Origin of the sequence: Cellulosilyticum sp. ST5 (assembly GCF_046529625.1) — a bacterium.
Lineage (GTDB): Bacteria > Bacillota > Clostridia > Lachnospirales > Cellulosilyticaceae > Cellulosilyticum > Cellulosilyticum lentocellum.
The window spans coordinates 3,458,592-3,573,934 of record NZ_CP132338.1; the positions used below are offsets into that span (position 1 = coordinate 3,458,592).

The window sequence follows — 115,343 nt, forward strand, 5'->3', positions numbered from 1 at the left end:
TTTTTGCATTAACAATAACCTCCACCATGTCTCCTTCTCTAAATAATGGTGGCTTTCTACCTACTTGAATATCCTTCTCACTTAATGATATTGCTATATCATATAGCCTATTATAATCTGCTAGCACTTCTAACAACCATTCTTTCTGTATGCCACTCGATATTCCTTCTAGCAAGTACCAGCCCACTGTAAATTGAACTTCTTCATCTGTAATGCAACTTTTAACACACCTTAAAAGTTCTTCTTTGTACCACTTCACTCTTTCAAGCGTTCCGCATACAAACAACTACTCGCCCCTAACTATCTACATTGCCTTTTATGATATATTAAATTTAACATGCATTTTTCTTTCTGACTATACAAAAAAGGCCATTTCTAACATTAGTTCTTGCCAATGTTAAAAATAGCCTTATGCATCTAACTATATAAGTATAATTGCTTTAGTTTGTTAAACCACATATTTAGCACTTACCTTAGTAGGTACTAAACTACCTTCACCTAAAGCATTTGAAACAATAATATCTGTTATCACTCTAGGATCTCATCACTTGTAAGACCTTCTTTTGGTTTAGTGATGAATAATTACCGCTACTACCTCATGTGTTTTCATCTTAATTGCTCTTTTTATACCTTACTAATCTTTATCATATATCATCTTTGAATCTTGACGTTATTATTTATTTAGAATAAGCTCATTTGCGTGCTACTACCTAATACACTTAATGCTACTGGATCATTATCTATAAAATATGCCTTTTTAATTTCTTGTTCCTTTGAAAATATAGATGTCTTATAATCTGCTGTAGATCTTAACTTACAGCTGTATACAATAGGGAAATATTTTCGTATAAAGTCACCTTCTGAATGAGCAGTAAGAGCGATGATTTGAAAACCTATTTGCTTGGCAATGAAAAAGACTGGTTCTAAAACATGACTACTAGAAGCTTTTCCAAACGGATTATCTAAAATTACCACGCGATTGACCTTGTTTGGTTCGTGTGAAATATTTTGCTTCTTTTCTGCCAGGTAATTTAGAATGCCTAAATACAGTGCCATATTCTTACTCCACTTTTCCCCTCCTGACCATTTAGTAGAGGATTCCCATGAAAACATTTGGGTACTAATATTATTGAGATTACTTACTTTTCTACATCTTACTTTAATACTATCATTCCCCATAACTACCTTAAGAAGTTGCTTCAGCTTAAATTGCTCTTTGACGTATTTCTCAATTTTTTGAGTATCTTCTCTACCCTCTGCTGTTAAATAAAATTCTCCATCAATATCATCTAAAAGATGATTAATATGTTTACGTATTTTCTCTTTGCTTTCACTTTCTTGCCAACTAGGTACATTAAACTCGTAGATTGCCTTCCATCCTTCTTCCGTTTTAACTCTTGTTTTTTGTGGAATTTCCTTAAGCTCTGTTGCTACGCTAGTCAGATAGGTATATAGATGAATAATAAATTGGGAAATAATCTTATCATGGTCTTGTAAATCTTTTTGCAAAATAATAACTGTTGCGCTAATGCGCTGAACCATCATTTCTTGCCATTTAATGAGTTCCTCATATCTTTCCTTTTGACTAATCCCCTGGATGGCCATATGCCTAAGCTTGCTATCACTAATTTCTTTTTGACAAAAACTTATAAACTTTTCTCGTCTTATATCTAACTTATCCTTACACTCTTTTTCTAACTGATATAACTTCTCAAGCTCGTTTAGCATCTGCATAACGGTGGTTTCTAACATATACGTTATCTTTTCATTAATGTCTTCCTCTAATACCCCTATCTTAACCTCTTGAGCCCCATAATTATATATCTGATCCTTTTTATCCATAAGCTGTATTTGTGTTTTTACCTGCTCTAAAGTTTGTTCACCCTTTTGACTTTGCTCATATAAGTACTTTTCTTTTTCCTTAAGTTGTTTTTTTGCTATAGCTACTTCTTTTTTAGCTTGTTCACAGTTTTCAACAAACTGCTTAATGACCTCTCCACAGCTCTCATATTCACTCTTTTTACTTTGATACATTTGTTCTTTCTTATCATAATCCGTTTTTGCAGTTTTCACTCGTTCATCTAAATCCTCTAATGTAATTTCTAGTTTCTTAATATCTTGAGTCAGCTTTTCTATAGCACTAGGATACTCTATACTATAGGCTGGAATTTCTTCATGAACTTCCATTTCTAAAATTCCCTGATTAAAATTCTGTTCATTACGACTTAGATTTTCTTGGTTTTGCTTAATAGTTGATTCTATCTCACTGCGCCCTTTTTGTTTCTTTTCTAAACTATTCTTAAGCTCCTGTTGTTTTTCTCTTAAGTATTGAATAGATGCATTGGTATAAATGGCCTCATGAGTTTGTACTTCTTTATAAAGTACATCATCCTTAACTTTGCCTATCTGTGTTAAGCATTCACCTATTTTTCCCTTAAGTTCATCCAATGCCTCAAGTATATCTTGCAAATCCCGACTTAGTTTTACTATGACTTTTTCTTTCTCCATACTTTGACTATTTAGTAATATTCTTTGTTTATCGTATCCCTCATTTTCTCGCTTCAATCTCATATACTGATTTGCTTCTTTTACTTGTCCTTCTAAAATATGTTGTTCTTGCATCTCAATATTTAGGGTGCTCTTGATAGCTTTACTCTCTTCTTCAATCTTCTCACTTTCTTGCTTATGTACTTCTATGCTTCTTAATAGTTCATTTTCTTCATTACTTAAGTGCTCATATTGTTGCACCAATGCAACATATTTATCATGAGGATACTTCTCAAAGAAATTCCTCACATAACTTAAACACTGCTCCACTTGTTTTAAATGAGCATCTTTCTCCTTACGTTTCTGAATAAATGTCTCTAACTTTTCACGAGCCTGTATTTTTAACATTTTAAACTTTTCAAGTTGCAAAGATTCCTCCCAAATAGTTGGATAAATCATTTCTGAGTGCTTCATACCTTCTTGCAGTATCTGATTGGCTTGAGATAAAGTAAGGATTCCAATAGGATAAGTCATCTTATGCTTTTGAGTTTCTATTTTCTGGAGGAGTTTTTCCTCTTGTCCATCAGCTACAATGACTAGTTCTGCCCATTTAGGTTCCTTTTCCATAGCCTTTCTCTGTATATCATTTTCTAAGTTTTGAATAAAAGCAGTTCCTGATTGTAAAAAGGAAAATTCCATATACCACTTTTCTATCCAGTTTTCTAAAAGTGGCTCTGCTGTAAAATACTCATGACTCTCATAACTTTCACAAAAACGTGACTGCTGTCTTTCCTCAAAAAGAGCAGCTTCTTTTTCTTCATTTAACTTCTCTACTCGCTCCTCTAGGGTATCCATAACCTGCTGAGGCTTACTATAAATAGAAGTTAGGCTATAAAATATAGATAAATTTTTCTTTACCTCAAGAAGTACTGCCTCTGCTTCCTCTTCTATATTTTTAATTTGCATCTGAACCCTATTTTTTTCACCATTACAACTGGCACGCTGATTATTTTTCTCCTCAATTATTCCCTTAACTTCAGCTTGTCTTGCTTCCTTTTGATTAAGCTGTTGTCCTAAATCTATTTTATGCGCCTCTATTTCTGCGATTCGCTTTTGCCATGCTTTACTTTGTACTTCTATTCCTTCATGAGTGCTTTGAGCTAATATAGACTCCTTAATGCGCTGCATTTCCTTTTGATTTTGTTCTATACTCCCGATTAATTTATTAATATCAGCTTTTAGACTTTGATTTTCACTTTCTATGTATGCTTTCTCGGTCTCAATACTCTTCTGCCTTTCTTCTTCTCTTTCTTTCTCATTTATGGCACGTTGTTTTTCTTTAGCAAAACAAGCCAACTGTTCTTCAAAATACCCTTTAAGAAAACTACTATTTTCTTCTAACTGCTCTTTTAACTCATCAATTTCCTCATCATTATCTAAAGCTGCAAGTTGCTCTTTAGCTACCTGGATTTTTGCTATAGCCTCCTCCATGTGATGCTTAAAACCTGACAACTTTAAGAGATGGCGTTTCTGCTCCTTAGATACCTTTAACCTTTTTTCTTTTTGATAAAGCTCATCTTCATTTTCATAATTTTCTCTAGCATTTTCCCAATTTACCTTTGCCACTGTTATCTCAATGAGCTTTTCTTTTCTCTCTAGAACTTTCTTTTCATCTTCTGCTTTTTCCTGTTCAGCTCTTAAATTTCTTAAACTTTCTTTAAGCTTATCTTCTTGAACTACAATAAGTCGCCATAGAGCTTTGGCCTTTTCTTTTTTATTTTCATAGGCTGTAAGCTGCGTATCATATAAGGCAGATGCATTTACATAATCATCTATTTCCTTCTTAATTCCTTCACTTTCCTTAATGCTACGTTCTAATTGTTTATGCTTTTTGAAATGCTCTCTTTGACTTTCGAATGTATCAGCAAACTCTTCACTCCCTTTGCCTATTAGCCCCTGTTCTACTGTAGGTAATAGAAGTTTTTCTACTAAATCATTGGTACTCTTGCACCCATCAAAGAAAGCATCTACACCCCCTTCTTCACCATTAATAAGTGCAATGCTACGCCATTCCTCTGCAATAATTTTAAAATGTTCTTCTATGTAAGCATGGAAATCCTTATTAGTAGTAAAGACCTGTGCATTCATGTATTCTTTACTCATCCTCTGGTAATAATTCCACATTTCACCCTTATCAGCTGCTCTTTTTTCTCCTCCTTCTTCATATTGAGTAAATGGTAAATTTTCTAGGCTATGTTTATCACCTACTCCATATTCATAGACATATTTATAAGACTTTAATTCATTATTTTTTAAATAAAGTGTAACTGCAGTTAATGCGTAGCGTCTTGGCTTATCACTAATAATCCACTCAATAGCAATGTGAGCTGCTTCACCTTCTAAAGAAAAAGTTTCTTTGACCTTACGTTCGCCTAATTCACTATGAGGTAAAACTGCCTGCAAAGCAGCTTGGATAAAAACTGTTTTTCCTCCTCCATTTTCAAGCAGTACTGCCATATTATGTCCTGCGCACTGGAAAATCTCATCATTATAACGTTTGTTACCATTTTCATAAATCAAGTTGCCATAACGTAACCTAGAAATTGATGCCATCCTATACCTCCCCCTTTTCGTACTGATACATAAAATCTAATAAGCCACGATTATACTCATAATCCATATAATAGCGCTGAATAATGACTTTTGTTTTCTCTGTTAGTTCTATCTCATTATTCCCAATATCCTTTACCATATCTTGCTTTTCTAAGAAGCTTTTCACCATATTTAAGAAACTAATACGACTATTGGTATTACCTGTTTGCCTTTTAGCTTTTTCTTTAACATCATCAATGGCCATCCATTTTTCCAGTATTTTTGTCCAGTTATACTCTTGCTCTTCTTCTATTTTCTTAAGGTTTTCTTCATCGATTTGCTTTAGACTCTCAAATCTTGTATTCACCGCCGCAAGCCACTCCTCCATATTAATAAATCCTCGTGTTGGCTCCTGACTTTGATAGCTATTATAAAATTCTCCTAGTAAAATAATAATGCTCACATACATTAAATAAATATCTAGATTTGTAGCGCCATTTGGTAAATAGAGTTTTTTAATTAGTTCATTATTCATATGAAAGGGTGAAGTTGTTGCTATTGGTACTAAATAAAGCATATCCCCTGCCATAATAATAGCGGCATCATCTTCTCTAGCAAATTGGTTAACTAACTCCTCAATCTGTTCCTCTCTTGTATAGCTTTTCACTTCTGCTCTTGGCAAACTTCCTTCTCCAACTAATCTCATATAGATTTTATGGGCTTCTATAATCTGCTCATGTTTATACTCCACTGACATCCTCTCCCTCCACTTCTATGGTTAAATCAATGAACATATTCTTAATTTTAAAGCGTGATACCTTTTGTACCTCCTCTTCCCTTTCAATCACTTTAATGGTATTAGTACTCTGACTTAGAGCTTCCTTAACACCATATAATAAGCTATCTTCCTCTATTTCTTTTAAATCAATAGGTGACTTTTGGTGTAAAATAATCCAAAAATCATAAAAAAGTCGCCTGGATAAAAATACCTCTTGCTTCTCCTCTAATTTCGTACATACTTCTTCTAATGTAATTTTACTTCTTCCATCTAAAATCACTAAAACCTCTTCTATAATCTGCTTAAAATAAGCTTGTATTACTTTTTTATCTTGGTTTAAAACTTCTTCCATAGCAGCTTCTTGATAAGCCTTTCCTTTTTCTCCTTCTTCACTTTTTTCTATACGTTGCTTTTGAAAAATATTCAAAGGATACCACTGCTTCGTTTGTTTGATTTTGAAAAAGGGATCAATCAAAGGCTTACTACTTGCTAGTGGGAGTGGCTTACCTAATAGATAATTTGCAATATCTTGCTCGAAATTAAAGCTATCAATACCAATAAAATAAAGTGCTTGTTGTGCCGCTTCTAATGCATGTGACCTAAGGACAATGCTCTCTTGTAATAACTTCCTATGTTCATGATGTACTTTCTCTAAGTTGTTATCTATCTTCAATATAAGTTCATAAGCTTTTTTATCTTTCTCATTTTCTATTTGATACTTTAAGCTATCCTTAGTCTGCCTAACAAAATCACGTAATTCATCAAATTCTTCATTTTCTCTTTCAAGCCTTGTATTAATATCTTCTATTAGACCTTTATAACGGTTATAAGTTTCCTCAGACACAATACTTCTACTTACTTCATTTTTAATCTTTAATAATCTATCTCTTAAGGCTTCTACGGCTAAATTCATCTCATCCACCTGCCTCAAGGCACCTACAAATTCTCCCTTTTCTAACTGTTTACGAAGCAAAAGTTGGCTAATAGAGATTTGAAATTCACTAAAGTACTCGCGGCTTGAAAAGATTAACTCCAAGCCCGCTTCATCTAATATATAATATTGTGTATTAGATTTTAAATCCGAGCGTCCTGCTTTTAAAATAGAATAGTAAATCGTTTCTTCTTTCCGAGTCTCCCAATTATAAAAGGTTTTGCTGTTTCTCTTACCTGTAGCTGGTCTAAAGACATCTATCACTTCTCTAGCTAACTCTTCAAACTCCTCCAAATTAAGCTGAATTCTATGCCTAGTCTCCTCATATAGAAAATAGGCTAACTCTTTCGTTCCACATGTTTTCTGACGCATGATCATATTCTCAAAGAAAAAAAGTAAAGTAAGCATGCCTAACTCATAATAAGGGATTTCTATTTCATTATGATCTTTCTTATTTTTTCTTTCTAATCTATAAAGTGGATCATATAAAGCTATTCTTTTTATACGTTCACCAAAGTGCTCCATCACACTACTTGCATTAATACTCATGATAATGCCCTCCAGATATTCAAAACTTCTTCTTTACATAGTGCTTCTTGCGGGTAGTAATAACCGCCCTCTAAAACTTCCTTTATCTTTAAACCCTGTTCATATGAAAATCTTGTAACAAAGTTCTTTAGAACTTCTTCCCGTCGTTCTTGATTTTCTTTCCCTAAACTCTTTTCTCCTTGAAGTAATGCTTCATAAAAACTTACGGCTAGTTTGGCTTTATCGGAAATACTCTCATAAATAGCTATCCCTTCATAATCTATATCCCCGAAATAATAAAATGTATTTTTTTCACTCTCTATATCTAATTGCTTATATACCCCTTCAATACCTGCGACAATCTTCCAACCAGCACCATAAATAAGGGAAGTAAACTGTGTTTGATTTAAGAACCCCAATAATAAATAAAAAGTAGATTTATTTTCTACTATTAAATGTTGATGGTTTAATCCCTGTAAAGCTTTTTTATTAACTGCTAGCATTAAAGGGTCTGCCTGTTTACTAATCTTTATATACTCCCATACTTTAATACGTTCTAATAACTTCTTACCTCCTCCTTCATCTATCCATTTCTCATTATGAACTATTTCATAAGCACGCTCTGGTGAGGTGGCTTCCTCTTTAGGTAGCCCTTTTTCTTTAAAATAAGTATCTATTTTTTTAATAAAATATAAATCCTCCTTCCACTCTTTCTCCGATAAACTTAAATAACTAGATAAGTTAATGTGAGCATCTACTTTTCTTTGCCATCTATGTATTTCTTCTATAAACTCCATTTTTAGCTTTTCTTTATTGATACGATAAGTATTATATAGGACATACTTACTACCATTACTGCCATGCTTTTTTATTGGGACTAAAATTTCTTCTTTCTCTAGTTCCTCCATTAGCTTAGCGAACTCCTCATATTGTGTATCCCCTGGCAACTGCTGTTGTATTTCAAGCAGTGCAATGGTTTTGGTTTTCTTTAAATGCTTCTTTAAAATCTCTAATAACTTATCCTTCATGTTAACTCTCACCTCAATTTTTAGCTGCTTAATAATAAATTTATGTACTCACATTATTAACACAAGATTATTTATTAAGAATATTAAAACCTATATTTATTTTACTTCAAATTATTTAGTTATTACATGAATTAATTAATTTTATATGAATAATATATTTTTCCAACTGGTCTATCTGTATTTCCTATTTTAATAAACACTTTTTAACCATCTCAAAAGAGGCATCTTCTAACACTAGCCTAAGCTAATATTAGAAGATGCCTCTATAAGCCTCATTATGAAAGAGCGATTGCTTCAGTTTGTTGAACAATGTATTTAGCATCTACTTTTTTAGTTACTAAACCCTCTTCCCCTAAAGCATTTGCTGCGATGATCTCTGTCATTGCTGTATTGATTTCACTTCCTGTACGGCCTTAAACTTCGATAACTTATTGCCATCATTCATTACTCATTACATTAATTAATATGTTCCAAAGACAAACTAAATAATGGTATTATTATACTCTATCATATTATAAATTTTAATTACAATTTGAGAATTACAATTTGATTTTATATATAGAGATTTTGCATTTCATCATTTGAACACCAAAATTTTTATACCCAAATAATAGTTTAGCAAAAAAGGGTTACTACTCATTTTATTTAAAGCAATTATGCCCTTTTATAAATAGTTTTAGCATCTGCAAGTAGACTCCTATTTAACTGTAGTTTCCACCCCTGCATTGTTGGATGCCACCTTTTATGAACCTGAAATTGCTCCCATGTCAACTCATAAATCCCCTTAAGTCCATAATCATTATCAAATAGACAAATAACAACATACTCAAAGAGTTTTTCATCTGGTTTATCTGAATCTGGTGGCTCAAGACCATAAAACACACTGGTAGCATTACTACTAACTGATTTAATTGTATATCGCTTTCCTTTCCTACTTACTGCATCTATTCCTTTTGTTCCAATTTCTGTGGCTAATAAATTATCTAGAGATGGTGTATTATTGTAATAATCGATAACAATATGTTCACCCACTTCACCTATAAAATTTTTTGTGCGCATTACTCCTCTTGCTTTAAGTGTTTTTATAATTTTAGAATAAAGCTCCACCATATCCATAGTAGAAAAATCCTCAAAATTAATGTTTTTTAACTCCATATTTTCCCCATACTTTCTCTTCAGTTCAGCTAAAACTGAAATCTCATGATGTAGGTGTCTAATTTCTCATTCAACTTCCAACACCTTTTTAATCTAACTGTGTTTCATCTATTTTCTTTCAATATAAATAAAATATAGTTCTTACTATAAGACATCATATCCATTTAACTCATTAATGAGTGCGATTAATGCTCTTTTCTCTTCTTGTCTATCATTAATCAGTAAACTTCCATAGCATTTTCTTGTTTTATATTTATTGTAGCAGCTTATATATAAAAATGCTACTGCACATACTCGTCTAAAACTAGTATGTGCAGTAACATTTTATGTGATTTCATTATGCAAGAGCAATTGCTTCTGTTTGTTGAACAACGTATTTAGCATCTACTTTTTTAGTTACTAAACCATCTTCCCCTAAAGCATTAGCTGCGATGATATCTGTCATTGCTGTATTGATTTCACTTCCTGTAAGACCTTCTTTTGGTTTAGTGAGAGTAAGTTTTACTTCCTTACCAGCACTTGTAACAAAAGTAAGTACAAGGTTTTTCTTTGTAATTTCTGCCATGAGTGTTTCCTCCTTTCCTTAAAAATAGGTAGATGCTTACTCCTCAATAAGAGTCGTTTCTTCTACCTTTGTAACTGCTTCAAGCTCTTCATTAAGTAGTCCTGCTACAGCTATAGCTACTCCATAGAGTCCTTCAACTGAAGCTGATTTGCTGCAATCAGATATAGTCTGACTACCCTTTGCAAGCTTAAGTGATACTTTGACGTTTTTAATATCTGCTGTAATTGCCATCTTTTTCACCTCCTTTTATAATGCTTTCACTTCCATATATGTGATGAAAAAGACGACTCCCTAGTATTATTTAAATTTTTTTCTCTAGACAATAGAAAGTGCTAACCTTGTATATGCTTATACATGGTTAGCACTTTCTTGTGCTTCTTCAGTCCAACTATAGATTTCTCTAGGGTGATGCTCTAGGATTTCTCTCTCAAAAACTTTCATTTTCTCTGATCATATGGCTAAGATTTGGAATGTTTCATTTACTACTAGTATCACATTGCTTACAGTAAGTCCAAGTTCTACTTTTCCTCTCAGTTACAATATCAATTTAAATTCTACTTAATCCTTAATGTAGAACTCAGGTAAGATTTTTACATAGACTAGTAAGATAGTATTGATATATTTTAGTTTTAGTTCTGGTAATTATTATTTAATCTACTTTTACTATAATCTAGCTTTATTAGTTATTCATTTCATCATTAACAATCAAGCTATTTTCTATTTATATAGCAATATACTCTGTACTTACACTCCTATCTTCATGCTATTCACCTCTTAGTAAAGAACTTCTATGGTTTAATTATTAATAGTATTATTTAACGTGCGTATTATGTTGTATAATATTATTAATAATATTACTTAGTAAAGGAATATATATATGGAAAATATAATCTTAAATGAAGAAAAATCTTTACTTCTACAAGTACAAGCTTCCCTTAACAATGCTATAAACGCTCTAAGATTATCTCTTCGTACAGATAACTCATCCTTTCGCACTAACCTACCTCAAAATGAATTTACACTAAGAACTATTTCCTCATATGAAGATATGTTATCTTCTCCTTATTATGCACGTTATGATTTTATTTATAGTGGTGATGATACTGTGACAAAAATATATGTTACTCAAAATAATGTTACCTTTGACTTGCCTGAAATTAATGCAACAATTATTCCATGGCATATGCCACTTGCCCAAACATTGCAATATGCAACCGTAGGATATATTAATCTAGCATCTGAGCATATTGAAGGCAAGTTACTTCTAAAACGTATTATTAACATAAGGGACGGGAAAATCCTTAATTATTCAACAACTGGAGAAACTTCTCTTTCTATTAATGAACCTCTAGCACAAGAAATCCATGATGATATAAAATATGTGGATTCTTACATAACAGAATTACTCAAAGAACATTCTTCAAGTAAATTGAAAACTATATTATCCTCTGTTCAAGTGGAACAAAATAAACTCATTACTGCGCCTAAAGAATCTTCTGTAATTATTAATGGTTGTGCTGGAAGCGGTAAAAGCTCAATTCTTTTACTAAGACTGGCTTATTTAGCTCATCGATATAATGTACCACAAGATGATATTCTTGTATTATCTCCATCAAAACTATTTAAGAATTATATGTCTAAATCATTTTCTGATATTGACCTTTATCAAATTAATACTATGACATGGAATGAACTACTTGTTTCAATCATCCCGTCACAAAACCTACCCTCTAATTTCAATAATCAATTAGAGGAATTTACAAATTTTAAAGACTCTTTAGATTTTATGAAACTACTTGATGTGTATACAGACTATCTTAGGGTTAATATACTAAAGGTCCAAGATATTAAATTATTAGGTACTACTCTAATAGAGGGGACAGTCATTGAAGATATCTTCAATAATCAACTTAGCACTCTTCCATTAAACCAACGAATTGATAAATTCAAAAAACTTTTCAAAGAATATTGTGATAATAGTTTCAAAAAGTTATTAACTGATCTCTATAAAAAATACTTAAGTGAACAAAAAGTACACCAAACAATTATTACTGACTCTTCGGCAATTACAACTATTATTGATAAACTAAATAAGGAATATGATATTATCAAGGATCGACTTAATGATAGCTACACGCTACTAACATCAGCTTATCTTGATCAGCTCGATGCTTTTAATATTAAACACGAATATTTTAACTTAATAACCAATATTCCTCTATTAAAAGAACTTGCTGCTCAAACAAATATCACCTTATCTGAATATACTTTAAACACTATAACTAATGTTTCTTCTTTAGACTTAATACCTTACATTTATCTATACATAAAAATCGTAAAACTTCCTGTTCAAAAGATAAAATATCTCTTAATAGATGAGGTTCAAGATATAAGTCCATTACTGATAAAAGTACTTACATTACTTTTTCCATACTCAATTATTACCTACCTAGGAGATGAAAACCAATCAAGTCTACCTGACTTCAAAATGGATACATTATTAAAAAATAATTCAAATAAGATAAATATGATTAACCTAAATGTATCTTATAGAAATAGCTATGAAATCACACTCTTAGCTAGGGAAGTTTTAAAGAAAAAGAAAGACATTAGAATATTACCAACACCTATTAACCGTTCCTCTGTAACCCCTGATGTCTTAGAGGCTAGTACAATAGAAGGCCTTTATGAACAGATAAATAGCTTATGTATTAGGTATCAAACTACATACACAAGTATAGCAATAATATGTAAAAGCCAAAAAATGGCTAATTCTCTTTATTCTGCTCTTAGTTCACACTTAAATGCACAATTATTAACTAATATGAGTGATCAATATCATGATAGAACAATAATAACGACCATTCACGCTGTAAAAGGGTTAGAATTTGATGCCGTTATACTTCCTGATGTAGATGCCATTAACTATCCTTCTAATTCCTATAACGATTTATATGGAGCTATCACAAGAGCATTACATTGTATTAGCCTACTATATACCGGAAAATTATCACCTTTACTTGATGACATCTCTACGGAAATTCTAGAAAAAAATATTGTGGACTGCATATCTAGAAATGCTACTAATTCTACTGATTTATCACTCTTACAGCAATATGTGTACTCTCAAATCAGTACTATTTATGGTAAAGAAACAGCTCGTTCATATAAGGATTTACTTAACACCCTTTCTGAAGAAGACTTACAAGCTATTGTGTATGAATTATCTAGCGACAGAGAGATCTCCTTAGTTTTAAATAATTATCTTAAATAAAGAAATAGGCATACCACCATTTCAATTTTGGTATGCCTATTTCTTTATTTATGTAATATCTCATTAAAATATCCCAACTCTGGTGATTCAATTATCCCTACTACACTAGCTCTATCAAGATATACATTCCCTTTTTCACAAGCTGTCTCTGGTGTTAGCGTACATGCATGACAAGCTGCCATATTTAACCCATCTACTCCTTGCTCTTTCGAATCAATACAAAGAGGATCATTAGAACACCAAGATGCATTCTCCAGCATATTTCTTAATGTTTTATCTAAACGCTCTTCTTCTCCTTGTCTAACCAAGCCACCTAAACTTCCATCTGAATCAGGGGTAGCTGTGTAAATAAGAATCCCACACATACTTTTATCTGATTCCTCAAATGTAGAGTATATCCTTTCTTTAATAGCTGCACCCGAATACCCACAATCCAAAATAAACTGTCTCATTAATAAATGTGATAATGTATGTAACAATACATATCTTGGAGAAAACTTATTAGTGCGGTACATAGAATCATCCATTCTATTTTTCATTCCCAAATATCTATTTCCTATCTTGCTCTCCCACTCTCTCAATTTTTCTTCTTTTAATTGAATGAATAGTCCTTCTCCAAATAACTCTATACCTGGTAACCAGTTTAGAGGTTGTTTTGACAATGGTGCTATATTCTCATTAGACGCCTTTATTCTCGAAAAACCTGTTAAGACTAGTACTTCCCTTAACTTTCTAGCAAGTACTACTTTTTGAATATATGGCTTAAATACTTCTGGTACAATACCTTCATTAATCCTAAAATGATCTTCACTGACATTTCCTTGCAAAAAGGCATCATATTCATTTTCTACTAACTTCTCAGGCGTCAATTCATTATTATTTTTTTCATGATTAGCTTTTTTGATTATAAATTTAATAACTTCTTCTATACTACAATTACAACGCTTATGAATATCAAATACATCAACTAGAACTTCTAATTTAGGTATATTATCTACATACTGGTCAAGCTTTTCCCAATACTTTTGTACTTCTTCGTTCATTCTTGATGAACTACATGGTGGAATAGAAATAGCACTAATATTTTGTGGAAAATATACATTAGAGGCACCTCGCTGCAATGTTCTAGGTTGTTCACAATCACATACTACAGGATCAATATCATTTAACCAAGGTCGCTTTCCCTTACAACGATATCCTTTTAAAGCATTTTTATCAAATGCTCCTCCCATATTTCTTATCCGTCCACATCCCGGCTCTTTACATTCAATAATAATGCCTTCTAGTCCGCTCTTATGTTCATCATATCGAATACAAATTTTATGGTGCTGTTCATATATAGGATCACCCCTATGTACCCAGTAGGAATATGGAAATTCATCTAAATGTCCTTTTTCACAACCGATGATAAAACGTGATGGAATAAGCCTAGCTTTCTTGCTATTTTGGCCTCTACTACATTTAAAACAGACAGGGTCTGCATTATTCTTAATTCTGAATTCTGTATAATGCTTAACTTCATGGCAATTAGAGCATACCAGCATTTCTGGGAATCTAAATACTTGCATATCAAAATTAGATTTAGTTGTACTATTTTCTGATGAAGTAGTTACCTTAGGTTTAACAAAATAATCTACTCCACAGATTTTTTGTAAGTTCTCCTCACATACTCTATAATGCTTTTCGGACGCATGTGACCAACTCTCTAATCCTGCAATAATAACAGAGTTGTTAGGATAATCCGCTATAGCACCACATCCAAAAGTCGTTAATAATTGACTCTTTCGCTGCTCTCCTATGACTATCTTTTTAACTGAACGTTTTCTATCAAACATCCTATCCCCTCACCTCCATATACATTCCACACACATTATCTACTGTTCTTACTGAGTTCAGTGTAGGCATAGCAACATCAATTCCATAACTAGGTGCTGAATCCTCTGCCTTTGTCAGCAATCCTTGAACATCCGCTTTTGAACCATCATAAACAAGTGCTTTTTCTCCTGCATTTTTCTCCCACTTATCAATAAAATCATCTAGTTCTGTCTTTGCTTCAACATATTCTTCAGCATCCACTCTTTGTATATAATCAAGTATATATTTATATATTTCCTGTACCTTATTATGTTGTGAAGAGAAATTTCTAGCTGCATCATTTCCTCTCATACTAGCAATTGATAATCTTACTATTGATACAAAGGCAGCATGTAGTGCTTTTTCTCTAGCAGGCAACGAAAATGGCGTTACGCTAGTTGCCTCTACGTATTTATATATAGTTTTATGGTAATATAAGAAGTTCTCATAGTGTGACCTATCTCTTGACTTCCATGGTGAATACATTGTGCACACTAACCCAGGTGTATTTCTCCCTACTCTAGATGTTGCCTGAATATACTCAGAATTTGTTTTAGGTTGTCCATTCACGATCATATGACTTAGCCTACCTACATCAACTCCAACAGAAATCATATTGGATGCCAAAATATAATCAAATGGATTTTCATTTGGGTACTTATTCTCCAGTTCTTGCAACGTTGCAGATATTTCCTTAGATGATTTTCTACTCGTAAGTTCTTCAAAGTAGTCATATTTACATTTACTTATAATAGGGTTTTGACATTGCTTAAACTTTTCTCCTACTAAAAACTTATATCTATCTTGAATGTCATCTACTATCGTAACATTTGTACTCCCTAATTCTCTTAATGAGTTAAAGTATCCTGTCAATGTCCAAAACGTATCTATTACTTTACCTTGATATCCTAACTCTACTAAATGCCTAGATGCAAATAACAGAGCCGCATAAGTTCTTATCAGCATCGTTGTTCCACTAAGGCCCGGACATAGTACACCCACATATTTTCTTGCTGGTTTATCATCCGGCGTAGATTCTTTTGCAAAGTAGGAATCACGTATATCAAGTCCTTGTGGTGGAAACTGTCTGTGTTTTGTCCCATAAAGTCCTAGAATTTGTTCTGATGCATTTCTAACGGTAGCTGTAGCAGCAATTATTTTAGGAGGATATTTAGTTCGAGTACATAAATATCTAATAGCTAATTCATATATACCCGAAATAGTTCCTAAAGGTCCTGAAAATAAATGTAGCTCATCTTGTACGATTAGTTCTGGTGGTAGATACTTACCATCTTCACCAAATAAGTTATATATCTTAGGCTCCCACGCCATTCGTGCAAACTTATCTGCCGTAGCAATTATTAACGTTGGCTTTTGTTTATAAATATCCTCATCTACTATATAGAGTGGTAGTTTATCACTAAAAATACATTCTTTGTTTGAGCATTTAATTGACAAACCACCATTTCTTATCTGATAATCATCCTCTGGTCTTATCTCTGCCCCACAATGAGGACACCTGCGAATATGTGTGACGATATCTTGTGCATATATGGTTTGCTCTTTTACTTCTTCTAAGTTCTTTTGCGCCTCTTCAACTGAATTAGGGGTGAAAGCAGAACCTACCCAAAGCCCAATGCTTATCTCGTGGTTTCCTAAATTATTTTGTCGTCTTAGTTCTTCACATGCACATATTAGTGCCGCTGCTCTTTCAAATTGTTGGAGTGTAAGTAATCTTAATGTATATCTCATAATTACAGTTGTGCCAGCACCTATATCACCTTTTGTTATTCTTCTATAAAAAATAGTAAAAGCAACTACTCCTAAATATGCCTCTGTCTTTCCTCCACCTGTAGGGAACCAAAGTAAATCAACAACTTCTCTATACGCATCTTGTTCATCTACAATAGAACCTAAGTTTTGCAAAATAAATGCTAACTGAAATGGATACCATGATATATTAATCTTATCCTCTGATATACCTTTTTGCTTAAGTTGATAATATCTCTGATTGTACATTGCTTTATTTGCTAATTGAAATGCTCTAAAAATATCATCATCCTTATTTAATGTAATAAGATCGATTCCCTGCTTTATTCTATTTAAAGTTTCAACACAGCATTTCATATTTTCTTGTGCAACGTCTTGATATCTTTTCTCTAATTTATTAACTTCAACAGAACGATCCATAATCCACTTCTGATATGAGTCAACTAATACTAATAAGTATTTCCTCAGTTCTCCTTTTGATATCTTGGATAATGCGTCCATGTCTAATAATTCTTCTTTTATCTCACTAGCTGGTTTCATTTGCAAATATTCTGCCTCAGGAATAAATGAAAGGCTTACACTACTAATCCCGTATTTATCCTCTTTCCAGTCAACAGAACATCCATGCCCTATAGCTATATTCTCAATATGTCTATATAGCATCTCTAGTTTTCGCATCTCATTATCTGTAGATATATCAACAGTATTTTTGCGTTGTGTAAAGATACTGTCTATATCATTTTCGGCACATACCTTTAGCCCTACTTGAAAATAAGAAAGCTCTTCGTTATCTATTGCACTATCTTGTGCCTCATTTGAATTTACTAAAGATACTGTTATTGTACGACTACCATCATCATAGGTCTTACGTAAAGTGACATTTACTACAAGATTCGTATTCTCTATAGTATATTTCCCATTTATAGTAGGCTTTACGAGCGGTGTAATTACACAACTGCTTCGGTGCCACCTATCTTCTGTCCAAGATTGGGTAACTATTTCTTTTTCACTTACTCTTGTGTATGTAGCTGCTTCAACATAAATTTTGATCTTTTCTATCTCTGGCTTTAATGTAAATGTCATACCATAAGCGGATGGTACAGATGTATTACAAATAGTAATTATATTATCATCACTCTCTTTACTATCTGAAAGTTCATCCTTTTTTTCTTCTTCTCCACCAACCTTCATTCCTCTTGGAAATAATATTCCTGCAGAATAATACTTACTTGGTCTTTCTCTAATAATTTCTGTTTCTTCAATCGGTCCGATTAAATCTTTCTTTAGAATTTCAATCAGATGTTCTCTGGCCTCATAGTACTTTGTATAGTCCACAGTCCTACCCCCCTAATAATTATCAATCCTAGCAATTCCAACCATAGATATACCTACCCATATTTTATATTCTCCAACTCCCTCTAGTTTTATGTAGCTAGCCTTCTGTCTTACAAAAACATCTTTAAATGCTTTAGGGTAATATTTCTTTATATCCTCTTCTCGATATGTATCATGCAATATTGCTTGTAAATCACTCATAAATTCATCTGACACTTGTCCTATTACGTGGGAATTATGGTAAATAAGATATGTAATATCACCATTCTCAAGATATTTTCTTAATGTTAATTCATCATCCTTATTTATGCTATTTTTAATATACTCTTGAAGCTGCTGTACACTTTCCCCTGAAATTGCTGCTATATGCTCACCTACAAATGATTCAATATTAACATCATTACTACACTTCATCTCAAGCTCACGAAGCTCAAATCTATTACGATTTTTTCTAACAATGCGCTCTCGATTTCCCTTCTTCCACCTAGGCATCTTAATATCAGTGGTATGAAAATACAATTTTTTCTTAGGTCTTGTCATTCCAACATAAAAAATACGTAGCTCTTCTGAACACTCTTCATCTTCATTTTCCCTCATACCATTTTTTATACCTTGCCTATTCATAATTACAACATCAAATTCTCTTCCTTTGGCTTTGTGAATCGTAGATACTGTAACATTTGATTCTTCTTGTTCTTCTTGATATAAAAAATTAAATTTATATGCTTCAAGGCTAAGCCTTAACAATAACTCATCTATTCTTATGACTTCTCTATCTAAATCCATAAATCTTAGTAAAATATCATAATAATAATCTGCCTTATCTTGTTCATTTGTATTATTAAGTAATTCTACAAACTGTCTCCTATTAATAGAACTTGTCCTATATCCTGCCAATACCCTTGCAAGCCATTCTGGTAGTAAACTTTTATCCTGCGGTATTAAAAGATTATGCTTAATATTACTAACTCTTAAATATTTAGATACCTTTAATGCCTCAATATTTCGTCTACATAGAAAGCAATATGTATTATTAATATCGCCTACAAAATCTTCCATATCACCTATGCAATTATTATCATCTTCTGATAATGTATCCATTAAGCTTCTACACTTATTTGCATCATTGGCTTTAAGATGTCCTCTAAAACTATTGCTACTCATTGCTAAACTTTCACATTGTCTATAGTTCTTTAAAAATTCACCAGTTACTAACTTATCTTTGTATCTATTAATTACTTCTGTTCTAAAGTTTATACTAGTTAAACTATGGTCCTTTTGAACACCATTCTTCAGTTGATATCCATTTATACTCTGATATATATCACCGAAAAAGGTAAAACCACAATTTAAATTTTTAAGTAGTTCTAGTAAAAATTCTCCTCTTATACCAATAGCATCTTGAATTTCATCTACAATGAAGTAACTTATATGCTCACTTATATCCGAACATTTATTCATCAGTGCCGTACTAAGTATAATCCGTTCATCATATGTTCCTTTTACCTCATCAATTCCTAATTCTTGTTTATATGTCTCTAGAAGTAATGTTGCAAATGAATCTATTGTACGAATACCATCTTGTACGTAAATTAATTCATCATCGCTATCAGTAAATACACGTCCTCTTATTTCCTTAACTGCAGCCCTTGAGAAGCTCAAAACCAATATCTCTTGTGGATCAATTTTTTCTTCGTTAATCAGATATTTTACTTTTTCTATAAGAGAGTATGTCTTGCCTGTTCCTGGTGGTGCATCTATAAGAAATGACTTATCTGCAGGGGCTTTAATTATCTCTTCTTGTTCTATAGACTTAAAAGCTCCTATATTATTCTTAACACAGGTATCAGCAGTTACTGCGAGCGTATCTCTACTACTACTTAATTCTCTACCAACTATATTTTCAATTGAATTCTCATTATGTACAATTACATCATTTGTGCGAGACACAATTACTACTTCTTTTCTTATTTCCTTTATTGTACTAATTGATTCTGATATTTCAGGTTCGTCATATGTATTTAATAATGACGGTTTATTATTCTCTATTTTCTCCTGCTTCTCACTTCTTTTTAATGTTATAACTCTAGGTACTTTATAATCTCCTATACTTTTATCTTTAGCATATTCCGTGCATGGGCAAGGACATTTTGTGAAGTCACAACGATCTTCCCAAACGAATTCATTTCCCTTCTTTACAATTCCGTTTGTAATCTCATCCCTATGTCTTGAAAGTATAGCACAAGGTATACTCTTTTTTATTTGCTGTTTTTGTAATTCATTCCCACTATAATCTGAGGTAGCTGGTATTGCCAATGCCTTTATTGCCTTTGCCCCTCTTACCTTACCAAAAAATACAAAATCAGAATATTTATCTTTGTTAATTGTATAAATATTTGATTTTATCCTTACATTTGACTTATTCATACTTGTCCTCCTCTTCTAAGGGAAGGTGATAAATATACTTCAGATCTGCATACTCTATTTTTTGCCTAAATATTTCATCTCGTTGACTACTCTTAATACTACATTTAAAAATCCCATCTCCATTAACTTGCGCCTTAACAACAAATTCTTCTTGGAAAAAACCAAATGCTCTTACAACTACATTTCCTATATTTTTATATTCTACAAAGTTGTTTTGTTTTTCTACAAATACAAAATTAGCACTTTTTGAGTCTTCTACGAGTGCTAATTGATATTCCTTTACTTGTGTAGGAATCTCATCCCCAACCTTCAAAATATCCATAATACTGTCATCTGAAAGTAATAAACCTAAGTTCTGATTTAAAACTGTCTTGCCTGGATATTTACTTAGCTTCGCAGCCCCAAATGCGATGTCCCATTCTGGATCATAGGGATAAATAACATTAATATCTTTCCAAACTTCAGCTAGTTTTTCCTGCAAAGGCCTTAGTTTACTAGTTCCCCCTACCATTAAAATGCAGCCCAATTCACTTATGTCTACCTCTGCCAATTGAAGTGCCTTATTAAAAGTATCGATAGCAGCCTTTATTGGGAAGTTGACTAATTCACTAAACCATTCATAAGACATTTTTTCTCTAATTACTCCAAATATACTATATGAATTTAATTGAATAGATACAATATCATCGTCTGAAAGACGCCTTTTTGCTTCTTCACATCTTACCCTTAACTTATCCTTATCTTTTTCACTTACTTTCTCATATGAAATATATTTTTCTCGGGCATCACAAATTCTTTCATGAATCTTTTGAGTAAGAATTTCATCTATATTTTCTCCCCCTAATTCTAATGAGCGAATTCCTAACTCCTTAATAGCCCCTCCGCTATTTTCTACTACTGATACATCTAAGGTGCCACCACCCCAATCAAATATGGCTACTTTCTTATAATGTCCTATTTCTTTGTAGTTTTTAAATATAGCTGCTGTTGATTCACTTATAAAAGATGTAATTTGGATACCTGCCCGCTTCGCTGCCTCACGAAGTCTTTCTCTCTTTTTAGCAGCAAACCCTGCTGGGACTGCAACCACTGCCTCCTTCATTCTTACGGATAATGTCTTTTCAACCCTGTCATTTAATGCATCAAATAACTTACTTGCAATGTCAGTAGGAGTAAACTTTTCTCCATTAATTACCCACACTTTATCTTTGTCAATATCAGCCTTAATTCTTGAAATAATCTCATAATCATCATACATTTGCTGACGCTGTTCCCATAATTCTCTGCCATACACTACTTCACTCGTGTTTTTCTTATTAATCCCAATAATAGATGGGATAGGCCCATCATGGATATCTGCTATTTTTATTTTTCTTATTCCTTCTTCCATCTCCAAAAAACATACTACTGTACTATTAGTTGTTCCAAAATCTATCCCAAACCTATATTCGATACTATTCTCCATTAGATCCCTCCCCCTATTTACAACTTAATATCACTTTTCATTAGTTTGTTAAACACTTCATTTAATTGATCTCTTAAATTCTCCCCTAAATCCATAGACATATCTTCATTTTGTATTTCTTTAAAGTCTTTATATTCCATTCTTAATATACTAGCCAATTTATTTTTATAGGCTTCAAATTCGTGATTTAGCGAATTCGAGTCAAGTTTTATAATAGTTTCTACTTTCTCTTTTAGCTCTTTGCATTGTTCTTCTTTTTTTAGAAGTTTTAAACTAATTAATCGGTTTTCGTCCTCTTTTTCATTTATTTTGTTCTCTAAATATCTTATCTTTTCTTTTAAACCACTAATTAACTCGTCCTTTTGTTGGAGATTCTTATCTAATTTATCTATTCCTTGTTTATTACTTAAGTTTTCTGCTTTTAGCGCTTGAATAGTTATTGCACTTTTCTTTAGAATGTGCATAGCTGTATTAATTTCAACTAAAACATTTTCATCACCGACAGCCTTCTGATAATTCTCTACTAAACCTTTAGATTGTATGGTTTTTATTTGGCTTATACTTTTTTCTTCTTGCGATGAGTTCCTTATTGTTCCTAATTTATTCCCTAGTTTAGTCATATCAGTAGGAATTTCTTCTTTGATATTTTGTTTTACTACAGTGACTTCATTATGTAAAGATTGTCCAACTCCCCTTTGCTTCTTTTGTTTTAATTTGTACCCCTCAATAAAATATTTTCCATAAGCATCACTTACTTCATTAGGAATTTCTCTCACAATTACTTCATCCCAGTTACTTATACTTTCAATTATCATGTTGTCTTCTTTTTCATTAAAACTTACTTCTTTCTTAAAAAACAAAAGCCATTGCAATGTATTGGCTTGGATATTCTTAGAAACAATCTCTGTTGTGTCCCTACAAAAAATCACATATGTCATCATCTTTGATATATTATATATTTCTTCTGTTTCTAAATTTTCACTATTTAGATTAAATAATAACTTACTACAATCCCTTACTATTTCATTATATATACTTATACTTTGCTTTGGTGAAACTACTTCTTTTTTATAAACTAATTTACTAAGTTGATATAGTAGTTTTTTTATATCTTTTTGTTCACTTTTAGTTATTAATAGTTTCTTAATAATTACTACCAACCGTTTATATGCATGAGATTTACCATCATACTCTTTATAATTACATATATTATTTACGATTATCTCTTTATTACTACACTTTTTATATGCATCCATAAATGCCTTCACACCCATCTGTTCTGGCAATGTACACACATATTTCATGGTATTCTCATCATTATCCAGAAACTTCTGCGAAATAAGCGCTATACATTCCTCTGTATCTACATTGCTTAACTTGGAATTATTTTTATACTTATTTGTAAGCTCTTCTAACCTCATATAAACCTCCACTTATTTTTAGTTTTATATCTAATTATTCTTTTATAATAACATCATAATTACTTTTACAAGAAATATGTTTCCTTCGTAAATAACGGTATATATTTACTTCTCTAAGATACTTTTTACAGCTTTAGCTATACATATAGCCAACTATAGTGGTGCTGCATTTCTTACTTGTGTAAATTGAGCTGTCCTGGAGCCTTCCACAATATAATCATCTAGAGAAGTTTGTATTCTAGTTGCTTCCCTTACTATTTTCCAACGATATTGGTTAATATGTAGATATATACCTCGCTTAAAATCCTCCTGTAAGTCCTCCAATATCTAAAAATAAATCTATTACACTTATCATATTATACCTCCCTCTTAAGACTAATTTTGAATCCATTTCACACTCTTACTACTTATACACATTTATACTCCTATAACTCTACGTTATAGCATGTTTATTAATTATAATGTTAATCCATTTTTCATCCCCACGACCTTCTCTGACATCTCTTGTTATCCACATTTTTTTATTTTTAATCCACCTGCCGTGAATAACTCTTCTGCCTTTTCTTCTGTCAAATCACAAAAATAGCGCCCTTTTCTCTCTCCTTGAAATACCCCATATTTAAAAGAAGCATATAAAACCCCATCTGTTTTTAATGCCTTTACTAATCTCTCAATTACCTCTGGTAATTTCCGCCTAGGTATATGAAGCAAAGTGGCACACGCCCATATGCCATCAAATTCATTTTCAAAATCTAACTCTTGAAACTGCATATGCTTCACTTCTTGTCCAATATACTCACTTGCTAATTTACAAAGTTCCTCACTACCATCAATCGCTGTTACCTCATACCCTAATTTCTTAAAAGCTAAGCTATCTCTTCCAGAACCACATCCTGCATCTAGTATCTTAGCCCCTTTAGGCAAGCATTCTAAAAACAGTGTGTAATTCTGCGTCATATCTGCTGCAACAGTTCCTTCAAAGAATTCAGTTGCATTTTGGTTATAAAAATCTTGAGTCTTTTTCACCCTTATCTCCTTTCGTTATAACTTCTGGTGTTATTTTATCTATGACTTACTTTTCTTTTTAGTAATCTCTACTTATCGTTCTTGCTATAATTTGTTACTGTTTTTCACTCTTATAAATACTTTCTACTTCTTCTGCAATAGTCACTATATCTCTGTCCTCAAACGTACACGCTAGCTCTTCATATATTACTTTCTCTTTACAAATCCAAATCTCATAGCCTTGATTGTAGGCAATCTGATAAAGTGGCTCTACAGTTCCTCTTAGGCAGTCTTTAAATTTATCTTCACCTATTTGGTGCCAAGCACGTTCTTGCTCCTCTATCTCTTTAGATTTGTTACCAAAGTCATTGCCTGCTGGCATGATGTGCAAGTAATCCTCCATTAACTTTTTCATTTCTTTAATGCTTTTTCCTTGATGAGGGTATGCTCTAATAAAGTTAAAAAGGTCATATTGTAAATTACAATAGTCCTTGAGATAAACCTCTAAGCTAGGTAAATCATTGCTTTTTGAACTATTAATATTTTTGAAGCTCGGAAGAAGATTCCACACCTCATCATGCAGTACAAAGCTCCAGGGCAAAAAGTGATCTAGGCTTAAGTTGCCATACTGGGCCATGGTTTCATCAGTAAAAGTTTTATTAATATAAATATCCCTAAGAGGTTTATGGGTTCCATAATACTTCCAAAGTTTAGTAGCATCATTTAAATCTCTTTTATCTGGCGCTTTAATCTTAAGTGGGATAGCTGGTACATTAGGATTCTTCTTTTGCAAGTAGTAAATCATGCTATACTCTATCCATGCTTCAATGATGACTTGGTTGCTATTCATATATTCAAACCAAGCATCTCCTATAAAAATAGTCTTGCCTCCTTCTACAAACTGATAAAAAGCAGTGGGATCTTCGGCAGTCATTTCTTTAATAGTTTTATTAAAGCTATTTCCTTTCACACTATAAAAAGGCGATAATAACCGATAAGGTACCATATCAAATAACACTTTTATCTCTTTCAGAAGCTCTTTCTCGTCCATTGCCATTAAAGTATTAAAAATGTGATTCACCTTTTCATCTGGTTTTAGTGCAAGCTTCTCACCTAAACTTGTCACAATACTTGGCAAACTATCTTGATAGCCAAAGCTGAGTTTACAGTGTAAAATAGGATACCAAACTTTACTTACCATATGACAGCCAATGGTTTTAAAATCTATCTTTTGATTCCCTTTTTTCACTTCTTCCAATATTCCCATAAGCCATAGAGGTTTATAGCTGGCACTTTGTGTGCTGTAATCTAGCATATTAGAGAAACGTCTTACATCTATTTCTGATGCTGCTGGTAATGTAATCATTTTAGCCCCCTATCTGTATTTATTAATTCATTATCTTTATTATATCTTAAATGAGTTAATCATAGTTGTTTCATAGAATACTTTATATTATTTTGTAAAATCAATCTAAAAATATAGCAACAATTTTCTACATTCTTAACAAGCCATTTAAAAATTTTTTAAAATAATTAGGGAGTTGCCTTTCTCATCATATATATATAAGTGTAAAAGCAAAATAAATAATCTCCTGAAGCAGAATCACCACGTCGAGATTCTGAGGAACTGACCGGGTCAGCCAAGTCTCAATCTGTCGTTACAGGTACCTCTGGACTTAAGGAAAATGTTCACTGATTGCTCGTGTAAAGGGAGGCGCTCAATTTATAGGTTATTGAAATAAGTTTTTACACTAAATAAAGTTTCAATCCAGAGTCTTAAGGTCATGGCTTCCTAGCAAGGACTGTCCGGGCCAAGACTTTAAGGAGCTCCTCACTCATGGGTTAAACTTTCATAGCTGTCTTCGTAGGCACCATTCTATCTGTATGCAGGTGCTGAGGAGCTATTGTCATGCCTTAGAGTAAAATTTACTTAGGCAGCTACGGAGTTTAACTAGAGTCTGGGACAACAAAAAAATGCGTTCATCATGTATTCGTATGCTTGGTGAACGCATTTCTTTTTGTTATGTTATTCTTGCCAAATAAGTACTATGAAATACCTATATCTCTTTTATTAAGTCTTAATAGGCTACCTTTTTCATCTAAAGCCCTTCACCATTTCATTAGGAGGTGATGGCTCTTATATAATATTATGATTCGTTCTTTTTCTCATTGTGATATTTTCTTAATAGCTTTCTAGGTTTACTAATTTTATTCTCGAAATAAGTTTTTTCATTCCATATAAAAACTCTAGAAATGTTTTCTATAATTTTTCTAGTTTAGAATATACTTCTACTTTAATTCACCATTACAACTCTATGTTAGCTGTGAGTTCCTGTGTTATAATTAACCTAACTAAGGGGGGTGTTAAAATTGAATGAACTTCTAACCACTTTATTAAAGGACTTTAGTGAATCACAATTACAATTCTGTAAGTTTATCTCTGCCAACGATGCTGGTTTAACTGGTGGTCATCAATGTGGCCCCTATATTCCAAAGAATTCTTATTCTCTTCTTTTTGATGAACCTCAATTACGTGGTACAAATAGTGAGAGAACAGTATCAATCACTTGGCAAAATGGAATTACTACAGAGAGTAAATGTAAATATTATGGATGTGGTACTCGTAATGAATATCGTATCACTGCCTTCGGGAGAGGTTTTCCTTATTTTAAAAATGAATTTGTAGGAGCATTACTAATACTACTAAAATTTGATTCCTATACCTATAAAGGCTATGTTTTAAATACTGACGATGAGATAGAATATTTCTTTTCTTCAATCGGTATAACACCTACTGAAACTAATAAACTAATTTCATCTTCTTTAACTGTAAATGGGGTAATAGATATCTATATTCAAGATCTTGCTGAAGATTTTCCTTCAACCCTTGAATTAGCAACTAAATCAAGAGATCTTTATTACTCAACTAACCCTAACTTACTAAATTCTCATCCTGATACAGAACTGTTAGCTTGGCTTGATATGGAATATGAACTATTTAAAGCTCTTGAAAATAATAGGTACAATGACTATATTACAAAACCCTTTGCTAATCTAGATGAATTAATTTCTTGTTCTAATACTATCTTAAATAGACGCAAAAGTCGTGCTGGAAAATCATTAGAGCATCATCTTGCCTACATATTTAGCCAAAATAATATTGAATTTGGTGCTCAAATCAAAACAGAAGGTAATAAAAAACCTGATTTTATTTTTCCTAGTGAACGTGCTTATCATTCTATAAATTACAATCTTGAAAAACTAACTTATCTAGCTTCTAAAACAACTTGCAAAGACCGTTGGAGACAAATATTAAATGAAGCAGATAAAATATCCACTAAATATCTGTTTACATTACAGCAAGGTATTTCTTCAAATCAATTAAATGAAATGTATAGCAGTAATGTCATCTTAGTTGTTCCAAGACCTTACATTAAGACCTTTCCACCTGAATATCAAAATAGAATCCTATCACTTCAAGACTTCATTAATATAGTAAAAAGCAAGGCTGATTTATAATCGCCTTGCTTTTTCTTCATCTAAAGTTATCATCATCTTTCTAGCAATATCTTCTATTAATGGTACTACTACAGAATTTCCAAACTGTTTATATGCTTGTGTATTCGATACTACTATTTTAAAGTCTTCCGGAAATCCCATAAGCCTTGCACATTCTCTTGGCGTTAATCTTCTTGGATTCTTTCCTTCTTGTGGTATTAATATTTCAGAACCATCTTTATGGTACCTAGCACTTAGCGTTCTGCTTGTCCCTTCTAATTCTGCCAATCCAAATCCAAATCCATTTCCTTTTTCTTTATGCTTTTGTGCATATGCTTGAAGATAACTCCATAATTTATCTGACAAAGTATACTTTTCATCAACTTCTTTATCTAATATATCTTTAACTTTAGGTTGTATTAAATTTACTTTTCTGGGAAACTCAAAATTAATATCACCTGTAAAGTATTCTTTATCAAATCCTACTATAAAAATTCTTTCTCTATGTTGAGGAACATAATCAGCACCATTCATAATTTTATAAAAAACCTTATAGTTTAATTGTTCTAATGTATTTATTACTGTTGTAAATGTTCTTTTCTTATCATGACTAACTAGATTTTTAACATTTTCTAATAAAAAGGCTTTTGGCCTAGTTCCTGAAATAATTCTAGCTACTTCAAAAAACAATGTACCTTGTGTTTCATCTAAAAAACCTGTAGGTCTTCCTAAGCTATTTTTTTTTGATACTCCTGCTAGCGAAAAAGGTTGACATGGAAAGCCACCTACCAAAATGTCATATTCAGGAATATTTTCAACTTGTAATTCTCTTACATCTCCTACTGGTTTATCTCCATAATTTGCTTCATATGTCTGTTGACAATACTTGTCCCATTCAGATGTTAATACGCACTTTCCACCTACTCGCTCAAATCCAATGCGTGTCCCACCTATTCCTGCAAATAAATCTATAAATTTAAATTTATAATCTTTTTGTGCTTCTTGTATATCCTTAAGTTTATTTACCTTATCTTTTTTTAGACACTCAACAATATACGATTGCATCGTACACTCTCTTGCCATTGAATTACCTTTAATTTCTTCATATAAATCATCACTTATTTTTATGTGTAACTGTTTCATGTCTCACCTCTCTAGGCATAATTATATACCCAATCATACTATTTTATTCCCAGTAAGTCAATTTTCTAGGTTTTAAGTACAACTTATAACAAAAATAACCTTACTAACTTATTTTCTTAAATTAATAAGATTATTTTTATATATCCTATTTACGCATTTTACTTGTAGTATGGACTATTGAATAATAAATAAAACTACTTTTACTTATCTCATATTAGAAGTATTAATACATCAGTGCTCTAGCTTTGTTACTGAAAAACGTTGGTGGAAATGAGAGGTATTGCCTGTCCGTAAGGGTGACTTTGTAGTATTTTTTAGAGGCACTTGGCGAACTTTTTTAATGGGTTTTAGCACCTCTCATTTCCCTCCCAAATGCCTTTTTGGAAGTAAGCAAAAATTTTCCCACTTTTTATTAGGGATTCCACTTCTTACCCACGTATATAAAGGTGTAACGATAAAACAAATAACTTCCCACAGCAGAATCATCACAGCTTCAATCTGAGGAACTGACCGGGCCTGGTAAGTCTCAATCTATTGTTATAGGGAGGTTTAACTAGATCCTGGGCCAAAAGAAAAGGAGAGCACCGTGTATCCATCTACTTGGCGTTCTCCTTTTTTGTTGTACTTTAATAATATTAATTCTTAATCCTCTTACATATTATCTTTAATACGATATTGCTAGTGATTCCATTCTAAAAGACTTTGCATCACTAATATCGCTTTAATATATCCATATAGTTCTAATTTTTTAAGTGTGTATCTTTCTTATCAAATAACATATCATAATACTGACAATGTTATGCCCTTTTGTAATTCCACCTGTAGACACAAAGAACATTTGAAGTTATACTTTTTCTAACGATAGGAAACTATCTCAAATATTTGTGGCTATCACACACAGAATCCCCATTATCATTAAGTCTCTGTCCTTATTTCCCTTTTATACAAAATTTTCTTGATGCTATATTATTTGAACATATCTTGGTCATTCTCAGTTAAAATATGCTGCGTTACTTCTCCATTTCCCTCTCTAAAATAAAATCTAAATTTATATTTCTGTCCTGCTATAGATAATTCCCTCCTAAGATCATATCCTGTTATCGTTTCAACATTATATATAGAATAATCCTTTACATTTTTAAATAAGTATCTTTTAGCCGTTTCAATAACCTCTTCTTTCTTTTCATTTCCTGTGTATGTTAAGAAAATTATCTCGGGCTGCATAGCTAGCTTTTTAGCTGTTAATCCTTCAAAACAATGTTCATTCATTAAGCCTAGTCCTTTAAAATGATTTATTATATCTATTATTTCAGTTTGAAGCTTATTATACCTTTTAGGTTCTTGCAGATATCTTATATAGTTAGCGACATGTCCTAAAAAACCACTTCCAAGGCTATATTCATACTCCTCTAATCTACTCCAATGTCCTCCCGTATAATCTTCTCTAAACTTCTTAGAAACTCCCCCCATTGCACCTGTTCCCAATTTAAGTTCTATTAAGCTCACCTCATGTTCACCTTTCTCATTAGGTTTCTTGGCTACTGCAATAATATCAAATCTTCCATAATTATTTTCTTGGCTGTTTTCTCGTTGCATAACATATTCCATATCTACGCAGAAATAATTTGACTTAGAATCTGCGTTGTTATTATTAATGATTCGTTGTTGACATACCCTTTCACTTTTTGTATATTCCTCAATCTTTTTATGTAATTGTCCTGTTTTATAATATTTTAGGTATTCTGATAGCATTAATTTTCGAGTACTATTATTAGTGTCTTGATTTGATTTATCCAAGTATTTTTTAGAAACTTCTACTTTCCATTGCTTATTTGCAAGATAAAATTTTCCAAGACTTAACCCTTTATAATAAATATTGAAATAATCATTTCTAATGCCCATAAAATGGTCTTTCTCTTTAATCAACTTAATAAGCTCATCATTTTCCTGTAATTTCTTAAATAAATCTGTATTTAAACCTCTTTGCAATTTTTTATTATTACTCATTTTTATTCATCCCCTTTAATATTTATAATTCAAATACTTCCTCATCATTAAGTAGCTTTACAGTGATATTCATACCTAATTCCTTTGCTACCTCAGGCTGTTCAGTATGAATAGGAATAATATGTTGAGGTTTAACTACTTCACAGACTTTTCCTATAGCTTCCTTAGTTGCATGTCCACTTGTATGAAGTACTCTCATGCGCCCACTTTGTTTATAATCCCCGATAAATTCTTTTAGCTTTGTGTCCTTTACCCCCTCTCCAACATATCCTATCCACATTGAATATATTAATGTAGCTTCATCCTTGTACTCTGCTATCATCTTCTTAAACCACTCATTACATCGTACTGCCATGACAAATCCCTTTTCTCTAATAGGCAAATTGCTCCCATAAGTTAATGCTTTATTAAATTGATAATAACTAGACTCTCTAGCTTTAGCTACAATATTAAATACTTCCTTTTGATAAGCATCACATATAAAATACCTTCCTGGAGGTGTATTGTTGTGTAGCATGGCTAATCGATCAATATTAGTGGAGGAGCATAATACAAAAACATATTTATTTTCTTCTATAATTTGCTTTAATTCATCTTGAATAGCATACTCTGATAAAATAGACATATCATTTCTAGAAAATAAGGTTCCTTCTGTAATTAATACATCTACTTTTCCCACATATTTTTCTAGATGTGCTAATATCCTTTCTCTAGTAAAACCGTGTAATCTAAAATCTCCTGTATGTAAAACTTTTTTTCCATCACCTTCTATCAGTAACATGTATGCGTCACAGGCTGAATGGTCAGTTGGTATAGGAGTGATAGATAAATCACCAATTTTAATAGGTACTATCGGCCTATAGGTATTGAGCTTCTCAATCATAGAAATCTCTGATTTATAAAGTGTCTTATTTAAGCAAAGATAAATCTCTTTAGCAAGTGCTCCTATATACATAGGAATTTCAGGATTTACTTCTGACATAAGCCCTATGTGATCTCCATGATAATGCGTGAAAAATATAGCATCACATCTATTCAATCCTTTATTAACTCCCTCTATCTTTAAATTATCTTTAGCATTTTCACCATATAAATTAGGTAGTTGCATCCCAAAATCAATTAAAACCCTCGTCTTTTCTGTACTAATCTCTGTGGCACACCCTCCAATTTGTTTCGCTCCTCTGTGAACAATTATTTTCATGCTCGCCATCTCCTTTTTACTTATACAACCAATTTTTCACTTATATTTCTATCAGAAACTACTATCGTTGATCTCATATTGTCCTTCATCAAAATAATATGTTATGGCTATATTTATCTGCTTAAGTTCTTTAATATCCCGAGCCATTGTTCTAGTGGAAAGGTTAAAAGTATTTTGGTACCATTCCTTTGTGAATTTATTTGTTTCTTGAATATAATTAATGATTCTGTACAAGCGATTAATTTTTAAAATAAAAGGATTTTGCATTGTGACTTCCATGATCTTCTTATCCCCTAAACGATAGTTCTTATATTCTTTATCGTATACAATTACTACCCCTGCCTTTCGCATACATTGAAGATCCTTTTCAAATGTTTTCTTACTAAATTTCAATCCGCCTTCATTTTCCTCAGTTAAACTACTGTATTCAATCCCACCATAGTTTTTTGATAATATGTACATATACAGTAGGCGAATTATCTTTGGTGTTGTCTTGTTCTCTTTTGCCTTATAGTCCACTATATCCCCTCTTTAACCCACTCTCTATTCTTAAACAGAGAGTGGGTATAGTACTTTATACCGATTTGATTTTTCTCTCTGAAGTAATATTCCCAAGCTTATCAAAGTATATCTTTCTATTGTGCCAGATTATATACCTCTTATTAGGTTCTTGCCAGGTTATTTCTAATGCTGCATCAACAATTCCCCACCTCCCCATATCATTAATCATCCATCCATTAGAAAAGTAATCTTTAATTGTGGTAATAGGAATGTGGACCTTGTACTGCCCCTTATGGTCAATAAATCCCCATTTATGCCCGTACCTCACAGCGGCATGTGCTTCTGTAAACACTGTAAATAACCTTGCACCACTTTCTGTATAACGTTCTTGGAAATTATACTTAAAAGGTGTAATTTCATCTAATATAATGGGAAAAATTTCGTTCCCATCTTTGTCAATGTATCCCCACTTTTCTCCCTTTCTTACTGGGCATAGACCATTACTAAAATATCCTATCTCATCGTACAGAGGCAAGATAACCATCTCCACATGTACATTGATGAATCCCCATTTTCCGTCTTTCTTTATACTAATGCGTGCATCATCAATGTTCCCTTCTAACATCCCAAACCTGCATTGCTCTTCTAGACAACCTATATCCTCCCATTCTAACGGGATAACTACGTTACCTTCCCAGTCAACCCCTCCCCATTTCCCATCAAAACACACGCGAATATACTCACCACTAAAATGAAGTTCATCATAAATAGCCGAGATGATTATCTTCCTTGTCTCTAATTCAAAGTACCCCCACTTACCTCCAACTCGAAAGCGAATGCAATGTTCACCTTCTGTATATGTGAGGATTACCTCTTCTGGATGAATGAGTTCACCTTTTGCTCCACAAGCATAAATGTAGTCTCCTTGGATGATCCCTCTTACCTCTTCAAACATATACATATCTTCAATCCAACATCTTTTCATTCACTCATCTCCTATCTTAGAATGCTATCTTAATGCCATCCTAACACAGGGTATTTATTCACTCCCTCTACTTATTGTCTATGGATCATCTATGTACACATTATCTCATTTTAAACTTAAAATGCTTTTTATTACCTAAGTAAATAGTTCTCAAAATCCCTCCTACTATATTGCTTGGTAACACCATATAGATAAATACTATAAAGGGCACCCAGCCATAGGCTTGAGTTGTGTAATCACTAACTACGTAAAGAGATTTTATACATGTGTAAACAAATAGCATAGTGCTCAAAAAAGCTATGCCATCCACTACAAGCCATATTCCCCTAAAAATTTTATATGCCTTTTGATCTGCATATTCTCCTAACTTGATTTGCTTGATGAATTTAGTAAGTGCCCAAACCTGTGTAACAATCATGATAATAATGATGCCGAGTATGATTACCAAAATGCTCATCTCTTTTATTAAGCTTTAATAAGCTATCTTTTTAGCATCTAAAGCTCATCCTCCATCCTTTAATGTTGCTAAATCTCATTCTATATTTTCTAAATATTTTATTCAATAGTCATTCAATAAAAAATCATACAAAAAGACTAGCCTCAGCTAGCCTTCCCATACTATTGTTCTTTTCTCAAAAATAATCTTTTCATCTACTTCTTTACAATATACCCGAAATGTACTTGAGACTTTTGAATCACCTGCTCTAGTCCTTTTCCTGAGCTTACTACAATAAAATCTTCTACTCTTGCATCAACTTCTTTCCAGTCTACAAACATCCCAAGCTTGATCCAGCTCTTGGCTTGGTGGGTTTGCCATTCCTTTGGTGTATAAAATGGCTCAGGTGAAGCCATTACTTCCTCTCCTGTTTCAATAGCCAGCACCCTAGCTCTGCCATAAATTCGGTTACTATCATCATAGGTTCTCCCAATAGCAAAGTAAACTTCAACAATCTGCCCTTCTTCTATGGCCTTATCCAGTTCCTTCTTTCTCTGCTTAGCAATCCCCAGAATCAGTACATTAGTAGGAAACCATGCTTCCCCTTGCTCCTTTATAAAGCTTTTGTACAATTCTAATACTTGCCTGCCATTATATGCCGTTACCTTGTCCTTTCCTAATTTAGCATACAGCTTTAATGGATAAATCACTTCTTTCCCATTTTCACTCATCATCTATACCTCCTAATTTAACTTATAGTGCGTCCTAACTAAGCTCCACCTCTCAGCCTTCGCCTGGTAGCGAGCTTTCACTCCTCTATATGTCTAAACAGAAGGATTTCCCTATACTAAGTGTTTTTTATTTAATACCTTACCTTGCTTTAAAACGCCATACCCTTCTTACATTTTCTAGCCTAAGTTCCCAAAATGTTGCTTGAATATATTCACCCGTTATTCTCCATATATCATCGAACTTCTTATCTACTTCAAATATTTTGGCCCACGATTCTTCTTTTACCTTTGTTTTCTCGCTATCTGATAGTTGCTCATAAAAGCTATTTTCTTTTTCCCATTCTTCCTCATTACATGCCTCCCCAATAAAAAAGTCATTTAATACCATGTGCCACAAATCAAACTCATTTAATAGTACTTCTTGGTCTGGTACATCAATTTCTAAACATAGATATTCTTCTCCCCGTACTCCTAATCCCATCCTTCTAAAATCAGGTTTTCCATGTCGTCCACAAAAAGTGTGCCACGCCCAAATAGGATATTCTATACCCAGAGGTGGCAAGCCTATTTTTTGATTCATTTGATCTACCAACCAATCATATGCTTCTTTCAACTGGTCATCCTTTACTCCCCAAACCCTTGATCTATCGCACCTAAATACGTCTTGCTCTACAAGTAATTCATATACTTCTAACGGCTGAATAGTCCATAATAGCATTATCTTCACCTACATTTCCAATTTTGAAAACCTTCTTTATCAAACCTTCTACTATTTATTGAAATTCCTGCTTCTTGTAATGTTACTTATATGTAACCTCTTTCTTCCTGTTTTTCATTTATTTTATCATATACCTGATTTTATTTTAATATAATTCACTTTACTCAGACGTTTCTCTTCTCCTTTTATCTACTCTTTGTTTTGTTTTTGCTTATTTCCGTCAAAACGTTTGTGGAAATGAGAGGTGCTGCCTGTCCGGAAGGGTGACTTCGTAGTATTTTTTAGAGGCACTTGGCGAACTTTTTTAATGGGTTTTAGCCTGAGTGTCTGAGCAAGGCGAGTTTTCAGGCGTTCATTAAAAAAGTGAGCCTTAGTGCCTCAAAAAATACGGAGCGGAACCCTGGAGGACAGGCAGCACCTCTCATTTCCCTCCCAAACGCCTTTTCTCCATAAGCAAAAATTTTCCCACTTTTTATTAGGGATTCCACTTCTTGCCCACATATATAAAGGTGTAAAGATCAAACAAATAACTTCCCATAGCAGAATCACCACAGCTTCAATCTGAGGAACTGACTGGGTCGACCAAGTCTCAATCTGTCGTTACAGGTACCTCTGGCTCTAAGGAAAATGTTCACTGATGCGCTGTAAAGGGAGGCGCTCCTTATAAGTTATTTCATCATGCTTTACACTTAGCAGTACCAAATAAAGTTTTTTAACCAGAGTCTTAAGGTTACGGTTTCCTAGACAGGACAGTCCGAGCCGAGACTTTAAGGAGCTCCTCACTCATGGGTTAAACTTTCATAGCTGTCTTCGTAAGCACCGTTCTATCCGTATGCAAGTGCTGAGGAGCTATTGTCATGCCTTAGAGCACCGTTTGCTTAGGCAGCCATGGAGGTTAAACTAGAGTCTGGGGCAAAAGAGAAGGCGATTACCATGTATTCATTACTTGGTGACCGCCTTTTGTTGTGCTTATTTTTCTAGATAAGCTAGCTGTATTTTACAATAAGTTGTATAATACGTTGTATAATATGCTTATACTAAATTATCTTTATATTTATGAGGAGTCATTATGAAAATCATTATTATTGGCGCTGGTAAAGTTGGCTACGCATTAGCTACTCACCTGTCTGCCCAGGGAAATGACATTACAATTATCGACAACAATCCCAAAGCACTCGAAAAAGTTGAGAACAACTTAGACGTACTTCCTGTTAAAGGAACAGGCATAAGCACAAGTACCTTACTTGAGAATGGGTGCCAAAGTATCGATCTCATCATTGCTGTAACAGGAAGCGACGAAGTCAATATGCTCTGTTGTTTGACAGCTAAAAAATTAGGTGCACACCGTACTATTGCACGTATCCGCGATCCACAATATGCCAAGGAACTCCTTCTTATTAAAGAAGATTTAGGCCTGGATATGGTTATTAATCCTGAAGAAGCTGCTGCTGATGAAATCGCTAGAGTTCTTACTGTTCCTGGAGCAATCCGCCTTGAAAATTTTGCAAAAGGTCGTGTGCGTATGGTAGAAGTTCTTCTTAAAGAGGGCTCTCCTCTAATTGGAACTAAAATGAAACACTTTGGTGATAAATTTGGTGTTTCCGTTTTAATTGGTGCTATTATCAGGGAGGATAAACTGATTATCCCTACAGGTGATACAGCACTAGAAACAAATGACACCATTTATGCTATTGGAAAATCTGCTGCTATTTATACGTTTTGCAAACGTATTCATGATAAGCCTTCAAAGGTTAAAAACATTATGATTGTGGGTGGGGGGAAAATCGCCTATTACTTAGCACGTCTTCTTAATGAAATGCATATCAAGGTTAAAATTATAGAAAATGATAGTGCCGTTTGTGAAGCACTTTCTGAAGAATTACCTAATACCCTTATTATTCATGGGGACGGCACAGATAGCGAGCTTTTAGCGCAAGAACATCTTGAGGCTGTAGATAGCTTCATTACTCTTACAGGACGTGATGAAGAAAATATCATCTCTTCTTTAATTGCTAAACAAAGTGAGGTTCCTCGTGTTGTTACTAAAATAAGCCGTCATTATAGTAATGCTGTTATAGGTGGGTTAGGATTAGATACGATCATTACACCTCATGACATTATCACCAATCGTATCCTTAAATATGTACGTGGGGAAGCTGTAGAGGCACTCCACCGCATTGTAGGTGGCAAAGGTGAGATTATTGAATTTATTGCATCATCTAATGATCCTCTGATTCATATACCTCTTTATAAACTCCGCCTTATTCCTGATGTACTCATTGCCACTATTGTGAAGAAAAATGAGATTGTTGTACCAAACGGTCAAACAATGATTAATCCAGGAGATAGGGTGCTTGTCATTACGAATAAAAATATCTCTCACTTAAAAGATATTATGGATACTACATCAGGAGGAATCACCGGTGAACTTAAAAATAGTATTAAGAAGCTTGGGAATATTATTAATCTGTGAGGCTATTGCTTTACTACCTCCTACGCTAGTGGCTTTCTTATACCAAGATGGAGACCTACCTGCTTTCCTCATCACAATAAGTATCGTTCTAGCAGTGGGGGCTACGCTCTCTTTCATTAAACCAACTTCTAAAAATATTTATGCTAGAGATGGGTTTGCTATTGTAGCTATGGGTTGGCTCCTTATGTCTTTTTTTGGAGCTTTCCCTTTTTACATAAGCGGTGCTTTTCCATCTTTTATAGATAGCTTCTTTGAATCAAGCTCTGGTCTTACAACGACAGGCTCTTCTGTTTTAACCGCTGTTGAAGGACTACCACATGGTATTCTCTTTTGGCGAAGCTTTACTCACTGGATAGGAGGCATGGGGATCTTAGTACTTACTATTGCTATTTTACCTTCCCTAGGGGCAGGTTCTATGCAAATTATGAAAGCTGAAAGCCCTGGACCTATCGTTGGTCGCATCGTGCCTAAACTGGGAAAGACAGCTAAAATTCTCTATAGTATTTATCTAGGTATTACCCTAGTAGAGGTTCTTCTTCTGTGCCTAGCTGGTATGAATGTGTTTGATGCTTTCATTCATGCCCTAGGAACAGTAGGTACAGGTGGTTTTTCTAATATGAATGCCAGTGTAGGCTATTATAATAGCGCACTGATTGACTGGATTATCACTATCTTCATGATTGTGTGTGGTGTGAACTTCTCCCTTTATTATTTGATTTTTAAGGGAAATATGAAGACTTTCTTTAAGAATAATGAGCTAAGGGTTTATCTTTGCATTTTATTAGGAGCTATCTTACTTATTACCTTTGATTTACTGGCACGTAATACTTATGGTTCCTTTGGTGAAGCTCTTAGATTTTCTTCTTTCCAGGCAGCTTCCGTTATGACAACCACAGGTTATGCTACAACGGACTTTAATGAGTGGTCTATGTTTAGTAAAATGATTCTCCTCATTTTAATGTTTGTGGGTGGATGTGCTGGCTCTACAGCAGGTGGTCTTAAAGTAGCCCGTGCTATTATTTGCTTTAAAAGCATCAAGCATTCCTTAAAACAAATTGTCCATCCTAATGGTTATTACTCTGTACGTATGGATGGCAAAAAGATAGACGACAAAACGGTACTTAGTGTCCTTAACTATTTCTTCATCTACATGATTATCTTTACAATAGGGATCATCATTATCTCTTTAGATGGGTTTGACTTTACTACCACTCTTACTTCGGTCATTACTACTCTTAATAATATCGGACCTGGTCTTGGCCTTGTAGGACCTACGGGTAATTTCTCTGCCTTTAGTGATGTCAGTAAACTCGTTTTCTCTATCTTGATGATTATAGGACGTCTGGAAATTTACCCTATTCTCTTGCTACTTACACCAGACCTTTGGAAAAAGAATTAAAGAGGTATGCTCTATACGAAAAAAAATAAATTGACAACGGATAATAAATAAAGAGCTATAAAACGCAAGATTTCATAAGCGTTTTATAGCTCTTTTGCTACTGTTAATAGATAAGTCTCAATTGATTACAAATGCATATACTGTTTTACGACTTCAAGAGGGAACATAGTGCGCTCCGCCACTTCTTCTACCGACATACCTTGCCCAATGAAACGCTTGATAACTACCCCCATATCCTCTGCAATTTCCACGATATGCTTGTCCGGATCATACACCCGAACATCACGCTGCCCCCAAGGATATTCTCTTATCTCATGTACCCACAGTATACCGGGTGTACGTTTTAACTCGGTGTACACCGTATCCAAATCTTCTACCTCAAAGTAAACTTGAAAATTATTTGATTCTTCTTGGACGCTATCTGATGGAACGCCAATTAACTCGGCATACCCTTGTTGTAGAGAAAACCCCTCAAAAGTAACATGTACACCAATGTCCATCAAAATCTTTTGCTGAAGAACCTTTTCATAGAAATTTTTTGATATCTCCATATCCTTAACTGCTAATAAACATCCTTGATATTTCATAGATTATTCCCTCCTTGATGATAGTATAGTGGATACCTCTGTGGCATCATAGTAAAAATCAGACATGTATTTCAAATAGTTTTCAGGGGTAACGCCGCTAATGGCCTTAAAATCTTTATCAAAATGAGCTTGGTCGAAATATCCGGTTTGTTGCGACAACGCTGCAAAGAAACATGGCGATTTTTGTATATGCCTTAATACATCATTAAAACGAACAAGACGGGTATAACTTTTGACGTTCATTCCAATCTGCATTAAGAAAAGACGGTTTAAATGCCGCTGGCTATAACCGACCTTTTTAGCCAGTTCCGCAACAAGTATTTGACCCTGATGATCTGAAATGGTTTTTGTCGCAAAGAACAAAGCATCTGAAACAACACAGTACTCCATATAATTATATAAAATCTTATCACACATACTAAATAATTCTGTTACATTGTTTGCGGTTTCAAAAGCACGGCAGAGGGAATTAAAAAGCTCCTTATCCACATCTTTGAGCGGCATACGCTTATCCGCAAATTCAGCTTGGTGGCAGTGTGTTATTTGATATAATCCATAAGGTGAAAGTTGTATCAATAGCATAACTTGATATTGGTTGGGTTCGGCTCCAAGCAAAGTAGGGGTTACGGAAGCCCCCCATAACTCAGCTAAAATATCCTTTCCATTATAGGCAAGAGACAGTGTGCCACATGCATCAGGCATAAGCGTATAATGTTCTACGAACATATTTTGCTTTGGGAAAACTATATTATAGAAGAGGACATATTTATCAAGTAGACTATGTGGTGGGCTGATATTAAAGGCTTTATCACTATAAATACGCATGCTGCATTTCCTCCTCTCTATTTAATGAAATCACAAGAGCTTTTAGCAGTTGATATTCGCTTTTTTTGCCTGCGAACATAAATCCCGAACTGACAATTTATAATATTTACCATCCTTGATAAAATGAGTGCCACATTGCCTAAATTCAAAATGAATGCTATTTCGTATACATTGCTCTCTTATACCAAGTACCCAATCATAATGAAATGGCCTGGCATCTTTATCAGACTCGCCGCCGACTACCACCAGTTCTATATCTTTTAAATACTTCTCAATATTAACTTTTTCAATTAGAGGTTGGCAAATAATATTTTTGTGTTTGATAGGTAGGGTAGAAAAAATGGAAAGGCGGTAGTCGGCAGTCTCTTGATTTTCTACTGTACAGCCAACAGTTACGTTATCATATCCATCATTCCAATCTACAGGAATACAGTTCATAAATCGATCAATTCTTTTTGTGAGAAAAATAAAATGCAAGTCTGAACGCTCTTTGATCATCTCCCAACATTCTTGCCTCCATATATCGGCATCTTCAATTAAAAAATCAGTTGAAAAGCCAAGATAAACAGTTTGCCCTGCTTTAACTTTGTATTCCCCTGATTTATTTTTCTCAATAGGAACATTAAATTTGTCTGTGCGGACAATGACATTTGTATCTATGCCTCGCTTATCATCACCTTTATGAATATAACAGTATTTACAGCCTTCACTATATCTATGACAGCCACGCCATGGGTTCCACATAGCCATAAAAACACCCCTTTTTATATAAGATATTCACTTCTTTCTCAGACTAGCAACTAATATGATGCTAGCAGTAGTAGCACAGATTGCTCCTACCACTATATCAAGCATTGAGAAATAAAACGGTTTCCACTTAACTTCTGAAAAGAACATATGATTGATTACAGGAATACTTAATAAATAAATGACCACTAAACCTATACCTACGAAAATAGCCTTAGGAATTACAATCTGGTAATACAGTGGATTGAGTGCTCCACTATTTGATGTTTTTGCCTTTTTTTGAAACTTCCTATATGCTTGTATAAGGCACATAATGCCTAAAATAATGCACCCCAAAACAACACCACTCATAACAAACATTAACATTATATATCTCTTATGAATTAATATAGACGAGGAAGCCTCCAAAATTTTGTTATAAGCTATGCTATAGGCTGATATTCCTAAATAAATAAACTCTAAAATTAAAAGAGGGAAAAATCTTTGAATCTGTGAACTTTTAAGTATAATAGCTGTGATACATACACCTAGTAAAATCCCTATACTAAGAGGTAAAAGACGCATGATTGGTTGCCACTCAAAATAATTACAAAGTGCCTCTCCTAATCCTAAACTAGATGTCAAATTAAAAAACCAAAGAAAAATAATGATACTCTTTTTAGATTGTGTTTTCTGATTCACTACTTATCACCTCTAGGAACTTATTTTCTTCTTCATCTATATAACCATTAAACACTACACCTTGTATATCACTATGATTGAATTAGTTCTATGCTTATTTTAAAATTAGACGTTTATTACTTCCTGCTCTTTGTCTTACGAGCGCCTTTTAAAAAGAGGATATTTATCATCCTCATCCTTTAGACCATCTTGATCGCCGTCTTCTGATGTGGGGTCAGAAATAATAGGTAGTACCTTTATTTCTTGCCCTTCTTTAAACCATTTCGTGCTTTCAATAGCCTTAATATCATATACTACCCCTGGCCATTGCCATAGATAACTTACAGTTGGTAACTGAAACTCCCCATTTTCAAACTTAATTAAATCCCAATTCACTTCTTCACTATCTGTTAATGCATCCTGATCGGAACAAATACTTCCACCTTTAGTTAATGGTGCTTTCAATGTAATTTTAACTAAACCTGTATCCTTTAAAATCATAAATTCCTTTTCCCCAATTAAATTCGTGACAATAAACTCTGCAACCTCATACTCGGAGTCACTTAAATCCTTCATTGAACTATACATACCATTAATATGATTAAGCCACCTTTTATAAAACTTCTCCGTTTGATCACCTGACTTATGGTATGGCATATAGGCAATTCCAAGATTAATCTCTTTTTGTCTCAGCTCATCTAATAGCTGATTAACTGTTTTATAACCATGACAGTTAGAAATATTATAGGCCTTATCCGTCATCAAAAGCGTAAACCTGCCCGCCTCTTTTCTAAAAGGCATAGTTGTCACATAACCAAGCCCTGCAAGTGGTGTTCCTGTTATGTCTGTAGCATAACCTCCCGAAGCTTCTAAGCCCTTTAGTATATTTTCTATTTTATTTTGGTCTTTTGTAAAACTTAATGCACGCACCCCCTCTGCTTTACTGACTCTATTACCATTAATTCTAATTGCATCTTCTGAAGCTAATGCATTAATATCTTTAAAATCAATAATAGAAACTTCTACGTCTAGCTGGTATTCCTCTTGTAAAAGTCTTATGATTTCCTTAATACTCCTCTTCACTGTATGTAGCTTCTTCTTCATAGTATAACCTGTATCTACAACAAAGACTATATCTACCTTATTTGCTTTTTCATCCTTTGAATGAGATAAACTAGTAGCTTGAATTTCACCTGTTATAGACCCTACTAGTATTGAAAAAATCATCATTAGTAAGTTGATCCTCTATACTTTCTTGTTTTTTATTCCTTTTACATTATTAGGTGTTCTCATACCCTTGCTCCGCTCTATTTAGTTATATTTTCAGATGCTAAATAGCTACCTTGTACTTGCATTAGCATAATTTAGCACTTTTATGTTATAATAGAGTAAATTTTATAAAAATTCAATCTATTAGAGGTATTTTATGGAACAAAAGAAATTTATTCAAACCCGCCCTACAGATTACATCTTATTTTCCTGGCTATATCGCTTGCTTTTTTTACAGCTTATACTTTTAACAAGTAATTATATTTTAAAAGTCATTTTATCTATCATGATTTCACCCTTACAGTCTGGCTCTTCCTTTATCCCTTCTATCTTTATAGGTTATTGGTGTATTTTTGTGTTCTTTTTCTTCTCTAAATTCATAAAACCTTCTCCACTACCTGGAGATCTCTCTCTTGAATTCGAAGAAAACGAGCTCAAATTACTTGATAAACATGAAGAGATACTTATTCCCTATGGAGATATTACTTCTGTCGTTGTTTCTATTTCTAACCCAGGTACTTATCATTCTATTAAACTTCAAGTTGGTGAGAAAACTTTCACACTTGCCTTCTTTACAGAACTAGAAGCAATCTTACAGCTTTTGGCTCATAAGGTTTCTGAGGATTGTCCTATCGTCCTAAAAAAAGACTACCTTATTACTACTTATAGAGCTGGCTTATTTAACTTATTATTATTGGTATTTAATCTTAATTTCATTATTTCTATCTTCTCACAGCAATCTTATCTTCCTTCAGAATTTCCTATTTTGATAGGTGTGTTTATTTACCTTTTCAGTTTTTTCCCTGAAAAATGTACTCGTTCTATCCCTACTTCTTATAGACCACTTCCTTCTAATGAAGAATTTATAGCAGGCAACAAAGTAAAACCTATCAAGACTAAACTGATGATTCTTCACAAAGTATTTGTATATCAGTTAGGCTTTGTATTTGCTATCTTCTCTGCCCAAATCCTTTTAGCTTCGCTAGATGCTGAGAATTCTTATAGCCTTCTAGCTACTTTCAGTGTACTTACTGTAACGCTCCTTGTCTTAATCCTATTGGCTTTCTACCATTATTTAAAAAAATATCTTGTTTTAGGTAGTACGCTTATAGTAGATGAGGAGGGAATGACATTCATCCATGACGATAAAACACAAACTTATCAGTATAAAGACTTTATTAAAGTAAAAGCTTATAGGCTTAAATCAGGCAAATTTCAAGGAATTCTATGCCACACGACTACTGAAACCTTCTTCTTATCAGAATTTGAAAATCTAGAAAAGGTTTTTGAACACTTTAAGCTCCGTTTACCTAGTGTCTGTGCAATCAATTCTCAGAAACTCTTTTTATCCTCCACCACTTCTTTTAGATGTGCAAACTTATTTTTACTTTTTTGCAACGTAAGTTTATTAGTGAACTACATCAGTAGTGTTCTAATGCCTTCTTCATACCCTGCAACAGGCCTTTTCTTCCCGGCAATAGTTGTTATCTTAGCTTTAATCGTCGCCCTTATAATTAAACTAAGCGAATCTAAGACTTCAACTAAGCTACTTACTATTGGTACCAAAATATATATCATCTGTATTTTATTACTTCTAGCAGCTATAATGACTTCTACCCTTATGTCATAATATTATTGTAGAATAGCATATACTACCTATCTTGAAAACGTTCATAGTTGTCTTCACAAGCACCATTCTATCCGTATACAAGTACTAAAGAACTATTGTCATGCCTTAGATTAGCATTTACTTAGGCAGCTATGGAGGTTGAACTAGAGTCTGGGGCAAAAGAGAAGGCGCTCATCATGTATCCGTTACATGGTGAGCGCCTTTTTCTTTGCTCCATTTATAGATTGCTATCTACTTTCTAGTTTTTACACTGTTTTTATAGATTTCCACTGCGTTTTATTATTCGCCTTTTCAAAAAAGAATAGTCTGTCTCCTAGTACATGTAAATTACAAATATAACCTTCATCTGATAGGTAGACTTCTTTTTTAGTTGATGGTGTATCTGGCGAAAATCTTTTTATTTGGTTTGTATAAAGACAATAAGCATAGGTATCATCTAGATTATCGTAGCGGATTATATCTAGTGCTACATCAGAACTTTTAGGTATTATATCACTTACTATATGGTTACTTAAATCGTTCTTCTCTATCTTGTCATAGTGCATATCCTTAAATAAGAATTTCTCTATGTAATAACATCTATAGTAAAGCTTATTATTAATAAACAGGATATCCTCATTACTACAGCTTGCACCACTGGTCTGGGCAATTTGCTCGGTGCTTTCAGTTGCTATACTATACTTGTAGAATTTCTTATAATCATTAAAGTAATAAATATTATTTTCATCAACATTGACTACCCCTTGGCATGTAAAGCACTTTGTAACTTTACCGTTTTGTTCGTCTATAGTATAAACATCTACACCTTGTAATCCCAATATAGTTACATTTTCCACTATCACAAATAGATGGCTACCCACTACCATCATAAAAAGCTTTGATTCTTTATTACGGTGTATAGGTAAACTTTTTTCTTTAGCTATTGGAATATCCTTTAAGGAACATACTTTAGTTCTAGAACCTCCATCTAAATCAACCTTATAAATCACATTAGCAACAATGTAATAGATGGCATTCCCTACTACATTTATGGATTTGGCTTCCTCTTCACAGATGCACTTTTTGTCTTCCCCATTTATTTTGGATCTATATAAGAAGTAATCATTTTCTGGTTCCGCAAAGAATAAATATTCTCCTTGCCTTGCCATATATCCCCCATTTGATAGGTTATGTAGTGTATTGCCCAGCTTATTGACTGGACCAGTATAGTGGAATTTGTGACTTGCTCCATTCCCACCCATTGCTGTGTCAGCTGGTGGTACATAGCCATAGTTTTCTGCTATCCCTTGTAAGCCTGTTAATCTATAAATATTATCAATCTTATCTTTGATTTCCTGGACACCTTTTCTATTGACACTAAAATACTCGAAAACATCTTCGTATTCGTCCATATAATCATGGTTTGCATGATCAAGGAATAGATACTCCATAATGGTCTGTAATATTGCTTTTTGGGAATTAATACTTTCAATATTCTCTATACTAGCTAGATCCACTTCGGCTTGTACATTCATTACACCTAAATAGTTTTTTACGGAACGGATAAATTGTTGTTGGTATGATGTAATCTGCTCACCCATATTGGCAATTGTATAAAGAAGCGCTACCAAGAATTCTTTTTCTGTCTCATCAAGCTCTGAAATATTCACGACAGTATTTAGATCATACAGTCTTTTTTTCTCCATCGCAGATAAATCGTCTAATATAGCATCCGTTACTTCATCAATCGCATCTAATCTCTCATTAAGCTTACGACTTACTCTATCTATGGCTTCGCCTTGTCTTCTAAACTTTTCCTCAAAAGGCTTCGCTCCTGCTACCATGCCTTTTTGAAAATCTTTTCTTCCCATATGTAATTCCTCCTTAGATGTTAAAACTCATAGTCTGTTCCCATAACAATAGTATGGAATTCCTTTTCCAAAAACTCCTCTTTAACTTGGTTTATAAATTTGGTATCTGTAATTAATCGATAAATGGTTACCAGTATCCCACCTACATCCAACTGTTTTAATGCGCTTTCATTTCCAAGAGAAACACTTATAGCTACATAAATCACATTACTTGCACTGGCAATACTATTAGAATAGCTTAAGATTTTTCGTGTTTTAACTTCATATATTTCTCTGCTACTATACTGGGCTGGATTATAGAACAATCCATGTATAGCCGCAATGAGCATATTAATGAAGCTAGAAACAGCAATCCCTCTAGTCACACTATAAACATCAATACCATTCTTTAAAAGCTTAGAGGATAAATCTGGAGATAAGCTATTAATGATAGGAATGGGTAAGCCCATTGTTGTAAATGCATCTGATGCTAGATGTACGGCATGTTTCATCACTGCTAAGATAAGGTCTTTATAGTCTTTCTGCACTCTATCTACACTTTCTAAGAAAATATGCCCAATGTTGGTTGCTTCACAAATCTTGTACTCATTCCCCACAAGCACTGTATTATAGGATTCTAGTAGGAAATTATTCTTCGTAACTGTGTCTGTTAGAATATTAGCAGTACCAAAAATCCAACCTAATAATGGATCATGCCCTAGAGTTGTATATCTATGGTTGGCTCCACTTATGCCAGTGTTGCCTATAAACCCTTCTTTTTTGAAAGCGTCATATGGCACGGGTCCTGCCAGAGATATTGGCACATATTTTTTCACAAACTTACTGGCTTCTTGGTCACCAACCCTTAAACTACCATTAGTTAGCCAGTATTGTCTAATGCACTGCAAAGCTGTTGCGAAGAACAAGAATTTAACATCTACACTATCTAATTTCGTTACGCTAGCAAACTTTTTATCTATATCATTCATTATATTTTGAGCATTCGCGGCAACATTTGCTACTCTATAAGATTCACTTGCAACAGTCTGCATATTGCTAATATCCTGTTTTGCTCCCTCTAGTGCTTGATTTTTCTTTGCTCTTAACTTTTCATACTTATTCATTTTATCTTTCTCTTCTCCACATCTTTTTCAAAATCGTTTCAAGCTCCATGCCTTTTATAAAGTATTTTTAATTTGCATGCTAAATTTCAGTTATTCATTACTCTACAATGACATCATTTGCAAAAAATATTTAGTTCATTATATCAAACTATATTATTTATTGCCATACTTCTCCCAATTAAGATTCTTATGCTTTTTAATTATTTATTACTAATAAATCAAATTATCTCGCTTTTTACTAGTGTTATAGTGTTTTATTATGACTCTATCACTTGTAATTCAAGACCACACTTTGGACATTTGTCAGCTCCTGGTAATATGTAATGACCACATTTAGGGCAGTATGTAAATGGAATAAAAAATCTATTAGCTTTCATCTCTTTTTCTCCTTATCATCATTCTTTAAGTTGTTTATGCTATAGGATCATTATAAAGAAAAAGGTGGACATCTTCTGTCCACCCTTTTCTTTATCTACTATTTAGTTGTATAGTTTAAACATCTGCTCTATGGTTTGCTTCATTTCTTCTCTAAAGCTTAGTGGTTCTAGTACTTCTATGTAATTTGCCTGACTTAAAAGCCACATCTTAACGCCTTTACCATATACCTCTGCTTGTATGATATAAGCTTCTCCCTCTTTCTCAACTATTTTAGCTGTTGGAAGTCTGTCTAACAGTGCTTCCAAAGATGGTCCCCAGAATCTTAGCTTAATAGTCATTAACTCTCCTGGGTACATAAACTGAATACGCTTTCTTATCTCTCCTTCTTCAAAGCGATTCTGCTCACTTAAACTAAAACCCTCTTCTAGTATCTCATAAGCTAATATCCGATCTATACGATACATGATAGGCTTTGTTTCATCCTTTAAATAGGCAATCAGGTAAAAATAGTACTCTGAAAACATAATGCTAATAGGTTTAACAAGCCGTTCTACTATCTCTTCATTTTGTTTAATGTATTCAAGCTTAACTTTCCGCCTACCACTAATAGCCTGTGCTAGATTTACCAAGGGTTCTATTCGTTTACTATTATTTTGAAGTTCTGTATAGTGGTACTTCTCACTCAGAATATATTGCTCTATAGACTCCTGACCTTGCCTTTTACTGTACCTAACAAGTTTTTGAATAATATGATCTAGTTCTTCTTTTTCTAAGGCTCTACTTTCTAATAAAATTTTAGCTAGTACAAGTATTTCCCCACTATTAAGATTTTCCTCTTGTCTTCCTATCATTTCGTAATGATAGTCTATGGGATTATTCCTAATATACACCCCACTATGAGGGTCAATATCTTCTAGATATGTATTAAGGATTCCAATATCTCGTTGTACTGTTCTTTCATCTATGTCCATTTCAGTAGCTAATTCGGCCTTGGTATATCTTTTACCACCTTGTAAATGGTTGTAAAGTTTAAGTAGTCGTTCTACTTTGCTCATTTTCTTGTTTTCTTCAGTCATTAGTCGTTCTTACTCCCTTTTCTTATAAAAGCTACAAAAAGTATATACAAAGAGGTAGACAGCTTTTATCCACTATTTATACCGTATGTCAAATTTATTATATCATCTAGTATCTCTAGTTTTAACTATCCCCAATTTAACATGGATTAGTTGAAGATATCCACATTTTTAGTCACATATCCCACCCCAAAAGAATTAGGTTGTTTCTAATATTATACCTTTTAGCAATAGAATAAGTCATCATTTACATGCTATTTGAACAGATTAGTCTTCCCATGTTATACTATAAGTAATAAATGGCAAGACTAAAATATTCTGGTTACTAAACTACCGTCAAGGAGGATGAACGATGGCACTTATTGATGATTATCATAAAGAAGAATGTATCCAAGGTGTAATTTATAATATGTCCCCCTCTGCACCTTTTGAGCATGCCACTGTAAATGGGAATATTTATGGTGAGCTATATGCTCAACTTAAACACTCTCTATGCAGCGTATTTATGGAAAATGCAGATTTGCACTTTGATGAGCAAAGCAAAGACTATGTTGTTCCAGATATTATGATTGTTTGTGATACTAAGGCCTTTAAGAAGGGAACTAAAAAGTACTACGGTATACCTAAATTCATAGTAGAAACATTAAGCCCTTCTACGGCTAAAAAGGATAGAACTGTCAAAAAAGACTTATATGCTAAAAAGGGCGTAAGTGAATATTGGATTGTAGACTATAAATCAAAATCTGTAGAGGTACATTATCTAAAGAACGGCACTTATGAACTGGTTAACGTCCTTATGCTTCAAGACGATCCTGAAGAAGATGATTATAATGCAAAAGAAGTTCTTGAACTAAGAGAATTTCCAGGTGTGAAACTTGTTTTAGAAGATATATTCCATCATGTTGATTTGGTATAAATATAAATTAAAGAAAAAGGTGATCACCCTGTATCCGTTATACATAGTGGTCACCTTTTTATTGTGCTTAAAAAATTTCATCTATATCTATGGTAAGTTCAGAAAAAATGCTTGTTTTAAATTGTTTTACAAACCCTTGCTTTTCATAAAGTCTCTCTTTTTCTGCTTCATCTAACTGAGTATAAACACCATTAAGTTTATATTTCCCCTCATGTAAAACAAACTGCTCTATAGATTTATTAAGAGGGTCTACTATCCAATATTCCCCCACACCATAAGCTTCGTATTTATGAAATTTGGTTTCTCTATCCCTTTTGATACTAGTAGGTGAAATCACCTCTACGATTAAGCTGGGTACGCCATTATACCCTTTATCTGTAAACTTATCTGGGTCACACAAAACAGATACATCAGGTATAACCTTGTCTGTGCCTTCTTCATTCAAAAATACGTCAATGGTGTCTGTAAATACTTCACAAGTTTTTCCTTTTAAATAACTTTTAAATATAAAATAAATGTTGCCTATAATTCTCCCATGTCTAGGATTGGCTGATGGCGACATATAGTACACCTTACCATCTATGATCTCTTCTTTCAATTCATTTAGGTTGTATACTGGACTCATCATCTTCCTCCTAACATCCTTTTTCTTTAGTATACCCTATCTCGGCACTGGCTAACAATCTCTAAAATAATTATCAAAACCTAAACGTTCATAAGCCTCAATATCCTGTATCAGCGTATTTCTTGATTGTTCTTTATTGATGGAACTCCCTTTTCCTGATTTTCTTTTTATATCTATCCCCAATTTAGCGTTTAGTAGCTAAAGATATTCACATTTTTAATCACATATACAGATTAATTCTTACTCGTACTCCTTACTTTTTGTGCGCCTAAAATCAGTTTAATGAGTTGAATAACCACTAAAGGCACCAATGATAGCACACCAATACTGATAAACTGTTCCTTACTCAAGCTTGCAATCTCAAATATACTCATGAGTGGTTTAATGGTCATGATCATTGCCCATAACACTACCCCTAATAAAGTAGCCAGCCAGCTTGCTTTATTACTAAATACACCTAATTGAAAGAGAGATGCTTTGCCTCTACAATTTAAGCCGTGGAAAAGTCTTGCTAAACATAGGGTGGAAAATGCCATGGTGCTTGCTGTTAGGTGATTCACTTGTTTCCCCATATAAAAGGCTACTAGGGTAACACAGCTAATTAATATTCCTTCAAATAATACCTCTAAAGCAAAGCTTCTTGATAAAAGAGGTTCATCCATTTTCCTTGGCTTTTCCTTCATAATATCTTTTCTATAAGGTTCTACACCAATTGCAATAGCTGGCAAGCTATCTGTTACTAGGTTAATAAATAATAAGTGAAGTGGTACAAAAGGATTAGGAAGTGCTAGTAATGAGCAGTATAAAACGGCTAAAATACCGGCTGTATTCCCAGAGAGTAAAAACTTAATGGCATTCTTAATATTTGCATAGATATTTCTACCATTTGATATTGCCTTTACAATAGTTGAGAAGTTATCATCTGTTAAAATCATAGAAGCTGCATCTTTGGCTACTTCTGTACCTGTAATCCCCATGGCTACCCCTATATCTGCTTGTTTAAGAGCAGGCGCATCATTTACACCATCTCCTGTCATCGCTACTACGTTACCATTATCTTGCCATGCTTTTACAATACGGATTTTATGTTCAGGAGAAACACGGGCATATACACTAATTTGATCTACCTTGTTTCTAAGTTCTTCATCTGATAAAGCATCTAATTCTTTCCCTTCAATGGCTTCATCCATACTATTAAGTATCCCGATTTGCTTTGCAATAGCTGATGCAGTGATTTTATGGTCTCCTGTAATCATAACTGGTTTAATGCCTGCCTTAATACAGTCTGCTACCGCCTGTGCACTTTCTACTCTAGGAGGGTCCATCATAGCAATTAAGCCTAAGAAGGTAAGGTAATTTTCGTCTTCAAGGGTTAATGCCTTAGTACTGTCATAAGGCCTATAGGCAAATGCCAATACTCTTAAAGATTGCTCGGAAAAGACTCTATTGATTTGCTTAATCTGCGCCTTATCTTCTTCTGTAATAGGCCTAATACCTGCTGCTGTTTGAATATGGTCACATCTACCTAGTATGACATCAAAAGCACCTTTTGTAATAGCTACTTGCTCTCCTTTAAGCTCATGGGCTGTAGTCATTAACTTTCTATCCGAGTCAAAAGCTAGCTCTGCTAATCTAGGATATTTTTCTCTTACTACTAATTCATCTAAACCATAGAGCTCTCCTAAATCCACTAAAGCCACTTCTGTAGGGTCTCCTATTTCTTTAGCTTCCCTGGTAATCGCATCATTACATAGTAAGCTCATTAAAGTTAAGGTATGTTCTAATTCATTTTCTTTATTCACAGCACTAGTTTCTATGACCTCTCCGTTTACAAAGAGCTTTTGTACAGTCATTTTGTTTTGAGTGAGTGTCCCCGTCTTATCTGAACAGATAACAGAGATGCCTCCTAGACTTTCTACTGCGTGTAATTTACGCACAATAGCATTTTCTTTTGCCATCTTTTGTGTGCCAAGTGCAAGTACAATGGTAACAATAGAGCTTAAAGCTTCTGGAATAGCTGCTACTGCAAGAGAAATAGCAAACATAAAGGCATCTGCTGGGCTAGCTCCTTTTACTATATTGAGGGTTAAAATAATCCCACAAATAATGAGTATAATAACGGCTAATTTCTTTCCAAATTGATCTAGACTCACTTGAAGCGGTGTTTTCTTTTCTTGGGCATTTTCTAATAAGTTGGCAATCTTACCAATCTCTGTAGACATCCCAATATTGGTGACAATAACCTCTGCTCTGCCGTAGGTGACAAAGCTTCCAGAGAACACCATATTCTTTCTATCTCCTAAGCTTATATCAGCTGTAGAAATAGTCTCAGCACTTTTGAGCACACTTTCCGCCTCACCTGTAAGAGAGCTTTCATTAACCTGCAGATTGTAGTTTTCTATAATCCTGCCATCTGCACTGATAAAGTCCCCTGCATCTAGGAGCATCAAATCTCCTACCATTAAATCTTTAGAAGAAATCTCAGTAGCATTCCCATCTCGCTTTACTTTTGCCATAGGGGATGCTAATGCCTTGAGCGCATCTAGAGATTTTTGAGCCTTTACATGCTGCACTGTACCTAGTATGGCATTGAGCATAATAACAACGATAATAACAATAGCACTTTCTAGTTTACCTAGAACCCCAGATACTATAGCAGCTACAATTAAAATCATTACTAAAAAGTCCTTGAACTGCTCCATGAAAACACGAAATATACTTTTTCTAGCACCTTCTACTAATTCATTGTTTCCATACTTCTCCTTTAAAGCTCCTAATTCCTCGGATTTTAGTCCTTCTCTTGTTGTTTGTAATAAAGAGAGAACCTCCTCTGATGATTTATTGTAATACCTATCCATTTGATTGAACCTCCTTGTATATTGTCTTAGCGGGCTTGCAACTAACTACCTATATCAAAAAAGACTCTATAGCTGAATAAATAATCCCAGCTATAGAGTCTCACAAAACAAATTACGTTATCATTGCCGGGAAAGTCTCCGAATTGACGACAATGAATCTAGATATACTAGCAGTTACTCCCTCTATATATATGTATATGATTGTAACTGAGTATAAATTTATTTTTTGCAATTGTCAATTATTTTTTATTATATTTTTATTAGTTCAACCATCTGCTATTCTCATTTTTTAAGAAATGCCTTCATTGCTTTGCTTTTCAATATGATACTAGGATCTATTCCATCATGTAGATTTGGTATAAACATTACATTAAATCAAAAGGTGACCACCGTGTATCTATTATACATAGTGGTCACCTTTTAAGTTAAAACATCCAAAATATATTATTATCCCTTTGATTGTACTACTTTCATCTTTCTTCTATTACTCCTCATCTTTCTTCTTCTACTTTCTTTTGTTGCTCTAGCCTTTGATTAAATACCTCTTCAGTAATAGGGGTAAGGGTGTAGGTTGTAGAACCATCCACATTTACTTCGCAGCTACCATTCATTGATAAGGTTATCTTGGTTCCTACTGTCATCACTGTGGTTATTTCATACGAATCATAAGGATTAAGATGGGCTATGATCCCCCCTTCTTCTACCATTAAGCTAGCTCTACTGTAGCCCTCATAAGTTTGCATACAAGAAACCTGCTCTACCCCATCACGATATAACCTAAATGTACCATCTGATTCCATTTTCACTAAGCAGTTATAGTCAGCGCAAGCATAGGCTCCTACAACTTCATCATATTTTAACTTTCTGATGTATGTTAACTGATTAACTAATACTTTATCGTAAGTATTGGCATCACCTAGTATATCAACGATACCAGTAGCCTTATTGTATGCTTTTATAGCGACTTTTTGCTCATTTCCTTCTCCTTCTAGACAAGCATAGGTAATATATTTTCCATATAAAGAAGTAGTATAATCCCCCTGTGCTTGATCTGTTAGTAAAATAGGCTGTTCTAATGCTTCAAGTTCTTTATTATTAATGTCTTGCTGAACAAAAATTTCATTTTTAGCAGTCCTATAAACCACATAGTCATTAAATAGATCTTCTTGCAGTGAGCCACTGGCTAATTTGAATTTCATGTTGTTTCTACATAAATAAAGTGTTCCATCTTGTGTACGTGCCATAATATTGCCATGGTTAGGGCTGGACTTGAAGTAACTGCAATTTTTTAATATTGCAGCTACTTTGCACTCTTCTAAGGCCCTTATAAAGTAAGTTCTATTCCCTAAATACTTTTTATTAACTTTAGGTACTGCTAACTGATAAAGTATCTGCTCAGAATTCAAATAATATAAACTATTATCTTCTTCACAATAACTATAGCTTGTTACATTTTCCGCCACTTTTATAGCTTCTTGCCCTTTTAATTTGACATATAGATGACTCACATTAGGTTCTGAAGAACTATGTCCTATAAAGCATAATAGCTTTTGTTTATTTGAACCTTCTAGCCGCGTTAAATCTATGTCATCTATATTTTCTATACGTTCTTCTTGTATTTTCTGTCCTCTAGCATGATAAATGACATAAGTTGGGTTACCTCTATTTAATCTGCACAGCACTTCATTTTTACCAATCACACTATACTCTTCAACATTGGCTGCAATTTGTTTTTTATCGCCGCCCTTACTTTTCTTGTACAAATGATTGCTTGCATCTAGATAATAAATATCTTCACTGTCTTCATCGATGTACACATTATTTTGCTCAGCATCAGTATATATTCCTTTAGAATTATTTCTAATATCATAAAAATACCATTGGCTAGAGTCTAGACTACTGTTAAAAAATAAGTACTTACCACTTTTACTAAAGCTAAGCCCATCGCCACTTACATTCTTACTTATTTGAATAGCTGCTACTCCTTGTTTAGCAATATATAGATTATTCGTATGATCTACGTAGGCTAAAGTTCCACTAATAGCTGAGTATACATATTGTTCACTGCCTATCTGTTTAGCTATTAATTGCTTTTCTTCCCCTATGTTCTTTATGTATAAATTTCCAACCCCTGGCGTGTTCCAGTTTGTATACTCGAATCCAACCATTGCATTTAATTCATAGTTTTCCTCAAACCCTGTACCTACTGTGGCATCCATTCCCTTATAGAAAATAATTCCTACGCTTAAACCTAGGCCTATGAGAACGAGCAAAGTCATAAAAACATAAAACCTATTCCCTCCATCCTTTTCCTTGCTACTAGCTTTACACTGCATTTTATTCCTCCCCACTTCTGACTTAGGCAGTCATTCTCAATAGGAAATTAACCTAGTAAAACTTCTTTTATGATAATTTTAAGCGATTACTAAGTAGCTTCTGATACAAAGTAATCGCTATTTTTGTTTTTTTAATTTGTCCTAGTAATAGTTGCTTCTTTTTTATTATTATCCCAATCTACAGTTACTCCTTTAGATTTAAAGGCCTTAGCAATTTGAGAAATAGGAAGCAAAATATGATTGTTTTGTGAAACAGCTGTGCCGTCCATTACAATTGTTTGGCTACCTATGGTCATTATATTGGAGTTTAGCTTCACCTTGATCACATCACTGCCATCAATAATGGTTGCTTCCTTGTTTTTTGAATCCCAAGTAATTTGATTCTCGTTGATACCTAAAGCATAAGCTGTTTGGCGAAGAGGTAAATACGTTCTTTGACCAATTATAGCTGGTGGTGTAACCATTGGAGATTGTATCGCACCATCCTTAGTCCAATTTCTCTCATTAAGTCTAAATTTAACCACCTGTTGTACTTTATTCTCTATAGCAATATAAATTGACTTTTCCTCTTTGTTACCAGCTCTATCTTTGACACTCACTAGGTAATTACCTGCTTGTGTAACAGGATAGTTTACAGTACCGCCACCCGTTGCTATACTTACTGCCTTGCCATTAACAGTAAGCTCTGTAATCTGGTCATTGTCCTTCGTTGTTATTACAAGATCTGTGCCACTTATTGTTTTGCTTTGTGAAAGTACTAAGGTTGGCTTTTCCTTATCAATTATTTCATTAACATCGACATAGATACTATCTGTGCTTTCCATGTTAAGGTCATCTTGTAAGACAACTTTATAGGTTCCTGACTTAGTAACTTCATATGTTACTTCGCCGCCTTTAGCAGCAATAGTAACTTTCGTGCTATTTACAGTTAATGTGCTAAGTTTGTTGCTATTGGTAGGCTCCCCCTTAATGATGAGATACCACTTCTTATCCTTATATTCTTTAGTCACCTTTAAGGTAGGCTTATTGGCATTGATACTTACTTTATACTTCTTAGTGGTCTCATTACCATCATTATCCGTTACAACTACTGTGTACTCCCCTGCTTTAGTCACTTCATATTCTCTGCTATCTCCACTTTCATCAAAGGTAATGCGTGTACCATCTACAGTTACTTTGGTAATCTTGCCATTATCAGATGCTCTTATCACCAAATAGTATTTGCTATTTCTAGTCGACTGCCAGACATCTACTGTCGGACTCGTTGTATCCTTGACTGTCACTTTATAAGATGTACTTCCAAAGTTCCCTAACTTATCTTGAAAGTTAATGTTATAAGTCCCACTTGATATCACCTCACACTTATATGTGCCTGATACAGCATCTCCACTAACTAATGTGGCATACTTGTCACCTACTTGTACATAATTCACGCCACTAGGATCATTAAGTGAAATCATGAGATAAGTCTTTCCATCCTTTTCTTCAGTCCATGCACTATTAAATTGAGGTGCCACTTTATCCACTACCTCTATAGCCCCAGGCGTTGTGCTATTTCCTTCGGTACTTGCCAGAGCTAATACTGTATAGTTTGCAGGACTATACGTCTTAGCATATAAACAAGATAATTGTCCAGTAAACACTATACTCGTTGCTAAAACACTTGCTACTCTTTTATTTAATTTCATATCTATTATCTCTCCTCTTATAGGTTATGTAACTACTATAAACCCATTTTATTACAAGAGCATCAAATTTGCACTAATTTTCTAACTATTTATTATTTTACAAAAACAAAGCACTCCGAAAGAAAACTTTTCCTTCCAGAGTGCTTTGTTAAAGCGCATCAAGCAATTTTGAATTCTCCTATAGCACTATCTAATTGCTCTGCTATTGCTGCTAGTTGTTTTGAAGATATCTCCATTTTTTCTATACCTTTGAGTTGGTCTTGTCCTGCCGCTGCTACTTCTTGCATGCTTGCTGCCGATTCTTCAGCTACCTTTGCCATATTTCGTGTACGATTAGAAATGCTTTGAGAATTTTCATTTACCTTTTGCATCCCATTAGCTGTTTTTTTAAGGCCTAAGACCATGTCCTCATAACAAGCTTTGATATCACTAAAGGCTCTTTCTGTAATCACTACACAATCCTCTTGCTCTTTCACAAGTGCATGAGATAATCCTATGTTTTCTACTACCTGACTAGCCTTATCTGTTGTTTTTTCTATCACTGCAACAATATTTTTTGAAGCTTTTTCTGACTCTTCTGCCAGGCTTCTAATCTCTGCTGCTACCACTGCAAAGCCTTTTCCTGCTTCTCCTGCTCTAGCTGCTTCAATAGCAGCATTTAGTGCAAGTAAATTGGTTTGATTAGCAATAGCTGTAATAACCTCCATGGTGCTTGCTACTTCTTCTATCATACTTTTTAATGCTTCCATGGACTCATTTAGTTCACCTGATAAAGCTACATGTTCTTTCATCTTATCTTCTTGCTTCTTAACAGCCATTTCTCCTTCTTCTATAATCTTTAAGGATTGACTTGCACCCTCTGCTGAGCTTGAGGTTTCTTTTGTGACCTGATCAATCAAGGCTGCCACCTCTAGAAGGGTTTGATTGATATCTTGAATAATCTGAGCTTGAGTGCTATTTCCTGATGCTACCTCATTAATGGCAGCAGACATTTGTGTAATAGTTGTAGCATTTTCCTGTGCCCTCTCTCCTATATCATGAGCCTGGGTATTGAGGACTCCTGCTGTATGTTGTAGTTTTTGAATAATATTTTTAAAGGCCTCAGTAGTATTTCCTAATGCTTTAGCTAAGATACCATTTTCATCTTGGCGCTTTGCAAGCGCTTCTAAAATATCTTTTTTAGTTAAATCAAGCTGTGCCATTTGCTTAGACACCTCGGTAATTTGCGTAATAGGTTTAGCAATGGAGCGGCCTAATATGTACGCTACCACAGCTCCTATGATTAGAGATACGATTAGACCTATTAAAATAGGAGTTGGCATCAAAGAAGTTAATTTTTTCATTCCCTGTCCTATATTTTCTCCAGCTTGTCCTGGTGGATTCGATGTCATCATATCCATAGTGTTATTCCTATTATTATTCATATAGATAGAAACACCTACATTAATCACTGCAATCACCACGGTATTAAGTAACGATAGACTCATAATCTTAGTTGCTATTTTCTTCATATATGTCCCCTTCATTTAAGTGTATTATTAATGCAATAGAATTATATTTCGGAAACCTTAAAACAATCTTAAATCAAAGATTAATATTGTTTTTTAAAATAGTTCACCATAAATACTAAATAAGCAAGGGGTTTTTAACAAAAAAGCGGCACCTTGTATCACATATACTTGGTTGCCGCTTTCTCTCATACCTATCTAACTAGCTGAATATTATTTATTTTTTTCTAACTGGATAACACACTTCTGTTACTAACTCATCTGGATTTTGTGTTTCATATGGGCTTACATGATAAATACAAAATGATACACCATCAAAGGCATAGTCATTATCCCTCACCCAATTAGCTACGGCTTCATTGACTTCATTTATCTGGTCATAGCTTCCTTTATAAGTAGCTGATGCCATTAAAATAGGCTCTACTGTTTTAAAGATGACATGTTCAGTATTAGAGTAATTTCCTTTTACTGATTTTTGTATCTCTACATCTACATTACTTTCCTTATGCTCAGCATCATGGAAGATTGCAAGGGTATAACAAGGGTCATCTGCTTGCACATTAAGCGGTCCACATTCCTCCATAAGGATTCCCCAAAGCATACCTTCTGCCTTATAAGATGGAATCACTTGTCTTACACTTGCTACTGTTCGTTTTGGTAACTCTTTTAAAGTAACATTATATTTCATAACTGCTTCATCCTTTCCTAATCGGTTGATAGTCGTTTCAAGGAGTCTTAGCATTCTACCCACTTCTTCCTGCTTCTCACACACTTCACGCTGTTTAATGATGAGATATTTCTTAAGTGCTTCTTGATCTGTGTAGCTTTCTAATATCTCAGCAATCATAGCTAGACTAAAGCCCATATCTTTCAGCGCTGTAATACGATTCACTACGGGCAGCTGCGCCTCACTATAATAACGATAGCCTGTGAAATCATCTATCATCTCAGGCATCAAAAGTCCTATCTCATCATAGTGCCTAAGCATACGAATACTAATCCTTGATAACTTTGAAAACTCCCCTATTTTTAACATTTATTTTTACCTCACATATATGTGTTTTTGAGCTCAATTTGAGTATAAAGTATACCACAGTGTAAGAGTCAATTGCCATTTTAATTTTTATTTAAAATTTTTATATTATTATTGACATTCTGCCGTCAAAGTCATACCATATGACTATAATTATATTTTTAGTCATACAGTGAGGAGGGCTTTTATGTTTTTAGAAGTAACTGATTTAGTGAAAACTTATGAAACCGGAGCTGGTAACTTTAACGCAATGGATCATGTCTCTTTTCATATTCACCAAGGTGAAGTAGCTGTTATCTTAGGGCCTTCTGGTTCTGGCAAGTCTACTTTAATGAATATTGTAGGTGGACTAGAATCCGCCACCTCTGGAAGTCTCAAAGTAGAAGGTAAGGAAATTTCTACACTCTCACCTAAGGCGCTTGGCCTTTACCGCAGGGATACTGTAGGATTTGTCTTTCAGTTTTACAATCTTATTCCCAATCTAACAGTGAGAGAAAACGTAGAAATCTGCTCTCACTTGGGAAAAGAGCCTCTAGACATAGATGAATTACTTACTAAAGTAGGCCTTACTGAACAAACACACAAATTTCCTTCTCAGCTTTCTGGTGGTCAACAGCAACGTGTGGCTATTGCTAGAGCTTTAGTGAAGAATCCAAAGCTGCTCTTATGTGATGAACCAACTGGTGCCCTTGATTACAAAACCTCCAAAGAGGTTTTAGCACTTTTTGAAGAAATCAATCGTAATTATCATACAACGATCTTGATGATTACCCATAATGATGCCTTTCAGGCTATGTCCCATCGAACCATTCGTATCAAGGATGGGAAGATTTTAAGTAATGAGCTGAATCAAACGAGAAAAACCATAGCGGAAATTGACTGGTAAGGAGGTACTAGCCTTGAATTTTAAAAGAATGCTACGCGATTTTAAAGCAAATAGAATCAAAAATCTAAGCTTTATTTTACTTATTATATTAAGCAGCATGGTCATTATAGGCTTTAATCGTTCATCTACCAGCTATATCCTGGCAGTAGATAAGTTCTATATGGACTACCATGCTGAAGATGGAGAATTCACCTTAGAAAGTCCACTCTCAGCTAAACAAATACGCACCTTAGAAAACCGCTTTCAGCTTACCTTAGAAGAGGTCCTATTGACAGATGTCAAGATAAAAACCCTTCCTAATGAACCTATTCTTCGGGTCTTTTCTCTGGACCGTTCTATTAATCAAGTGGCACTATTAGATGGTATCTTTCCTTCTTCTTCAGAGGAAATTCTCCTAGACTCTAAATTTGCTGAAGCCTTAGGGTATCAAATAGGTGACTCTATTACCTTATCAGGTGCCTCCTTTAGAATCAGTGGCTATGGTATATCTCCCGATTATGTCTATACTTTAAAAAATCCCGGGGACTTTATGGGGATGGCAAATAGTTTTGGCATAGCTTACTTAGCGCCTGATGGCTATGAACGCGTCAAACAAAAGAATGCAGAAGCAACCTTATACAGTTATCAAACTACCTCCAAAGATACGACATCATTTAAAAATTACCTTCAAAAAAATCTTTCTTTAGTTTCTTTTCTAGAACGCAAAGATAATAGCCGTATGACTACTGTTTATAATGATGCCAGTGCACCTAGCCTTATCTCACTGATTATAGGCGTCTTACTGCTTTGTATCATTGGTTTTATTATTTCTATTTCCATACGTAATACCATCCAAAGTGAAAGTCAAATCATTGGTATTCTCTATGCTCAAGGCATCAATGCCAGGGAACTTTTAAGCTACTATTTAATGCTTCCTACCCTCTTGGTTGTAATAGGCGCTGTTATTGGTTATTTACTAGGCCTTGTTATATCTGGCCCTTTACTTATCCTTCAATCAAGTCAGTATACAGTTCCTCATGTGATCCTGGTTACACCCTGGTATTTGGTGGTAATAGGCATTATCTTACCTATTGCTCTTACTTTGGGTATCACCTTTATCTATGTTAGAAAAGCCCTGCAGCAAACACCTCTTTCACTTCTGAGAGGCAGTCATTCCAATATGAAAGTGTCACGGGTCGAAAAGCTTTTCTCCTTTGGAAGTCTTTCCTTCTTTAAACGCTTTCGCTTGAAATCTATGATGAGAGAGTTTGGAAGTATCTTAGCTTTATTCTTAGGCGCTACTCTCTCTATGTTTATCCTATTTACAGGGTTGTACATGAAGGATTCTTGCGTGGATTATATGAATGAACTCCCCAACTCTATTCCCTATGACAATCTTTATACTTTTTATAGTCCAAAGGATTTACACAAATACAGTCAGCAAGGTGAGCTTACCGCGCTATACAATGTGAAATTCAATTATAAGGGAGTAAACAAAAACCTTACTTTGCAAGGCATTAACCCTCAAAGTGCTTTCTTCAACATGCCTGAGTTACAGACTTTAGGCCAGCATGAGATACTGATTTCCCCTAGCGTTTATTACAAATTTGGTATTCAAGTAGGCGATACCCTCACCCTTTATGATGACCAAGATAGTGATAAAACCTATCAGGTCTGTGTAAAGGGACTGGCTCCTTATGATTATGGTCTATACTTATATACATCGCTGCCTAATTATCACCATATCTTAGGCCTACATCAAAATAGCTCCAATGCTCTCATGACTTATAGTCCTCTAAACATAAAGGATACTAAAGTACTAAGCGAAACCAATAAGCAGAAAATGGTAGATGGTATGAAAAATTTCACCATGCTTATTACCGTCTTTACTAGCATTATCATCGTAGTTGCCAGTATCATCCTCATTGTGGTGATCTACATGCTAATGAAGATGATGATTGATAAAGGTAAGGTAAATATCTCTATGGTGAAAATATTCGGTTATCATCCCAAGGAAGTATCCGCTCTTTATCTAAAAGGTAATTACTGCTTCTTATTAATAGGCTATCTACTTGCTATCCCTGCTAGCTACAATCTCACCAAACTATTCTTTGATAGTATCTTTGAGTCCATGGACCAATACATCTTGCCTAGCTTAAATCCTTTTTCTTATGTATTAGGTTTTGTCATGATGACACTGAGCTACGCCTTTACCACCCTACTACTTAAAAATAATCTTAATCAAATCAGCCTTACTGAGGCGCTTAAAAATAGAGAATAGGAGGCTTTAACTATGAAACTTAATAAACTTTTTCTTTTAGTACTTAGTAGCTTGCTACTTCTTTCCGGTTGCAATACTGCTGAACCCACCTCTGTAGAAGTAGCTGCTCCCCCTGCTTCACTTGTCCTATATGGAGATGTTACTGCTGATAATCCTCAGCTTATCACCTTAGATTTTCCGGCTAAGATAACTGCTGTCCATGTGAAAAATGGTGACATCCTTCAAAAGGATGATATCCTATTTACCTTGGATTTCTCTGATTACCTCCTTCAAATTAGTTCTAAGGAAAAAGAACTAGAGGAAGCACAAATTCAATTAAAAAATCTAGAGCAAAGCCTAAACCCTCAGCTGCCCCAGTATGATGCTACTTCCGAAAATCTAGCTTTAAAGAAGAAGTATCTCCAACAAGACAGTGACCCTGAAATTATTCCTCTGGAAAGTGAATTAGAGCTTTTGGAAAAAGAGGCTACTACCGCTAAAAGCTTATATGAGACTAATCAAGAGCTTTTTACAAATGGGCTTCTTGCTCAGCAGGAATTAGAGGCCAGTGAGCAAGCTTATAAGGCTATCCTGCAAAAAATAGAAGCTACTTCTTCTGCCATAAAGCAAATAAAAGATGCACGCACATTAGAAGTAAACACCTTATCTAATGAGCTTAAGAGTCTTAGATCTCAAATAAGTAATACTGACCAAGAAAAATCTACTAGTCTTGAAAAGCTTCGTGTTCAAATAGCACTTCTTGAAGAAACCATTAGTAACATGAAAAGTAAGCTAGATGAACCTTATCTAAGAGAAAATACCATCATTGCCCCTGTTAATGATATGGTGGTTTATGACATTGCCGTTATGAATGGCAGTGATCTATCTAGTACTAATGGCATCCTTGGTAAGCTGCTCTCTCAAGATTCTCTTTATATTTTAGCTGATATTCCTGAGGAATCTTTAAGCTTAGTCAAAGAAGGTCAACCTGTTTCCATTTCTCTAGCTGGACATACGGATTCACAGCCTGTACTTGCTGGCACTATTTCTCAAATAGCAGGCTGCGCTACACTAAAAGATGGTGATACTGTTGTAGAAGCCCATATTCAAGTAACAGAGGGTTCTAAACACCTTAAAGCAGGCCTTTCTGCTGATATTATTGTCAGTTATTGACACTTGTTTTCATATGGTGTTACTATTTATATTAAGATTCAAAAAAATTTTCACTATTTTATATTAGGAAAAGAGGAGTTCATATGGCCACAGCTTTTTCAGAAAATGAAATACAGATTATCCATAAGCAGCTTAAAGCTTGTGCTAAAGAATGCCTTACTAAATACGGAGTCAAAAAAACCACTGTAGATCAACTGGTTGCAGGTGCTTCTATTTCCAAAGGTGCCTTTTATAAATTCTACGAAAGCAAAGAAATGCTCTTTTTCGAAGCGATTCATGAAATCGAAACGGAAATTTATGACCATGCCATAACTATCCTAAAAACGAGAATGGATCTTAGTCCCTCTGAACGTTTAGAAGAAGCTCTATTTTATGCTTGTCAGGTTCTAGAATCCTCCAACTTACTTCATTTTATGGAGCATGAACTTGATTATCTGATACGAAAACTACCTCCGGGTTTTATAAAACAGCATCTTGATGAAGAAGCCTCTTTAATTAATCAAATTATTAAAGACTCCGGTATTCAATTTAACTTAGACCCTAACCTCATTCTTTCCGTTGTACATTCTATTATTTATTTAGCTCCTAGAAGATCTATAGTAGATGAAGCATATTATGAGCCAGCTCTAAGATTTATTATAAAAGGTGCTTGCGAGCAGCTTTGCAAAAATGCCCTATGATAACATAGGGCATTTTTGTAACTTCTTCTATCTAATCAATAAGATTATTGTCCACTAAAAATTGTCTTGCAACTACCTCTGGTTCTATTTGCAATTCATCTACCTGATAATTCAGATTGATCATTGTTTCATTATTAAGGTAGCCACCTAATTCATCCAAAATGTCTACAATCTCTGGATAACGCTCTATAGTCTCATCACGTACAATAGGTATAGCATAATAGGGTGGGAAGAAGTCTTTATCATCTTCTAGTACAACTAGGTCAAATTTCTTTAATAAGCCATCTGTTGAAAAGGCATCAACCACATCAACTTCTTTATTCATCAAAGCTATATATCTAGGAGAGCCATCTAATCCGATGGATTCTTTAAATTTCAGATTATACCTCTTAGTTAATCCCATCATACCATCTTCTCTATTAAGAAACTCTAAGGTTGTTCCTGATACCAATTGGCCGCTATATTGGCTAAGATCACTAATCTTTTTAAGGTTATACTCATTAGCAACCTCCTTTGTTACAGCTAAAGCATAGGTATTATTAAAGTTCATCTGTTTTAAAACTTCTATATTATATAACTCTTTAAAATCTCTTTTAACCGTAGCGTATACCTCTTTCATATCACTAATAGGCGGATTGCCTAGGGTATCTCCATAAGCTGTTCCACTATATTCAATATACATATCAATAGCATTACTTGTTAGTGCACTAAAACACACTTGTGTTCCACCTAGATTAATCTTACGCTCCACCGTAATATCTGTCCTATCTTCAATTAAATCAGCTACCATATGTCCTAAGATCATTTGTTCAGTAAAATCCTTTGTGCCAATTGTAATGATTTTGTTACCCTTCTTAGGTGCTGCTATTGTACTAAATAAAAATAATATTACAAGCATCGCTGCTACTACCACACAAATCACTTTATAATATAACTTTGAAAGTCTACTCTTGGCCGCATCTACCTTTTGTAAACTAATGGGTGTTACAAGCTTTTCAACAGTTGCTACTAAGAAGTCTACTAAAAGTGCAAGTAAGCACGCTGGTATTGCACCTGCTAAAATCTGATTATTATTGACCGTTCTAATACCTGAAAATACAAGATAGCCAAGTCCACCTGCACCAATAAAGGCTGCCATTGTCATTAATCCTACTGCTGTTACAGCTGAAATTCTTACGCCTGCCATTATAACAGGAAGCGCTAATGGGATTTGTACTTTAAATAATATTTGAAGTTTTGTCAGACCAATACCTCTTGCTGACTCTATGGTTTGAGGTGGGATACTATTAATTCCCGTATAAGTATTTTTTATGATAGGTAATAAAGAATAGAGCACTACTGTCACTATGGCTGGTAATGTGCCAATGCCTAAGAAAGGAATTGCAAATCCTAAGAGTGCCATACTGGGTATAGCTTGTATAACGTTTGCAATACCTAGTATAGGTTTATTAAGTTTCTTGATATAGCAGATTAATATGCCTAATGGAACACCTATTAATATGGCAAACCCAACTGATAAAGTAGTGAGCTTGATATGTTCCACTAGTAATTCTATGATTTGACTACTACTCGATGAGATATATTCAAAAAAGTTCATCTTACTCCCCCTCCTCTATGTATTGCCTACTAAGTGTTGTTACTAAACTACTTCTTGTAATCACACCACAAAGTTTTTTATCTTGATTAATCACAGGAACGGTTGAAAGATTATTTTCATTTATCATTGTTAAAACATCAATCATGTTGTCTTCGCAATTTATTGATAAATAGTCGGTCTTCACAATGGACTCAATGCTTCTAGACTGATCCTTTATAAGTCTAAGTTGATTAGTATTAATAATCCCTTTTAAAGTTTTTATCTTTGAATCAATCACCATGAGGCTATCTACTTTTCGTGACTTCATCTTCTCTATACACCTAAAAACGGTATCCTTTTCATCACAAGTTACAGGTGTATCTAGCATGATATCTTGAGCCTTAATAAGCTCAGGTGAAGCCCAAATTCTATTTTTGCCTACAAACTCAGATACAAAATCATTTGCTGGACTTTTAAGGATATTCTCTGGTGTATCATACTGTACAATTTTACCTTTATCCATAATACAAATCTTATCTGCTATCTTAATAGCCTCATCCATATCATGGGTTACGAACACGATTGTCTTACGAAGCTTGGACTGCAACTGTACAAGCTCATCTTGCAAGCCATTTCTTGTAATAGGGTCTAATGCAGAAAAAGGCTCATCCATTAATATAATATCTGGATCTGTTGCAAATGCTCTAGCAACCCCAACTCTTTGTTGTTGCCCTCCACTGAGCTCTGTAGGATATCTATGTAAAAAGGTTTCACACTCTAAACCCACCATCTCCATTAACTCATAAGTTTTCTGAGTGATTTCTTTCGAATCCTTCCTTTCTACTCTTGGTATAATCTCAATATTCTCCTTGATAGTCATATGGGGAAATAAGCCTGTTTGTTGAATGACATAACCTATATTTCTTCTTAGCTTAATAACATCTTCCATACTAATATCTTTATTATCAATCAAGATTTTCCCCGTTGTTGGCTTTATAAGCCTATTAATCATCTTAAGCGTAGTTGTCTTCCCGCAACCACTGGCTCCGATAAGTACCACCAGCTGTCCTCTTTCAATTTCTAGTGAAATATCAGAAAGCACTTTTGTATCTTTAAACTTTTTAGTTACATTTTCAAATTTTATCATTTACATCCCCCTTTCAAAGTAACAACTTTATGATAACATGAAGTTGTTACTTTTGTCAAAAAACTTTACTTAATTCACAAAAAAAGCACACCTTGTCACAAGTGACTAAAGTGTGCTTTTTATTATATTTTATGAGGATATAAAAATATGCGAACCTTCTCTAGGGCGTCCTCATCCCCTACAAAATAATATATATCTCCATTACATAGAGTTGCATAGGGCCCAGGTGACATAAGCAGTCTATCTCCTCTTTTAATGCCTATAATCGTAGCGCTTGTGTTGTGCCAAAAGTTAATATCTGCTATTGATTGATTCAGATAAGGTGTATCTTCTGTAATCTCAAGCTCAAAAGGTACAAATGGATTGATTGCACGAAAACGATCTGTTTTATCAATCAGCTCCGATAGATGAGCATACAGTATTTCAACCTCTTTTTTTTGACGATTGATATCGTTCATGATTTCTTTTTTGAGATCATTAATGGTATGTACTTCTTGGTACTGTTTAACAAATTGTACTGCATTTTCATAAGATTTGATAACCACGCCACTGCCCTTTGTACTATCTACAATATCCAAATCAGCTAAAACACAAATGGCACGTCTTGCTGTTTCTGGTGATACGCCATACTGACTCGCTATAGAGGATCTTGCATATATTTTTTCCCCAACTTTATATTGCTGCTTCACAATTTTAAAAGCAAGATCTACTGCAATTTGCTGATATTTGGGTATATCTATCTTCACTTTTTCTTCCATCTTGGTCTCCTTTTGATTATCCTAAGCCCTACTCCATCTATTTAAGATTTATATTTAGGTATAATCGTTCTATCGTTAAATGATAAAAATAATAATTAAACGACAAAAATAGTATACCTAACTTAATAGTACATGGCAACACTAACCATGACACGCTATATAGCCTCATGCAATAAATGCCTATATTTCTAAACATGTAAAAAGCTGTTGCAGTAATAATCTTCCAATCACTACCACAACAGCTTTATCCTAATCACTTTTAATGATTATGCTTTTGTAACGTTTTCTACTTGAGTGGCACGAGGACCTTTTGTAATATCGAAAGTAATTCTTCCCTTATCTCTAGTTACAAAAGTCTATGCACCAACTACTTGGTATCTTCTCTTCAATAATGGACGCATTGAGATTGATCCAGCTTTCACACTTATTTAAAATAATAGCATCACTACTCACAACTCCTTTTAACCCTGAAAGCACTGCATCTACTTCATTAATCACTTCTACCCTTACTTCTAGCGGATATGCCTCACTCATTTCTAAAATCAGCTGCTTAAGTCTCCCCGAATTAGATACTGGCGCATCTAAGAAAATATGAGCTTTCTTAATCCCTTTCTCCTCCAATGTCTCCAATAAATACTGAATGGCTATCCTAGTTTTATCAATAAGTCTATAGGTTCCCCTTAAGCCTGCTAAATCTCTAATGGTCCCATCCATCCCCTTTACTAAAAGCGACCCTGACAAAGCTACTTCTAAGGTAATAATGGTGTTAAAGCCATCTATATTCACTTCTTCTATAGGACTCTGGCATTCCTTCATCTTTCTTATCTCTAAATCTACCTGCGAGGATATAGCTCTCACAAGAGCTAAACGCTGCCTTTCACTCAGCATATAATGATTGCCTATAAAAGTAGAAGCTCCCTTAATCTTATAATTTCTATTTAGCAAGTAATATAAATCTTCCCCCGCATTATTTAATATTTGAAGTGCTGCTTCATTAAACTCTTTGCTATCACTTGGTACATAGCCTCGTCTTACTACTTCACCCATGTTACAGCCTCTTTTCATCTTTGATTGACTCCTTCTAAGGCATTGACGTCACTTTCATTGTCTTAACATCTACATCATACCCTACAACAGTTGCCATATGTCCATCCTCTTTAATACCTTACTTTATTTCGGCTTATTTTCTCTTTTATATTTACATAGGTATTGCTGTTCTATGTATGTTATAATATTTTTATAATTTTCTGAATAAAACTATTATAACACTCGAAAGGATGTATGCTATGCATCATTTATTAAAATTTTCTTTATTAATAGCTTGTTGTCTCTTTGCTACAGCTTGTGAAAGAGACTATAATGATGATACTTATTACGAAACTGCACCTTATATAGATCCAGAGAAGGAGTCTTGGAAAGCCCTTAACGACTATACTGGGGAATTTGCTGATGGTTCTAAACTAGCTGTGGGCTATAGTGAATTAGAAGGTACTAATGATGAATATCCCGTGGGGACAGGTCTTATACGTGCTGACTTTATGGTGGTGGATACAGAAAATAACTATATTTCTGGCTTTCAGTGTCACTTAGAAAAATTAATTAATAATGAATGGTATGTAGTAGAGCCCTTGGGGCCTCTTGTACAAGCTAACAATGGCTTTGGTGAATTTTATAAAGAGACTCAGACTGGCAGAGAATCTATTAATCTAGACCTAGCTTGGTATCCCCTTCAAGAAGCAGGTACTTATCGCATTGTTAAACCTTTCTTTAACCGTGCTACAAAAGAAGCTTATGAAACCTACTATGAGTTTAAACTAGTAGACAAAGAACCTAGTAGGCAGCCTATTAAAGGGGAACTTACCTTAGAAAAAAATACATATGAACCTGACCCTATCTTAACTATTAAATACTTCTACGAAGATCCTTTTGGTGTAAGTAATGTTTTTGATATCGAATATAATGACAATGGCAACTGGGTTTCAACCTTTAATGGTGACATAGAAGCCAATTCTACTCGTCATCCTTACACTCTCTATCTAAAGGATACCATGAATCTAAATACCCTTCGCTATAATCTCATCAAAGAGGGAAACTATCGTATTAGATTCTCAGTATGCCTTCTCAATCTTGATAATGACTCCGGTCTTATGACAGATTATTTTGAAACATGGTATGTCCCTTTTACTATAAAAGAAAAGCGGCAACCCCTACCTACTAGGTTACCGCGTCCTTAGCTATTCCTATTAATGCTTCGACTTTAAGCAGCTCAATTACACTGTAAATTTAGAAATTTCTTCTTGTAGTACCAGACTACTTTTCATAGAATCTTGAACACCTGCAACTACTTCACTAGATGTAGTCATAATATTGGTATTCTTCTCAGCTATATTCGTTGTACCCATTGCACCTTCTGTAGCTGCTTTTGCTACTTCATCAATAGCCAACATAATGTTGTCAATAGAAGCTAATAGCTCCTCTGCTGTAGAGCTGAAATCAGTTACTAGATCATCTACATAATTAGCATCTGCACTATAAGTATCTGCTACCTCTAGGAATGTTTCATAGTCCTTAGAAACATCTGTACCTACATATTCTAGTAATTCTTTTGAGTTGTTAGCTAGATTATTAACCGCATTCATTACCTGCTCCGTAATCTCTTGAATCTGAATAACCGTACTTTTAGACTGATTCGCTAGATTAGTAATCTCAGAAGCTACTACAGAGAATCCTTTTCCTGCTTCACCTGCTCTAGCTGCTTCTATAGATGCATTAAGCGCTAAAAGGTTCGTCTGTGCGGTAATATTCATAATAGAATCCGAAAGTGTTTGAATCTGTTCCACAACTTGCGCATTCTTTAACGCCTCATTAAGCTTGTCTCGTATTTCATGATGAATCATTGCAGATTTTTCTTTTGCTTTTTGTGTTTCTAGCTTAATAGTTGCTGCACGTTCACTAATTTTTTCTGCTTGTTCAGCACCTTCCTGCGATTTTTCGGAAATACTCTTAACTGCATGCTGAATCTCACGAGAGGTAGCGGCCATTTCTTCTGAGGAAGCTGCTGTTTCTTCCATTCCTGCTGCTAATTCCTCAGTAGTAGAAGCAATCTCTTCTATCTCACCATTAAGTACGACTACCTTTTTATTCACCTCTTGAACTACTTCTCCTATACCTATGGCTTCACCTTTAACTCTACCAACGAGTAATTTTATTGCATTTCTCATTTCTTCCATAGCCGCAGCTAATTCTCCAAAATCATCTTTACGTTCTAAAAAACGCTGAGGTAATTCAGTTGTAAAATCACCCTTGCCCCATTTACCCAGTTGTTCTTTAGTAATTTTTAATACTTTTAAAATACCTGTAGTGATACTCATAGTAATACTACCCACAAGGATGATCATAAGGAGTGCACCCGCAAATAGCATATTTCTTGTTTGCCTCTCCTTATTATGGATTTGATCAGCATACTTTTGAACTAACTGGTCAATGTCATCAGTGTAATCACCTGTTCCTACTACCCAGTTAAAAGGTTCAAATGAAATGCTATAAGAACGTTTTGGACTCGGCTCAGTCTCTCCTTCTCTAGGAAAATGATAATTCACATAACCACCATACTCACCTAGTCCTGCATTAATGATGGCTTTCATATACTCAAAACCATTAACATCCTTTGCATCATAACGATTGGTACCCTCAGTATCAGATCCGAGTAACACGACATTCACACCTTCAACAGTATCAATCCAGAAATACCCACCATTACCATATCTCATGTCTCTAACTAAATCTGCTCCTAAAGTCTTAGCTTCTTCTAAGGTATATTCTCCTGCCTCATATTGCTTATAAATATGATCTAATAAAGTCACTACTCCTGTAACTTGCTTTTGAATATTATCATCATACTTTTCTCTAATGGATTTCTCTAATACATCTAAGGAAACCCTATTACTTATATGTAACTCTAAAAGTGAGTAGCCTGCTGTCAAAATAATCGTAATTAATACTAAAACATTCAAGATAATCATTTTAGTTTTTACTTTAATATTCTTTATCATCACCTTTTCCTCCATTTCCGCTACAGTTAGTAATTATTATCCGGTAAATTATACTATTATTTGCTAGTCTTTTCAATGTAATATTTACAATATTTGCAACCATCAATTAATTTCACAATAAAAGACATAGCCACTATATGAGACCACTTTCCTCCTATAATAACTATGCCTCTTATTATTTCATCCATTATCTAGAGCATCCACTATGTTTTTGGAAATAACCTAAACTTGCTAGTAGCACCATGGCACATAAAACTAGGGACGGTTCTGCCATAGTAGAAAAAGTATCACCTTCCAAATGCTTTTTGCCAGATAAGTATTCTTCTTGTAACCTAATTAACTCTTAAGTTTGAGTACAATCTGACGGTCGTGGTAGCTAATAGTTTGCTGCTTGATACCAGTTTCTCTCTCCAGCTCCATATGCATTTTCCTTGAAAATATAGGGCAAGGAGTGTAGTTCACGGCACTTTGGCAAAATGCTATAAATGCTGACTTTTTTATTTTGCAAGATTAAATTGTAGAGTTCATCATCCAGTCCTGCGCTGTGTCACTGGAAATTGCTAGCTCTACAAAGCAACGCAATGCCGCGGCTACCTCAGCTCCTATGGCTGTACCCTGCTGGTCGAAGAGATTGCCTTTTTTACCTCTGATTATGCCTGCCATCTGTATCTGCTTCACAGTTTCCTCTTGTCATGGCGGTGTTCGGGCTGAAGATAGTGTTGGAAGTGCCGCTGAATAATCCACGGCTTACCACAAACTCAATATCTTCCTTTGCCCAATGGCCTACAATGTCCGTAAATGCCGTATTGGACTGTTTATAGCCGATGCCGTAGGTGGAAAGTTCACTTTTTTGCACATAGAGTACCTCATTTCATGCTGAGCATATCCACCTTATCAGCCTGTTCCACGAGATACTCTCTTTGCTGAAAGCCTAGCATTCCGGCAATGATGGAAACTGGGAACATTCGGATTTCACGGCTCAGCTTGGTTACACTGTCGTTGTAGATCAGGCAGCTGGTGCGCACCATATTTTCAAAGGTCTGCACCGCATCCATGGTTTTGATATAGGCCTGATTTGCCTTTAGCTCTGGATATTGCTCCTTTACCATGGCAATCCTGCCCAAGGCTTCGGAAATAATCCCTTCCTGATGCATCACATCATCTGGTGTTGATTTTGCCATAATGATGATTCTTCTTGATTTGATTGTCTCAATCAGTGTTTCACTTTCGTGCTTGGCATAGCCCTTTGTCAAATCCAAAAGAGCCATCAGGGCGTCAAAGCGTCCTGAAAGTTGCACCCCTATCTGGTTCATGGCATTGTTGATATTCTCATCCAACACCACCAGTCTGCGCTGGATGGAGATAATCCATAAAACAATGGCTACAATAATTACGGCAATTGTGATGGAAGTTGGTAGCATAATAAATCCTCCTTTTTTATTTTTTTAATGGGCAGACAGACCACGATTTTGTCTGTCTGCCCATTTTGTAATTTGTGTGCATGATTATCTTAAAATCAGGAAATCTTAATCTTCGATTTCATCTAACGCGTCACTGGCTTCAGCGATGAATGTGCGGCCTACATCAATGGCTACCGTCAGGGCACCCATAACCTCAGGTGTGAGCGTTTCCGGACTGGCAAAGTATTCATCCGCCTTGATAATTTCATTGGAAAGGTCATTCATAGCAGTGACAAGTTCCTCATTGCTTAAAAGCTCCGGACTTGCATTTACCTTGTCAGCGACTTCATCAAATTCTTCGGCCATGCTTATAAATTCCTGGGCAAGGGCTTGCTGCTCTGCTGTAAATTCCTTTTCCTCGACTTGTGTGGTTTCGGAAGTAGCCCCTGCAGGCGTGATATTGTCTCCTTTGCAAGCTACAAGGCCAAGTGTCATTGTAAGTATCATTATAAGTACCAGTAATTTTTTCATTTCTAAATCCTCCGTTTTCTATTGAGTTATATAGGACAAATTCCCTTGGGTTCACTTTATCAAAAATCTGCTCTTAAAAATTATCCACTACATGAAACATGATTTTTTTAACATGAAATATAATTGGGATATGAACAGGCTTTACGCTGTTCTGATAGTCACTATGACGCTGACCCTCCATGGGTCTCGCCAGGCTGAATAACCGCTTGGGTGGTGGTATCTGTAGGCGTAGGTTGCACAACCGGATTGGGAATCCAACCAGACGTCTTCGGAATATCATCGCCACTCAATTCCCAAAAAATGACTTCAGAACGACCATAAGCTCCCTTCTGTTTAAACACAGTGATTGGATCTCCTAAAGTATAATCTACTGTGTAGGCTCTGAGTATCAATCCCGTGTCAGATGCCGAACGTAGGCTGTACTTGCGGTGGCTACTTGCTACACCGAGACTTTCAGAGTAGGTGTTCCAAAGAAATGGGCTTTTCACGGCTTCTACCTTCCATCCATAATCGGAAACGGCATCAGCACCCACTCCCAAATACCTTCCGTCAGCAAGTCTCAGCGTTATTTGATTGTTTCCCTTATTTTCTACATAAAATGCTCTAGTCCAAGGCGTTGCACAGCTCCAACTGTTAAGCTCCACTAGATTAGCTCTTATGACATCAATAACATTGTACGCTGCGTGAACGTCAAAACGAAGACTGTACCAACCGTCAGCGGGTGTTTGTGGGGTACCGGGAGCTATGGCTCCGACAGGGGCATCCGTGGGGATAAATCTGAACTCGCTATGTTCGGGCCCATCAGGGACGGGGGCACTCGGACAAACCCATTTATCTATATGTTTCCATAAAATAATAGCGGTTCCGTCCGCTTTTTGCTGACCAGAGGCATTTAATATCATATCTTTATTCGCCATTGGGCGAAGGCTACAAATATCCTTACTGGGTTTCTTTTCACCGCAGAGCTGCCAACTTAGCAAGTGCTTATTATTAGCACCACGCACCAATGCCTTTATTCGTGTTCCGTTGGATGTTTTTTCCACACCCAAATACCTTCCGTCCATGGTCTCCAAAGCATAGGCATCGCCAAGACCGCCGTTTCCTAGGTATTGCAGACGAAACTTTGCATTTCCTCCTGGGGTGTTGGTTTTGTTGCGCAATTCTGCATTGCCATTGGCATCAAGATTGAGATAGTTGCCCATACACCGAAGATAGTACCAGCCATCTTTTGGTGTGGGATTATAGGAATGGGCCGCAAACGCCTTCACCGGTAGCAAGGTCAGCACCATGCACAGGGTGAGTAAGATGCTCATAACTCGTTTTTTCATAATGTTGTTCCTCCTTTAGAAATTTTTCTTCCAATTCAAATTTTGTTTATATCTTCAAGCTATCAGAAATTCCCGTGAAAAACCGCCTGCTATATGAAACATGATTTTTTTGACACGAATCATAGTTTTGACAATTCAGTTTTTATGGTAAAATTAACTTGGAGAGATAGAATCCTAGGAAAAAGGAGGAATGCTTATGTTTCAGATTGCAGTCTGTGATGACAATATTGATGAGTTATCTAATATGGTACAGCTCATCAACCTATATAGAACCTCAAAAAATTTTAGCTGTGAATATGCCGTCTTTCCAAACGGATTGGATCTGGTTTCGGCCTTGGAAAAAGGAAAGCAGTTTGACCTATACTGTCTGGATATTATTATGCCAGGGTTTACAGGCATTGATGTCGCAAAGGAAATCCGCATGTTTAACAAAACCGCGCCGATTTTATTCTTTACCTCCTCGTCTGAATTTGCCCTAGAAAGCTACTGCGTGAAAGCCATTAACTACATCTTAAAGCCAATCTCAAAAGAAAAACTGTTCTTTACCTTTGACCAGCTGCTGGAGCAGATCAAATTGGAAAAAGATGAGGATGCGGTTATCGTAAAGAGTAATGAAGGCATTCAAAAAATAGTGATCTCCAATTTGGCTTTTGCTGAGGTCATCGGTAGAAATGTGCTTTATCATCTGCGCTCCGGCAAGGTTATCGAATGTACAGAAGCCTTTTCTGCTGTCTGCGATAATCTGATGAAATATGGGTGTTTTATTAAGCCCCACCGTTCCTTCCTTGTAAATATGCAGTATGTGGATATTATCAAAAACCACGAGATAATCTTGCAGACCCTTTCCTCTATCCCTATTGCACAGGGCAAAGCAAAGGAGATGAAGCAGCAATATCTGAGTTATCAAATGGAGGGGGGAACTTAAAATGGCAGTGACAATACTAGGACTCTTACGATTTGGCGTTTCTCTGGTCTTTGGCATAGTGGTGTCAGCTCTCTTTGCAGGAATAGAACCTACAAGGAAAAACAGGCTTGTCATCAGCTTACTTTGTATCATTTTTCTTTTCGTTCAAACCACCAGCTGGTGGCTTTTAGGCCTAGGTTTGACATCAAAGCTGTATCCGCTGATTATCCACCTACCGTTAATAGTAATCTTCTCCTTATACTATAGACATCCGTGGCTCATCTCCGCCGTCAGCGTGCTTTCCGGTTATCTTTGCTGTCAAGCACCGCGCTGGTTCGGTTTCCTTGCAGGAGCCGCTTTAGATAGTAGCCTTGCAGACCACATTTTTTATATTGCATCCGTGTTTTTGGCTTATTATTGCTTCAAAAAATATGTGGCTGGATCTGTCCGGAAGTTAATGGAAAAGTCATATAAGTCTTGTTTATTATTAGGTGGCGTACCACTTTTTTATTATCTGTTTGACTATATTACCGCTGTCTATACGGATATACTTTACAGCGGTGTAGAATGGGCGGTGCAGTTCATGCCCTCAACAGTATCTGTTTTCTATTTTATATTTGTTATCCTTTACTACACTGAGACACAAAAACAAGCAAGCCTCCAAAGAGAAAAGGATATGCTGGATACACAGTTTAGACTGGCGCAGACAGAGTTTGCTTCTCTGTGGCAGTTACAGCAGAATGCCGCATCCTATCGCCATGATATGCGCCACCATTTTGCACTTTTACAGGGACTGGCCTCCACAGGACACATAGAGGAAATCAAAGAGTATCTGAGAGTTGCTCAGTCCGACATAGATGCTATCACACCTATGCGATTTTGTGAAAATGAAACCGTTAATCTGATTCTGTCTGCTTTTGCCACCAAGGCAAAACAAGTAGAAATTCAGTTGACGATAGATGCAAAACTGCCTGACTCGCTTCCCTTTAGTGACACCGAGCTTTGTTCCCTCTTGTCAAACGCTTTGGAAAATGCCATACACGCCACAAAAAGTATAAATGATGGCAATAAACGCTATATTACGCTGCGAGTATATTCCAAGAATAACAAACTGTGCATTGACATTCGCAACCGTTATCAGTCAGAGCCCCTATTCCAGCAAGGGTTTCCAGTATCAAAAGAACAGGGACATGGCTTTGGCACAAAAAGTATGGCTCATATCGTAGAAAAGCATGGTGGTGTATTTCAGTTTTCAGTTAAGGATGGCTGGTTTATATTTCAGGCAACTGCATAAAATCAGCCGATTACTTCTTATTTTTCTACTCCAACTTTTTTAGTTGTTTTTCTCTTGTCGCCTGTCTTGTTGCTGAACAATTAGCTATTTCTTTGCTACTTAAACAGCCTATTAATGGTACTAGTAGTAAGGCTACCATTATCCTACTAATCACCCTATATTTATTGACCTCTTTACTATCAGTTGGTACATAGCCACGTCTTACCTAGAGCATCCTCTATGTTTTAGGCAATAACCTAAACTTGCTAGTAGCACCATGGCACATAAAACTAGGGACGGTTCTGCCATAGTAGAAAAAGCACCACTTTCCAAATGCTTCTTGCCAGATAAGTATTCCTCTTGTAGCCTCATTAACTCTTCTTCTTGCTCATTTGTTTCTACCACGATAAAAGCTGTTTGCTGAGTTAAAAGCCTAGTAGTGAAACTCCCTTTAACGACCTGCAATAACTCTTCTTGACTTAGACTTTCTTCATGATGGCTCATGGCTTCTAGTAAACACCCGTCTTTATAGGTATTTTGAGTAGACTGAAAAGTCTTTAATGGGCTTGTGTAAATGAATTGCTTTCGCCCCGTATTTAATACTGCTTGGTCTTCATAGCTTCTCACATCTGCTAGAAGCGGTGTGCTAGTCATTTCTGTATAAACTCTAGCCCCTTTATAAAGCACATGAGGCCTTAAACTCAAATCCTCATTTAACTCATAGTAGTAGCTACTTTGAGGATATTTTTGTGCTAGACCTCCTAGCTGATAAAGCCCTAATGCCTTTGAAAAGTCTGAAGTTACGGCTATTACTACAGGGTAATAACCTGCTTTTTCTTCTCTTAAAATCTGTTGAAGGGCACCATTAAAATTGTAGCCTCCATCACCAAACTGAGCCGCTGCTATATTCTCTATACCTTTGCTTAAAATACCTTCTTCAACCACCCATACCTCTGTTTCCTGCAAGCCTTGTTCTTCTATATAGCTTTGTGCTCTTTGAACTAATGTTTTTCTATCAGAATCCTTTGACCCATCTATTAAAAAGTAATAGCGTGGTACTAAATTATCTGCTTGAGGCAATGTCTTAATATAATCACCTGATAAAATAGTAAGCCCTTCTGTTTTTATAACCGAATAGTCTTCTTTTATAGGTTCAGAGGTACCTTTAAGTTCAAGCTGGTAATCACCTATAGCAAGAGTAGCCGCTCCTGTATGGATGACTTCAAAGCCTGTTTGCCTGATTTCTTCACTACTAAAAGGAAATACTCTTAATTCAAGAGTCTCATCATTAAAATATTTTAATATCCCTGGGTCAAGACTTCGGCTTACAATACTTTGATATAAGCTGGTAGCTGCTCTTTCATCTGCTAATATGCCTTTCTTTTTCTCTTCTCCCACCACTAAGTAGTAATCACTGACGTAAGCATTGTCTGGCATACTAATGGTAGTCGCATACTCACGTTGGTCATCCATAGAAATATTTTCTAAGGTCAAATCAATCCAAGAGCGATAAATGTCTTGCTTTTCATCATAAGTAGTGGAAACAGCTACATCCTTTAGCTTAATTTCTGAGTCCCCTACAGGAAGGGTATCTTCTTCTTCATTAACCAAGCCTTCTTCTTCCCCTAGGAAAAGTGCCTTCATTTTATTAAGGGTATTCTCATCAATATGATTTTCCTTTGTAAGACCTTGAAGGTAAAGATAGGATAAAATAGGTGTTGTACTTCCATCTACAACGTTTTCCCATCCCTCTACACTAATAGCATTTTCTAATATATCCAAACTTCCTGCTAGCCGCTCTTTATGGACAGTAGCTTCCATTTCTTCTCCACTTATATAGCGAATGGCTGTATTGAAATTTTCACGATCTAGTCCTATTTTTCCTACAAAAAGTAGTGGCAAAGTAAGTAGACCTGCTATGAGAAGAGCTATGCTACTTCTCTTATGCCCTGTGCCAAATAAGCTTTTTGCTTCTCTTGCTATATAGCATACTTCCCATAAACTCGCCAAGGTTGGAATAAAGGCAAATAATCCTAGTCCATAAACTATAATTCCAATAAACCCAATCGGCATAAGTGGAATGAAGCTCACAAAGAAGTATAAAATGAAAGTACAGCCCACGCACTTGATATAAAATAATATTTTCCTTAATACCAAAGATTGAGGGGGAATAACCATAAAAGCTAAGCCATTAATAAGGGGCATCAACCAGAAAATAGGGTGACTAAAATTGCCAACAATGCTCCCATTATTAAACATCCCTATATTATTAACGGCTAGCCCTAGATAAGGTAGCACAATAAGTACTAAAAAGGTACACACCCAATACTGTATTTTTACTTTTCTTGATTCCATCTCCCTTGGGAAGAAATAAACGCCCCTATCTCTTTTTAAAATAAATAAGACTTGAAGAATGAGTAAAAGTAAACTGTAGAATCCCCCAATCACAAATATAATTGCTAATAGTTCACCACCTATTTGGTTAGCAATACTTACCCCAATATATATAAAAAAGGGCAATCCTACTATAGCTTCAATATATTTACCCAGCTGACGCTCCCTTTTAATAGAATAAGAAAAAGCTATGCAGCTTATTAGATTAATAATGGCTACCACGGCTATATTTATACATGCAGCAGTAAAGACTTGATTATCTCCAACAGTTGACGCACCCCAACCCATCAACACCCCCATCATGCCCATCCCCAATACTAGACTCAGGCCCATTAATATTACAAATTCTATTTTACTTAATTCCTCTTCTTTCCTCCTCATATATCCCCACAGTGCTATACCACCTGAAATAGACATTAATACAATTCCTGTAGTAGTAAAGGTAGTTCCACCCTCCAAGTTCTTCACACCCATAAGCCAATAAAGGCCCAGTAATAAAATCGGTATTGCAATCCCTAAACATACTGATAGTGGTTTAAATAACCGTTTCATTTCATCCCCCTCTTTCTTAAATACCATTCGCCTATACCATTGACTACAATAAGTCCCCCTAAATAAAGCACAATGCCTATGGTCCCATGAATCAGTCCAAAAAAATGATTTCCTACAAAAGGTACAGAAGCTAAAATACGCACACTCCCCACTATATACCCTATTCCTATAGCCAGTACTACTCCCATGCCAAGCCATTTGCCTTGACTTATCACATGAGCTTTAAATCTAAAAAATAAAAGGACAAATACCATAGCCATAAATGTATTTCCTAAACATTCCTTGTTAATAGCAAAAGTAGCTGTATTGCATACGTAACCATATGTACTGTCATAAACAAAATAAACATTATAAAAAAGCTTACATAGCCCTACATAAGGAAGAAGTAAAACTTTTACTATTCCTTTTGGTAAAAAATGATCCCCTCCTAACAAAAGCAAAGTGAATATAATCCCTAACACTTCTAATATCCTCTTTTTAATCTGTGCATTAATCATAGCTCCCCTTCGTTTTTTCTCTAGCTTTTAAGCTATTTAGTGATTTTGCTTTTTCTATTTTACTAGCCCTACTCCTTTATATTTTGTTTGATTATTTAGAATTTATTTTACCACCTCTTATTCTGTTTTTCAATATTTTTTTATCGTTTATCAATATATACATATTGATTATGTCTTCTCCGTTCCTCATTATTTTTTTGCGACCTTTACTTCAACTTCTACAATCTGAAGTTTTTGCTTTAATATAAAAATGCAAATTATCTAACAAAAAAACTCTAACCTCATATCATCTACTAAGTTAGAGTTTTGCTTATCACTTTTTTCATCTTATTATTTATAAAGACTATAGTTTATCTGTGTTCCTAAAAATTCGTAGTATCTTACAAATACTTCTTCACACGGTCTGGATAATTACTAATAATCATATCCACCCCTACTTCTACCATGTTTTGAATATCCTCTTCCTCATTTACTGTATACACATTTACCTTCATATACCTTTCATGGACCGCCTCCACCATCTCTTTATTTACTGTACAATAATGTGGATGAAGTGCATCTGCCCCTACATATTTGCAATATTTTTCTGGCTGGACAAGGTTTTCTATATAAAGTAAACCGGTCATAATAGATGCCTCTATCTGCTTGCATTTCACCATGGATTGATGATTAAAGCTTGATAAGATGACACTCTGCTCCATACGATATTTTTTAATAATATCAATGACCTTTTCTTCTAGCTCCTTATATAAAACAATCCCATTTTTAAGCTCTAAATTAAGTACAATATGATTTAGCTTAGCTAAAATCATAAGTTGTTCTAAAGAAGGAATCCCCATATCCCGAAGCTCACTGCAAGTAAAATCCTTTACAAAACCAGAATTAGTTGTGGTTCTATCAACTGTTTCATCATGGATAAGTATAGGAATACCATCCTTTGAAAGCTGTACATCCGTCTCAATCCCATCACAGCCTAACTCAATAGCTCTTTCAAAAGCTCCCATTGTATTTTCTGGTTCATGTCCACTAGCACCCCTATGTGCCATATTAAAAATCATAACCATCTCTCCCTCTCATTTCTTTCCAGTAGGAGATTATATTCTACCGTTATTTCGTCTTATTATACTTCTCTATAGCTTTATTAATGGTCCCTGCACTATTTTCTACTGCTTGCTCAGCACTTATTTCATTATTGAGGAGCTTTTCAAGATTCTCTTCAATACAAGCTCTTGCTTCTGGGAATACAGCTAAAAGTGCTCCTGTAGAACCTGTACTAGCATGTAATTGATCAATAGCTGTTTTGAACTGTGGTTTTTCGTTTAAATGCTCTTCCATGGCTGGTAAATTATATGCTTCTGTAGTAATAGGGAAGTAGCCTGTTGCTTTAGACCATTCTACTTGTGCTTCTGGAGAAACCATATATTTGATAAACTCCCAGCTTGCTTTTGCCTTAGCATCGTCCTTTTTATCTAACATCCAAAGAGAACCACCACCTATGGACACGCCGCCTTTGTCACTAGCATTAATGCTTGGGAAGTAAGCTGTACCTAATTCAAATTTACCATCTATGCTACTTAATATGCCTGAAAGAGATGCTGTAGAACCTAAGAACATGCAAGAGTTACCAGAAGTAAAGGCTTCCTTATTCACGTCTCCATCACGGCCTAAATTAGCAATAACGCCTGAGTCTACTGCTTCCTTCCACTTATTCATAATAGCAAGTCCACCGCCATTACTATCAAAGCTTACTGCTGTTGCACCATCTGTTCTACCATTGCCATTATTAGCATACTCTAGCTGCTCTTTTACTAAGAATTGTTCAAAAAACCAACCATATACTTGAATATTAGCACCATATCTAGTTACCTTATCCCCATCTTTTTTAACAAGTGCCTTGGAAACCTCAATCATTTCATCAAGGTTAGTAGGGGCTTTCTCCGGATCGAGTCCTACTTCCTTGAAAGCATCTTTATTATAGTAAAGAATAGGTGTAGAACTATTAAACGGCATAGAGTAAAGTTCATTATTAATAGAGTAGTATGCTAAGATGTTTTGCTCTAATTTGCTCACATCATAGTTATCCTCATTAATCATATCTTGAATCTTATAAGCATAGCCACTATCAATCATCCATCTCGTTCCAATGTCATAAAGCTGCATAATATCAGGAGAAGCATCACCTATAGTAGCACTTTTAAGCTTATTAATGGCTTCATCATAAGAGCCTTGAAACTGTGCTTCTACCACAATTTCATTCTGAGAGGCATTGAACTGCTCAGTGAGTTTATTGATAGCTTCACCACCAGCACCTCCCATAGAGTGCCAGAATATTAGTTTAGTGGCATTAGCTGAAGCCACTGAAGCTGGCTGCGTAGTGGTTTGAGAAGAAGGACCAGCTTCATTAGCAGGTTTGCTGCCTGCATTATTAGCTCCTGTTTCTTCTGCTTCAATTGGACTGCAACCTACTGTGTTTGTTAATGCCCACATACATGCTATAGAGATCCCTACTATCTTCTTGAAATTCTTCTTTAAAATCTTCATTTCTTTCCTCCCCGTTTTGTTTAATCAAACTATATTTACTACCCTTTTATAGCTCCTGAAATCATGCCATCTACTAATCTCTTCTGGCCGATTACAAAAACAATAATAGAAGGGATAATAATCATTAAGGCTCCTGCCAAAATAACACCGTAGTTATTACCTTCTGAAAACTGCAACATACTAATGCCAATTTGAACTGTACGCTTATTGGGATTATTAATGGTTAAAAGTGGCCACATATATTGATTCCATGTATTAATGAACACATAAATCCCTAAGGATGCCATAACAGGCTTCGAAATAGGCACTAAAATAGTAGTTAAAAACTGAAAATGCCCACAGCCATCAATGACAGCTGCCTCATGTAAGTCTTTAGGAACAGTCAGGAAAAACTGCCTTACCATAAAAATACCCATGCCAGAAGTTAAAAAAGGAATAATGAGAGCTTTTAAGCTATCGTTCCATCCTAATTGACTGACCGTTAAATAATTGGACACAATAATAACTTCTCCTGGAATCATCACCGTTGCAAGCACAGCAACAAATAAAAGCTTTTTTCCCTTAAATTCAAAGAAAGAAAAGGCATAAGCAGCTAAACTACAAGTTAAGAGCTGCCCAAAGGTAACACAGATACCTACAAAAAGGCTGTTGGTCAAAAATCTACCAAAAGGCACCATGCTTAAGGCTAGTTGATAGTTATCCAGCCTTAACTGACTAGGTAACAGCCTTGGGGGAAACATAGAGATTTCTGCTGGTGTCATTAAGCTTAAAGAAAGTGCATACAAAATCGGTGCTATAATCAAAAGGCCTATAATGATACTTAAAAGGTTAAGTTGCCATTTCGTTTTTCTCATCATTTATAATGCACCCCTTTTTTCTCACAGGCGAACTGAGCCATGGTAATGACAAAAACAATAACAAATAAAATCATAGATTGTGCGCTAGCCATTTCGAATCTACCATTAAAGAAGGCATCACGGTAAATAGAATGCACCAGTACATTAGTAGAATCCCCAGGTCCACCTTGCGTCAGCAATTTAATTTGCCCAAAGGCTTGAAATGCACCTACTAGGTTCATAAAGAGTACAAAAAAGAGCTGTGGGGTAAGGAGTGGTAAGATAATATATCTTACTTTCTTTCTATAGCTAGCACCATCTATATTGGCACTTTCTATTAGCTCTTCCGGAATGGACTTAAGCCCTGTAAATAAGAAGATAAAATTAATACCAATACTTAACCAAACGGTTACCATTGCCACTGCGTAAATAGCATACTTAGGATCTGCTAGCCATTTAATATCTGAGTGAAGTACTGCATTCGCAATCCCATTAGTAGGATGAAAGATCATAATCCAGATTATTGCAGCTGGTGCTGAAGCAATGGCCATAGGCATAGAAAACATTAGTTCATAAGCTCTGCTGTATTTCAATTTATTGTGTGCCAAAAGGGCTAACCCAAGGCCAATGAGCATAGATGGAATAATAATAAGAAGTGCAAATTTAAAGGTGATGAGTAAACTATTAAAGAAGCTAGGTGAAGTAAATAATTCTAGAAAGTTCTCCATTCCTACGAACTCTACGGCCTCTCCTCTTCTATTAGTAAGGGTAAAGCTTAAATAAATCGTTTTAGCAAATGGGAAATACACAAAGACAGAAAATAAAATAAAACAAGGTAATAAGTACATATAGGGGACTACTCGATTATTTTTGAGCTTAGTATGCTTGACTTTCTCCTTAATGTCCTCTACGTTAACAACTGGTTCTGCCAAAGAAGGTTTTAATGCTTGTTCCACAATCAATAAGCTCCTTTCAGAAATAGTTTATAAAGTAAGATAGATATATAACTTATCTTTATTTTTCAAATTAAATGATAAACCTTTCATATTAAAGAGATATTGATTTTAGATTAAAATTAGTGTGCCAGTGTAAAATACTTGTTAAATAAAAAAACGAAATTATTAGTCGAATGGTGCCTATATAAAAGAAACACGGCGGCTTTGATTGTTATTTCAAAACCGCCGTTAGTCTATCTATATTCTGTTTACACATGAAAATCCTGCCGCCAACGCAACGTTTTTTATTTCCGTTTGGGTAGCAAATGTGTGCTTGCTTCATGTTCCATTTGATTGCTTGATTAGCGTCTGTATAGTGGATAGGCAATCGATTTGATTTACCTTCGTACAGGTCTGATATACTTAAAAAACCGTTCAGGATTATGATAAAAGTAAATTATCCTACCGGGGGAAGTATCAAAGCAGTAACCAGTGCCTGTAAAATCAAAAGTTGCCATTGCCTTTTCAATCTTTTCTTCCACGCTACAATTTTCCTGTTCATAATCGAATGGGCCATGTTCAAAAACAATATACTCAGCTTCGGGAACATCAATCATAAGCATTTGTGGTGGTATTTCGCCTTTATAATCAAGAGGAAGTCGTACACCATAACACTCTGTACGTGGAATACCCCAATCGCAGAGTCTGCCTTCTGGATCATTAATATATGCCATAATCTGACCACTGCTACTATTAGGCTCACTCCCACCATCATCATCCAACTTACCTTTGATACTATCAAGTAAGCCGCAAATTGTTTCGCAGTCCTGTCCTGGAATAAGACTTTGCTTTTGCCAAAAATCCCAATACCCATTACTCTCATAATTTTTAATGTGCAAAAATTTGTGTGCGGGAATGGTTACAAAATAAATTTTAATACCATCTGCAGATTTCATCATACCAATCTCTCCCAATCCTAAAAAGTAGCGGTCGAAAGGGTTTATTTTTGTACGAAGAACGACAGGCTTAGGCTTTTTTCGGTATTCACTTGGAGTTACACCATATGTTGCCTTAAAGGCTCTGGTAAAAGCTTCATGTGATGAAAAACCGTAATCAAAAGCAATATCTAAGAGGCTTTTTTCACTATCCCGAACCTCTTTTAATGCAAAGGCTAATTTTCTATGCCGTAGATAATCCCTAAATTGCATACCCGATATTTCTTTGAATTTTCTCGTTGTATAAAATTCAGAATAACCCAGCCTACGAGAAAGAAAGCGTAGTGTCAAGGCTTCGTCATTATAATTTTTAATACATTTGTCAATTTCATCAACGATTATTTGAATTTGCTTCTGCCACTCGTACATTCGTCTATTCACCTCGTTTCAATCACCCTACATTTATTATAAAGAAATCGAGAGATTACTACTTGACTTTACTTGCTATTATTTCGTTTTCTCTTTTAAGTACTGCATCTTTGTAAACTGCATAGTACCACTCGATCATATTATATCTCATAAATATGACAGCATAAAGTCTAAATCTTTGAAGATGTCAGATTATACTCAGACCATTAAACAACAAAGAAAAAGCAAGACAGCTTAGCTTTCGCTACGTTGCCTTGCAATTATCTTTTTACTCCCTTATCAGCCCCCAGCTTTAAGAGTCGTCGCTTAACCATTTTAGATTTTTTCTTATGATTTCTTCTTATTCTGCTGTTGCAGCTTCTCTTGTTGTTCTTCCTCTTGCTGCTGCTCTTCTTGTTCTATCTCCTCTTCTTGCTCTTGTTGTATCTCCTGCTGTTGTATCTCCTGTTGCTGCTGTTCTTGTTGCTGCTCTTGTTGTTCCTGTTGTTGTATCTCCTGCTCTTGCTGCTGTTCTTGTTGCTGTATTTCCTGTTGTTGTTGCTGCTGCTGTTGTATCTCCTGTTGTTGCTGTATTTCCTGTTGCTGCTGCTGCTGCTGCAGTTGTATCTCCTCTTCTTGCCGCTTCTGCTGTTGTATCTTCTTCAGTTGTTTCTGTTGGTGTTTCTCCTGGTGTTGTATCTGCTGCTCTTTTATCTTATCTTGTTGTTCCTGTTGGTGTTTCTCCTGCTCTTGTGTCTGCTCTGGTATCTTATCTTGTTGGCCCTGCTGATGTATCTCCTGCTCCTGTATTTGTTCTTGTAGCTGTTCTTGTATTTGTTGATGTATCTGTTGTATCTGCTTTTGTATCTGTTTTTGTAGCTCCTGTTGTTGCACTTCAACTTCTATCGTTGCTGAACAATTAGCTATTTCTCTGCTGCTTGAACAGCCTACTAATGGCACTATCAGTAATGCTGCGATTATCCTACTCTTTTTCATTCATACGTCTTCCTTCCTTTATTGATCTAAGACTAGAATTAACTCTTCTCTCAGTTTAACCATCTCATCGCTACTATATCCTACTAATCAATCATATATCTCTTGATACCCTTGCTTTTTATGTAATTGAACTTCTTTTAACGAGTCATTTTGTACCCAGTATACTGTCCTTAATAAATAAAGCTGCCCCTATAGATTTGGCATAACTAAAAGAGCCTTGAAAATATCATAAGAGTGATATTTTCAAGGCTTTTCTTTGACCTATTAACTATTTCCATGTGATAGTAGCAGGTTTTCTAGGAACAGTTCGTGCATATTTCACTTTTGGATAACCTATAACCATACACGTTACAATTTGATCTGTCCCAGTAATACCCAAGAACTGAGGAATTGCTTTATTAGCTTCAGCTGCACGTGTGAAGAAGCCACTGAAGAATGTACCTAGTCCTAAAGCATTTGTCATAAGTTCCATATTAGAAGACGCCAAAGAGGCATTAATCGGCGAGGAAGACACTGTTAAAATAATAGCAGGCGCGTTGAAGAAGAGGCTGTCATTTTGTTTAGGATCTTGTTTATAACTTTCAGACATATTAATCCACATCTGAGCATATCGCTTAATCAGTGGCGAAGCGCTTTCATCTGCAAGAGCATGTTGACCCATAGCCGATAAAGTATCAAAGGTCATAGCTTTTAAAGCATCTAAGTTGTCTTTAACTACAACATAAGAAACATTTTGTGCATTACCACCTGTTTGAGTAAATCTACCAGCTTCAATGATTTTTAGAAGTTTATCTGCTTCTACATCTTGTTTCTTGAACTGGCGAATAGTTCGTCTAAATTTAATAAAGTTAAGAAGGTGATCTGCATTAATGTTAAAGCTTTCCGCATCATAGTCTTTGACTTCATTCATATTGTATTCAGTAGTTGAAACAGCCTTTTGAGGGCAAATGGCAATACAATGACCGCATTTGAAACAAGTCTTGTTACTAGCTACAGCTTTTCCATCTACTAATGAGATATCTCTAGCAAAACAGTCCTTAATGCAAAGGCTACACCCTATACATTTTTCGGTATTTATGGTAATCATAATAAAATACTCCTTCTATTTTATAACTAGTTGTTATACTATTTTAAGTGGGATAAGTAGAGAGTACAAGTACGTTTATATATAATAGGTACTATGCTCAAAGATAGTATGCTATCTATATAGGAGGAATCAATGAGTAAGTTAAAGAAAGACTATGTATATCCTTTAGATTTAGGATTAGATTTAATAGGTGGAAAGTGGAAATTACGTATACTTTATCATCTAACCAGTGGAACAAAGAGATTTAGTGAGTTAAGGAAACTGTTAGAGGGCATTACAGAAGCAACACTTACCGTGCAGTTAAGAGAACTAGAAAGAGCTCACCTCATCGAACGTAAGATTTATCCAGAGGTGCCTCTAAAAGTAGAATATTCCTTATCCGAATATGGAATGGAATTGAAATCAGTATTAGCAGATTTATGTAAATGGTCTAAGAAATATGCCCGTGAGAATGAAATTAATATCCACTAATAAACTCATAAAGCAAAGGAACTATTACATGTGCAGATTAAAATCTGCTAGTGATAGCTCCTTTACCTTTCTAAGTCTACTTTCCTATAAATACTTTATGTATGTCTTATCAAATATCAACTTTGTTCATCTTTCTTTGCTAAAATCAAATGCTTAACTCTTTTAGGCACAACAAAAAAGCAGAACTTTAGTTCTGCTTTCTAGATAATCCATTATGAATTATGCTTTTGTAACGTTCTCTGCTTGAGCGCCACGTGGACCTTTTGTAATCTCGAAGTTTACTGTTTGTCCTTCTTCTAGAGATTTAAATCCATCTCCTTGGATTGCTGAGAAATGTACGAATACGTCATCTCCATCTGCTCTTTCAATAAATCCGAATCCTTTTTCTGCGTTAAACCATTTAACTGTACCTGTCATGTGCGGTACCTCCTAATTAATTTGAATTTCTGTAATGGTTGCAAACAAAAAAATTCACATACTATTACAGATTACATTGAGTGGTGCATATAATCTCTAATAACATGTGAATTTCACTATTTTTAAAAGCTATAAACGACTACTTAATACTCTCTTAGTATATACCGAATTTCATAACTTGTCAACATAATATTTGAAAATATGTCTTTAAATACTACTTTTATTTTTATTCTTACAAATTCACTCATCATAGAACCCATTTCCATCCTTCACATAAAATAATCTCAAAGAAAAACGATATCATCCTCATATTCGTACGGTTAATATCGTTTTTCTTAGTTTCTGTAATTCTTCTAATAAGCTACATTAATTAAATTTTCTATTTCTTGCTTTAAAAGCCCTTCTGTTGCAGTGATGGAATAGGTCATTTGTCCTTTTTGCCAAGTAGCCACATATACCTTGTCATTATTTCCTTTTAATGTAACATTACTTCCGCTTATAGTATCCACCACTACGCTATCATACACTGTGTAATCGCCACTAATGTCCTCTGTACCCTGAGCTGCTCTATAAGAAATTTCAGCATCTCCTTTCTTCCATCTTATATCTACCGTATCATTACTAATATCAAATAGCTTACTTAGTTCATATCCTTCTGGTAACTTTTCTGGAATACTAAACTGAAATCCTACTGCATTTGCAAGCTCTTTTAATGAGTTATGTTCAGTATATGGGTTAGTTATCTGCTGAGCTCCTACTTCCTCTGCTGTCCTTTTGATAAATGTTGCTGTTCCTTCTGCTATTGAAACAGCGTTTTCAGCATTTCCTAAAAGAGCACGAAACATCTCAGCAGGAACATAAGTCTGTCCATTAACCATTGTAGGACCAACACCAAAGCGTTCAGGTGCAGTCGTACCTATTGCTACTGAACTACTTGCGTAATAGAGATCTAGACCTAATGTTAGTGTCGTATTCATCTTACCATCATCTAAAGTAATTGTATGATCTTTGCCATTCCACTCCAGCTCAAAACCTAATTTTTCAGCCACCTCACGCAAAGGTATCATTTCACATCCTTCTATCGTTTTTGTCTTCATAGAAATAGTGTTGTTAGTTTGTCCTAACCCAGTCTTGTCAGAAATAGCTTCGCCTAGAACCGCCCCTGTCATAATAAATCCCATTATACATGCTATAAATGCTTTTTTCATAACTTATTACATCCTTTCTTTTATAAATGTCTTCTCATACTAAATACAATTGATTTCATCCTAATGTTGCATTGTTATTAAAATTAATTTTTATTATATAGCTCTACACTTGTAGCTATTTGAAGCAGTTCATCACTACTTAGCGGCTTAGAGCTTTGAAGCGCAAAGCTATACTCATCCTCTACCCAAGTAATTAAACTATATTCTCCACTTTCTCCTTTTAGGGTATACTCTGTATGTCCTATAATGCTATTTTTTATATCACTATACACCGTGTACACGCCGCTAATATCTTGCCCATTATTTATTCCTATTCGGTAATTTAATTCCTCTACTCCATCTGAGTAAACTATTTCTGCTACACTTTCAAATAAGTCATTGCATTCTACCACTTTAAACTCTGGAGAGACATTAGGCACTTTAAGCTGAAATTTCATTTTTTCCGAAAGTTCCTCTACTGTTTTAACACTCGTGATTGAGTAATTTTCTTCAAGTGGAGGGGTATCGATTTTAGATAATTTCAAGTGAAGTCCTAATATACAAACAGTAAAACAAGCAACCATAGTTCCTATCTGTAGGTATTTTCTTAGAGATGTTTTTGAATGTGAAAAAGCTTCTTCTTCAATGGACAACTGCTGTAAATTACTTTCTAAACGTTGCTCCAATTCTTCCGAAACCTTGATTTTATCCATAATTTCCTTATATTTAGTCCTCAAAGTCATAGTCCTCCTTTAAAATTTCCTTTAGACGCTTTCTTGCACGATATAACATCGAACGAACTGTGACTTCTTTCTTCTCTAATAACTTGGATATTTCAGCTGTTGTATAATCTTCCTCATAAAACAAATGAATCACCTCTCTATACTGAATAGGCAATTGACTAACCGCTTCCCATACATAACTTAATTCTTCACTTAATGGCTCTGGAAATTCTTCTTTCGTAAGAGGCTGTGTCTTCTTAAACCAAGCAGACTTTAACTTATTTTTACTCAAATTAATAGCCACCTTTAAAAGCCATGCCTTCTCATGTTCCGTACTTACAAAAGCTGGTTTATATCTGAGCAGCTGAATAAGGGTGTCTTGTAAAATGTCTTCTGCATCACTCATACTTCGTAAATAAGAGTAACTTACACGTAGAATACTATCCCCATATGATTTGATTATCCTGGAAAGTTCAGGTGTTTCTTGATTCTGAGACCCCAAAGTAGCCTCTCTATGCTCTGTATAACTCGAATCTGGCTCCATCAAAGACTTTTCTTTAATGAACTTCGTTCCCATACTCAATACTTTATAAATCCATAGTTTAATATCTTGCAAATAAATTAATCCTTCTTCGACTATATCCACTCTTCCTATCATATGTTTATCTCCTATTAAGTCGTTTATGTTCTTTCCAACAGCCACATCTATTATACAAGTTAGCAAGTTAAATTGTTGCATCCCTATAAAAATAAATCCTTTTTTAGCTAATTTTATTGGTATGAAAAGAACCTCCACATTAATGGAGGTTCTTTTCATATCAATCTTTTCTTAAGAGAAACGCTAAGGCGATTCTATGTCTATTTAATAAATTCTCATGATGATCATACTCATCCCATACGAGCTCTACATTTTCTTCTCCAATACGCTCCCTCATGATCTCATAGGACATAGCAGAAAACTTCGGTGTATCCTTCTGAATAGTAATCTTTCCATTGCCTTCCTTTTTCCCCGCAATCATTATCAGTTTAAAGTTCTCATTAATTAAATCCTCTTCTCTAATAAACTGAATCCAATTGTGATACCATTGAGAAGCACATATACTTGCTATCTTACTATAATGATTATTTTTAAAAATGGAATAGATAGAAATCAAAGCCCCAAGTGAATGGCCCATGATTTTCCTACCCTCTTTACGACTACTTACTCTAAATTCTCTTTCTATGTAATCTTGTAAATCACCACTTAGAAACTCTAAATAATCATCCCCTTGTCCCTCAAAATCATGAAATCTCTCATGATTAGACTTTGCAGCCCATGGGGTGTACTCATTTAGTCTGTCAAAAGGTGTAATGCCAACTATTATATGTTCTTCTAAATTTCCGCTGGTGAAACCTTCTTCTATTTCATCAATGATTCCTTTTAAAAACCTAATCAATTTATCACCATCATGGGCATAAACTACAGGATATGTTTTATCTGATGTATCATATCCCTCTGGTAAATAAATATAAATTTCTCTATTATCAACTGTTCTTGTTAAAATACTTCCTTTCATCTCTCCTACCCTTTCTTCAATTTACTTGGAGTAACACCAAAGCTTTTTTTAAATAGCCTACTAAAATAAAACTCATCATTATAACCAATTTTTTTAGAAACTTCTTTCACTGAAAAACCTTCATTTAATAATCTGCTTGCCGCAGCCATTCTACACTTAATTAAATAATCTATTGGACGTATATTTAAATATTTATTGAATAAATAGGATATTCTATTAGATTTCTCCGCATATCTTTCTGAAAGTATACTTAATGTAATTGGCTGCATATAGTTTTCCGCAATAAATTTACTCACCTCTAGAGTAAACTCTTTTTCACTTAATTCCTTTTTGTAATTGTAATCTGTAAAAAGTTCTCTTAAAAATAAAGAGGTTTGTATCTGAAGATTTACTTTTGACATTAATTGATGCCTTGAAGATATCTCCATAAGCTCATCTAAAGATTTTAGTATCTCACCATAATTACCTATCTTAAACTCGAAGGTTGAATTCATATATGAAGCAGGAGCTAGATATTCATCTGCTATATAATAGATATTGATATGTTCAAACTCTTCATCGCCCATGACCTTAAAGGATAATTGTTTATTCTTACAGCCATGAATGACCTTACCTGGCTCTGCCATAAAAACTTCATTATCAAACTCGACTTTAGCCCTTCCTTTAATAGGAAAAATAAATGCAGAAAGATTGGTCATGTAACTATTTTTAGTATATGTAGACCCCTTCGTAAATCTTTCTATTCTAAAAACTTCAAAGGTATTTTTTCTAAACTCCTCTATCAACTCACTTTTCTTAACATTCTTCAAATAAACAAGCTCCTTTCAACTACATTTAATGGTATTTAAATAATTGTCCATGTTTTTGTTTTAGTATATTCTACTGCTATTTTTTCTGTGCTATAATTTCCTTTGAAATTGATAATGATTATCAAAATATCCGTAATATAAGCTTACATTATTTTTAGTAATTGTTCAAGAAAGGATCTAAATATGCAAGACATCTTAAATACTTCTTATGAGAAAAGTCAGAAGCTCCAAAAATCCTTTAATTTATTTATATTGGCTCTGATTATACTACTGATTGTTTCTGTGATTTTATCAGTATCTTTTGGCTCACTCAGACTAAAACCTTCTGTATCCTATAGCATCATATTAAATAAGTTATTTGGCTTATCCTTAGGGGATCCTTCCCAGGTCAATAATCTATCAACTTATAATGTTGTTTGGTTAATTAGAATGCCTAGAGTTTTACTTGCCATTGCTGTTGGAGCTGGGCTGGCTATATGTGGAACCATCATGCAGGCAACCGTTCAAAATCCCTTAGCTGAACCCTATATTTTAGGAATTTCTTCTGGTGCATCACTAGGGGCAACCTTCTCTATCATGTTAGGATTAGGCTCTTTTAGCCTCTTTTCAGTTAGTAGTGTATCCTTTTGGGCATTTCTAGGTGCTTTAGGTGCTTCTGTTCTAGTTCTATTGTTATCCTCAATGGGAAGTAAGATATCCTCTGCTAAATTGGTCCTATCTGGAACTGTAGTTAGTGCTTTATGTACCTCTTTATCCAATTTCATCATGTCTATTGCTAGTAACGCTGAGGGCATGCAAAGCGTAAAATTTTGGACAATGGGTTCTTTAGCAGCAGCTAAATGGCAGAATATAGGCTTTGTCTTTTTAGTTGTAACTTTATTTTGTGTATTCTTCTTAACTCAGGGAAGGACATTAAATTTAATGTTAATGGGTGATGAAGCCTCTATGACTTTAGGCCTTAATTTAAGTCTTTACAGAAGAATCTACATGATTATTACTTCCTTATTAACAGGTATCTTGGTTGCTAACTGCGGTATTATCGGCTTTGTGGGATTAATAATCCCTCATATTTCAAGATCTATAGTTGGATCTGATCATAAAAGACTTGTACCAACTTCGATACTTTTAGGGGCTATATTCTTAATTTGGGCTGATGTTTTTGCCAGAATAGCTATACCTAATGCAGAATTATCTATTGGTATTATCACTGGTTTAGTTGGCGCTCCATTCTTTGTTTATATTCTATTAAGAAAGGGCTTCGGATATGGAGACAAGTAGGTGAGTTTAATGGATTTAAAAGTTAAAAAATTAAAGGTTACTTTATCTCAAAAAGAAATTGTTAAAGGTATTGATTTAGCCATTACTAATAACAAATTTATCGGGCTAATAGGCCCAAATGGAAGTGGTAAATCTACATTATTAAAGGCTATATACGGCGTTATAAAACCAAGCTTTGGAGAGGTCTTTATATCTGATAAAAATATGAAGGATTATAATAAGAAATCTCTTGCCAAAACCCTTGGCGTCGTTAGCCAATTTAATCATATTAACTTTGATTTTAAAGTGATAGATATCGTATTAATGGGGAGAGCTCCTTATAAGGGATTGTTAGAGCAAGATAACAAAAATGATTACGATCTAGCACTTAAAGCCTTAGCTCAAGTTGGCATGCTAGACTTTGCTCAAAAAAGCTTTAGTTTACTATCTGGTGGTGAGAAGCAAAGAGTGATATTGGCTAGAGCCATAACCCAAAGTCCTAAAATATTGATTTTAGATGAACCTACTAATCACCTAGATATAAAGTATCAACTAGAGGTTATGTCCATTGTTAAAAACTTAAACATATGCGTTTTAGCAGCTTTACATGACCTAACATTAGCTGCTCAGTTTTGTGATGAACTCTATGTCTTAAAGGAGGGCAGCATTGTATACCAAGGTGCTCCAAATGAAATTATAACCGAAGAAATGATTAAAAAAGTTTATGATGTTGACTCTCATATTTATATCAATCCAATCACTAATAAACTTTCAATTGAGTACTTACCACCAACTTTGTAATGAAGAAAAATGAATAACCATACTATAAATTCAAAATTAAAAGGAGAACGATTATGAATAAAAAATTTATGCTTTTACTTACAGCCTTAACACTAGCTACAACAGCCCTTGTAGGATGTGGCACTCAAGCTCAAGCTCAAACTGAAACTTCAACTGAAACTCAAGCTCAGGCCGAAACTCCAAGTACATCATCAAAGCAAGAGCCATCACCTACCGTGGCAGAAGTATCGGATAATCAAACAGCTTATCCAGTGACCTTTGAGGCTTTTGATTCTGAAGGCAATGTATACCCACAAACATTTAATGAAGCACCAAAGAAGGTCATTACTAATAACCAAACTTCAACTGAATTACTTTTAACCTTAGGCTTAAAGGATTCTATCATTGGAACTGGTGATTTAGACACGCCTATCCCAGAAGAGCTAAAAGCTGATTATGAAGCTATACCTGCAATTGCTAACAAAGGTGATGTGGCTAAAGAAGTGGTTGTTGGTTCTGATGCAGATTTAGTAATCGGCAGGGCTGCTTCATTTAAAGATGATAGATATGGCTTAATCCCTAGCTTAAATGAAGTTGGCATTAATACTTATGTTCAATTAGCAAGTAAAATGAATACTGATATCTCCCTAGATACGATTATTCAAGATGTTAGAAATGTAGGCGTTATATTCGATGTTCAAGATAAAGCTAATACATTAGCTGACTCCTTGAAGGCTTCCTTCGAGGATATTAAATCAAAGGTTCCAACTACTGGTGAAAGAAAAAAAGTGATGTTAATAGTTAATTATAACGGTGAATCCTTTACTGCTTATGGTGCTAATGCTTCATTACAATCAGAAATGTTAAATGTATTAAATGCAGATAATGTTATTGAAAAAGGTGGCTCTATCTCTCTAGAAAATATCATTTCTACTAATCCTGATCACATTGTTTATGTAACAGCGAACAAAAATGCCTCTGTAGATGGTGATGCCGTAGATAGAATATTAGCAGAACCTACTCTTCAAGATGTTAAAGCTATTAAAAATAAAAACATTACCTCTGTTGAGTATACTGAACTTATGGGCTATGGCTATAGAACCTTCGATTGTCTAGAAAAATTAGCTGAAGCTTTTTATCCAGAAGTATTTAAGAACTAATAAAAAAGCAAATGAGCTATCACTAGCAGATTTTAATCTGCACATGTGATAGCTCATTTACCTTTCTAAGTCTACTTGCCTATAAATACTTTATGTATGTATTATCAAATATCAACTTTGTTCATCTTTCTTTGCTAGAAGTCGAATGATTTTCTCTTTTAAACATAACAAAAAAAGCAGAACCTTAGTTCTGCTTTCTAGATAATCCATTATGAATTATGCTCTTGTAACGTTCTCTGCTTGAGCGCCACGAGGACCTTTTGTAATATCGAAGTTTACTGCTTGTCCTTCTTCGAGAGATTTAAATCCATCTCCTTGGATTGCTGAGAAATGTACGAATACATCATCTCCACCTTCTCTTGAAATAAATCCAAATCCTTTTTCTGCGTTAAACCATTTAACTGTACCTGTCATGTGAGGTACCTCCTAATTAATATAAATTTCTGTAATGGTTGCAAACAAAAATTCACATACTATTACAGATTACATTGAGTGGTGCATATAATCTCTAATAACATGTGAATTTCACTATCTTTTAAAGGTATAAACAACAACTTAATTCCTTCTCAGTATACATCACATTTCACAACTTGTCAATATAATATTTGAAAATGTATTTATAAACATTATTTTTTAAAAAGTATTATCATTCTAACACTCTGGCTCATCATGCACTCTCATGGGCACCATAGGATTTCAAAAAATGATGTTTTATAAAACGTTTGCTACTTCGTGGATTTAGTATAGCTGAAAAAGCCTTGAAAGTGTCTATAAGATCGATATTTTCAAGGCTCTCTCTTTATTTATTAGTCATTATAGCTGAGCTAAGCTTTGCTCAATGTCTTCAATACTATCAAGTGCGTTCTCAAACCCTACTGAGAATTTAAATTTTGTAACTATTATAAATGCATAGGTAGCCTAATACTTACTCGTGTTCCCTCATTCACTCTACTTTCCACTCTAATTTCTCCCCCATGAATAGCAACTGTAGACTGAGTTAAGGATAATCCTAACCCTAATCCACTGTTTGTATCTACATTAAACTTATCCATTCTATAAAAAGGCTCAAAGATACGATTCATCTCTTCTTCTCTCATCCCCTTACCTGTATCTTGAATCTGAATTTCTATGATATCCTTAGTCTCAATACTTCGAATATCAACTTGTCCACATGGAAAATTATATTTTATCCCATTTTCTACAACATTATAAATAGCTCTGTAAAGCAGTATCTCATTCCCCTTAATCAAAGAGTGCCTGCCTGAGGTATGGTAATCTAATGTAATATCTTTTTCCTTAGCAATAACCATCAGATCCTCTACTACATCTTCTATAATTTGATTAATATCCACTTCATCATCTAAAGGTGCATTTTCTTGTCTTACCAAATCTAACATAGTTTCAATCATACTATTTAGCTTATATACTGACTCCCGTACAATCTCTATAGTTTCCTGATACATTTCTACAGTTTTTTCTTCATACTCATTTAATACATCTATGTTGGTCTTCATAACAGTAAGTGGCGTTTTAAGTTCATGCGCTATACTGGCATTAAATCGTTTTTGAGAAGTAAACGCATGATTTAGTTTTGCTAGCATTTGATTGAAAGAAATCGTCAACTCCTTGATTTCATCTTGTGGTCCCTCTACTTCAAGATGGGATAGTAAGTTATTTTCATTAATACTTTTTACATTATCACTTAGGTCTTTGATAGGACTTAATGCTCTACCAGCAACAAAGTATGCACTTATCCCTCCTAAGAAAATGATGATGATTAATGTTATAATTGAGGTAGTATAAATGTTAGAAACAGCTGTTGTCATAGCTATTTCAAACTGCCCTGGAGATATAACTTTAGCTTCATTACTATGAATAGAACTAGACTGATTTTGTATCTCAGTCAGTGCTTCATCAAAAATACTTATAGCGAAGTCACCACTCTCTCCTGCAATTGTAGAAGGTGCCATGGGAATATTTCTTCCAATATCTATATTTATAGCAAGGGTAATAGCTACACTCGATAGAACAATGAGAAAAATGGTTAAAAGAGTAAATCGCCACTTTAGTGTAATTTTTATCTTATTCATCTCCACCACCTACAAATAAATATCCCACACCTTTTAGGGTGGTAATGATATTATCTTTACCTGTCGCATTGACTAATTTTTTTCTAAGTGAATAAATATGTACTCTAATCACTTTTGAAAAGGGATCTGAATGCTCATCCCAAACATGTTCAAAAAGCTCCTCGCTACTCACAGCTCTTCCTTTATTTTCAATTAGGTATTTTAAGATCCCATATTCTTTTAAAGTGAGGGGAATATCTCTTTCTTTATAAGTCACTTTAAGCGTAGATAAATTAATTTCAATCCCCGACTCTTGAAGAATATTGGGTTGACTAACAAATTTCCTACGTAATAAGCTGCGTATTCTAGCCTTGAGTTCTTGAAAATCAAAAGGTTTAACCAAATAATCGTTGGCTCCTAAATCCAATCCCTTAATACGGTCTTCAATCTCTCTATTAGCTGATATAATAATCACTCTTGTATCTATATCCTCTTTTCTCAAATTCCTTAATATAGAAAGTCCATCTATTCCAGGTAAATTAATATCTAGTACCACCAAATCATAACTGTTAAGCTCTAGATATTCCATAGCTTCATTACCATCTGATACAATATCCACAGCATAACCTTCTTTTTTAAGTCCTTTTTGGAGGGCTTCTAATATACTTATTTCATCTTCTATAATTAATAGCCTCATAGCAACCTCCTTATTCTTTACTTTATAAAAAATGCTAGTTATATTAATTATTATACTTTCTCACAATTAATATAACTAGCATTTGAATGTCATACCTATCTTCTATCCTATTATTCAACTTCTTGAGCTGGTACACTCTCAGTAGCGACTATTATCTCAATCTCTCCATTTGCTATTGCTTTTAAAAGCTCCTCATCTTCACTCTCAATTTCCACTCCGCCGACTTTTTGAACTGGTACACTCTTAGTAGTGTCTACACTGATCTCAACTTCTCCATTCTCTATTGCTTTTAAAAGTTCCTTATCTTGACTCTCGATTTCCACTCCGTCAACTATAACACTTTTATAATCTTCCGCTTTCTCTGATGCAAATACAGAACCTCCACCAATTGCTAAAACTGCTGCTATTGCTAATGTACCTATTTGAATTTTCTTCATTTTATTTTCTCCTTTATATTATGTATTTGATGTACTTCCTAAGCACATGCTTATAATAGCATGGTCAATGTAAAATAAATGTTAAGTTAAAGCACAGCATTTTTGTATTTATTATATTACTTATGATGCTTTGGATTACAACAAAAGAGGCAGAACCTAGGTTCTGCCGTGTAGATTGGGAACAAAAGAGAAAGCCATAAAAATACCCCTGAGGTGATATTTTTATGACTTTCTTTCCTATCCTTATAACTGAGCTAAGCTTTGCTCAATATCTTCAATAATGTCTTCCACGTTCTCAAGTCCTACTGAGAAACGAATCATTCCTGGATTGATGCCAGCTGCTACTAATTGCTCATCTGTTAATTGGCGGTGTGTTTCACTAGCTGGATGAAGTACACAAGTACGGATATCTGCTACATGCACTTCATTAGAAGCTAATTTTAAGCTGTCCATAAACTGAATAGCTTTTTCTTTACCACCTTTAATGACCATAGAAATAACACCACTTGAGCCTTTTAAGTATTTTTTAGCAAGCTCGTGGTACTCATCCCCTTCAAGTCCTGGATACATCACTTTCTCAATCTTATCAGAAGCTGCAAAATACTCAGCTACCTTAAGGGCATTTTGGCAATATCTTTCCATTCTAATAGCTAATGTCTCAAGACCTAAATTTAATAAGAAAGCTGAGTTAGCTGCTGGATACATACCATAGTCTCTCATGAGCTGCATTCTTGCTTTAATAATATAAGCTGCTTTACCATAAGTTTCAGTATAAGTAATACCATGGTAAGTTTCATCTGGCTCTGTGAACTCTGGGAAGTTGCCATTAGTCCAGTCGAAGTTACCACTATCAACGATTACCCCACCTACTTGCACAGCATGTCCATCCATATATTTAGAAGTAGAATGAACGACGATATCTGCACCATATTCAAATGGTTTACAGAGAATAGGTGTTGCAAAGGTATTATCAATAATAAGTGGCACACCATGGGCATGCGCAATTTTAGCGAATTTCTCAATGTCTAATACACAAAGTGCTGGATTAGCTAGTGTTTCCCCAAACACTGCTTTGGTATTAGGTTTAAAAGCTGCATGGATGGTTTCCTCATCAGCATTTTGATCAACAAAGATACATTCGATGCCTTGCTTTTTCAAAGTTGCTGCAAAGAGATTAATTGTACCACCATAAATCGTAGAGGTACTTATAAAGCTATCTCCTGCTTTACAAATGTTTAAGATAGATAAAAGAGAAGCACCTTGTCCTGATGTGGTACACATTGCCCCAATACCACCTTCAAGAGCAGCGATTTTTTCTTCTACTGCCATAACAGTTGGGTTAGCAAAACGTGAATAAATAAGCGCCTTAGTAGGTTCATCAAATACGTCCCCTATTTCTTTTGTAGAATCAAATACATAAGTCGTGCTTTGATAAATTGGTACTACTCTTGGCTCACTATTCTTAGGTGTATAGCCCGCGTGCAAACATTTGGTTTCGTCTCTCATATCTAAATCCTCCTGAAATAAAAAGCTTTAAAACTTTATTTAATGATTTTCCTGTTTATAACCATATGTTACCATAAAACTTTTGTTATTCTGTAATCTCAAAAAACTATAGTCTGATATAGTTATAAGCTATATCTATTGTTACACATTGATATATAGCAAGACTAATTACTTATCTCTAAGTAACGTTAATCCTAACTTCCTCCCCCTATAAATCTTAAGCAAAACCCTTTCATTGACTTTGTCGAAAAAATGAACTATTATACAAAATATAAAAATTTCAATTAATTATCCACCCACATTATCAATAAAACACTCTACTTTATTATCTATATAATAATATCTATAAATTAAATTCTTGCTTAGCTCTCTATATAGCATTTAATTTTTATCCACTAATAGTAATTTTAAAGATACAAAAAATATTTTATAATTTTAGGAGTTAATAAATGACAATTCAACTTAATATGATTCAATCTATAGGATTAGCAGTCATCTTTCTGTTATTGGGAAAGGCAATCAAAAATGCTATCCCCGTATTTTCAAGATACGCCATTCCTTCGCCAGTAATTGGGGGACTTATATTTTCAATTATACATATGATTTTTAGACAAAATAATATTGCTTCATTTGAATTCGATACAACCCTACAGACTTTCTTCCAGATTATGTTCTTCTGTACTGTCGGATTTAATGCCAGCTTTAAAATGCTTAAGATCGGTGGTAAGCAAGTACTCTTATTCCTTCTTATATCAACAGTTTTTGCTGTGCTTCAAAATGCATTGGCCGTTGGCCTTGCAGGTATTGTAGGAATTGATCCACTGCTAGCACTCCTTACAGCTTCTCCTGCTTTAACGGGTGGACATGGTACCTCAGCCGCTGTAGCACCTAGCATTGAAGCTCTTGGTTATCCTCAGGCTCTAACAGTAGCTTTAACAGCTGCAACCTTTGGACTTGTTGCAGGTTCACTACTAGGTAGCCCTATGGCAAATCGCCTCATTATAAAGGATAATCTCTTACATAAGAAAAAACTTCCATCTTCTAATGAAACTGAGTTCGACTTATCTATTACCCAAAAGAATACACCCCTATTAGATACTAATAAAATAAGTATGGCTTTCTTTCAAATACTAATAGCTATGTTCCTAGGAACTTATTTAACTGATGCTTTAAATGCATTCGTTAGTCAGTGGTCTACCGACATTAATTTTCCTGCCTACATAGGTGCTATGATTACTGCTGCTGTTATAAGAAATATTTCTGATGCTACCGGCTTTATTAAAACACCTTTAGAAGAAATTAAGGTAGTTGAAGAAGTATCCTTAAATCTATTCCTTGGTATGGCACTTATCACATTAAAACTTTGGCAGCTCATAGACCTGGCACTTCCAATGTTACTTTTACTTTTAGCCCAGTGCGTAATGATGTACCTTTATGGCATCTTTGTATCTTATCCATTAATGGGCAAAAATTATGACTCAGCTGTAATGGTGGCAGGGCTAACTGGATTTGCAATGGGGTCTACATCAAATGCCATGGCAAATATGAATTCTATTACTGAAAAGTATGTATACTCTAGAACTGCATTCTTCATCGTTCCAATAGTAGGCTCATTATTTATAGACTTTATAAACATTGGCATTATCCAAGGATTTATCAGTTTTCTTTCTTAGAAATACATCTATAGAAGGCCCTCGCAATTATGTATCATTAAGTTTATTTAGTATAATCATTGCAGCTAATAAAATTATCATGTATGGATAAAAAATAAATATGCATATATGTTTCCAAATAGGTGACACTAATATTAAATTATATGGTATACCTCTCCATCCACTATATAAAATGATTAAAGCTACTATACTCATCAATAAATAAAACATTTTGTTTTTTAAATCCAATAATGTTCCACTTAGCATCTTGATTAAAAATATGATATTTAATACCGAGGTTACGGTAGCTAATAATAATAAATTATTTCCCTTTACCATTACATCTATTGGTATTTCCCAAGAGGGTCCCCTTACAGCATTTTCTATGAATTTAAATATTAAGCTATACATCATCACAAATACAAAATAAAAAGTTTTTTTCACAGCATCACTTCATTTCTAAGAATTCTTTAACTTGATTATTACTCCACGCTGTAAGCATCATTAGTACGTCTTTTGATGATTTTACTCTACTTTTTTCTTTGGTATCAGATATAGGGTCATTCACATTAAATGGTATGGTACTTATATAACACATTTTGATATCTATAAATATACTAATTCGTTTAAAATGTCTTTAAAAAATAATTCCCTACTGTTAGATTTATGTAATTCCTTAATATTCTTTCCATCTTTCATAAATATAATCCGCTTACAATAGCTTGCAATTAACGGATCATGAGTTACAATGATTACTGTTTTATTCATTTCTTCATTTAATTTTTGAAGACTTTCTATCACTATTTGACTTGATATAGAATCCAAATTTCCGGTGGGCTCATCAGCTAAAATCAAAGTAGGATTATTAGAAAGTGCTCTGCATATAGCTACACACTGCTTCTGTCCTCCTGAGAGCTCATTTGGATAATTTTCTAATCTTTCCTTTATACTAAACTTTTTTGCATAATTAATAGTAGTATTAATCATATCATCACTATTCTTTTTATATAAAATCATTGGTAACATAATATTTTCCCTTACATTTAAACTCTCCATCAAATAAAATTCTTGAAAAACAAAGCCAACTTCTCTTCTTCTAAATAGAGCGAGTTCACTCATTGATAACTTGCTTATATCTTTTCCCTTAAACTTAATGGAGCCTACTATGTCCTTATCAATACCACCTAAAGTTCTTAATAGAGTTGTCTTTCCGCATCCAGACTTCCCCATTATTTCAACAAATTCTCTTTCTTCTACAAAAAAATTCACATCATCCAAAGCTTGAGTTTTATAGTTGTTTTTACCTTTATTTAGATCCCTATATACTTTTGTTAACCCCTCCACTTTTATAAAATCCATTATGGTCCTATTTCCCCTTCTTGGTTATTCTAAATTTTCAAGTACTAGATTTACTAAATTCCTCTTCAACATCCTATAGTAAATATATTGCAATATAACGTATATGCTCACGACGGCTGTATAGCTTATTCCAAACATAATTAACTCTTGTATTACTGTATTATCCATACTCCTTATGCCTACCTTAATCTCAGCAAACAAGTACATATAACTCAGTATACAGGCAATTATAATGGGTAAAGAAAATATGAGTTTTATCTCATTACCTACATATGTCTTTATCTCTTTCTTATCCATTCCCAAGGTAAACAGAAAAATATATTTATTAATGACTGTCTGGGACTCAGCTATAAATTTAAAATACATTATATAACAATTGCAAGAAGTCAGAAGCATACCTAGAAACGAAAAAACAATGACAACAAATAAGGACTGACTATTAGCCACTTGAATATTTGTTCCCTTATTATATATCTTTGCTCCAGAATCATAACTTCTCATATGTTCTTCAAGTAAATTAAGTTCATTTACTTTCTCACCCATTATTCCTCGGAATGTTAATAGTGATATGTTATATATTTCTTTACATGTATTCTTTACCTCTAAATAGTCTTGATCATTAAATACTACTACATAGCTTAAATCATCGCTTACCTCTCCAAAAATTGACTCATAAAACATATCCTTTAGATTATACTTAACATATTCATTGCTTAATTCAAACCATATTTCATCCTCGCTTATTAACGATTGATCTATCAGGTTTTCTTTCTGTATAATAAATAATATTTCGCCTGATGCTAACTGTACATTTGAATTAGAAATTGAATTATACTGTTTGTTAGATACTCCCCAAGTCAGTTGATTCATATCCCTTCTAAACTCCCACTTATTAAAACTTCTAAGATATTGTCTAGCAGTTTTATAGATAGGTACGCTTTCAATCAAATAACCTACTTCTAATTCTAGGCCTGATTTTTGTATCATTCTGCTTTGCTCTGAACTTGGTACTTCATCTTTAGTAACAACTATAGCATCATAAGGATATCTTTCATCATAATAGTCTGTTCTTTGCATATCTATGTAAGAAGGAATTAGCCCTCCTATAATATATATTACTAAAAAACTCATTATAAACGACATGAAAACAACCTTTTTGTTTTGTTTAAATCTATAATAAACCTCATTATACTTCAGTATTCTTTTATAATATGTTTTCTTATTGTCCTTCAAAAGCTTTATCAGTGTATTTCCAAAATAATTATTAATTACATATATCCCTGCTATACATAAAGTCATAGAAATAAGTAACTTACCGTAACTATACTTACCAATAAATAAAATTGCTATAGCAAATCCAACTATTATTAGCCCTATAAATCCTATAAACCAATATTTAGCCTCACTAGTTGGCATTGATATTGATTGTTCCAACAACGTCAGGTCATTTTTTCTTGATATTTTAAACATATTAGATAAAGCTATAAATATAAGTGTACCTAAAAAATATACTGCTACTAATATACATACTTCCCTAGACATAAAATAATTAATATCAGGTATAATATTCCCTATTGTTAATGCTTTAAAAAATAATACACTTAAAATACTCCCAACACATATTCCCACAATAAAAGATAAGATACTTATAGCTAGGTATTCCACTAATATAAGAACCAATATCTGCTTTTTATCTATTCCTAGAATAGTAAGTATTCCATAGTCTTTCGTTCTCGTATTAGTATACTGATTAAAAGCGTAACTCATAAACAAAATCAAAAAAATTACAGCAAAAAATAATATAATCTCTATTATCTTTCCTGTTCCAGCTCCTGTACTAGTTAACTGTTCGACAAGTTTAGAACAATTATAAATAGAGGAAAATATAAAAAGCATTGCTACAGAAAAACTTATGGCGAATATGTATATATAATTTTTCTTTATATTTGATATAAAATTCTTTTTAATAATGTGCCAAATGGTCATTTTATAATCCCTCTTCTTGTGAAAAAATTCGTAAAGCCATCTTTATGTCTTATTTACTAATTGGTCTTTGACACATTATAGTTGGTAGAAATGAGTTTTCTCACATTCATCAAAAAAGTGAGACTTAGTGCTTCAAAAAATACGAAGCGGAATTCCGGAAGGTAGTCCTCATCCTCTCATTTCCACCTAGCAGCCATCAAGCTCATGCAAATCTAGGTAGTATCTACCTAGATTTCACCCCACTTTATTTTTTAAGTTCTCAGCAATTCTCTTTAATGCTTCTAGGTAAATCTCACCCAAATGAGTGAGGGTTGTATCCTTATGTATAATCGTTCCTACGCAGATTTTCTCATCTGCTTCCAAGGGAATAGATACAATATCTTCCCCATGAAGATATTCAGGAAATACCCCTGTTGAAAAGGTATAAGCATTAACACCTATCATCATATTAACTACTGCTGCTCGGTCGCTTACTTTAATGCTTTTTTTCACACTTCGAGTGCTTAATACCTCCTCTGAAAAGTAAAAAGAGTTTTGATCACCTTGCTCAAAGGATACACAAGGATAATCTTCTAATTCCTCTAGAGTAATCGTTTTATTTTGAGCCAGTGGATGATGCTTATATAAAAACACATGAGGTCTTGCTGTAAAAAGTTCGGTAAAAACTAAGTTACTTTCTTTTAAAAGTTTTCCAATGACTGGCGCATTGAAATCTGACAAATAAATAAGTCCAATCTCACTTCTAAGATTTTTCACATCATCAATAACTTCATAGGTCTTGGTTTCTCTAAAGGTGAATTCATACTCCTCACCTCCAAATTCCTTGATTAAGTCTACAAAGGCATTGGCTGCAAAAAGGTAATGATGAGTAGATACTGAAAAGCGCTGCTTCGCTGGCATTCCACTTAAATACTTTTGTTCTAATAGTTCCGATTGCTGAAGAACTTGTCTAGCATAGCCTAAGAATTCTGCTCCTTCAGAAGAAATTTGAATACCTCTATTGGTTCTAGTAAAAATTGTGATTTTAATTTCCTTCTCTAAATCTTTAATGGCATTAGATAAGCTGGGCTGTGAAATAAATAAATATTTAGCCGCTTCATTAATAGAGCCTTTATCGGCTATGGCCACTGCATATTTTAACTGTTGTAATGTCAAGAATCGTCCCTCCTCCTATTTTCTCTTTGTCATTATTCTTATTTCATTATAAAAAATACCTCACTATTTAGCCACTATTAAAAGGCGTTTAATACATTTATTCTTATTATACTCATCATTACTACAAAAGGGATTCTTTTATATTTAAATCTGAATAATCGCTCCCATGGTTGCCGTGGTTATATTGGCTATAATCACATAATACTTAATAATCTCTACTGGCTGGGTCTGAGAACAACAAATAAGGTATCTTTTATAAAACAAATATTCTAGCCAAACCACCAGAACCTCTAGCATTATAAAGGCCATACTAGTCCACTGAGCTAAACCTAGATAAAACAAACCAATGAGTACGGTATGTAATATAACTTGAGTGATTATATTGGCAACTATAATGACTGAATACGGCCCCACTCCAAATAGTTTTCCAATAATGCTTTCTACAATAATAGTAGAAATCATAGTAATGACTAGCATCTTTAAAAGCTCTAGTTTACTTCCTAGTATACTACTTTGCATGCCCTGTATGACTTGAACCTGCCTAGTATTGTAGTCAAAAAGCACCACTGCATTATATTCTCCAGGTGTGATTTGATTAGATATCAATAAACTGCCATCTGCCTTTTGTACAATAATCTTAAAGGTGTCTGGTAGTCCCATATACCCAAAATCATGTACCATAAGACCAGTGCTTTCACTTTTTTCTCCTGTTAAACCGCCATACATCCTAGGATTTCTTACAAAACCCGCAGCCCATCCATCCTCTTGATATTGGTATAATGGCAAGTCAAAATATTCTTCTCTTCCTTGATTGACTTTTTCTTCATCATCTGTGCCTTGCTTTATAAGAATATCTAGATAATAGTCTTCAGGGGCATTCTTGACATATATTTTTAATGATGGTTTAGGTCCCATATCTGCATAAGTCGTTATAGGAACAAGGAAAATTATATTGCATAGTCCTATAAAGCACATGATTCGTATGATCAATTGGTGTTTCATTTTAATGCTTCCTCCCTTCTTCATCAAATATGTCTAGCTCTTCTAATCTTTCTTTATTAAACCTAGTTATAAAATACCATATAACTACTGCCACGATTACTATTCCTAGCATCATTTTTCCTGTACTAGATGCAAACATCATACATATTAATAGAATGGTTACGAAAACAAAACTTGACCCATGCCCCCAAAACATCATTAGTCCTATGGTATTAATAATACCTACCACTATGAAAATGCCCCAGAAAGCTCTTTTGTCTTCCTCGTATAAATATCCTTTTTTAATGGCACGTTTTACTAGAAATAAAGAAATCCATGGTAAAATAAAATAGGTAATGACAATTAAAATATTTCTCATCATCTTATCTTTCCCCCCTTAAGCGTTCCCCTTTTATCCATCATATGCTTATAGTCTAATGATGAATCGTAAAAAGAAAAGAGGAGTTGCCCATTTCTAATACATCGCAAACTCCTCTTTTAAGTCACTTTTTTCTATTTATACTAGCTTACAATCGCTGTATGGTTATCATCATGTTGCTCTACATAACCTTGCTCTTTATTAGCTATTACTTTTTCATATAGTGCTTCAATCTTTTTACCAAAGATCTCACTACTATAAGATTGCACACTTTCAGCCGTATGTGCTTTTATTTCATTATATTTATCTGGATGATCCAATAAATCATTGATAATATGGATGAATTCCTCACTAGTCTCATAAGTATACCCATTATAGCCTTCTTTTAGGAGTGCCTTTAAGCAATCATCTTTTCTACAAACAATAGGCACTTCATTGATTAAAGCTTCAATATAAGTAAGACCTTGTGTTTCACTAGTAGAACCACTTACAAAAATATCACCTAGTTTGTAGTATTTATAGATTTCCATTTGATCAATCATACCTGCAAATACAACTGAGTCTTGAATCCCTAGTTGCTCTGCCATCTTTTCTAACTCTAGCCTGTATGGACCATTCCCTACAATCACCAAAGATATATTTTTTCTTTGTTCTACTAATGCTTTCATATTTAGCATGACTTCATCTAGATTTTTTTCTTTACCTACTCTACCCACAGTTACTATTACCTTATGACCCAGTGGTATGTTTAAAGTTTCTTTGAGAGCATGTTTTTCTTCCTGAGTAAGTGTTTTCATGAATCTAGTAAAATCAATACCATTTGGAATAACCTCTATGGGTGGTTCAATATGATAGGCTTCTAATATTCCTTTGGTTTTATTGGTAGGCACAACAACTGTGTCTACTGTCTTTAATATACGTCTTGAAAAAATAATAACTGCTTTTTTACCTAAGTTTTCATGTTTAGTAAAATAACTTGTATAATCTTGATATAACGTATGATAAGTATGGATAATTGGAATATCTAATTTCTTTGCTATCTTTCTAGCAAATAAAAAGGAACAAAATTCTGTTTGAGAGTGAATAATATCTGGTCCCCACTTGATAATTTCACTCACCATTCTACTCTTATAATTTACAGTTGCCCTTGCATCAGGATAGATATTGACACTAAAAGAACGAATCATATAAACATCGCCCTCTTGCCTAGAACAACCCTCATGTGCTAATGCTAAGATTCTCACATCATGTCCCCTTAACTTTAACTGAGTATATAATGTCATTACTGATGTTACTACCCCATTCACAATAGGTGCAAAAGCATCTGTCGTCAGTAGTATCTTCATAAGAAACTCCTCCTTAATATAACCCTTAACTCTTTATACTATTGTATAATAAACCATTTATATCCCCTAGTGCGTCATTTTTATTTCTTTTTAATCTCTCTTATGTTTTTTTAATCTTTCTTACATTTTTTTAATCCTTACTGAATCCCTATATGTATTGCTTTAAAGCCGTCTTCATCCTATTTAAATACTTCTTCTAACCTTAATAAAATATTAAGCTGCGATTTCCAGATAGCATCACTAAACATTTTACTAATCTCATTAACAGCTTCAGGGTTAATGGTAAGTACAATAACGAGTGCTACTATGATAATCAGGCTTATCCACACAAAATAATTCCATCTCGCTTCTGGAATTTTACCTAAGGTATCTACTAGCTTTGGTAATAATTGATTAAGTGCCCATCCCAGTAAAAAAAGCAAGAAGGTTACAGTAAATACCTTGGTTGCTACTTCCCAGAAATTTGTAGCGCCTATGTCAGCTACTAAGTTATTGAAATTTACACTTCTGTTAGTCGTATCACAATCTAAACTAAAGGAGAATGCTCCAAGCCTTGAAAATAGCCCTGCACTTAAACTTAAAATGGTGGCCACTACAAGTGTTTCTGCAAAACCTTGATTAAAACGAACACCTCGCCCTCTCCAATGCCTAAAGCTACTTAGAAGAATAACGCCTAAAACTAAAATCATCAGCACAAGAAAATAACTCCCTATTGGATTATCTAAATAAGAGACATTTTTCTTAAACCATGCCTCCATTGTAAAAAGCTCCATCTTTAGCTCCAGCAAGCTATTGGCATCTACTAAATAATCTATAAACGATACATGACCCGTTAATAAAGCACATAACAGCATTCCCATCAAGAAACAAAAAGTCTCTAAGAAAAGATGCAGCTGCGTAAAACTCATGGGCATATAAGCACCACTAAATACAATCTTTCCTGAAATCACTAAGGCTAAAATCACTACCGCTATAAAGATCATTCTTGCTATATAAATTAAAGTAGGCACTATTTGGTCGTATTTTTTAAATACCAGCTGCTTCCTTGCGAAAAAGGTTAGTGTAAAGAGCGTCAAAGTAAAACTCATTCCCCATAACCTTAAAAGGTCTACAGTAGAAATTATTTTTAAAGAAGGTCTAATTGCAGATGCCACATACTGTTCATATAATAAATTCAATCTAGAATCCTGCATAAGACCAGTAATTCCTTCTCCTCTTATGGTTAACTGCTTACTAAGCAAAAAAGCAACACCTGTCACTACTAGCCCATTGATCATCGCTATGGCAATATTACTATACATATCTCTGGTTCTTTTAGTAATGGCATAACGAAGCTTCTCCGAAAGCCATAACAGAAAAATAGTTATTCCTATAAAGAAAAGAGGTAACATGACTGTAAAACGGTATTCATCCATCTTATTAAAAACAAAATAAACCTGATTTTCTCCACCATACAACATGCTATACGCCATTAGCATAGGATTTGCTATAGTTTCTCTCATCTTATCATCAGCGCCAGATTTTTCAAACCAACTTAGGATGCGCTGAATAATCCCTGAATTTTTTAAATACATGGCTAATATACCACTTGCACCCATGCTTAACACAAGTGCTATACTTGAAAAAAGACAAGCTTCCTTGCACCAAGACCTTCTTCCTTGTTTAATTCTAGCAACAACGCTCTCCTTTGTTTGATGAAGTTCTTCTGCTATTTCTACTAGTTCTGGCTTTTTTTCCTCCACCCTTAACTGTTCCTCTTGCATAACCATGTCACTTTTCTTTTGAAACATCCAATCCCCCCATAATACTTTCTTTTATGTTGCACCCTTATCTCTCTATTCATAATAAATTCTATCAGTCTCTTTTTCTTCTTAGGAATCTACTATGCTTTAATTTAAAACTGAATATTTGAAATTCAACTCAGAATAACATCATTATATAACATACTGTCTTGTATTTATAGCATAAGCGTTAAATTTTATCACCTATATAATAAAAGTGGGGCATGAGACTAACTTAATTAGCTCCATGCCCCACTTTCTTATTGATTACTGCAAAACTTCACATATTGGTTAAGTGCCTTATGTAAAACATTCCCGCTTTCATTGTTCATATTAATATACACATGACTCTTTTTAATCGCTGAAATAGCACCTTCTAACTCACCGCTTTGATTCATACTGTAAAGCCTCTTATCAATAACACCATTCTCATACATAGCATCTGACAGGTGACTTACCCCTTTAATATAGCTCTCAATCGTCTTTGCCGGAATAGATTTTCCTGTTTTTGCTACCGTCTCATTTTGTAGCCATCTTCTAAAAGCCTCTTTTCTATTCATAAGAACCTCCCATCAAAGTAATATACTACTTACTTTAATGTATTCGGTCCAAGCTATTTCTAGCACTTTTTTCTAAATAGACTTTGATTTTTTCCCGAGACCTCTATAGGCTTTAACCGCTAACTTAAGCTCCTCACGACTAGGAGGTTGATGACCAAAGGTACTTTTTTCAAACAAACTTACTACTAACTCTATAGAAAAACCTTCATCTGCCATACGTTTTTGGTATTGACTAATAGTTTCCTTTTCCTCCTTTGGATAGCCCTTCTTTTCTAGGAGAAATAAGGTCCTTCTCATTAAGTTTTCTATTCCCCACTTAGTAGGTTTTAAATGCAGTAGCAGGAGCCAATAGATAGTCTTTACTCCGTGAACAAACTTAAAGCTTAAGAAAATACAAAGAACAAAAATTAAACTTCCTAGACCTAGCTGCATATAATCCGCTGCTATCATTTGTTTGGTTTTCTCAGGCTCTAGGTTGTCCTGAACGATTGGGGGAGTAGGGTCAAATAACATCCAACCATAGGCCGGAATATAAACTTCTGCAAAAGCATGGGCGTCCTTTTCTCTAACCACATAGGTATTGGTTGTTCCGGGCTTCTTTTCTGTAACTAAATACCCAGTTACATACCTTGTCGGCAAGCCTACAGAGCGGCACATGAGTACCATACTACTTGCAAACTCTTGACAAACGCCTTGCTTTTGATTAAAAAGAAAGTCATAAACATCGTCGCCTTGTTGGGCTGGTTTACTTTGAAGATTATAAATATAATTCTCTTTTAAATAGTTACAAATGGCTTCAGCTTGTCCCCAGTCAGATACTTCTCCTTTAATAACTTCTTTGGTTAACTCGTAAATTGGATATTCTATCTCTTCTGGTATCTGTAAATAGCTTTGTTGTACTTTTTGATACTGTACTAGGGGCGTATAGGTTCTAAGAAGCTTTGGAATAAGTTCTATATTATAGAGGCCATCTTCTCTGTAAGCTTGTAATTCTTTGTATAGGTTAATAAAACGATTATGACTTAAGCCCTTTAAAAAAGCATATTCTCTACTTCCTTGCTTTGGCGTACGATCGTAATAGCTGACCTGATACCAAGTAGGTTCAACGAGACGGTCACTATGAAAATAAATGTTTTCTAGATTACCATAATAATA

98 protein-coding genes (2 of these 98 cut by a window edge) are annotated in these 115,343 nt (G+C 34.5%); 18 read left to right on the forward strand and 80 right to left on the reverse strand.

Annotated features, from left to right (window positions below; all coding sequences use genetic code 11):
* The 9 genes from QTL86_RS16795 to QTL86_RS16835 all read right to left on the reverse strand — a co-directional run.
* On the reverse strand, positions 1-286 hold the 5' portion of the coding sequence (locus tag QTL86_RS16795) for a hypothetical protein (protein ID WP_410495515.1). Its footprint begins 146 nt before the window's first position; only the first 286 of its 432 coding nucleotides appear in the window; the start codon lies at positions 284-286; the stop codon falls past the left edge of the window.
* 395 nt (positions 287-681) lie between these two features.
* The gene (locus QTL86_RS16800) at positions 682-5,100 is read right to left on the reverse strand and encodes a hypothetical protein (RefSeq protein WP_410495516.1); all 4,419 of its coding nucleotides are present in this window, start codon (positions 5,098-5,100) and stop codon (positions 682-684) included.
* Position 5,101: 1 nt separating this feature from the next.
* Complete coding sequence (locus tag QTL86_RS16805) at positions 5,102-5,836, reverse strand: DUF6063 family protein (RefSeq protein WP_410495517.1); 735 nt, start codon at positions 5,834-5,836, stop codon at positions 5,102-5,104.
* Complete coding sequence (locus QTL86_RS16810; protein WP_410495518.1) at positions 5,820-7,337, reverse strand: replicative DNA helicase; 1,518 nt, start codon at positions 7,335-7,337, stop codon at positions 5,820-5,822. Before QTL86_RS16810 ends, QTL86_RS16805 begins: the two co-directional genes overlap by 17 nt.
* Positions 7,334-8,344, reverse strand: a complete 1,011-nt coding sequence (locus tag QTL86_RS16815) for a Wadjet anti-phage system protein JetD domain-containing protein (RefSeq protein ID WP_410495519.1) — start codon at positions 8,342-8,344, stop codon at positions 7,334-7,336. The genes QTL86_RS16810 and QTL86_RS16815 overlap by 4 nt, the downstream gene beginning before the upstream one ends.
* 275 nt (positions 8,345-8,619) lie before the next feature.
* Positions 8,620-8,739 (reverse strand): hypothetical protein, encoded by a 120-nt coding sequence (locus QTL86_RS16820; protein WP_410497318.1) that lies wholly within the window; start codon positions 8,737-8,739, stop codon positions 8,620-8,622.
* A gap of 259 nt (positions 8,740-8,998) precedes the next feature.
* Entirely contained in the window at positions 8,999-9,499 is a 501-nt protein-coding gene (locus QTL86_RS16825) for a hypothetical protein (protein WP_410495520.1), read from the reverse strand.
* Between the two features lie 337 nt (positions 9,500-9,836).
* Positions 9,837-10,064, reverse strand: coding sequence for a DUF2922 domain-containing protein (locus tag QTL86_RS16830; protein ID WP_410495521.1), 228 nt, complete (start codon positions 10,062-10,064; stop codon positions 9,837-9,839).
* A gap of 36 nt (positions 10,065-10,100) precedes the next feature.
* On the reverse strand, positions 10,101-10,295 hold the full coding sequence (locus QTL86_RS16835) for a hypothetical protein (RefSeq protein ID WP_410495522.1): 195 nt from the start codon (positions 10,293-10,295) through the stop codon (positions 10,101-10,103).
* A 646-nt stretch (positions 10,296-10,941) separates the two neighbouring features.
* On the opposite strand from QTL86_RS16835, the gene QTL86_RS16840 reads away from it, so the two are divergent.
* Positions 10,942-13,338, forward strand: a complete 2,397-nt coding sequence (locus QTL86_RS16840; protein WP_410495523.1) for a UvrD-helicase domain-containing protein — start codon at positions 10,942-10,944, stop codon at positions 13,336-13,338.
* 44 nt (positions 13,339-13,382) lie between these two features.
* Here QTL86_RS16840 and drmB read toward each other — a convergent pair whose 3' ends face one another.
* The 8 genes from drmB to QTL86_RS16880 all read right to left on the reverse strand — a co-directional run bounded on the left by drmB (position 13,383) and on the right by QTL86_RS16880 (position 25,981).
* Positions 13,383-15,173 carry a DrmB family protein gene (gene drmB, locus QTL86_RS16845; RefSeq protein WP_410495524.1) on the reverse strand — a complete coding sequence of 597 codons (1,791 nt, stop codon included), beginning with the start codon at positions 15,171-15,173 and terminating at the stop codon, positions 13,383-13,385.
* Position 15,174: 1 nt separating this feature from the next.
* Positions 15,175-18,297 carry a helicase-related protein gene (locus QTL86_RS16850; protein WP_410495525.1) on the reverse strand — a complete coding sequence of 1,041 codons (3,123 nt, stop codon included), beginning with the start codon at positions 18,295-18,297 and terminating at the stop codon, positions 15,175-15,177.
* A gap of 12 nt (positions 18,298-18,309) precedes the next feature.
* Positions 18,310-20,724 carry a UvrD-helicase domain-containing protein gene (locus tag QTL86_RS16855; protein WP_410495526.1) on the reverse strand — a complete coding sequence of 805 codons (2,415 nt, stop codon included), beginning with the start codon at positions 20,722-20,724 and terminating at the stop codon, positions 18,310-18,312.
* Positions 20,717-22,189 (reverse strand): Hsp70 family protein, encoded by a 1,473-nt coding sequence (locus QTL86_RS16860; RefSeq protein ID WP_410495527.1) that lies wholly within the window; start codon positions 22,187-22,189, stop codon positions 20,717-20,719. The genes QTL86_RS16855 and QTL86_RS16860 overlap by 8 nt, the downstream gene beginning before the upstream one ends.
* A gap of 17 nt (positions 22,190-22,206) precedes the next feature.
* Positions 22,207-23,610 (reverse strand): hypothetical protein, encoded by a 1,404-nt coding sequence (locus QTL86_RS16865; RefSeq protein WP_410495528.1) that lies wholly within the window; start codon positions 23,608-23,610, stop codon positions 22,207-22,209.
* A gap of 153 nt (positions 23,611-23,763) precedes the next feature.
* Positions 23,764-23,934: a hypothetical protein gene (locus QTL86_RS16870; protein ID WP_410495529.1), complete on the reverse strand. Its 171-nt coding sequence runs from the start codon at positions 23,932-23,934 to the stop codon at positions 23,764-23,766.
* Between the two features lie 183 nt (positions 23,935-24,117).
* Positions 24,118-24,636, reverse strand: coding sequence for a class I SAM-dependent methyltransferase (locus tag QTL86_RS16875; RefSeq protein WP_410495530.1), 519 nt, complete (start codon positions 24,634-24,636; stop codon positions 24,118-24,120).
* A 94-nt stretch (positions 24,637-24,730) separates the two neighbouring features.
* A complete protein-coding gene (locus QTL86_RS16880; RefSeq protein ID WP_410495531.1) occupies positions 24,731-25,981 on the reverse strand; it encodes an HNH endonuclease domain-containing protein in 1,251 nt (416 codons plus the stop codon).
* A gap of 1,004 nt (positions 25,982-26,985) precedes the next feature.
* Here QTL86_RS16880 and QTL86_RS16885 point away from each other — a divergent pair.
* The gene (locus QTL86_RS16885) at positions 26,986-28,134 is read left to right on the forward strand and encodes a type II restriction endonuclease (RefSeq protein ID WP_410495532.1); all 1,149 of its coding nucleotides are present in this window, start codon (positions 26,986-26,988) and stop codon (positions 28,132-28,134) included.
* Here QTL86_RS16885 and dcm read toward each other — a convergent pair.
* The 8 genes from dcm to QTL86_RS16925 form a co-directional block, all read right to left on the reverse strand.
* A complete protein-coding gene (gene dcm / locus QTL86_RS16890; protein WP_410495533.1) occupies positions 28,129-29,256 on the reverse strand; it encodes a DNA (cytosine-5-)-methyltransferase in 1,128 nt (375 codons plus the stop codon). The two genes, QTL86_RS16885 and dcm, sit on opposite strands and share 6 nt — an antisense overlap.
* Positions 29,257-30,222: 966 nt before the next feature.
* Positions 30,223-31,263: a hypothetical protein gene (locus QTL86_RS16895; RefSeq protein WP_410495534.1), complete on the reverse strand. Its 1,041-nt coding sequence runs from the start codon at positions 31,261-31,263 to the stop codon at positions 30,223-30,225.
* A gap of 22 nt (positions 31,264-31,285) precedes the next feature.
* Positions 31,286-32,464 (reverse strand): MBL fold metallo-hydrolase, encoded by a 1,179-nt coding sequence (locus tag QTL86_RS16900; protein WP_410495535.1) that lies wholly within the window; start codon positions 32,462-32,464, stop codon positions 31,286-31,288.
* Between the two features lie 51 nt (positions 32,465-32,515).
* A complete protein-coding gene (locus tag QTL86_RS16905) occupies positions 32,516-32,983 on the reverse strand; it encodes a hypothetical protein (protein WP_410495536.1) in 468 nt (155 codons plus the stop codon).
* Between the two features lie 55 nt (positions 32,984-33,038).
* Positions 33,039-33,950, reverse strand: a complete 912-nt coding sequence (locus QTL86_RS16910) for a WG repeat-containing protein (protein WP_410495537.1) — start codon at positions 33,948-33,950, stop codon at positions 33,039-33,041.
* Positions 33,951-34,050: 100 nt separating this feature from the next.
* The gene (locus QTL86_RS16915) at positions 34,051-34,407 is read right to left on the reverse strand and encodes a hypothetical protein (RefSeq protein WP_410495538.1); all 357 of its coding nucleotides are present in this window, start codon (positions 34,405-34,407) and stop codon (positions 34,051-34,053) included.
* A gap of 194 nt (positions 34,408-34,601) precedes the next feature.
* Positions 34,602-35,117: a hypothetical protein gene (locus QTL86_RS16920; RefSeq protein WP_410495539.1), complete on the reverse strand. Its 516-nt coding sequence runs from the start codon at positions 35,115-35,117 to the stop codon at positions 34,602-34,604.
* A gap of 139 nt (positions 35,118-35,256) precedes the next feature.
* On the reverse strand, positions 35,257-35,835 hold the full coding sequence (locus tag QTL86_RS16925) for a DUF3841 domain-containing protein (protein WP_410495540.1): 579 nt from the start codon (positions 35,833-35,835) through the stop codon (positions 35,257-35,259).
* A gap of 1,069 nt (positions 35,836-36,904) precedes the next feature.
* Here QTL86_RS16925 and trkA point away from each other — a divergent pair.
* Both trkA and QTL86_RS16935 read left to right on the forward strand, forming a co-directional pair.
* Positions 36,905-38,308, forward strand: coding sequence for a Trk system potassium transporter TrkA (gene trkA, locus QTL86_RS16930; protein WP_410495541.1), 1,404 nt, complete (start codon positions 36,905-36,907; stop codon positions 38,306-38,308).
* Positions 38,259-39,707, forward strand: coding sequence for a TrkH family potassium uptake protein (locus QTL86_RS16935; protein ID WP_410495542.1), 1,449 nt, complete (start codon positions 38,259-38,261; stop codon positions 39,705-39,707). The genes trkA and QTL86_RS16935 overlap by 50 nt, the downstream gene beginning before the upstream one ends.
* 125 nt (positions 39,708-39,832) lie before the next feature.
* Here the strand turns inward: QTL86_RS16935 and QTL86_RS16940 are convergent, their stop codons facing one another.
* The 5 genes from QTL86_RS16940 to QTL86_RS16960 all read right to left on the reverse strand — a co-directional run bounded on the left by QTL86_RS16940 (position 39,833) and on the right by QTL86_RS16960 (position 43,756).
* Positions 39,833-40,294: a VOC family protein gene (locus QTL86_RS16940; protein ID WP_013655273.1), complete on the reverse strand. Its 462-nt coding sequence runs from the start codon at positions 40,292-40,294 to the stop codon at positions 39,833-39,835.
* 3 nt (positions 40,295-40,297) lie between these two features.
* Positions 40,298-41,119 (reverse strand): helix-turn-helix domain-containing protein, encoded by an 822-nt coding sequence (locus QTL86_RS16945; RefSeq protein WP_410495543.1) that lies wholly within the window; start codon positions 41,117-41,119, stop codon positions 40,298-40,300.
* Positions 41,120-41,161: 42 nt separating this feature from the next.
* Positions 41,162-41,869 (reverse strand): DUF5131 family protein, encoded by a 708-nt coding sequence (locus tag QTL86_RS16950; protein WP_410495544.1) that lies wholly within the window; start codon positions 41,867-41,869, stop codon positions 41,162-41,164.
* A gap of 27 nt (positions 41,870-41,896) precedes the next feature.
* On the reverse strand, positions 41,897-42,547 hold the full coding sequence (locus QTL86_RS16955; RefSeq protein ID WP_410495545.1) for a hypothetical protein: 651 nt from the start codon (positions 42,545-42,547) through the stop codon (positions 41,897-41,899).
* A 135-nt stretch (positions 42,548-42,682) separates the two neighbouring features.
* The gene (locus QTL86_RS16960) at positions 42,683-43,756 is read right to left on the reverse strand and encodes a vWA domain-containing protein (RefSeq protein ID WP_410495546.1); all 1,074 of its coding nucleotides are present in this window, start codon (positions 43,754-43,756) and stop codon (positions 42,683-42,685) included.
* 196 nt (positions 43,757-43,952) lie between these two features.
* On the opposite strand from QTL86_RS16960, the gene QTL86_RS16965 reads away from it, so the two are divergent.
* Complete coding sequence (locus QTL86_RS16965) at positions 43,953-45,425, forward strand: hypothetical protein (protein WP_410495547.1); 1,473 nt, start codon at positions 43,953-43,955, stop codon at positions 45,423-45,425.
* Between the two features lie 245 nt (positions 45,426-45,670).
* On the opposite strand, the gene QTL86_RS16970 is transcribed toward QTL86_RS16965, so the two are convergent.
* From QTL86_RS16970 to QTL86_RS16985, 4 genes are all read right to left on the reverse strand, one after another.
* On the reverse strand, positions 45,671-47,275 hold the full coding sequence (locus QTL86_RS16970; protein ID WP_410495548.1) for a DUF5050 domain-containing protein: 1,605 nt from the start codon (positions 47,273-47,275) through the stop codon (positions 45,671-45,673).
* Positions 47,276-47,295: 20 nt separating this feature from the next.
* Positions 47,296-48,378, reverse strand: coding sequence for a hypothetical protein (locus tag QTL86_RS16975; RefSeq protein ID WP_410495549.1), 1,083 nt, complete (start codon positions 48,376-48,378; stop codon positions 47,296-47,298).
* Positions 48,379-48,635: 257 nt separating this feature from the next.
* Positions 48,636-48,755, reverse strand: a complete 120-nt coding sequence (locus QTL86_RS16980; protein ID WP_127065269.1) for a zinc-ribbon domain-containing protein — start codon at positions 48,753-48,755, stop codon at positions 48,636-48,638.
* A gap of 102 nt (positions 48,756-48,857) precedes the next feature.
* Positions 48,858-49,832, reverse strand: a complete 975-nt coding sequence (locus QTL86_RS16985) for a helix-turn-helix transcriptional regulator (RefSeq protein ID WP_410495550.1) — start codon at positions 49,830-49,832, stop codon at positions 48,858-48,860.
* Positions 49,833-50,181: 349 nt separating this feature from the next.
* Here QTL86_RS16985 and QTL86_RS16990 point away from each other — a divergent pair, with 349 nt between their 5' ends.
* Entirely contained in the window at positions 50,182-50,745 is a 564-nt protein-coding gene (locus QTL86_RS16990) for a Uma2 family endonuclease (protein ID WP_410495551.1), read from the forward strand.
* A gap of 67 nt (positions 50,746-50,812) precedes the next feature.
* On the opposite strand, the gene QTL86_RS16995 is transcribed toward QTL86_RS16990, so the two are convergent.
* The 6 genes from QTL86_RS16995 to QTL86_RS17020 form a co-directional block, all read right to left on the reverse strand.
* A complete protein-coding gene (locus QTL86_RS16995) occupies positions 50,813-51,370 on the reverse strand; it encodes a Uma2 family endonuclease (RefSeq protein ID WP_410495552.1) in 558 nt (185 codons plus the stop codon).
* A 233-nt stretch (positions 51,371-51,603) separates the two neighbouring features.
* On the reverse strand, positions 51,604-54,228 hold the full coding sequence (locus QTL86_RS17000) for a cation-translocating P-type ATPase (protein ID WP_410495553.1): 2,625 nt from the start codon (positions 54,226-54,228) through the stop codon (positions 51,604-51,606).
* Between the two features lie 491 nt (positions 54,229-54,719).
* Positions 54,720-56,564, reverse strand: a complete 1,845-nt coding sequence (locus tag QTL86_RS17005; protein ID WP_410495554.1) for a hypothetical protein — start codon at positions 56,562-56,564, stop codon at positions 54,720-54,722.
* Positions 56,565-56,695: 131 nt separating this feature from the next.
* A complete protein-coding gene (locus tag QTL86_RS17010) occupies positions 56,696-58,252 on the reverse strand; it encodes a stalk domain-containing protein (RefSeq protein WP_410495555.1) in 1,557 nt (518 codons plus the stop codon).
* 158 nt (positions 58,253-58,410) lie between these two features.
* Entirely contained in the window at positions 58,411-59,763 is a 1,353-nt protein-coding gene (locus QTL86_RS17015; RefSeq protein WP_410495556.1) for a methyl-accepting chemotaxis protein, read from the reverse strand.
* Positions 59,764-59,977: 214 nt separating this feature from the next.
* Entirely contained in the window at positions 59,978-60,796 is an 819-nt protein-coding gene (locus QTL86_RS17020) for a MerR family transcriptional regulator (protein ID WP_410495557.1), read from the reverse strand.
* 184 nt (positions 60,797-60,980) lie between these two features.
* Between QTL86_RS17020 and QTL86_RS17025 the strand changes: the two genes are divergently transcribed.
* The 4 genes from QTL86_RS17025 (at position 60,981) to QTL86_RS17040 (ending at position 65,771) form a co-directional block, all read left to right on the forward strand.
* On the forward strand, positions 60,981-61,679 hold the full coding sequence (locus QTL86_RS17025) for an ABC transporter ATP-binding protein (protein WP_410495558.1): 699 nt from the start codon (positions 60,981-60,983) through the stop codon (positions 61,677-61,679).
* A gap of 13 nt (positions 61,680-61,692) precedes the next feature.
* Positions 61,693-63,939: an FtsX-like permease family protein gene (locus QTL86_RS17030; RefSeq protein ID WP_410495559.1), complete on the forward strand. Its 2,247-nt coding sequence runs from the start codon at positions 61,693-61,695 to the stop codon at positions 63,937-63,939.
* A gap of 12 nt (positions 63,940-63,951) precedes the next feature.
* Complete coding sequence (locus QTL86_RS17035) at positions 63,952-65,091, forward strand: HlyD family secretion protein (protein WP_410495560.1); 1,140 nt, start codon at positions 63,952-63,954, stop codon at positions 65,089-65,091.
* Between the two features lie 83 nt (positions 65,092-65,174).
* Positions 65,175-65,771 carry a TetR/AcrR family transcriptional regulator gene (locus QTL86_RS17040; protein ID WP_013655247.1) on the forward strand — a complete coding sequence of 199 codons (597 nt, stop codon included), beginning with the start codon at positions 65,175-65,177 and terminating at the stop codon, positions 65,769-65,771.
* 31 nt (positions 65,772-65,802) lie between these two features.
* Here QTL86_RS17040 and QTL86_RS17045 read toward each other — a convergent pair whose 3' ends face one another.
* The 4 genes from QTL86_RS17045 to QTL86_RS17060 all read right to left on the reverse strand — a co-directional run bounded on the left by QTL86_RS17045 (position 65,803) and on the right by QTL86_RS17060 (position 70,317).
* On the reverse strand, positions 65,803-67,368 hold the full coding sequence (locus QTL86_RS17045; RefSeq protein WP_013655246.1) for a glycine betaine ABC transporter substrate-binding protein: 1,566 nt from the start codon (positions 67,366-67,368) through the stop codon (positions 65,803-65,805).
* Between the two features lies 1 nt (position 67,369).
* The gene (locus QTL86_RS17050; protein WP_410495561.1) at positions 67,370-68,494 is read right to left on the reverse strand and encodes an ABC transporter ATP-binding protein; all 1,125 of its coding nucleotides are present in this window, start codon (positions 68,492-68,494) and stop codon (positions 67,370-67,372) included.
* 122 nt (positions 68,495-68,616) lie between these two features.
* Positions 68,617-69,252, reverse strand: a complete 636-nt coding sequence (locus QTL86_RS17055) for a TrkA C-terminal domain-containing protein (RefSeq protein WP_013655242.1) — start codon at positions 69,250-69,252, stop codon at positions 68,617-68,619.
* Between the two features lie 342 nt (positions 69,253-69,594).
* On the reverse strand, positions 69,595-70,317 hold the full coding sequence (locus QTL86_RS17060) for a DUF434 domain-containing protein (RefSeq protein ID WP_410495562.1): 723 nt from the start codon (positions 70,315-70,317) through the stop codon (positions 69,595-69,597).
* A gap of 221 nt (positions 70,318-70,538) precedes the next feature.
* Here QTL86_RS17060 and QTL86_RS17065 point away from each other — a divergent pair, with 221 nt between their 5' ends.
* Positions 70,539-71,486, forward strand: a complete 948-nt coding sequence (locus QTL86_RS17065; protein ID WP_410495563.1) for an immunoglobulin-like domain-containing protein — start codon at positions 70,539-70,541, stop codon at positions 71,484-71,486.
* Positions 71,487-71,522: 36 nt separating this feature from the next.
* Here QTL86_RS17065 and QTL86_RS17070 read toward each other — a convergent pair whose 3' ends face one another.
* The 5 genes from QTL86_RS17070 to QTL86_RS17090 all read right to left on the reverse strand — a co-directional run bounded on the left by QTL86_RS17070 (position 71,523) and on the right by QTL86_RS17090 (position 76,563).
* A complete protein-coding gene (locus tag QTL86_RS17070) occupies positions 71,523-73,304 on the reverse strand; it encodes a methyl-accepting chemotaxis protein (RefSeq protein WP_410495564.1) in 1,782 nt (593 codons plus the stop codon).
* Between the two features lie 640 nt (positions 73,305-73,944).
* On the reverse strand, positions 73,945-74,160 hold the full coding sequence (locus QTL86_RS17075; protein ID WP_410495565.1) for an S-layer homology domain-containing protein: 216 nt from the start codon (positions 74,158-74,160) through the stop codon (positions 73,945-73,947).
* Positions 74,161-74,170: 10 nt separating this feature from the next.
* A complete protein-coding gene (locus QTL86_RS17080) occupies positions 74,171-74,725 on the reverse strand; it encodes a LemA family protein (protein ID WP_410495566.1) in 555 nt (184 codons plus the stop codon).
* Between the two features lie 105 nt (positions 74,726-74,830).
* Positions 74,831-75,235, reverse strand: coding sequence for a hypothetical protein (locus QTL86_RS17085; RefSeq protein ID WP_410495567.1), 405 nt, complete (start codon positions 75,233-75,235; stop codon positions 74,831-74,833).
* Between the two features lie 161 nt (positions 75,236-75,396).
* Entirely contained in the window at positions 75,397-76,563 is a 1,167-nt protein-coding gene (locus QTL86_RS17090) for a hypothetical protein (protein ID WP_410495568.1), read from the reverse strand.
* 196 nt (positions 76,564-76,759) lie between these two features.
* Between QTL86_RS17090 and QTL86_RS17095 the strand changes: the two genes are divergently transcribed.
* Both QTL86_RS17095 and QTL86_RS17100 read left to right on the forward strand, forming a co-directional pair.
* A complete protein-coding gene (locus QTL86_RS17095) occupies positions 76,760-77,488 on the forward strand; it encodes a LytR/AlgR family response regulator transcription factor (protein WP_410495569.1) in 729 nt (242 codons plus the stop codon).
* 1 nt (position 77,489) lies between these two features.
* A complete protein-coding gene (locus QTL86_RS17100) occupies positions 77,490-78,761 on the forward strand; it encodes a sensor histidine kinase (RefSeq protein ID WP_410495570.1) in 1,272 nt (423 codons plus the stop codon).
* 201 nt (positions 78,762-78,962) lie between these two features.
* Here QTL86_RS17100 and QTL86_RS17105 read toward each other — a convergent pair whose 3' ends face one another.
* The 9 genes from QTL86_RS17105 to QTL86_RS17145 all read right to left on the reverse strand — a co-directional run bounded on the left by QTL86_RS17105 (position 78,963) and on the right by QTL86_RS17145 (position 89,921).
* A complete protein-coding gene (locus tag QTL86_RS17105; protein ID WP_410495571.1) occupies positions 78,963-81,686 on the reverse strand; it encodes an MSEP-CTERM sorting domain-containing protein in 2,724 nt (907 codons plus the stop codon).
* Positions 81,683-82,183 (reverse strand): exosortase K, encoded by a 501-nt coding sequence (xrtK, locus tag QTL86_RS17110; protein ID WP_410495572.1) that lies wholly within the window; start codon positions 82,181-82,183, stop codon positions 81,683-81,685. The genes QTL86_RS17105 and xrtK overlap by 4 nt, the downstream gene beginning before the upstream one ends.
* Before the next feature lie 380 nt (positions 82,184-82,563).
* Positions 82,564-83,241 carry a glycerophosphodiester phosphodiesterase gene (locus tag QTL86_RS17115; RefSeq protein WP_410495573.1) on the reverse strand — a complete coding sequence of 226 codons (678 nt, stop codon included), beginning with the start codon at positions 83,239-83,241 and terminating at the stop codon, positions 82,564-82,566.
* Positions 83,242-83,290: 49 nt separating this feature from the next.
* On the reverse strand, positions 83,291-84,724 hold the full coding sequence (locus QTL86_RS17120; protein ID WP_410495575.1) for an ABC transporter substrate-binding protein: 1,434 nt from the start codon (positions 84,722-84,724) through the stop codon (positions 83,291-83,293).
* A gap of 38 nt (positions 84,725-84,762) precedes the next feature.
* Positions 84,763-85,581, reverse strand: a complete 819-nt coding sequence (locus tag QTL86_RS17125) for a carbohydrate ABC transporter permease (protein ID WP_410495577.1) — start codon at positions 85,579-85,581, stop codon at positions 84,763-84,765.
* The gene (locus QTL86_RS17130; RefSeq protein ID WP_127065240.1) at positions 85,578-86,516 is read right to left on the reverse strand and encodes a carbohydrate ABC transporter permease; all 939 of its coding nucleotides are present in this window, start codon (positions 86,514-86,516) and stop codon (positions 85,578-85,580) included. The genes QTL86_RS17125 and QTL86_RS17130 overlap by 4 nt, the downstream gene beginning before the upstream one ends.
* A 377-nt stretch (positions 86,517-86,893) precedes the next feature.
* The gene (locus QTL86_RS17135) at positions 86,894-87,859 is read right to left on the reverse strand and encodes a helix-turn-helix transcriptional regulator (RefSeq protein WP_410495578.1); all 966 of its coding nucleotides are present in this window, start codon (positions 87,857-87,859) and stop codon (positions 86,894-86,896) included.
* A gap of 327 nt (positions 87,860-88,186) precedes the next feature.
* On the reverse strand, positions 88,187-88,834 hold the full coding sequence (locus QTL86_RS17140) for a hypothetical protein (RefSeq protein ID WP_410495579.1): 648 nt from the start codon (positions 88,832-88,834) through the stop codon (positions 88,187-88,189).
* Positions 88,835-89,102: 268 nt separating this feature from the next.
* Entirely contained in the window at positions 89,103-89,921 is an 819-nt protein-coding gene (locus tag QTL86_RS17145; RefSeq protein WP_127065238.1) for a nitroreductase family protein, read from the reverse strand.
* 132 nt (positions 89,922-90,053) lie between these two features.
* Here QTL86_RS17145 and QTL86_RS17150 point away from each other — a divergent pair, with 132 nt between their 5' ends.
* Positions 90,054-90,392: a winged helix-turn-helix transcriptional regulator gene (locus QTL86_RS17150; protein WP_127065237.1), complete on the forward strand. Its 339-nt coding sequence runs from the start codon at positions 90,054-90,056 to the stop codon at positions 90,390-90,392.
* 219 nt (positions 90,393-90,611) lie between these two features.
* On the opposite strand, the gene QTL86_RS17155 is transcribed toward QTL86_RS17150, so the two are convergent.
* From QTL86_RS17155 to QTL86_RS17180, 6 genes are all read right to left on the reverse strand, one after another.
* Entirely contained in the window at positions 90,612-90,809 is a 198-nt protein-coding gene (locus QTL86_RS17155; RefSeq protein ID WP_127065236.1) for a cold shock domain-containing protein, read from the reverse strand.
* A gap of 353 nt (positions 90,810-91,162) precedes the next feature.
* Positions 91,163-92,017: a stalk domain-containing protein gene (locus QTL86_RS17160; protein ID WP_410495580.1), complete on the reverse strand. Its 855-nt coding sequence runs from the start codon at positions 92,015-92,017 to the stop codon at positions 91,163-91,165.
* A gap of 83 nt (positions 92,018-92,100) precedes the next feature.
* Positions 92,101-92,733, reverse strand: a complete 633-nt coding sequence (locus tag QTL86_RS17165; protein WP_410495581.1) for a hypothetical protein — start codon at positions 92,731-92,733, stop codon at positions 92,101-92,103.
* A complete protein-coding gene (locus tag QTL86_RS17170; RefSeq protein ID WP_410495582.1) occupies positions 92,723-93,376 on the reverse strand; it encodes an RNA polymerase sigma factor in 654 nt (217 codons plus the stop codon). The genes QTL86_RS17165 and QTL86_RS17170 overlap by 11 nt, the downstream gene beginning before the upstream one ends.
* A 160-nt stretch (positions 93,377-93,536) precedes the next feature.
* The gene (locus QTL86_RS17175; protein WP_410495583.1) at positions 93,537-94,274 is read right to left on the reverse strand and encodes an alpha/beta hydrolase; all 738 of its coding nucleotides are present in this window, start codon (positions 94,272-94,274) and stop codon (positions 93,537-93,539) included.
* Between the two features lie 5 nt (positions 94,275-94,279).
* Entirely contained in the window at positions 94,280-95,083 is an 804-nt protein-coding gene (locus tag QTL86_RS17180; RefSeq protein WP_410495584.1) for a helix-turn-helix domain-containing protein, read from the reverse strand.
* Between the two features lie 183 nt (positions 95,084-95,266).
* Here QTL86_RS17180 and QTL86_RS17185 point away from each other — a divergent pair, with 183 nt between their 5' ends.
* From QTL86_RS17185 to QTL86_RS17195, 3 genes are read left to right on the forward strand one after another with little or no spacing between them, the layout of a single operon-like run.
* Entirely contained in the window at positions 95,267-96,361 is a 1,095-nt protein-coding gene (locus tag QTL86_RS17185; RefSeq protein WP_410495585.1) for a FecCD family ABC transporter permease, read from the forward strand.
* A gap of 9 nt (positions 96,362-96,370) precedes the next feature.
* The gene (locus QTL86_RS17190) at positions 96,371-97,141 is read left to right on the forward strand and encodes an ABC transporter ATP-binding protein (RefSeq protein ID WP_410495586.1); all 771 of its coding nucleotides are present in this window, start codon (positions 96,371-96,373) and stop codon (positions 97,139-97,141) included.
* Positions 97,142-97,194: 53 nt separating this feature from the next.
* A complete protein-coding gene (locus QTL86_RS17195) occupies positions 97,195-98,280 on the forward strand; it encodes an ABC transporter substrate-binding protein (protein WP_410495587.1) in 1,086 nt (361 codons plus the stop codon).
* Positions 98,281-98,496: 216 nt separating this feature from the next.
* Here QTL86_RS17195 and QTL86_RS17200 read toward each other — a convergent pair whose 3' ends face one another.
* From QTL86_RS17200 to QTL86_RS17220, 5 genes are all read right to left on the reverse strand, one after another.
* Positions 98,497-98,694 carry a cold shock domain-containing protein gene (locus tag QTL86_RS17200; protein WP_013655218.1) on the reverse strand — a complete coding sequence of 66 codons (198 nt, stop codon included), beginning with the start codon at positions 98,692-98,694 and terminating at the stop codon, positions 98,497-98,499.
* 485 nt (positions 98,695-99,179) lie between these two features.
* Positions 99,180-100,370 (reverse strand): ATP-binding protein, encoded by a 1,191-nt coding sequence (locus QTL86_RS17205; protein WP_410495588.1) that lies wholly within the window; start codon positions 100,368-100,370, stop codon positions 99,180-99,182.
* On the reverse strand, positions 100,363-101,046 hold the full coding sequence (locus tag QTL86_RS17210; RefSeq protein ID WP_127065227.1) for a response regulator transcription factor: 684 nt from the start codon (positions 101,044-101,046) through the stop codon (positions 100,363-100,365). Before QTL86_RS17210 ends, QTL86_RS17205 begins: the two co-directional genes overlap by 8 nt.
* Before the next feature lie 110 nt (positions 101,047-101,156).
* Complete coding sequence (locus tag QTL86_RS17215; RefSeq protein WP_410495589.1) at positions 101,157-101,483, reverse strand: hypothetical protein; 327 nt, start codon at positions 101,481-101,483, stop codon at positions 101,157-101,159.
* A gap of 243 nt (positions 101,484-101,726) precedes the next feature.
* Entirely contained in the window at positions 101,727-102,989 is a 1,263-nt protein-coding gene (locus QTL86_RS17220; RefSeq protein WP_410495591.1) for an O-acetylhomoserine aminocarboxypropyltransferase/cysteine synthase family protein, read from the reverse strand.
* A 449-nt stretch (positions 102,990-103,438) separates the two neighbouring features.
* Between QTL86_RS17220 and gltS the strand changes: the two genes are divergently transcribed.
* Positions 103,439-104,662, forward strand: a complete 1,224-nt coding sequence (gene gltS, locus QTL86_RS17225) for a sodium/glutamate symporter (protein ID WP_013655215.1) — start codon at positions 103,439-103,441, stop codon at positions 104,660-104,662.
* Positions 104,663-104,689: 27 nt separating this feature from the next.
* Here the strand turns inward: gltS and QTL86_RS17230 are convergent, their stop codons facing one another.
* The 11 genes from QTL86_RS17230 to QTL86_RS17280 form a co-directional block, all read right to left on the reverse strand.
* Positions 104,690-105,055, reverse strand: coding sequence for a hypothetical protein (locus QTL86_RS17230; RefSeq protein ID WP_410495592.1), 366 nt, complete (start codon positions 105,053-105,055; stop codon positions 104,690-104,692).
* A gap of 34 nt (positions 105,056-105,089) precedes the next feature.
* On the reverse strand, positions 105,090-105,239 hold the full coding sequence (locus tag QTL86_RS17235; protein WP_410495593.1) for a hypothetical protein: 150 nt from the start codon (positions 105,237-105,239) through the stop codon (positions 105,090-105,092).
* 8 nt (positions 105,240-105,247) lie between these two features.
* Complete coding sequence (locus tag QTL86_RS17240) at positions 105,248-106,000, reverse strand: ABC transporter ATP-binding protein (RefSeq protein WP_410495594.1); 753 nt, start codon at positions 105,998-106,000, stop codon at positions 105,248-105,250.
* 24 nt (positions 106,001-106,024) lie between these two features.
* Entirely contained in the window at positions 106,025-107,896 is a 1,872-nt protein-coding gene (locus QTL86_RS17245; RefSeq protein ID WP_410495595.1) for an FtsX-like permease family protein, read from the reverse strand.
* Positions 107,897-108,220: 324 nt separating this feature from the next.
* Entirely contained in the window at positions 108,221-109,141 is a 921-nt protein-coding gene (locus tag QTL86_RS17250; RefSeq protein WP_127065221.1) for a LysR family transcriptional regulator, read from the reverse strand.
* 144 nt (positions 109,142-109,285) lie between these two features.
* A complete protein-coding gene (locus QTL86_RS17255) occupies positions 109,286-110,143 on the reverse strand; it encodes a hypothetical protein (protein WP_410495596.1) in 858 nt (285 codons plus the stop codon).
* Position 110,144: 1 nt separating this feature from the next.
* Positions 110,145-110,504 (reverse strand): hypothetical protein, encoded by a 360-nt coding sequence (locus QTL86_RS17260; protein ID WP_410495597.1) that lies wholly within the window; start codon positions 110,502-110,504, stop codon positions 110,145-110,147.
* Positions 110,505-110,644: 140 nt separating this feature from the next.
* Positions 110,645-111,847 carry a glycosyltransferase gene (locus QTL86_RS17265; RefSeq protein ID WP_410495598.1) on the reverse strand — a complete coding sequence of 401 codons (1,203 nt, stop codon included), beginning with the start codon at positions 111,845-111,847 and terminating at the stop codon, positions 110,645-110,647.
* Between the two features lie 179 nt (positions 111,848-112,026).
* Positions 112,027-113,637 (reverse strand): hypothetical protein, encoded by a 1,611-nt coding sequence (locus QTL86_RS17270; RefSeq protein WP_410495599.1) that lies wholly within the window; start codon positions 113,635-113,637, stop codon positions 112,027-112,029.
* A gap of 251 nt (positions 113,638-113,888) precedes the next feature.
* Positions 113,889-114,188, reverse strand: coding sequence for a hypothetical protein (locus tag QTL86_RS17275; RefSeq protein ID WP_127065218.1), 300 nt, complete (start codon positions 114,186-114,188; stop codon positions 113,889-113,891).
* A 72-nt stretch (positions 114,189-114,260) separates the two neighbouring features.
* Positions 114,261-115,343, reverse strand: partial view of a DUF4129 domain-containing transglutaminase family protein gene (locus tag QTL86_RS17280; RefSeq protein ID WP_410495600.1) — the end only. 1,167 nt of this gene lie beyond the right edge of the window; only the last 1,083 of its 2,250 coding nucleotides appear in the window; its start codon lies off the right edge, out of view — the gene reads right to left on this strand; it ends in the stop codon at positions 114,261-114,263.

Excerpts from the sequence above, each read along its gene's own strand:
- QTL86_RS16800 (WP_410495516.1), bottom strand. The coding sequence starts at position 5,100 with ATGGCATCAATTTCTAGGTTACGTTATGGCAACTTGATTTATGAAAAT.
- QTL86_RS16805 (WP_410495517.1), bottom strand. The coding sequence starts at position 5,836 with ATGTCAGTGGAGTATAAACATGAGCAGATTATAGAAGCCCATAAAATC.
- QTL86_RS16810 (WP_410495518.1), bottom strand. The coding sequence starts at position 7,337 with ATGAGTATTAATGCAAGTAGTGTGATGGAGCACTTTGGTGAACGTATA.
- QTL86_RS16815 (WP_410495519.1), bottom strand. The coding sequence starts at position 8,344 with ATGAAGGATAAGTTATTAGAGATTTTAAAGAAGCATTTAAAGAAAACC.
- QTL86_RS16825 (WP_410495520.1), bottom strand. The coding sequence starts at position 9,499 with ATGGAGTTAAAAAACATTAATTTTGAGGATTTTTCTACTATGGATATG.
- QTL86_RS16830 (WP_410495521.1), bottom strand. The coding sequence starts at position 10,064 with ATGGCAGAAATTACAAAGAAAAACCTTGTACTTACTTTTGTTACAAGT.
- QTL86_RS16835 (WP_410495522.1), bottom strand. The coding sequence starts at position 10,295 with ATGGCAATTACAGCAGATATTAAAAACGTCAAAGTATCACTTAAGCTT.
- QTL86_RS16840 (WP_410495523.1), top strand. The coding sequence starts at position 10,942 with ATGGAAAATATAATCTTAAATGAAGAAAAATCTTTACTTCTACAAGTA.
- drmB (WP_410495524.1), bottom strand. The coding sequence starts at position 15,173 with ATGTTTGATAGAAAACGTTCAGTTAAAAAGATAGTCATAGGAGAGCAG.
- QTL86_RS16855 (WP_410495526.1), bottom strand. The coding sequence starts at position 20,724 with ATGAATAAGTCAAATGTAAGGATAAAATCAAATATTTATACAATTAAC.
- QTL86_RS16860 (WP_410495527.1), bottom strand. The coding sequence starts at position 22,189 with ATGGAGAATAGTATCGAATATAGGTTTGGGATAGATTTTGGAACAACT.
- QTL86_RS16865 (WP_410495528.1), bottom strand. The coding sequence starts at position 23,610 with ATGAGGTTAGAAGAGCTTACAAATAAGTATAAAAATAATTCCAAGTTA.
- QTL86_RS16880 (WP_410495531.1), bottom strand. The coding sequence starts at position 25,981 with ATGATTACATTACCAGCAGCATCAGAAATAGATGTAAGACGTTTCTCT.
- dcm (WP_410495533.1), bottom strand. The coding sequence starts at position 29,256 with ATGAAACAGTTACACATAAAAATAAGTGATGATTTATATGAAGAAATT.
- QTL86_RS16895 (WP_410495534.1), bottom strand. The coding sequence starts at position 31,263 with ATGAGTAATAATAAAAAATTGCAAAGAGGTTTAAATACAGATTTATTT.
- QTL86_RS16900 (WP_410495535.1), bottom strand. The coding sequence starts at position 32,464 with ATGAAAATAATTGTTCACAGAGGAGCGAAACAAATTGGAGGGTGTGCC.
- QTL86_RS16910 (WP_410495537.1), bottom strand. The coding sequence starts at position 33,950 with ATGAAAAGATGTTGGATTGAAGATATGTATATGTTTGAAGAGGTAAGA.
- QTL86_RS16915 (WP_410495538.1), bottom strand. The coding sequence starts at position 34,407 with ATGAGCATTTTGGTAATCATACTCGGCATCATTATTATCATGATTGTT.
- QTL86_RS16920 (WP_410495539.1), bottom strand. The coding sequence starts at position 35,117 with ATGAGTGAAAATGGGAAAGAAGTGATTTATCCATTAAAGCTGTATGCT.
- QTL86_RS16925 (WP_410495540.1), bottom strand. The coding sequence starts at position 35,835 with ATGCTATTATGGACTATTCAGCCGTTAGAAGTATATGAATTACTTGTA.
- trkA (WP_410495541.1), top strand. The coding sequence starts at position 36,905 with ATGAAAATCATTATTATTGGCGCTGGTAAAGTTGGCTACGCATTAGCT.
- QTL86_RS16940 (WP_013655273.1), bottom strand. The coding sequence starts at position 40,294 with ATGAAATATCAAGGATGTTTATTAGCAGTTAAGGATATGGAGATATCA.
- QTL86_RS16945 (WP_410495543.1), bottom strand. The coding sequence starts at position 41,119 with ATGCGTATTTATAGTGATAAAGCCTTTAATATCAGCCCACCACATAGT.
- QTL86_RS16950 (WP_410495544.1), bottom strand. The coding sequence starts at position 41,869 with ATGGCTATGTGGAACCCATGGCGTGGCTGTCATAGATATAGTGAAGGC.
- QTL86_RS16960 (WP_410495546.1), bottom strand. The coding sequence starts at position 43,756 with ATGATGATTTTTTCAATACTAGTAGGGTCTATAACAGGTGAAATTCAA.
- QTL86_RS16965 (WP_410495547.1), top strand. The coding sequence starts at position 43,953 with ATGGAACAAAAGAAATTTATTCAAACCCGCCCTACAGATTACATCTTA.
- QTL86_RS16970 (WP_410495548.1), bottom strand. The coding sequence starts at position 47,275 with ATGGGAAGAAAAGATTTTCAAAAAGGCATGGTAGCAGGAGCGAAGCCT.
- QTL86_RS16975 (WP_410495549.1), bottom strand. The coding sequence starts at position 48,378 with ATGAATAAGTATGAAAAGTTAAGAGCAAAGAAAAATCAAGCACTAGAG.
- QTL86_RS16980 (WP_127065269.1), bottom strand. The coding sequence starts at position 48,755 with ATGAAAGCTAATAGATTTTTTATTCCATTTACATACTGCCCTAAATGT.
- QTL86_RS16985 (WP_410495550.1), bottom strand. The coding sequence starts at position 49,832 with ATGACTGAAGAAAACAAGAAAATGAGCAAAGTAGAACGACTACTTAAA.
- QTL86_RS16990 (WP_410495551.1), top strand. The coding sequence starts at position 50,182 with ATGGCACTTATTGATGATTATCATAAAGAAGAATGTATCCAAGGTGTA.
- QTL86_RS16995 (WP_410495552.1), bottom strand. The coding sequence starts at position 51,370 with ATGAGTCCAGTATACAACCTAAATGAATTGAAAGAAGAGATCATAGAT.
- QTL86_RS17000 (WP_410495553.1), bottom strand. The coding sequence starts at position 54,228 with ATGGATAGGTATTACAATAAATCATCAGAGGAGGTTCTCTCTTTATTA.
- QTL86_RS17005 (WP_410495554.1), bottom strand. The coding sequence starts at position 56,564 with ATGCAGTGTAAAGCTAGTAGCAAGGAAAAGGATGGAGGGAATAGGTTT.
- QTL86_RS17010 (WP_410495555.1), bottom strand. The coding sequence starts at position 58,252 with ATGAAATTAAATAAAAGAGTAGCAAGTGTTTTAGCAACGAGTATAGTG.
- QTL86_RS17015 (WP_410495556.1), bottom strand. The coding sequence starts at position 59,763 with ATGAAGAAAATAGCAACTAAGATTATGAGTCTATCGTTACTTAATACC.
- QTL86_RS17020 (WP_410495557.1), bottom strand. The coding sequence starts at position 60,796 with ATGTTAAAAATAGGGGAGTTTTCAAAGTTATCAAGGATTAGTATTCGT.
- QTL86_RS17025 (WP_410495558.1), top strand. The coding sequence starts at position 60,981 with ATGTTTTTAGAAGTAACTGATTTAGTGAAAACTTATGAAACCGGAGCT.
- QTL86_RS17035 (WP_410495560.1), top strand. The coding sequence starts at position 63,952 with ATGAAACTTAATAAACTTTTTCTTTTAGTACTTAGTAGCTTGCTACTT.
- QTL86_RS17040 (WP_013655247.1), top strand. The coding sequence starts at position 65,175 with ATGGCCACAGCTTTTTCAGAAAATGAAATACAGATTATCCATAAGCAG.
- QTL86_RS17045 (WP_013655246.1), bottom strand. The coding sequence starts at position 67,368 with ATGAACTTTTTTGAATATATCTCATCGAGTAGTAGTCAAATCATAGAA.
- QTL86_RS17050 (WP_410495561.1), bottom strand. The coding sequence starts at position 68,494 with ATGATAAAATTTGAAAATGTAACTAAAAAGTTTAAAGATACAAAAGTG.
- QTL86_RS17055 (WP_013655242.1), bottom strand. The coding sequence starts at position 69,252 with ATGGAAGAAAAAGTGAAGATAGATATACCCAAATATCAGCAAATTGCA.
- QTL86_RS17060 (WP_410495562.1), bottom strand. The coding sequence starts at position 70,317 with ATGAAAAGAGGCTGTAACATGGGTGAAGTAGTAAGACGAGGCTATGTA.
- QTL86_RS17065 (WP_410495563.1), top strand. The coding sequence starts at position 70,539 with ATGCATCATTTATTAAAATTTTCTTTATTAATAGCTTGTTGTCTCTTT.
- QTL86_RS17070 (WP_410495564.1), bottom strand. The coding sequence starts at position 73,304 with ATGATAAAGAATATTAAAGTAAAAACTAAAATGATTATCTTGAATGTT.
- QTL86_RS17080 (WP_410495566.1), bottom strand. The coding sequence starts at position 74,725 with ATGCTACCAACTTCCATCACAATTGCCGTAATTATTGTAGCCATTGTT.
- QTL86_RS17085 (WP_410495567.1), bottom strand. The coding sequence starts at position 75,235 with ATGAAAAAATTACTGGTACTTATAATGATACTTACAATGACACTTGGC.
- QTL86_RS17090 (WP_410495568.1), bottom strand. The coding sequence starts at position 76,563 with ATGAAAAAACGAGTTATGAGCATCTTACTCACCCTGTGCATGGTGCTG.
- QTL86_RS17095 (WP_410495569.1), top strand. The coding sequence starts at position 76,760 with ATGTTTCAGATTGCAGTCTGTGATGACAATATTGATGAGTTATCTAAT.
- QTL86_RS17100 (WP_410495570.1), top strand. The coding sequence starts at position 77,490 with ATGGCAGTGACAATACTAGGACTCTTACGATTTGGCGTTTCTCTGGTC.
- QTL86_RS17105 (WP_410495571.1), bottom strand. The coding sequence starts at position 81,686 with ATGAAACGGTTATTTAAACCACTATCAGTATGTTTAGGGATTGCAATA.
- xrtK (WP_410495572.1), bottom strand. The coding sequence starts at position 82,183 with ATGATTAATGCACAGATTAAAAAGAGGATATTAGAAGTGTTAGGGATT.
- QTL86_RS17115 (WP_410495573.1), bottom strand. The coding sequence starts at position 83,241 with ATGATTTTTAATATGGCACATAGGGGTGCTAGTGGACATGAACCAGAA.
- QTL86_RS17120 (WP_410495575.1), bottom strand. The coding sequence starts at position 84,724 with ATGAAGATTTTAAAGAAGAATTTCAAGAAGATAGTAGGGATCTCTATA.
- QTL86_RS17125 (WP_410495577.1), bottom strand. The coding sequence starts at position 85,581 with ATGATGAGAAAAACGAAATGGCAACTTAACCTTTTAAGTATCATTATA.
- QTL86_RS17135 (WP_410495578.1), bottom strand. The coding sequence starts at position 87,859 with ATGTACGAGTGGCAGAAGCAAATTCAAATAATCGTTGATGAAATTGAC.
- QTL86_RS17140 (WP_410495579.1), bottom strand. The coding sequence starts at position 88,834 with ATGAAAAAGAGTAGGATAATCGCAGCATTACTGATAGTGCCATTAGTA.
- QTL86_RS17145 (WP_127065238.1), bottom strand. The coding sequence starts at position 89,921 with ATGATTACCATAAATACCGAAAAATGTATAGGGTGTAGCCTTTGCATT.
- QTL86_RS17150 (WP_127065237.1), top strand. The coding sequence starts at position 90,054 with ATGAGTAAGTTAAAGAAAGACTATGTATATCCTTTAGATTTAGGATTA.
- QTL86_RS17155 (WP_127065236.1), bottom strand. The coding sequence starts at position 90,809 with ATGACAGGTACAGTTAAATGGTTTAACGCAGAAAAAGGATTCGGATTT.
- QTL86_RS17160 (WP_410495580.1), bottom strand. The coding sequence starts at position 92,017 with ATGAAAAAAGCATTTATAGCATGTATAATGGGATTTATTATGACAGGG.
- QTL86_RS17170 (WP_410495582.1), bottom strand. The coding sequence starts at position 93,376 with ATGATAGGAAGAGTGGATATAGTCGAAGAAGGATTAATTTATTTGCAA.
- QTL86_RS17175 (WP_410495583.1), bottom strand. The coding sequence starts at position 94,274 with ATGAAAGGAAGTATTTTAACAAGAACAGTTGATAATAGAGAAATTTAT.
- QTL86_RS17185 (WP_410495585.1), top strand. The coding sequence starts at position 95,267 with ATGCAAGACATCTTAAATACTTCTTATGAGAAAAGTCAGAAGCTCCAA.
- QTL86_RS17190 (WP_410495586.1), top strand. The coding sequence starts at position 96,371 with ATGGATTTAAAAGTTAAAAAATTAAAGGTTACTTTATCTCAAAAAGAA.
- QTL86_RS17195 (WP_410495587.1), top strand. The coding sequence starts at position 97,195 with ATGAATAAAAAATTTATGCTTTTACTTACAGCCTTAACACTAGCTACA.
- QTL86_RS17200 (WP_013655218.1), bottom strand. The coding sequence starts at position 98,694 with ATGACAGGTACAGTTAAATGGTTTAACGCAGAAAAAGGATTTGGATTT.
- QTL86_RS17205 (WP_410495588.1), bottom strand. The coding sequence starts at position 100,370 with ATGAATAAGATAAAAATTACACTAAAGTGGCGATTTACTCTTTTAACC.
- QTL86_RS17210 (WP_127065227.1), bottom strand. The coding sequence starts at position 101,046 with ATGAGGCTATTAATTATAGAAGATGAAATAAGTATATTAGAAGCCCTC.
- QTL86_RS17215 (WP_410495589.1), bottom strand. The coding sequence starts at position 101,483 with ATGAAGAAAATTCAAATAGGTACATTAGCAATAGCAGCAGTTTTAGCA.
- QTL86_RS17220 (WP_410495591.1), bottom strand. The coding sequence starts at position 102,989 with ATGAGAGACGAAACCAAATGTTTGCACGCGGGCTATACACCTAAGAAT.
- gltS (WP_013655215.1), top strand. The coding sequence starts at position 103,439 with ATGACAATTCAACTTAATATGATTCAATCTATAGGATTAGCAGTCATC.
- QTL86_RS17230 (WP_410495592.1), bottom strand. The coding sequence starts at position 105,055 with ATGATGTATAGCTTAATATTTAAATTCATAGAAAATGCTGTAAGGGGA.
- QTL86_RS17235 (WP_410495593.1), bottom strand. The coding sequence starts at position 105,239 with ATGTGTTATATAAGTACCATACCATTTAATGTGAATGACCCTATATCT.
- QTL86_RS17240 (WP_410495594.1), bottom strand. The coding sequence starts at position 106,000 with ATGGATTTTATAAAAGTGGAGGGGTTAACAAAAGTATATAGGGATCTA.
- QTL86_RS17245 (WP_410495595.1), bottom strand. The coding sequence starts at position 107,896 with ATGCTTTTTATATTTTCCTCTATTTATAATTGTTCTAAACTTGTCGAA.
- QTL86_RS17255 (WP_410495596.1), bottom strand. The coding sequence starts at position 110,143 with ATGAAACACCAATTGATCATACGAATCATGTGCTTTATAGGACTATGC.
- QTL86_RS17260 (WP_410495597.1), bottom strand. The coding sequence starts at position 110,504 with ATGATGAGAAATATTTTAATTGTCATTACCTATTTTATTTTACCATGG.
- QTL86_RS17265 (WP_410495598.1), bottom strand. The coding sequence starts at position 111,847 with ATGAAGATACTACTGACGACAGATGCTTTTGCACCTATTGTGAATGGG.
- QTL86_RS17270 (WP_410495599.1), bottom strand. The coding sequence starts at position 113,637 with ATGTTTCAAAAGAAAAGTGACATGGTTATGCAAGAGGAACAGTTAAGG.
- QTL86_RS17275 (WP_127065218.1), bottom strand. The coding sequence starts at position 114,188 with ATGAATAGAAAAGAGGCTTTTAGAAGATGGCTACAAAATGAGACGGTA.